111 protein-coding genes, 1 pseudogene and 1 riboswitch (1 of these 113 running past the window's edge) are annotated in these 112,261 nt (G+C 71.5%); of the genes and pseudogenes, 38 read left to right on the forward strand and 74 right to left on the reverse strand.

All coding sequences use genetic code 11. The features are described from left to right. Positions 1-187 precede the first annotated feature (187 nt). The 7 genes from ACQPZF_RS33420 to rimP form a co-directional block, all read right to left on the reverse strand. Complete coding sequence (locus tag ACQPZF_RS33420; protein WP_433263857.1) at positions 188-1,174, reverse strand: DHH family phosphoesterase; 987 nt, start codon at positions 1,172-1,174, stop codon at positions 188-190. Between the two features lie 10 nt (positions 1,175-1,184). Next, positions 1,185-1,634 carry a 30S ribosome-binding factor RbfA gene (gene rbfA, locus ACQPZF_RS33425; RefSeq protein ID WP_433263859.1) on the reverse strand — a complete coding sequence of 150 codons (450 nt, stop codon included), beginning with the start codon at positions 1,632-1,634 and terminating at the stop codon, positions 1,185-1,187. 45 nt (positions 1,635-1,679) lie between these two features. After that, the gene (locus ACQPZF_RS33430; RefSeq protein WP_433263861.1) at positions 1,680-1,976 is read right to left on the reverse strand and encodes a DUF503 domain-containing protein; all 297 of its coding nucleotides are present in this window, start codon (positions 1,974-1,976) and stop codon (positions 1,680-1,682) included. Positions 1,977-2,044: 68 nt separating this feature from the next. After that, on the reverse strand, positions 2,045-5,140 hold the full coding sequence (gene infB, locus ACQPZF_RS33435; RefSeq protein ID WP_433263863.1) for a translation initiation factor IF-2: 3,096 nt from the start codon (positions 5,138-5,140) through the stop codon (positions 2,045-2,047). 87 nt (positions 5,141-5,227) lie between these two features. After that, the gene (locus tag ACQPZF_RS33440; protein ID WP_433263865.1) at positions 5,228-5,572 is read right to left on the reverse strand and encodes a YlxR family protein; all 345 of its coding nucleotides are present in this window, start codon (positions 5,570-5,572) and stop codon (positions 5,228-5,230) included. 22 nt (positions 5,573-5,594) lie between these two features. Next, the gene (nusA, locus tag ACQPZF_RS33445; protein ID WP_433263867.1) at positions 5,595-6,617 is read right to left on the reverse strand and encodes a transcription termination factor NusA; all 1,023 of its coding nucleotides are present in this window, start codon (positions 6,615-6,617) and stop codon (positions 5,595-5,597) included. After that, positions 6,614-7,138, reverse strand: a complete 525-nt coding sequence (rimP, locus tag ACQPZF_RS33450; RefSeq protein ID WP_433263868.1) for a ribosome maturation factor RimP — start codon at positions 7,136-7,138, stop codon at positions 6,614-6,616. The genes nusA and rimP overlap by 4 nt, the downstream gene beginning before the upstream one ends. A 144-nt stretch (positions 7,139-7,282) precedes the next feature. On the opposite strand from rimP, the gene ACQPZF_RS33455 reads away from it, so the two are divergent. Continuing rightward, positions 7,283-7,726, forward strand: a complete 444-nt coding sequence (locus ACQPZF_RS33455; RefSeq protein WP_433263870.1) for a hypothetical protein — start codon at positions 7,283-7,285, stop codon at positions 7,724-7,726. 44 nt (positions 7,727-7,770) lie between these two features. Continuing rightward, positions 7,771-8,151 carry a ferritin-like domain-containing protein gene (locus ACQPZF_RS33460; RefSeq protein WP_433274830.1) on the forward strand — a complete coding sequence of 127 codons (381 nt, stop codon included), beginning with the start codon at positions 7,771-7,773 and terminating at the stop codon, positions 8,149-8,151. 522 nt (positions 8,152-8,673) lie between these two features. Here ACQPZF_RS33460 and ACQPZF_RS33465 read toward each other — a convergent pair. From ACQPZF_RS33465 to ACQPZF_RS33480, 4 genes are all read right to left on the reverse strand, one after another. Then, positions 8,674-9,309: a hypothetical protein gene (locus ACQPZF_RS33465; RefSeq protein ID WP_433263872.1), complete on the reverse strand. Its 636-nt coding sequence runs from the start codon at positions 9,307-9,309 to the stop codon at positions 8,674-8,676. 256 nt (positions 9,310-9,565) lie between these two features. Beyond that, on the reverse strand, positions 9,566-10,576 hold the full coding sequence (locus ACQPZF_RS33470) for an aminotransferase (protein ID WP_433263874.1): 1,011 nt from the start codon (positions 10,574-10,576) through the stop codon (positions 9,566-9,568). A gap of 55 nt (positions 10,577-10,631) precedes the next feature. Then, positions 10,632-11,114 carry a DUF4442 domain-containing protein gene (locus ACQPZF_RS33475; protein WP_433263876.1) on the reverse strand — a complete coding sequence of 161 codons (483 nt, stop codon included), beginning with the start codon at positions 11,112-11,114 and terminating at the stop codon, positions 10,632-10,634. 31 nt (positions 11,115-11,145) lie between these two features. Continuing rightward, a complete protein-coding gene (locus ACQPZF_RS33480) occupies positions 11,146-11,922 on the reverse strand; it encodes an SDR family NAD(P)-dependent oxidoreductase (protein WP_433263878.1) in 777 nt (258 codons plus the stop codon). An 83-nt stretch (positions 11,923-12,005) separates the two neighbouring features. Between ACQPZF_RS33480 and ACQPZF_RS33485 the strand changes: the two genes are divergently transcribed. Beyond that, positions 12,006-12,413, forward strand: a complete 408-nt coding sequence (locus ACQPZF_RS33485) for a YjbQ family protein (protein WP_433263880.1) — start codon at positions 12,006-12,008, stop codon at positions 12,411-12,413. Here the strand turns inward: ACQPZF_RS33485 and ACQPZF_RS33490 are convergent. After that, positions 12,309-13,340 carry an ABC transporter permease gene (locus ACQPZF_RS33490; protein WP_433263882.1) on the reverse strand — a complete coding sequence of 344 codons (1,032 nt, stop codon included), beginning with the start codon at positions 13,338-13,340 and terminating at the stop codon, positions 12,309-12,311. The two genes, ACQPZF_RS33485 and ACQPZF_RS33490, sit on opposite strands and share 105 nt — an antisense overlap. 129 nt (positions 13,341-13,469) lie before the next feature. Here ACQPZF_RS33490 and ACQPZF_RS33495 point away from each other — a divergent pair, with 129 nt between their 5' ends. Genes ACQPZF_RS33495 through ACQPZF_RS33505 form a run of 3 tightly spaced genes read left to right on the forward strand, consistent with a single transcriptional unit; the run spans position 13,470 to position 15,881 of the window. Beyond that, the gene (locus ACQPZF_RS33495) at positions 13,470-14,519 is read left to right on the forward strand and encodes a hypothetical protein (protein WP_433263884.1); all 1,050 of its coding nucleotides are present in this window, start codon (positions 13,470-13,472) and stop codon (positions 14,517-14,519) included. A 4-nt stretch (positions 14,520-14,523) separates the two neighbouring features. Next, complete coding sequence (locus ACQPZF_RS33500) at positions 14,524-15,201, forward strand: hypothetical protein (protein WP_433263886.1); 678 nt, start codon at positions 14,524-14,526, stop codon at positions 15,199-15,201. Continuing rightward, positions 15,198-15,881 (forward strand): HAD family hydrolase, encoded by a 684-nt coding sequence (locus tag ACQPZF_RS33505; RefSeq protein ID WP_433263888.1) that lies wholly within the window; start codon positions 15,198-15,200, stop codon positions 15,879-15,881. The genes ACQPZF_RS33500 and ACQPZF_RS33505 overlap by 4 nt, the downstream gene beginning before the upstream one ends. A 60-nt stretch (positions 15,882-15,941) precedes the next feature. Here the strand turns inward: ACQPZF_RS33505 and ACQPZF_RS33510 are convergent, their stop codons facing one another. After that, positions 15,942-17,690, reverse strand: a complete 1,749-nt coding sequence (locus tag ACQPZF_RS33510; RefSeq protein WP_433263889.1) for a proline--tRNA ligase — start codon at positions 17,688-17,690, stop codon at positions 15,942-15,944. Between the two features lie 278 nt (positions 17,691-17,968). Here ACQPZF_RS33510 and ACQPZF_RS33515 point away from each other — a divergent pair, with 278 nt between their 5' ends. Then, entirely contained in the window at positions 17,969-18,319 is a 351-nt protein-coding gene (locus ACQPZF_RS33515) for a VOC family protein (protein WP_433263891.1), read from the forward strand. Positions 18,320-18,583: 264 nt separating this feature from the next. Further along, positions 18,584-19,315: a peroxide stress protein YaaA gene (gene yaaA / locus ACQPZF_RS33520; RefSeq protein WP_433263893.1), complete on the forward strand. Its 732-nt coding sequence runs from the start codon at positions 18,584-18,586 to the stop codon at positions 19,313-19,315. Positions 19,316-19,330: 15 nt separating this feature from the next. Here the strand turns inward: yaaA and ACQPZF_RS33525 are convergent, their stop codons facing one another. After that, complete coding sequence (locus ACQPZF_RS33525) at positions 19,331-19,555, reverse strand: hypothetical protein (protein ID WP_433263895.1); 225 nt, start codon at positions 19,553-19,555, stop codon at positions 19,331-19,333. Positions 19,556-19,642: 87 nt separating this feature from the next. Between ACQPZF_RS33525 and ACQPZF_RS33530 the strand changes: the two genes are divergently transcribed. From ACQPZF_RS33530 to ACQPZF_RS33540, 3 genes are all read left to right on the forward strand, one after another. Continuing rightward, the gene (locus ACQPZF_RS33530) at positions 19,643-20,575 is read left to right on the forward strand and encodes a GlxA family transcriptional regulator (RefSeq protein ID WP_433263897.1); all 933 of its coding nucleotides are present in this window, start codon (positions 19,643-19,645) and stop codon (positions 20,573-20,575) included. Between the two features lie 76 nt (positions 20,576-20,651). Next, complete coding sequence (locus ACQPZF_RS33535) at positions 20,652-21,164, forward strand: hypothetical protein (protein ID WP_433263899.1); 513 nt, start codon at positions 20,652-20,654, stop codon at positions 21,162-21,164. A 210-nt stretch (positions 21,165-21,374) separates the two neighbouring features. After that, on the forward strand, positions 21,375-22,355 hold the full coding sequence (locus tag ACQPZF_RS33540) for a serine protein kinase RIO (protein ID WP_433263901.1): 981 nt from the start codon (positions 21,375-21,377) through the stop codon (positions 22,353-22,355). Here ACQPZF_RS33540 and ACQPZF_RS33545 read toward each other — a convergent pair. Continuing rightward, the gene (locus ACQPZF_RS33545; protein ID WP_433263903.1) at positions 22,318-22,872 is read right to left on the reverse strand and encodes a TetR/AcrR family transcriptional regulator; all 555 of its coding nucleotides are present in this window, start codon (positions 22,870-22,872) and stop codon (positions 22,318-22,320) included. The genes ACQPZF_RS33540 and ACQPZF_RS33545 overlap by 38 nt on opposite strands. Positions 22,873-22,898: 26 nt before the next feature. Between ACQPZF_RS33545 and ACQPZF_RS33550 the strand changes: the two genes are divergently transcribed. Beyond that, the gene (locus ACQPZF_RS33550) at positions 22,899-23,387 is read left to right on the forward strand and encodes an HXXEE domain-containing protein (RefSeq protein ID WP_433263905.1); all 489 of its coding nucleotides are present in this window, start codon (positions 22,899-22,901) and stop codon (positions 23,385-23,387) included. 306 nt (positions 23,388-23,693) lie between these two features. Continuing rightward, positions 23,694-25,061: a DEAD/DEAH box helicase gene (locus tag ACQPZF_RS33555; RefSeq protein WP_433263907.1), complete on the forward strand. Its 1,368-nt coding sequence runs from the start codon at positions 23,694-23,696 to the stop codon at positions 25,059-25,061. Between the two features lie 436 nt (positions 25,062-25,497). On the opposite strand, the gene ACQPZF_RS33560 is transcribed toward ACQPZF_RS33555, so the two are convergent. Beyond that, complete coding sequence (locus tag ACQPZF_RS33560) at positions 25,498-26,517, reverse strand: 4Fe-4S binding protein (RefSeq protein ID WP_433263909.1); 1,020 nt, start codon at positions 26,515-26,517, stop codon at positions 25,498-25,500. Between the two features lie 89 nt (positions 26,518-26,606). On the opposite strand from ACQPZF_RS33560, the gene ACQPZF_RS33565 reads away from it, so the two are divergent. Continuing rightward, positions 26,607-27,056: a winged helix-turn-helix transcriptional regulator gene (locus tag ACQPZF_RS33565; RefSeq protein ID WP_433263911.1), complete on the forward strand. Its 450-nt coding sequence runs from the start codon at positions 26,607-26,609 to the stop codon at positions 27,054-27,056. 235 nt (positions 27,057-27,291) lie between these two features. On the opposite strand, the gene ACQPZF_RS33570 is transcribed toward ACQPZF_RS33565, so the two are convergent. Beyond that, entirely contained in the window at positions 27,292-28,164 is an 873-nt protein-coding gene (locus tag ACQPZF_RS33570; protein ID WP_433263913.1) for a DUF5937 family protein, read from the reverse strand. Between the two features lie 96 nt (positions 28,165-28,260). Here ACQPZF_RS33570 and ACQPZF_RS33575 point away from each other — a divergent pair, with 96 nt between their 5' ends. Beyond that, positions 28,261-29,214, forward strand: a complete 954-nt coding sequence (locus ACQPZF_RS33575; protein WP_433263915.1) for a hypothetical protein — start codon at positions 28,261-28,263, stop codon at positions 29,212-29,214. Here the strand turns inward: ACQPZF_RS33575 and cobA are convergent. From cobA to ACQPZF_RS33620, 9 genes are all read right to left on the reverse strand, one after another. Then, complete coding sequence (gene cobA / locus ACQPZF_RS33580; RefSeq protein WP_433263917.1) at positions 29,159-30,376, reverse strand: uroporphyrinogen-III C-methyltransferase; 1,218 nt, start codon at positions 30,374-30,376, stop codon at positions 29,159-29,161. The two genes, ACQPZF_RS33575 and cobA, sit on opposite strands and share 56 nt — an antisense overlap. A 114-nt stretch (positions 30,377-30,490) precedes the next feature. Beyond that, entirely contained in the window at positions 30,491-31,279 is a 789-nt protein-coding gene (locus tag ACQPZF_RS33585; protein ID WP_433263919.1) for a S1 family peptidase, read from the reverse strand. A 192-nt stretch (positions 31,280-31,471) separates the two neighbouring features. After that, positions 31,472-32,719 (reverse strand): cobalamin biosynthesis protein, encoded by a 1,248-nt coding sequence (locus tag ACQPZF_RS33590; protein WP_433263921.1) that lies wholly within the window; start codon positions 32,717-32,719, stop codon positions 31,472-31,474. Positions 32,720-32,735: 16 nt separating this feature from the next. Continuing rightward, entirely contained in the window at positions 32,736-33,578 is an 843-nt protein-coding gene (locus ACQPZF_RS33595; protein WP_433263923.1) for a hypothetical protein, read from the reverse strand. Between the two features lies 1 nt (position 33,579). Next, complete coding sequence (locus ACQPZF_RS33600; RefSeq protein ID WP_433263925.1) at positions 33,580-34,647, reverse strand: cobalt-precorrin-4/precorrin-4 C(11)-methyltransferase; 1,068 nt, start codon at positions 34,645-34,647, stop codon at positions 33,580-33,582. A 65-nt stretch (positions 34,648-34,712) separates the two neighbouring features. After that, entirely contained in the window at positions 34,713-36,086 is a 1,374-nt protein-coding gene (locus ACQPZF_RS33605; RefSeq protein ID WP_433263927.1) for a cobyrinate a,c-diamide synthase, read from the reverse strand. Continuing rightward, positions 36,083-36,697, reverse strand: coding sequence for a cob(I)yrinic acid a,c-diamide adenosyltransferase (gene cobO, locus ACQPZF_RS33610; protein ID WP_433263929.1), 615 nt, complete (start codon positions 36,695-36,697; stop codon positions 36,083-36,085). The genes ACQPZF_RS33605 and cobO overlap by 4 nt, the downstream gene beginning before the upstream one ends. Before the next feature lie 9 nt (positions 36,698-36,706). Next, the gene (locus ACQPZF_RS33615) at positions 36,707-38,890 is read right to left on the reverse strand and encodes a magnesium chelatase subunit D family protein (protein WP_433263930.1); all 2,184 of its coding nucleotides are present in this window, start codon (positions 38,888-38,890) and stop codon (positions 36,707-36,709) included. A gap of 39 nt (positions 38,891-38,929) precedes the next feature. After that, a riboswitch (cobalamin riboswitch) is annotated at positions 38,930-39,054 on the reverse strand. 165 nt (positions 39,055-39,219) lie between these two features. Further along, complete coding sequence (locus ACQPZF_RS33620; RefSeq protein ID WP_433263932.1) at positions 39,220-40,461, reverse strand: cytochrome P450; 1,242 nt, start codon at positions 40,459-40,461, stop codon at positions 39,220-39,222. A 36-nt stretch (positions 40,462-40,497) separates the two neighbouring features. Here ACQPZF_RS33620 and ACQPZF_RS33625 point away from each other — a divergent pair, with 36 nt between their 5' ends. Next, entirely contained in the window at positions 40,498-41,697 is a 1,200-nt protein-coding gene (locus ACQPZF_RS33625) for an 8-amino-7-oxononanoate synthase (protein ID WP_433263934.1), read from the forward strand. Here ACQPZF_RS33625 and ACQPZF_RS33630 read toward each other — a convergent pair. Both ACQPZF_RS33630 and ACQPZF_RS33635 read right to left on the reverse strand, forming a co-directional pair. Next, positions 41,651-42,109, reverse strand: coding sequence for a GNAT family N-acetyltransferase (locus tag ACQPZF_RS33630; protein WP_433263936.1), 459 nt, complete (start codon positions 42,107-42,109; stop codon positions 41,651-41,653). The two genes, ACQPZF_RS33625 and ACQPZF_RS33630, sit on opposite strands and share 47 nt — an antisense overlap. Positions 42,110-42,129: 20 nt before the next feature. Further along, complete coding sequence (locus ACQPZF_RS33635; protein WP_433263938.1) at positions 42,130-42,849, reverse strand: serine protease; 720 nt, start codon at positions 42,847-42,849, stop codon at positions 42,130-42,132. Positions 42,850-43,016: 167 nt separating this feature from the next. Here ACQPZF_RS33635 and ACQPZF_RS33640 point away from each other — a divergent pair, with 167 nt between their 5' ends. Further along, positions 43,017-43,628 (forward strand): LysE family translocator, encoded by a 612-nt coding sequence (locus ACQPZF_RS33640; protein WP_433263940.1) that lies wholly within the window; start codon positions 43,017-43,019, stop codon positions 43,626-43,628. A 230-nt stretch (positions 43,629-43,858) separates the two neighbouring features. On the opposite strand, the gene ACQPZF_RS33645 is transcribed toward ACQPZF_RS33640, so the two are convergent. Both ACQPZF_RS33645 and ACQPZF_RS33650 read right to left on the reverse strand, forming a co-directional pair. Beyond that, on the reverse strand, positions 43,859-44,611 hold the full coding sequence (locus ACQPZF_RS33645) for a S1 family peptidase (protein ID WP_433263942.1): 753 nt from the start codon (positions 44,609-44,611) through the stop codon (positions 43,859-43,861). Positions 44,612-44,715: 104 nt separating this feature from the next. Beyond that, positions 44,716-45,732: a M48 family metallopeptidase gene (locus ACQPZF_RS33650; protein ID WP_433263944.1), complete on the reverse strand. Its 1,017-nt coding sequence runs from the start codon at positions 45,730-45,732 to the stop codon at positions 44,716-44,718. Between the two features lie 70 nt (positions 45,733-45,802). Between ACQPZF_RS33650 and ACQPZF_RS33655 the strand changes: the two genes are divergently transcribed. After that, a complete protein-coding gene (locus ACQPZF_RS33655) occupies positions 45,803-46,735 on the forward strand; it encodes an alpha/beta hydrolase (protein WP_433263946.1) in 933 nt (310 codons plus the stop codon). A 10-nt stretch (positions 46,736-46,745) separates the two neighbouring features. Here ACQPZF_RS33655 and ACQPZF_RS33660 read toward each other — a convergent pair whose 3' ends face one another. After that, positions 46,746-47,342 carry a TetR/AcrR family transcriptional regulator gene (locus ACQPZF_RS33660; RefSeq protein ID WP_433263948.1) on the reverse strand — a complete coding sequence of 199 codons (597 nt, stop codon included), beginning with the start codon at positions 47,340-47,342 and terminating at the stop codon, positions 46,746-46,748. Between the two features lie 74 nt (positions 47,343-47,416). Here ACQPZF_RS33660 and ACQPZF_RS33665 point away from each other — a divergent pair, with 74 nt between their 5' ends. After that, positions 47,417-48,073 (forward strand): CatB-related O-acetyltransferase, encoded by a 657-nt coding sequence (locus ACQPZF_RS33665; RefSeq protein ID WP_433263950.1) that lies wholly within the window; start codon positions 47,417-47,419, stop codon positions 48,071-48,073. 65 nt (positions 48,074-48,138) lie between these two features. Next, positions 48,139-50,079 (forward strand): patatin, encoded by a 1,941-nt coding sequence (locus ACQPZF_RS33670; protein ID WP_433263952.1) that lies wholly within the window; start codon positions 48,139-48,141, stop codon positions 50,077-50,079. Between the two features lie 128 nt (positions 50,080-50,207). Here ACQPZF_RS33670 and ACQPZF_RS33675 read toward each other — a convergent pair whose 3' ends face one another. The 3 genes and pseudogenes from ACQPZF_RS33675 to ACQPZF_RS33685 all read right to left on the reverse strand — a co-directional run. Further along, positions 50,208-51,008 carry an SAM-dependent methyltransferase gene (locus tag ACQPZF_RS33675; protein WP_433263954.1) on the reverse strand — a complete coding sequence of 267 codons (801 nt, stop codon included), beginning with the start codon at positions 51,006-51,008 and terminating at the stop codon, positions 50,208-50,210. A gap of 128 nt (positions 51,009-51,136) precedes the next feature. Further along, positions 51,137-51,370 carry a tetratricopeptide repeat protein gene (locus ACQPZF_RS33680; RefSeq protein ID WP_433263956.1) on the reverse strand — a complete coding sequence of 78 codons (234 nt, stop codon included), beginning with the start codon at positions 51,368-51,370 and terminating at the stop codon, positions 51,137-51,139. A gap of 343 nt (positions 51,371-51,713) precedes the next feature. Next, positions 51,714-52,520 (reverse strand): annotated as a pseudogene (locus tag ACQPZF_RS33685) (AfsR/SARP family transcriptional regulator); the annotation flags it as partial. A 95-nt stretch (positions 52,521-52,615) separates the two neighbouring features. Here ACQPZF_RS33685 and lon point away from each other — a divergent pair. Continuing rightward, positions 52,616-54,964, forward strand: coding sequence for an endopeptidase La (gene lon, locus ACQPZF_RS33690; RefSeq protein ID WP_433263958.1), 2,349 nt, complete (start codon positions 52,616-52,618; stop codon positions 54,962-54,964). Between the two features lie 70 nt (positions 54,965-55,034). On the opposite strand, the gene ACQPZF_RS33695 is transcribed toward lon, so the two are convergent. Beyond that, positions 55,035-56,681 (reverse strand): PstS family phosphate ABC transporter substrate-binding protein, encoded by a 1,647-nt coding sequence (locus ACQPZF_RS33695; protein WP_433263960.1) that lies wholly within the window; start codon positions 56,679-56,681, stop codon positions 55,035-55,037. An 83-nt stretch (positions 56,682-56,764) separates the two neighbouring features. Beyond that, positions 56,765-57,580: a polysaccharide deacetylase family protein gene (locus ACQPZF_RS33700; protein WP_433263962.1), complete on the reverse strand. Its 816-nt coding sequence runs from the start codon at positions 57,578-57,580 to the stop codon at positions 56,765-56,767. Between the two features lie 163 nt (positions 57,581-57,743). Here ACQPZF_RS33700 and ACQPZF_RS33705 point away from each other — a divergent pair, with 163 nt between their 5' ends. Continuing rightward, positions 57,744-58,271 carry a YbhB/YbcL family Raf kinase inhibitor-like protein gene (locus tag ACQPZF_RS33705; protein WP_433263964.1) on the forward strand — a complete coding sequence of 176 codons (528 nt, stop codon included), beginning with the start codon at positions 57,744-57,746 and terminating at the stop codon, positions 58,269-58,271. Between the two features lie 184 nt (positions 58,272-58,455). After that, the gene (locus ACQPZF_RS33710) at positions 58,456-59,829 is read left to right on the forward strand and encodes a mycothione reductase (protein WP_433274832.1); all 1,374 of its coding nucleotides are present in this window, start codon (positions 58,456-58,458) and stop codon (positions 59,827-59,829) included. Positions 59,830-59,844: 15 nt separating this feature from the next. On the opposite strand, the gene ACQPZF_RS33715 is transcribed toward ACQPZF_RS33710, so the two are convergent. Then, positions 59,845-61,848, reverse strand: a complete 2,004-nt coding sequence (locus tag ACQPZF_RS33715; RefSeq protein ID WP_433263966.1) for an eCIS core domain-containing protein — start codon at positions 61,846-61,848, stop codon at positions 59,845-59,847. Positions 61,849-61,976: 128 nt separating this feature from the next. Beyond that, the gene (locus ACQPZF_RS33720; protein WP_433263968.1) at positions 61,977-63,152 is read right to left on the reverse strand and encodes a CynX/NimT family MFS transporter; all 1,176 of its coding nucleotides are present in this window, start codon (positions 63,150-63,152) and stop codon (positions 61,977-61,979) included. Positions 63,153-63,316: 164 nt separating this feature from the next. On the opposite strand from ACQPZF_RS33720, the gene ACQPZF_RS33725 reads away from it, so the two are divergent. Further along, positions 63,317-63,988: a FadR/GntR family transcriptional regulator gene (locus ACQPZF_RS33725; RefSeq protein WP_433263970.1), complete on the forward strand. Its 672-nt coding sequence runs from the start codon at positions 63,317-63,319 to the stop codon at positions 63,986-63,988. A gap of 225 nt (positions 63,989-64,213) precedes the next feature. Here ACQPZF_RS33725 and ACQPZF_RS33730 read toward each other — a convergent pair whose 3' ends face one another. After that, on the reverse strand, positions 64,214-65,122 hold the full coding sequence (locus ACQPZF_RS33730; RefSeq protein WP_433263972.1) for a LysR family transcriptional regulator: 909 nt from the start codon (positions 65,120-65,122) through the stop codon (positions 64,214-64,216). Between the two features lie 72 nt (positions 65,123-65,194). Between ACQPZF_RS33730 and ACQPZF_RS33735 the strand changes: the two genes are divergently transcribed. Beyond that, positions 65,195-66,088, forward strand: a complete 894-nt coding sequence (locus ACQPZF_RS33735; protein WP_433263974.1) for an EamA family transporter — start codon at positions 65,195-65,197, stop codon at positions 66,086-66,088. A 77-nt stretch (positions 66,089-66,165) separates the two neighbouring features. On the opposite strand, the gene ACQPZF_RS33740 is transcribed toward ACQPZF_RS33735, so the two are convergent. After that, positions 66,166-68,094: an ATP-binding protein gene (locus ACQPZF_RS33740; RefSeq protein ID WP_433263976.1), complete on the reverse strand. Its 1,929-nt coding sequence runs from the start codon at positions 68,092-68,094 to the stop codon at positions 66,166-66,168. 65 nt (positions 68,095-68,159) lie between these two features. On the opposite strand from ACQPZF_RS33740, the gene ACQPZF_RS33745 reads away from it, so the two are divergent. Further along, a complete protein-coding gene (locus ACQPZF_RS33745) occupies positions 68,160-69,086 on the forward strand; it encodes a pentapeptide repeat-containing protein (protein ID WP_433263977.1) in 927 nt (308 codons plus the stop codon). A 326-nt stretch (positions 69,087-69,412) separates the two neighbouring features. Here the strand turns inward: ACQPZF_RS33745 and ACQPZF_RS33750 are convergent, their stop codons facing one another. Further along, positions 69,413-70,978 (reverse strand): cobyric acid synthase, encoded by a 1,566-nt coding sequence (locus ACQPZF_RS33750; protein WP_433263979.1) that lies wholly within the window; start codon positions 70,976-70,978, stop codon positions 69,413-69,415. Positions 70,979-70,985: 7 nt separating this feature from the next. Here ACQPZF_RS33750 and ACQPZF_RS33755 point away from each other — a divergent pair, with 7 nt between their 5' ends. Next, the gene (locus tag ACQPZF_RS33755) at positions 70,986-71,693 is read left to right on the forward strand and encodes a hypothetical protein (RefSeq protein ID WP_433263981.1); all 708 of its coding nucleotides are present in this window, start codon (positions 70,986-70,988) and stop codon (positions 71,691-71,693) included. Between the two features lie 37 nt (positions 71,694-71,730). Here the strand turns inward: ACQPZF_RS33755 and map are convergent, their stop codons facing one another. The 8 genes from map to dxr are packed head-to-tail and all read right to left on the reverse strand — an operon-like array spanning position 71,731 to position 79,676. After that, on the reverse strand, positions 71,731-72,588 hold the full coding sequence (map, locus tag ACQPZF_RS33760) for a type I methionyl aminopeptidase (RefSeq protein WP_433263983.1): 858 nt from the start codon (positions 72,586-72,588) through the stop codon (positions 71,731-71,733). 56 nt (positions 72,589-72,644) lie between these two features. After that, a complete protein-coding gene (locus ACQPZF_RS33765; protein WP_433263984.1) occupies positions 72,645-73,043 on the reverse strand; it encodes a type II toxin-antitoxin system VapC family toxin in 399 nt (132 codons plus the stop codon). After that, positions 73,040-73,312, reverse strand: coding sequence for a type II toxin-antitoxin system Phd/YefM family antitoxin (locus ACQPZF_RS33770; RefSeq protein ID WP_433263986.1), 273 nt, complete (start codon positions 73,310-73,312; stop codon positions 73,040-73,042). The genes ACQPZF_RS33765 and ACQPZF_RS33770 overlap by 4 nt, the downstream gene beginning before the upstream one ends. Before the next feature lie 44 nt (positions 73,313-73,356). Further along, complete coding sequence (locus ACQPZF_RS33775) at positions 73,357-75,156, reverse strand: penicillin-binding transpeptidase domain-containing protein (RefSeq protein ID WP_433263988.1); 1,800 nt, start codon at positions 75,154-75,156, stop codon at positions 73,357-73,359. Positions 75,157-75,171: 15 nt separating this feature from the next. Further along, positions 75,172-76,026, reverse strand: a complete 855-nt coding sequence (locus ACQPZF_RS33780; protein ID WP_433263990.1) for a GNAT family N-acetyltransferase — start codon at positions 76,024-76,026, stop codon at positions 75,172-75,174. Between the two features lie 49 nt (positions 76,027-76,075). Beyond that, on the reverse strand, positions 76,076-77,233 hold the full coding sequence (ispG, locus tag ACQPZF_RS33785; RefSeq protein WP_433263992.1) for a flavodoxin-dependent (E)-4-hydroxy-3-methylbut-2-enyl-diphosphate synthase: 1,158 nt from the start codon (positions 77,231-77,233) through the stop codon (positions 76,076-76,078). A 27-nt stretch (positions 77,234-77,260) separates the two neighbouring features. Continuing rightward, the gene (locus ACQPZF_RS33790; protein WP_433263994.1) at positions 77,261-78,454 is read right to left on the reverse strand and encodes a M50 family metallopeptidase; all 1,194 of its coding nucleotides are present in this window, start codon (positions 78,452-78,454) and stop codon (positions 77,261-77,263) included. 1 nt (position 78,455) lies between these two features. Further along, positions 78,456-79,676, reverse strand: coding sequence for a 1-deoxy-D-xylulose-5-phosphate reductoisomerase (gene dxr / locus ACQPZF_RS33795; protein WP_433263996.1), 1,221 nt, complete (start codon positions 79,674-79,676; stop codon positions 78,456-78,458). Positions 79,677-79,833: 157 nt separating this feature from the next. Here dxr and ACQPZF_RS33800 point away from each other — a divergent pair, with 157 nt between their 5' ends. After that, the gene (locus ACQPZF_RS33800) at positions 79,834-80,100 is read left to right on the forward strand and encodes a GlsB/YeaQ/YmgE family stress response membrane protein (protein ID WP_184690405.1); all 267 of its coding nucleotides are present in this window, start codon (positions 79,834-79,836) and stop codon (positions 80,098-80,100) included. Positions 80,101-80,529: 429 nt separating this feature from the next. On the opposite strand, the gene ACQPZF_RS33805 is transcribed toward ACQPZF_RS33800, so the two are convergent. Together ACQPZF_RS33805 and ACQPZF_RS33810 are read right to left on the reverse strand one after the other, a co-directional pair. Beyond that, positions 80,530-80,886, reverse strand: coding sequence for a hypothetical protein (locus ACQPZF_RS33805; RefSeq protein WP_433263998.1), 357 nt, complete (start codon positions 80,884-80,886; stop codon positions 80,530-80,532). Positions 80,887-80,922: 36 nt separating this feature from the next. Then, complete coding sequence (locus ACQPZF_RS33810) at positions 80,923-81,174, reverse strand: transcriptional regulator (RefSeq protein WP_433264000.1); 252 nt, start codon at positions 81,172-81,174, stop codon at positions 80,923-80,925. Positions 81,175-81,488: 314 nt separating this feature from the next. Between ACQPZF_RS33810 and ACQPZF_RS33815 the strand changes: the two genes are divergently transcribed. Then, positions 81,489-82,553, forward strand: coding sequence for a hypothetical protein (locus tag ACQPZF_RS33815; RefSeq protein ID WP_433264001.1), 1,065 nt, complete (start codon positions 81,489-81,491; stop codon positions 82,551-82,553). A 34-nt stretch (positions 82,554-82,587) separates the two neighbouring features. On the opposite strand, the gene ACQPZF_RS33820 is transcribed toward ACQPZF_RS33815, so the two are convergent. From ACQPZF_RS33820 to ACQPZF_RS33835, 4 genes are read right to left on the reverse strand one after another with little or no spacing between them, the layout of a single operon-like run. Continuing rightward, complete coding sequence (locus tag ACQPZF_RS33820) at positions 82,588-83,238, reverse strand: response regulator (protein ID WP_433264003.1); 651 nt, start codon at positions 83,236-83,238, stop codon at positions 82,588-82,590. Between the two features lie 3 nt (positions 83,239-83,241). Next, on the reverse strand, positions 83,242-84,870 hold the full coding sequence (locus ACQPZF_RS33825; protein ID WP_433264004.1) for a sensor histidine kinase: 1,629 nt from the start codon (positions 84,868-84,870) through the stop codon (positions 83,242-83,244). A 40-nt stretch (positions 84,871-84,910) separates the two neighbouring features. Beyond that, complete coding sequence (locus ACQPZF_RS33830) at positions 84,911-85,723, reverse strand: ABC transporter permease (RefSeq protein ID WP_433264006.1); 813 nt, start codon at positions 85,721-85,723, stop codon at positions 84,911-84,913. Further along, on the reverse strand, positions 85,720-86,568 hold the full coding sequence (locus ACQPZF_RS33835) for an ABC transporter permease (RefSeq protein ID WP_433264008.1): 849 nt from the start codon (positions 86,566-86,568) through the stop codon (positions 85,720-85,722). Before ACQPZF_RS33835 ends, ACQPZF_RS33830 begins: the two co-directional genes overlap by 4 nt. Before the next feature lie 83 nt (positions 86,569-86,651). On the opposite strand from ACQPZF_RS33835, the gene ACQPZF_RS33840 reads away from it, so the two are divergent. Both ACQPZF_RS33840 and ACQPZF_RS33845 read left to right on the forward strand, forming a co-directional pair. Beyond that, a complete protein-coding gene (locus ACQPZF_RS33840; RefSeq protein WP_433264010.1) occupies positions 86,652-87,179 on the forward strand; it encodes a TetR/AcrR family transcriptional regulator in 528 nt (175 codons plus the stop codon). Beyond that, positions 87,176-88,402: a cytochrome P450 gene (locus ACQPZF_RS33845; RefSeq protein WP_433264012.1), complete on the forward strand. Its 1,227-nt coding sequence runs from the start codon at positions 87,176-87,178 to the stop codon at positions 88,400-88,402. The genes ACQPZF_RS33840 and ACQPZF_RS33845 overlap by 4 nt, the downstream gene beginning before the upstream one ends. Here the strand turns inward: ACQPZF_RS33845 and ACQPZF_RS33850 are convergent. Both ACQPZF_RS33850 and ACQPZF_RS33855 read right to left on the reverse strand, forming a co-directional pair. Then, entirely contained in the window at positions 88,389-89,534 is a 1,146-nt protein-coding gene (locus ACQPZF_RS33850) for a polyamine ABC transporter substrate-binding protein (protein WP_433264014.1), read from the reverse strand. The two genes, ACQPZF_RS33845 and ACQPZF_RS33850, sit on opposite strands and share 14 nt — an antisense overlap. Further along, positions 89,527-90,678, reverse strand: a complete 1,152-nt coding sequence (locus tag ACQPZF_RS33855) for an ABC transporter ATP-binding protein (protein WP_433264016.1) — start codon at positions 90,676-90,678, stop codon at positions 89,527-89,529. Before ACQPZF_RS33855 ends, ACQPZF_RS33850 begins: the two co-directional genes overlap by 8 nt. A gap of 157 nt (positions 90,679-90,835) precedes the next feature. Here ACQPZF_RS33855 and ACQPZF_RS33860 point away from each other — a divergent pair, with 157 nt between their 5' ends. Then, positions 90,836-91,093, forward strand: coding sequence for a DUF2631 domain-containing protein (locus tag ACQPZF_RS33860; protein ID WP_433264018.1), 258 nt, complete (start codon positions 90,836-90,838; stop codon positions 91,091-91,093). Here ACQPZF_RS33860 and ACQPZF_RS33865 read toward each other — a convergent pair. Next, positions 91,090-92,673, reverse strand: a complete 1,584-nt coding sequence (locus tag ACQPZF_RS33865; RefSeq protein WP_433264020.1) for a protein kinase domain-containing protein — start codon at positions 92,671-92,673, stop codon at positions 91,090-91,092. The genes ACQPZF_RS33860 and ACQPZF_RS33865 overlap by 4 nt on opposite strands. A gap of 141 nt (positions 92,674-92,814) precedes the next feature. On the opposite strand from ACQPZF_RS33865, the gene ACQPZF_RS33870 reads away from it, so the two are divergent. Continuing rightward, complete coding sequence (locus ACQPZF_RS33870; protein WP_433264022.1) at positions 92,815-93,303, forward strand: beta-class carbonic anhydrase; 489 nt, start codon at positions 92,815-92,817, stop codon at positions 93,301-93,303. A 10-nt stretch (positions 93,304-93,313) separates the two neighbouring features. Continuing rightward, positions 93,314-94,021 (forward strand): PP2C family protein-serine/threonine phosphatase, encoded by a 708-nt coding sequence (locus ACQPZF_RS33875; RefSeq protein WP_433264024.1) that lies wholly within the window; start codon positions 93,314-93,316, stop codon positions 94,019-94,021. Here the strand turns inward: ACQPZF_RS33875 and rlmN are convergent. Next, a complete protein-coding gene (rlmN, locus tag ACQPZF_RS33880; protein ID WP_433264026.1) occupies positions 94,000-95,106 on the reverse strand; it encodes a 23S rRNA (adenine(2503)-C(2))-methyltransferase RlmN in 1,107 nt (368 codons plus the stop codon). The genes ACQPZF_RS33875 and rlmN overlap by 22 nt on opposite strands. Before the next feature lie 108 nt (positions 95,107-95,214). On the opposite strand from rlmN, the gene ACQPZF_RS33885 reads away from it, so the two are divergent. Further along, on the forward strand, positions 95,215-95,853 hold the full coding sequence (locus tag ACQPZF_RS33885; RefSeq protein ID WP_433264028.1) for a PadR family transcriptional regulator: 639 nt from the start codon (positions 95,215-95,217) through the stop codon (positions 95,851-95,853). Position 95,854: 1 nt separating this feature from the next. Here the strand turns inward: ACQPZF_RS33885 and ACQPZF_RS33890 are convergent, their stop codons facing one another. Both ACQPZF_RS33890 and ACQPZF_RS33895 read right to left on the reverse strand, forming a co-directional pair. Then, positions 95,855-96,832: an aldo/keto reductase gene (locus ACQPZF_RS33890; protein ID WP_433264030.1), complete on the reverse strand. Its 978-nt coding sequence runs from the start codon at positions 96,830-96,832 to the stop codon at positions 95,855-95,857. 28 nt (positions 96,833-96,860) lie between these two features. Beyond that, entirely contained in the window at positions 96,861-97,607 is a 747-nt protein-coding gene (locus ACQPZF_RS33895) for a class I SAM-dependent methyltransferase (protein WP_433264032.1), read from the reverse strand. Positions 97,608-97,662: 55 nt separating this feature from the next. Here ACQPZF_RS33895 and ACQPZF_RS33900 point away from each other — a divergent pair, with 55 nt between their 5' ends. Continuing rightward, positions 97,663-98,478, forward strand: coding sequence for a VOC family protein (locus ACQPZF_RS33900; protein WP_433264034.1), 816 nt, complete (start codon positions 97,663-97,665; stop codon positions 98,476-98,478). 101 nt (positions 98,479-98,579) lie between these two features. Further along, the gene (locus tag ACQPZF_RS33905; RefSeq protein ID WP_433264036.1) at positions 98,580-98,927 is read left to right on the forward strand and encodes a VOC family protein; all 348 of its coding nucleotides are present in this window, start codon (positions 98,580-98,582) and stop codon (positions 98,925-98,927) included. A 214-nt stretch (positions 98,928-99,141) separates the two neighbouring features. Here ACQPZF_RS33905 and ACQPZF_RS33910 read toward each other — a convergent pair whose 3' ends face one another. The 5 genes from ACQPZF_RS33910 to rpsB form a co-directional block, all read right to left on the reverse strand. Next, positions 99,142-99,993 carry a phosphatidate cytidylyltransferase gene (locus ACQPZF_RS33910; protein ID WP_433264038.1) on the reverse strand — a complete coding sequence of 284 codons (852 nt, stop codon included), beginning with the start codon at positions 99,991-99,993 and terminating at the stop codon, positions 99,142-99,144. 80 nt (positions 99,994-100,073) lie between these two features. After that, positions 100,074-100,631 carry a ribosome recycling factor gene (frr, locus tag ACQPZF_RS33915; RefSeq protein ID WP_433264040.1) on the reverse strand — a complete coding sequence of 186 codons (558 nt, stop codon included), beginning with the start codon at positions 100,629-100,631 and terminating at the stop codon, positions 100,074-100,076. Between the two features lie 46 nt (positions 100,632-100,677). Then, positions 100,678-101,388, reverse strand: coding sequence for a UMP kinase (gene pyrH, locus ACQPZF_RS33920; RefSeq protein ID WP_433274834.1), 711 nt, complete (start codon positions 101,386-101,388; stop codon positions 100,678-100,680). Between the two features lie 112 nt (positions 101,389-101,500). Beyond that, complete coding sequence (gene tsf, locus ACQPZF_RS33925; protein WP_433264041.1) at positions 101,501-102,316, reverse strand: translation elongation factor Ts; 816 nt, start codon at positions 102,314-102,316, stop codon at positions 101,501-101,503. A gap of 108 nt (positions 102,317-102,424) precedes the next feature. Beyond that, the gene (rpsB, locus tag ACQPZF_RS33930) at positions 102,425-103,342 is read right to left on the reverse strand and encodes a 30S ribosomal protein S2 (RefSeq protein WP_433264043.1); all 918 of its coding nucleotides are present in this window, start codon (positions 103,340-103,342) and stop codon (positions 102,425-102,427) included. 354 nt (positions 103,343-103,696) lie between these two features. Here rpsB and ACQPZF_RS33935 point away from each other — a divergent pair, with 354 nt between their 5' ends. After that, positions 103,697-104,257 (forward strand): murein hydrolase activator EnvC family protein, encoded by a 561-nt coding sequence (locus tag ACQPZF_RS33935; protein ID WP_433264045.1) that lies wholly within the window; start codon positions 103,697-103,699, stop codon positions 104,255-104,257. A gap of 281 nt (positions 104,258-104,538) precedes the next feature. Here the strand turns inward: ACQPZF_RS33935 and ACQPZF_RS33940 are convergent, their stop codons facing one another. The 8 genes from ACQPZF_RS33940 to lepB form a co-directional block, all read right to left on the reverse strand. Beyond that, complete coding sequence (locus tag ACQPZF_RS33940) at positions 104,539-105,579, reverse strand: FliA/WhiG family RNA polymerase sigma factor (RefSeq protein WP_433264046.1); 1,041 nt, start codon at positions 105,577-105,579, stop codon at positions 104,539-104,541. Further along, positions 105,554-106,531, reverse strand: a complete 978-nt coding sequence (locus ACQPZF_RS33945; protein WP_433264048.1) for a tyrosine recombinase XerC — start codon at positions 106,529-106,531, stop codon at positions 105,554-105,556. Before ACQPZF_RS33945 ends, ACQPZF_RS33940 begins: the two co-directional genes overlap by 26 nt. A 33-nt stretch (positions 106,532-106,564) precedes the next feature. Then, entirely contained in the window at positions 106,565-107,713 is a 1,149-nt protein-coding gene (dprA, locus tag ACQPZF_RS33950; RefSeq protein WP_433264050.1) for a DNA-processing protein DprA, read from the reverse strand. Between the two features lie 1,241 nt (positions 107,714-108,954). Beyond that, the gene (locus ACQPZF_RS33955; RefSeq protein WP_433264052.1) at positions 108,955-110,475 is read right to left on the reverse strand and encodes a YifB family Mg chelatase-like AAA ATPase; all 1,521 of its coding nucleotides are present in this window, start codon (positions 110,473-110,475) and stop codon (positions 108,955-108,957) included. 1 nt (position 110,476) lies between these two features. Then, a complete protein-coding gene (locus ACQPZF_RS33960; RefSeq protein ID WP_433264053.1) occupies positions 110,477-110,833 on the reverse strand; it encodes a YraN family protein in 357 nt (118 codons plus the stop codon). Positions 110,834-111,055: 222 nt separating this feature from the next. Then, a complete protein-coding gene (locus ACQPZF_RS33965) occupies positions 111,056-111,379 on the reverse strand; it encodes a DUF2469 domain-containing protein (protein WP_015104440.1) in 324 nt (107 codons plus the stop codon). Then, positions 111,379-112,173 (reverse strand): ribonuclease HII, encoded by a 795-nt coding sequence (locus ACQPZF_RS33970; RefSeq protein ID WP_433264055.1) that lies wholly within the window; start codon positions 112,171-112,173, stop codon positions 111,379-111,381. Before ACQPZF_RS33970 ends, ACQPZF_RS33965 begins: the two co-directional genes overlap by 1 nt. A gap of 9 nt (positions 112,174-112,182) precedes the next feature. Further along, positions 112,183-112,261: the 3' end of a signal peptidase I gene (lepB, locus tag ACQPZF_RS33975; RefSeq protein ID WP_433264057.1), read on the reverse strand. It continues 827 nt past the right edge of the window; only the last 79 of its 906 coding nucleotides appear in the window; its start codon lies off the right edge, out of view; the stop codon is at positions 112,183-112,185.

Here is a 112,261-nt window from a genome sequence, read left to right on the forward strand (position 1 = left end):
TGCCAGAGGCAACCACACGCGTCAAGGGGCCCTCGGGGAAGCTCAGGCGGTGCCTCTTTTGTGTTTCCGGACCCCTTGACACGCGCGGTTGGGCTGCGCCCAGGCCATACGGGAGAACACGAGGCCCCCGGCTTGGGCTAGCGCGCCCCAACCGCTCTGGTCAGCGCGACGCAACCGCCCGGCATGATCAGCCGCCGGCGACCGTCTCCAGAGCCTCGCGCAAGCGTGACAGCACGTCCGAAGCGTCGCCCTCAGCCGTGAACCCGGCCGCGAGCCGATGTCCACCGCCGCCCAGCAACTGGGCGACCTCCCGCACGTCAACCCGGCTGACAGCCCGCAGCGACACCGACCAATAGGACGGCCCCAACTCCTTCAACACCGCCGCGACCTCGGCCTCAGCCGTAGTGCGCACCAAATCGACCACGCTCTCGACCTCCTCCGGACGCAACCCGGCGGCATCGTCCAAAGTCACGACCGCGTGCACGAAACCCAGCCCGCCGGCCGCCGAGCGCTCCAGAGCCGCCCGCGACAACACCTTCGCCAACATCCCCAGATAGCCGAAGGGGTGCGAGTCCATCAAAGGCCGCGCCACCGCCTCGGCGTCCACCCCAGCGGCCAGCAGCCGGGCCGCGACCTCGTGGGTCGAGGCCCGAGCGTGTCGGAAGGACCGCGTGTCGGTCACCAACCCCGCGTAGACGCACCGCGCGATGGGCTCGTCCAGTTCCACGCCCAGTTCGTCCAGCAGCCGCAGCACCACCAGAGCAGTCGCTTCGGCCGAAGCGTCGATCACGTTCACGGTGCCGAACCCGGGATTGGACACGTGGTGGTCGACCACCACCACGGTCCCGGCCGTCGACAACCGGTCCGCCAACGGTCCGAGGCGGCCCACCGAGCCGGTGTCCAGCGCCACCAGCACCTCGGGGGCGGCGGGCACGGCGGAGGCGGGCACGAGCAGGCCTGCCACGTCCAGGTCGCGCAGCGTCTCGGGGACCGAGTCGGGCGCGCCGAAGGACACCCGCACGGTCTTGCCGAGGCGGTGCAGGGCCAAACCCAGGGCCAGTGCGCTGCCCAGCGCGTCCGCGTCCGGGTTCACGTGGGCCAGCAGGGTCACGTCGGAGGCGTCGGTCAGGGCAGCGGCGGCGGCCGTCAGAGAAGCGCTCAGGTCGTTGGACACGACCAGAACGCTAGTCGGCTTCCTCCTCGTCACGCGGAGGCTTGTACGGGTCCGGTTCGCCGGCGGGTTCGGCCCCCGACGCGATCCGGGCCACCTCCGCGTCCGCCTCGCGGGCCCGAGCCAGCAGTTCGTCCATCCGGCGCGCCTCGTCGGGCACGGTGTCGGTGACGAACGACAAGGTCGGGGTGAAGCGCACGCCGGTCTGCTGGCCGACCATCGTGCGCAGCACGCCCTTGGCCTTCTCCAGCGCCGCGGCGGCACCCGCCAGGTCCGGCTCGGCGTCCAGTTTCTCGCCGAGCACGGTGTAGTAGACCGTCGCGTCGTGCAGGTCGCCGGTCACCCGCGTGTCGGTGATCGTCACCCGTGCCAGGCGCGGGTCCTTCACCTCGTGTTCCAGCGCGGAGGCCACGATCTGCGAGATCCGCTTGGCCAGCTTGCGCGCCCGTGCCTGGTCGGCCACGGCGCTCCCTCCTCCGTACTCACCCGCCGCCACGAACGGCGGCGTTCAGTCGTCCTCCGGCCCGAGCAGCCTGTGCCGGGCGGAGAGCAGTTCCAGTTCGGGGCGTCCCGCCACCAGCCGCTCGCAGGCGGCCAGGACGTCCCTGACATGCTCGGCGTCGGCGGCCACCGCCGCCACTCCGATCAGCGCGCGGCGGTGCAGGTCGAGGTGGCCCGCTTCCGCGACCGACACCTCGAACTTCTTGCGCAGCTCCGCCACCACGGGCTTCACCACGGACCGCTTCTGCTTCAACGAGTGGACGTCGCCGAGCAGCACGTCCAGCTCAAGGGCACCCACATACAAGTGTCATCACCACGGGGTCAGGAGGGGGCCGCCGCCACGAGGCGGCGGCCCCCGGTGTCCGAAGACGGTCAGGCGCGCGGCTTCTCGCGCATCTCGAACGTCTCGATGATGTCGCCGACCTTGAGGTCGCCGTAGTTGCCGAGCGTCAGACCGCACTCGAAGCCCTCGCGGACCTCGGTCGCGTCGTCCTTGAACCGCCGCAGCGAGCTGACCGGCAGGTTCTCCTGGACGACGTTGTTGTCGCGCAGCAGGCGGGCCCGCGCGTTGCGGCGGATCTCGCCCGACAGCACCATGCAGCCCGCGATCGTGCCGACCTTGGAGGACTTGAAGACCTCGCGGACCTCCGCGCGGCCGAGCTGGACCTCTTCGTACTCCGGCTTGAGCATGCCCTTGAGGGCCTGCTCGATCTCGTCGATCGCCTGGTAGATCACCGTGTAGTAGCGGACGTCCACGCCCTCGCGGTTCGCGAGTTCGGTCGCCTTGCCCTCGGCCCGGACGTTGAAGCCCAGGACGATCGCGTTACCCGCGACAGCCAGGTTGATGTCGCCTTCGGTGATGCCGCCGACGCCCCGGTGGATGACCCGCAGCTCGACGTCGTCGCCGACCTCGATCTTCATCAGCGCGTCTTCCAGCGCCTCGACGGTGCCGGAGTTGTCGCCCTTGATGATCAGGGTGAGGGCGCTGGTCTCCTTCAGCGCGGCGTCCAGGTCCTCCAGGCTCACGCGCTTGCGCTTCGCCGCGTTCATGGCGTTGCGGTTGCGGGCCTGGCGGCGCTCGGCGATCTGCCGGGCCACCCGGTCCTCCTCGACCACGAGGAACGTGTCACCCGCGCCGGGCACCGAGGTGAGGCCGATGACCTGCACCGGACGCGACGGGGTCGCGACCGTGACGTCGTCGCCGTGCTCGTCGACCATGCGGCGCACGCGGCCGTAGGCGGCGCCCGCCACGATCGAGTCACCCACGCGGAGCGAACCGCGCTGCACCAGCACCGTGGCCACCGGACCGCGACCGCGGTCGAGGTGCGCCTCGATGGCGACGCCCTGCGCCTCCATCTCCGGGTTGGCGCGCAGGTCGAGCGACGCGTCGGCGGTCAGCAGGATCGCCTCCAGCAGCCCGTCGATGTTCACGGCCTGCTTCGCCGAGATGTCGACGAACATCGTGTCGCCGCCGTACTCCTCGGCGACCAGCCCGTACTCGGTGAGCTGCTGGCGGATCTTGGCGGGGTTGGCCCCCTCCTTGTCGATCTTGTTGACCGCGACCACGATCGGCGCGTTGGCCGCCTGGGCGTGGTTGATCGCCTCCACCGTCTGCGGCATCACACCGTCGTCGGCCGCCACCACGATGACCGCGATGTCGGTCGAGTTGGCGCCGCGGGCACGCATGGCGGTGAACGCCTCGTGGCCCGGGGTGTCGATGAAGGTGATGAGGCGCTCGTTGCCCTCCAGCTCCGTGCGGACCTGGTAGGCGCCGATGTGCTGGGTGATGCCACCCGCCTCGCCCTCGGCGACCTTCGCCTTGCGGATCGTGTCCAACAGGCGCGTCTTACCGTGGTCGACGTGACCCATGACGGTCACGACCGGCGGACGGATCTGGAGGTCCTCCTCGCCGCCGGCGTCGTCGCCGTAGGTGATGTCGAACGTCCCCAGCAGCTCGCGGTCTTCCTCCTCGGGAGACACGACCTGCACGTTGTAGTTCATCTCGGAGCCGAGCAGCTCCAGCACCTCGTCGGACACCGACTGGGTCGCGGTGACCATCTCGCCGAGGTGGAACAGCACCTGCACCAGCGAAGCCGGGTTGGCGTTGATCTTGTCGGCGAAGTCGGTCAGCGAGGCGCCGCGCGGCAGCCGGATCGTCTCGCCGTTGCCCTTGGGCAGGCGGACGCCACCGACCGACGGCGCCTGCATGTTGTCCATGTACTCCTGGCGCTTCTGGCGCTTGGACTTGCGTCCACGCCGCGCCGGGCCACCGGGACGGCCGAACGCGCCGGCCGCGCCACCGCGACCGCCGGGGCCACCGCCACCGGGACGACCGCCGCCACCGCGGAAACCGCCGCCACCGGCCGGGGCGCCACCGCCACCGCCACCGGGACCGCCGCGGAAGCCACCGCCACCGCCGCCACCACCGCCACCACCGGGACCGCCGCGGAAGCCGCCGCCACCGCCGCCGCCACCAGGGCCGCCGCGGAAGCCGCCACCGCCACCACCGGGACGACCGCCGCCGCCACCGCCACCGGGGCCACGGCCACCGCCACCGGGACCGCCGCCCGGACGGCCACCGCCGCCGGGACCGGGCCGGGGACCGGCCGGACGGCCGGGCATCATGCCCGGGTTCGGCCTGGGCGGCATGTTGCCGGGGTTGGGACGCGGGCCGCCGGAACCGGCGGAGCCGCCCGGACGGGGACCGGCCGGACGCGGGTCGCCCGGCTTGCCCGAGCGGTCGCGGTCACCGCGGTCGGGGCGGTCGCCCCGGTCGGGACGGTCGCCGGGCGAGGACGGGCGCGGCGCCTGCGGACGCGGCGAGGGAGCGCCACCGCCGACACCGAACGGGTTGTTGCCCGGACGCGGCGGACGCGCGCCGGCGGGCTTGGGAGCCTGCGGACGCGGCGGCACGACGGACGGGCCCTGCTGGGCCGCCGCGGGCTGCTGCTGCGGCGCGCGGGGGCCGGGACGCGGGCCGGACGGCCGCTGCGGTGCCTGTTGGGGCGCCTGCTGCGGGGGAGCCTGCTGCGGGGCCTGCTGAGGCGCGGGCGCCGGAGCGGGCGCGGTCTGCGCGGCGGGTGCCACGGGCGCCGGTGCCGCCGGAGCGGCCTTCGGAGCGGGCGCGGGCGCCGGTGCGGGCGGCTTGGGAGCCGGCTTCGGACCGGGGACCGGGCGCGGACCGGGCTTGCCCACCGGTGCGGCGGGCTTCGAGTCGGACTTGCCCTCGGCCGACGGCGCGGACGCCTGCGGCTGGGGCTTCGGCGGCGCCGGGCGGGCGCCGGACGGCTTGGACTTCGAGTCGGACTTCGACGCGTAGGCGTCCCGGAGCCGCCGGGCCACCGGGGCCTCGACGGTGCTGGACGCGGACTTCACGTACTCGCCCTGGTCGGCGAGCTTGCTCAACAGTTCCTTGCTCGTGACGCCGAGCTCTTTGGCGAGCTCGTGCACGCGGGCCTTGCCTGCCACTGCACTCCTCTGGATGATGAGGCCGGCGGCAGTCCCGTCGACCTCGTCTTAACGTCGCGCGTTCATGTCTTCAGCTTCACGGCTGACTCATGACGGGTCGACCTGCTTCCTTGCTTCCTGCGGGTCGCGGGGCGATCCCGCGACCTGTTTCGCCTGCTGTTCGAGGTGCCCGCGCAGCCCGTCCACGTCGAGCGGACCCTGGACCCGGAAGGCCCTGGGGAACGCCCTTCGCTTCTCGGCGTCGCGGAGGCAGCCGGGGTCGGGGTGCAGCCATGCACCCCGGCCGGGTAGCCGTCGGCGCGTGTCCGGGACCACCGCCCCGTCCACGACCACCACGCGCAGCAACTCGGAGGGCGACGTCCGGGCACGGCATCCGATGCACGTGCGGACCGGGCCTTGGTGAGCGAAAACCGTTCCCCGACGTCGAACCACTGAAGAGTCTATCTCCTGCCGCTCAATCAGCCGAACCGGATGTCGCCGCGTCCGCCGGCGCGGCCCCACCGGCGTCCGCGTCGCTGCGGATGTCGATGCGCCAGCCGGTCAGCCGGGCGGCCAGCCGGGCGTTCTGGCCCTCCTTGCCGATGGCGAGGGAGAGCTGGAAGTCCGGCACGACCACGCGCGCCGTCTTGGCGCGCTCGTCGAGCACCCGCACCGAGACAACCTTGGCAGGTGACAGGGCATTCCCGACGAACGTGGCCGGGTCGTCGGAGTGGTCGATGATGTCGATCTTCTCACCGGCCAGCTCGCTCATGACGTTGCGCACCCGCGCGCCCATCGGGCCGATGCACGCGCCCTTGGCGTTCACGCCGGACACCGTGGAGCGTACCGCGATCTTGGAACGGTGACCTGCCTCACGTGCCACCGCCGGGATCTCCACCGTGCCGTCGGCGATCTCCGGCACCTCCAGCGCGAACAGCCTGCGCACCAGGTTCGGGTGCGTGCGCGACAGCGTGATCTGCGGGCCCCGCGCACCGCGCGACACGCCCACGACGTAGCACTTGAGCCGCGAGCCGTGCTCGTAGGCCTCGCCGGGCACCTGCTCGGCGGGCGGCAGGACGCCTTCGGTGTCGCCGATCTGCACCACGACCATGCCGCGCGCGTTGGCGCGGGCGTCGCGCTGCACGACACCGCCGATGATCTCGCCCTCCTTGGCCGAGAACTCGCCGAACGTGCGCTCGTGCTCCGCGTCCCGCAGGCGCTGGAGGATCACCTGGCGCGCCGTGGTGGCCGCGATCCGGCCGAACCCCTCGGGCGTGTCGTCCCACTCCTCCAGCACGGCGCCGTCCGGCCCCAGCTCCTGGGCCAGCACCCGGACCATGCCCGTCTTGCGGTCGATCTCGACCCTGGAATGCGAGTGGTGCCCTTCGGTGTGCTTGTAAGCCGTCAGCAATGCGGTCTCGATGGCTTCCAACACGGTGTCGAAGGGGATGTCCTTGTCCCGTTCGATCGCTCGCAGTGCGGCGATGTCGACGTTCACTCCGACTCCTCCTTCGAATGCGTGCCCTCAAGGAGCGCGAGCTCCTCGACGGGCGGCTGCTTGAACTCGACCTCGACCACGGCGCGCTCGATCGAGCGGTACTCGACCCGGCGCAGCTCGCCCTTGACCAGCAGCACGACACCGCTGTCGTCAGCGGCCCCGACCCGGCCGAACCACTCGACCTGGTCGGGCTGCTTGACCTTGACCAGCCGCAGCTTCGCCCGTTTCCAGTGGCGCGGCCTGGTCAGCGGCCGGTCGGCGCCCGGCGAGGTGACCTCAAGCGTGTACGGGCCGGCGATCAGGTGCTCGTGCGCGTCGAGCGCGGCGGACACGGCGCGACTGGCCCGCGCCACCTCGTCCAGCCCGATCCCGTCGTCGCCGTCCACGACCACCTTCACCAGCCTGCGACGCCCAGCCTGGTTCACGTCGAGCGTTTCGAGGTCGAAGCCGATGGCCTCGACCGCCTCCCGCACGACGGGTGCTAGCTGCGCGGCGAGTTCTCCGCGCGGCGGGCTGGACACGTGGTGACTCCTTTCAGGTGCAGAAGGGCACGGCAACCCCGGCCGACGCTGCACTCGCCGGCCGTTGGTCGCCCAGACTATCTGGTCCGGGACACCCCGCACGCTCCAGAGGCGACCGGAAGCCCTCTGGCAGGATCGGGACACGTGATCGGAAGAACGGCGCTCAGCAGGCGCGGCGTGCTGCTGGCAGCGGCCACCGCGCCCCTGGCGGCAGGGTGCACCACACCCCCGCCCCCTCCCCCACCTCGCGACTCCCTGGCGGACCTGGTCGAAGCGGCCCGTGCCGACGCGGCCCTGGCCACGGCCGTCGGCGCAACCGAAACGGCAGCGGCGAGAACACAACACGCCGACAAGCTCCAAGCCGAGGTGGACCGGGCAACCCCGAGGGTGCCGGGCACGTCCGCATCTCCGACACCCACGCCGTCGACGCCACCACCCACCAACCCGTCCCGTGAGGCACTGGTCACGGCGTTGCAGACGGCCCAGAAGCAAGCGGGCGACCTGGCAGCCACCGCCCCGACCCACCGGGCGGGCCTGCTGGCCTCGGTGTCGGCCGGCTGCGCGAGCCTGTTGGACGCACTGTCGTGAGCGTCGACGCGGTACAGGACGCCTTGGCCGCCGAACACGCGGCAGTGTGGACATACGGCCTGGCCAGCGCCTTCGTAGACCAACAGGCGGCAGCCGTAGCGGAAGGCGCCAACGCCCACCGCGCACGACGCGACACGACGGAGCGCTGGCTACGGGACAAGGGCACCCAACCACGCCCTCCCGCTCCGGCTTACCTGCCACCTCAACCTGTGGACAGCGCGGCTTCGGCGATCGCGGCATTGATCGCGGTGGAAACGGACGCCTGCGTCGCCTGGCGAGGAGTGATGGAACGCACCGACGACCAGACTCTGCGCAAGTCGGCCTTGGACGCTTTGACGAGCGCGGCAGTACGCGGCACCAGATGGCGAAAGACGGCCGGCGTAACCCCTTTGTCCATCGCCCTACCAGGCACCGCCGTCGGTTGACCAAACGCACCGCTCACTCCACCCAAAACCTGCGCGAGCACAGCAGCAAGAAGCCTGCGCGAGCACAAAGAAGGGGCCTCGTGTTCTCCCCGTATGGCCTGCCCGCAGGGCTACCGCGCTTGTTCAGGGAGCGCAAGCACGCTTTTCGCTTGCGCTCCCTGAACAAGTGTGGTGGTCTTTGACCAGGCCATACGGGGAGAACACGACGCCTTGCCCTTCCTCCCCGGAGGCCTGCCCAGCGGCGAGCGTCGCTTTTCGCTTTTAGTCGAAGAGCTAAAAGCGTCCTCGCCGGACAGGCAGGCCGCCAAGGATGTACACAAAAACAAGACTCGGGCGTCGTGTCATCCCCGCATGACCTGGTCAAAAGACAACCACCCTTGTCAGGAATGCGCAAGCGAAAAGCGTGCTTGCGCATTCCTGACAAGCGCGGTTCCCTGCGGGCAGGCCATACGGGGATGACACGCAGCCCACCGCTCGGTGTGCGCGCTGCGCGCGCCACTGCGAAGAGCGTGTCGAGTGGCGTTACACCAGTTCGTTGACCAGACGGAATGCGTCGGCTGAGATTCGTTTCATCAGCGCGTTGTGCTCTTCCTCCGTGGGCGAGTGCTGCACGGCGTCCGACTCGATGATGATGACGTCTCGGTCCTGCTGCTTGGCCGCGAACCCGCCCGAGGCCAACGAGCGCAGGCCGGGGACCTGCACGGCGCCGTCCTTCACCAGGTCGTTGACGTTTCCGGTGCCGTCGCGGGTGGTGAGTTCCTTCAGCTTGTTCGCGTCGTCCAGTGTCTTCATCCTCACCACGGACACGGACGTGTACACAGTTCGCCCGTCCGGGGTAGTGGTCGTGAACAGTCCGCGCGTCAACTGCTGGCAAGGCGTGGCGGTCAGGAAGGTCTTCGTCTCCCCATACGCATGGGAAGCGCACTGGCTGTCCTTCAACGCCTCCGGCACCTGCGGTGACCGGGTGAAGGTGAACTCGCCGGCCGGCGTGGACGTAGTCGTAGGTGTGGTCGTCGGCGTGTCCTTGGGCATGACGACCAGCCACACCAAACCGGACACGACCGCCACGCCCAGCAGCCCCAGGCCCTTGAGCACCGAGCCGCGCGACAGCCGTCGACGCCTCGGTGGAGGGGGTGGCGCGCTCAGCAGCGAATCCAACTGGCCGATCTCCGAGCGCCACAGCGGCGAGGTGTCCGTCGGTCCCGCAGGCTGCCCGGGGAACGACCCGGAGAATGACCCGGTGGACGGCCCGCCGGCAGGGCCGGTAGCAGGCCCGACAGCACGTCCGGCGGCGGCGGCAGGTCCCGCCGGCGGGCGGGCCGGGGGCTGGGCCGGGACACGGGGTAACCGCTGCGTCACCTCATTAGGTGATTCGGGAGGAACCGACACAACCAGTCACGGTAACGGACCCCGGCTACGCCAGCGCTTCGAGCACTAGATCCACATCGTCGGCCGTGTTGTACAGGTGGAACCCGAGCCGCACCCGTCCCGCCCGCACGGACGACCGCACGCCGGCTGCCGCGAGCTTCTCCGCCGAGCCCGGCGGCAGCTCCAGCGACACGATCGCCGAGCCGCGCGGGGCCAACCCGAGCCCGGCGAGCAGTGCGTCCGCGAGTCCCACGTTGTGGTCCCGGACCGCCGTCATGTCCAACGACGCCGCGTACGGCAGTGAAGCCGACGCGCCGAACTGGGACAGCCACACCGGCGAGATGTCGAGGCGTCGGGCATCCGGGGCCAGCCTCAGCGGCAGCCCGTAGACGGTGGCCCACGGGTCATCGCCGGCCCACCAGTTCGCGGACACCGGCACGGCGCGTTCCACCCCGGAGGGCGAGCACGCGAGCCAGGCGCAGCCGCGCGGCGCCATCAGCCACTTGTACCCGGCCCCGACCACCCAGTCCGCCCACTCCAGCGAGAGCGGCAGCCACCCGGCGGCCTGCGAGACGTCCAGCAGCACCGGCACGCCGGTGGCCCGCAGGCCCTCCAGATCGGCGATCCGGCCGTCGGCCGACTGCACGACGCTGACCGCCACCAAATCGTGACCGTCCACAGCGGACACCAGGGAATCCAGGTCCACCTCGGTGACCCGCAACCCCCGGGCCGCGAACGGGAACGTGAGCGAGGTGAAGTCGTTGCGGGCCACCAGGACGCGGGCGTCGGCGGGGAGGCCGGCCGCCACGAGGCCGACCAACTGGGCCACCGCGGCCCCGATCGCGACCCGGTCGGCCGGCACGCCGACCAGCTTGCCGAACGCCTCCCGGGCCGTGGTCACGACGGGATCGACGGCGGTCGGGTCGTCGGCGCCCGTGCTCCACCGCTGGACGGCGGAGGCGACCACGGACGCGGCCGGGGCCGGCGGGATCCCGATGCTCGCGGTGTTGAGGTAGCCGGCGGGCAGGTCGAACGTCGAGCCGAAGGCGCTGCGCATACCCGACATCACTACCGTCCGAATCCCGCCAAGTCCATCTAAATGCCGACGATTCTCAAGCCTTGACCTGAGAAGACGCTCGTTCGTCCGGCGAGCCGGCCTTGAGGCGGGCATAAACCTGCTTCCGCACCCGCGCCACGACGGTCCCGTCCTCCGCCAGCACGTCCACCGGGAACCACACCAGGGCCTTGCCGCCGTCCGCCGCCTGCGACCGCAGCTCGGCCAGGTGCTCGTCGGTCAGCCGGAACTCCGCATGCACAGTGCCCCGCCCCGGCCGGACGAACTCGATCTCGCCCGCCCGGTCCCACACCATGTGGTCGCGGCCGAGGTGGCGCAGCACGAGCAGCATCCAGAACGGGTCGGTCATCGCGAACAGCGAGCCACCGAAGTGCGTGCCCACGTAGTTGCGGTTGTACCAGCGCAGGCGCATGCGCACCTTGGCGTACCGGTAGTCGTCGGAGATCTCCACGACCCGGATGCCGGCGAACAGGAACGGCGGCCACAGGTTCATGCCCCGCCGCAGACGTGATGCCTTCATGCGGGCCATGTTACCCGCCAGTAATGTCCGCTCAGCGCAGCCGCACGATGTTGCCGGTCACCCGGTCCGCCCCGGCGGAGCACAGGAACGCGACCACCGACGCGACCTCCTCCGGCCGCGCCACCGGGAACTCCGCCCGCACGGCCTCGTTGACCCACCCGGTGTCGGTCACCCCGGGCTTGACCAGGTTCGCGGTGACCCCGTGCGGCGCGAGTTCCGCCGCCGCCGACAGCGTGTAGCTGTCCAGCGCCGCCTTGGCCGCGCCGTAGGACACCTCGCCGGGGAACCCGTCGGGACCGCCCGAGGTGAGCCCGACGATCCGCCCCCAGTTCCCGCCGCGCGCCAGGTGCCGGCGCGCGAACTCGGCGATCAGCAGCGCCCCGGCCCGCGCGTCCACGGCGAACTGGGCGTCGAACGTCTGCGGCGTCACGGCCCGCTGCACGCGGCCGAACTGATCCGTCTCGTTGGCCAGGAAGGTGTCCTGCACCCACCCGGACGCGTTGTTGACCAGCACGTCCACCGGCCCGAACAGCTCCTCCGCGGTGTCGAACAGCAGCGCCGGCGCGCCGACGTCGGTCAGGTCGATCTCCAGCGCGTGCGCCCGGCCGCCGGCCTCGGTGATCGCCTCGACCACGGCGTCCGCCCCGGTCTCCCGGCTGGTGAAGTACCGGTCGGGCAGGCTCGCGTCCGGCGCCGGGGCGTAGCGCAGGAACGTGATCAGGACGTCGACCCCCTGCGCGGCCAGCGCGCGGGCCGTGGCGGCGCCGATGCCCTGGTTGGCCCCGGTGACGATCGCGGTGTGCGGCACAGCACAAATCCTGCACTATCAGGGCCGCCCCGAGCGGCGCAATTTCGGCCGCGCGTGACGGGCGACACCTAAACTGGCTTGTCATGCGCAGTGAAGAGATCGAGATCCGCACCGGCACGAACGAGGTCGTCCACGATCTGACCCGCGCGTGCGAGGAGTTCCTGGAGGGCGTCGACGGCGACGGCCTGCTGCACGTCTGGGTGCCGCACGCCACGGCCGGCGTCGCGGTGCTGGAGACCGGCGCGGGCAGCGACGACGACCTGCTCGCCGCGCTCCGGGACCTGCTGCCCAAGGACGACCGCTGGCGGCACCGGCACGGGTCGCCCGGTCACGGCCGTGACCACGTGCTCCCCGCGCTGGTGCCGCCGCACGCGACGATCCCGGTGCTAGGCGGTGTGCCGGCGCTGGGCACCTGGCAGTCCGTCTGCCTCGTCGACACGAACGTCGACAACCCGGTCCGCACGGTCCGGCTGAGCTTCCTCGCCGGGTAGCAGCACGACCAGCAGCCCGGCCACCGCCAGACCGACGAACACCCACACCTGCGCGGCGTCGAGCGAGCCGCCGTGCAGCAGCGCCCGCAGCCCCTCCGTGGAGAACCGGAACGGCGTCCAGGACCACAGCAGCGCGCGGTAGACCGGGTCGAGCAGCTCGGGCACCTGACCGGCCACGGCGGGCGCCATCAGGTAGAGCGGAGCCAGCACCGCCATCGCCCGCACGCCGAGCACCCGCAGCAGACCGGCCTGGAGCAGCGCGAAGGCCACGGCGACCAGCGCGAGGTAGCCGAGCACGTCCCAGCCCAGCGGCAGCGCCGAGTCCCACAGCGCGAAGAACCCGGCGACCACGCCCACCCCGAGCACGGCGGCGGTCGTCGCGCCCAGCAGCCGGGGGCCGACTCCCGCGCGGCGGGTCAGCACCGTGAACGCCGCCCCGGCGGCCAGGCCGGCGATCCACAGCAACGCGCTCGCGGCCAGCGGCGCGGACCGGCCCGCCGCCGAGGACGGGTTGAGCGTCACGACCTTCGCGGGCAGCCCCGCGCCCTGCGCGACCCCGGTCAGGACCTGCTGCGCGACCTGCGTGCCGGACGGGTTCACCGCGCCGGACAGCACCACGGTCGCGCCGCCGGGCGCGAGTTCCAGCACGCCGTAGACGTCCTGCGAGGCCAGCAGCCCGCGTGCCTCGTCCGGCGTCGACACCCGCCAGCCGACCTCTTCCGACGCCGCCCCCGCGAGCTTGTCCGCGATCGCGCGCACCGGCGGCGGCGCGTCCGGGCCGACCGCGACGGCGAGCGGCACCTCGTCGGGGTGGACGGTCGCCTGCACGCCGAACGTGAGCAGGCCGAGCAGGAGCGCGACGAGGGCCCCGACGACGGCGGTGGCCACCGCGATGACCGCCGGCGATCGGCCGTGTGGTGTGGCCATGGCTTCCTCCAAACCCTAGTTCATCACCTGTTGAATTCAGAGGGTACGACGCCGGGCAACGCAAGTCAACGCGTGTTGAATTTATCGCCTCGACCCGTCCGGCGGAATCGGCACGGTACGGTTCGTGCCGTGACATACCCAGGTGACGGGCAGAGCGGCTGGGGTGGCCAGTCCGGCCAGGGCGACCGGGGGCAGCAGGGGCAGCCCCAGCAGGGCTACGGCCAACCGGGCTACGGCGGCCAGCAGCCCGACTACGGCCAGCAGCCGAACTATGGTCAGCAGCCGGGCTACGGTCAGCCGGGTTACGGCGGTCAGCCGGATTACGGGCAGCAGCCGGGCTACGGCCAGCCCGGCTACGGCGACCAGCAGTACGGCGGTGGGTACGGCGGCCTCGGTGTGTTCTCGGGCGGCGACGAGCCCCCGCCGAAGAGCAACGCCAAGCTGTGGCTGATCGTCGGCGTCGTCGTGCTGGTGCTCGTCGGCGGCGGCCTGACCGCGTTCCTCGTCACCCGCTCGGACGGCACCGAGAACCTCGCGAACAGCGGCACCCAGTCGCCGACGACGACCAGCACCAGCGCCGCCAAGCCGACGACGACCACCAAGTCGGGCACGCCGACCTGCAAGGCGGGCAAGGCGGACTGGAACTGCCTGGCCGTCGAGAGCCTGTCCTACAGCTACGACGTGCCCAGGAGCTGGTCGCCCAACCCCGGCTCGGCGGACATCACCGGCCTGCCCGACGTCAAGCTCACCGGCCTCACCGTGTACGGCGTGTACGAGTGCGGCGGCGCGCGGTACAACCGGGGCAGCACGGGCGGCGCGGTCGTGGCGCAGAGCGACCTGCCCGCCGTGGCCAAGAACTTCGCGCAGAAGCTGGGCACCCAGTACTACAACTCGGGCAAGACGGCCGACGTCAAGCTCAGCGAGCCCAAGCCGGTGAAGGTGCCCAACGGCAGCCGGCCGGAGATCGAGGGCGTGCAGGTGGACGCCACGATCACCACGAGCGGCAACGACTGCCTGGCCGGCAAGGGCATGGTGAAGATCCTGGTCCTCAAGGGCAGCACGGGTTTCCACGTGTTCATGGCCAACGGCGACCTCGAAGGCGGCCCCGCCGACCCCAAGCCCGTGGCCGAGGCCGACCTCCAGGCGATGGTCGACTCCGTGAAACCGCTGGCGGGCTGATCCCTTGTCGTACACGGGCCTGGGCGTCTACCAGCAACCGAAGAAGCCGAACCGCCGTCCACTGTGGATAGTGCTCGCGGTGGTGGCGGTGCTCGCCGTCGCCGGCGGCGCGACCGCCGCCGTGCTGATCGGCTCGAAGTCGACGCAGGCGGCCACCACGAGCGCCGAGCCGCCGAAGCCCGAGTGGCCGCTGATCGAGGACGAGCAGGCGGGCGTGGCGTACGAGGTGCCGCCGTCCTGGGAGGACAGCGTCGGCGGGGCGTCCGGCCGCGTGCGGCTGAGCAAGTCCCTGGTGTCCCGGCCGTTCGAGTGCCAGGGGCGGGACATGATCCAGGCCCAGATCGCGTCCGGTGCCGTGATCGAGGCCGACCTGGCCGGCGTCGCGACCACGCTGGCCACCGACTTCGCCAACAACAGCTACACCGTCGAGGGCAAGCGGCCCCGGCTCGCCGAACCCGACGTGCGGGGCGACGAGGAGCGGACCGTGGTGAGCGTCGGCGTGACGCCCAGCGCGGTGAACCCGTGCTACGCGCCCAAGGCGACGGTGACCGTCGTGGCGCTGCGCGACGGGCCCAAGGCCGCCGTGGTCGTGCTGAACGTCGCCGAAGGCGGGCCGCACGTCGCGGAAGGGCCGAGCGAGGACGAGGCCGACCGGATCCTGGAGAGCGTGCGACTGCGGTGAACACGTTGGTGCTGTGGGACATCGACCTGACGCTGATCGACGCGCGAGGCCTCGGCCACGCCTGGTACCGGACGGCGCTGCACGCCGTCTCCGGGCTCGAACTCGTGCACACGCCGAGCTTCCCGGGCCGCACCGAGCGCGCCATCTCGCACGAGTTGCTCACGGCACACGCCCTGGAGCCCACCGACGAGCTGATCAGCAAGCTGCACGCGGAGCTGGTCGACGTGGCCACCCGGGAGTACTCGCTGCTGCCGACCCGCGGCCACGCGCTGCCGGGCGCTTCGGCCGCGCTGGAAGCGTTGGCGCGGCAGGAGAACGTGGTCCAGTCGCTGGTCACCGGCAACCTGGTGGAGATCGCCCGGTACAAGCTGGCGGCGTTCGGCCTGGACACGCACGTGGACTTCGAGATCGGCGGCTACGGCTCGGTGTCCGAGCACCGGCCGGAACTGGTCCTGGAGGCCGTGCGGCTGGCATCGGTCAAGCACGCCAAGGACTTCGAGGCCGTCGTCATCGGCGACACGCCGCACGACGTGGACGCGGCCCTGCACCACTCGGCGTTCGCGATCGGCGTCGCCACCGGGCGCAGCACCGCCGCCGAGCTGCGGGCGGCGGGCGCGCACGTCGTGCTCGACGACCTGTCCGACACCGCCGCCGTGCTCGCCGCCGTGTTGCGTCGCTGACCGAGGGCCACTTCGCGGCGAAGGGCTTCGGCGACCCCGAAGCCCTTCCGCGGCCTCGAATCAGCCCCGGACGACGTCCAGCAGGTGCTGCACCGCCTCGTTCACCGGCACCTCCACCCGCTCGCCCGAACGGCGGTCCTTGACCTCCACCAGCCCGTTCGCCAGGCCGCGGCCCACCACCAGGATGGTCGGCACGCCGATCAGCTCGGCGTCGGCGAACTTCACGCCGGGGCTCGCCTTGCGGTCGTCCAGCAGGACCTTCAGGCCCGCCGACGACAGCTCGCCGGCCAGCCGCTCGCCACCCGCGAGCAGCGTCTCGTCCTTGCCCGCCACCACCACGTGCACGTCGGCGGGCGCGACGTTGCGGGGCCAGACCAGGCCCCGGTCGTCGTGGCTCTGCTCCGCGATCGCCGCCACCAGGCGGGACACGCCGATGCCGTAGGAACCCATGGTGATGCGGACGGGCTTGCTGTCCGGGCCGAGGGCGTCCAGCGCGAACGCGTCCGCGTACTTGCGGCCGAGCTGGAAGATGTGGCCGATCTCGATGCCGCGCGCGGCGACCAGCACGCCCTTGCCGTCGGGCGACGGGTCGCCCTCGCGGACCTCCGCCACGTCGATCGTGCCGTCGGGCGTGAAGTCCCGGCCCTGCACGAGGTCCACCACGTGGTGGTCGGCCTTGTCCGCGCCGGTCACCCACGCCGTGCCGCGCACCACGCGCGGGTCGACCAGGTAGCGCACGCCGTTGGACTGCAGCGCCGCCGGACCGATGTAGCCCTTGACCAGGAACGGGTTCCGGGCGAAGTCGGCGTCCTCCAGCATCGACACCTCGGCGGGCTCGACGGCCGCCTCCAGACGCTTGAAGTCCACCTCGCGGTCGCCGGGCAGGCCGATCGCCAGCAGCGTCGACTCCTTCTCGCCGGGGACGGTCAGCTTCACCAGGACGTTCTTCAGCGTGTCCGCCGCGGTGAAGGCGCGGCCGAGGCCCGCGCCGTTCAGGAAGTCGACCAGGGACTCGATGGTCGGCGTGTCGGGCGTGTGGTGGACCTGCGCCTCGGGCTTGTCCTCGATGCTCTGCTCGGCGGGCGCGGGCGTCGTCACGGCCTCCACGTTCGCCGCGTAGTCCGACTCCGTGCTGCGCACGAAGGTGTCCTCGCCGGTCGGCGCGACCGCCAGGAACTCCTCCGACGCGGAGCCGCCCATCGCGCCGGACGTGGCGGAGACGATCACGTACTCCATGCCCAGCCGGTCGAAGATGCGGATGTAGGCGTCGCGGTGCTGCTGGTAGGACTGCGCGAGGCCCTCGTCGGTGAGGTCGAAGGAGTACGAGTCCTTCATGACGAACTCCCGGCCGCGCAGGATGCCCGCGCGGGGCCGCGCCTCGTCCCGGTACTTGGTCTGGATCTGGTAGAGCGTGACGGGGTAGTCCTTGTACGAGGAGTACTCGCCCTTCACGGTGAGCGCGAACAGCTCCTCGTGGGTGGGCCCGAGCAGGTAGTCGGCGCCCTTGCGGTCCTTGAGGCGGAAGATGTTGGGGCCGTACTCGGTCCACCGGTTGGTGGCCTCGTAGGGCTCCTTCGGCAGCAGCGCGGGGAACTGGATCTCCTGCGCGCCGAACGCGTCCATCTCCTCCCGCACGACCCGTTCGATGTTGCGCAGCACCCGCAGCCCGAGCGGCAGCCACGAGTACCCGCCCGGCGCGACGCGGCGGACGTAGCCGGCGCGGACCAGCAGCTTGTGGCTGGGTACTTCGGCGTCGGCCGGGTCCTCGCGCAGGGTGCGCAGGAACAGCGACGACATCCTCGTGATCACGGTTGGGTGCTCCTCGTGGCGCGGGTGGTCCAAGAAGGGTAGTGAACAGGGCCTGGCCAGTTCCAACGGGTTCCGCCCGGCACGGGTCGGGTGTGTGCCACGCGGTGCGGTGGCGGGTGGGGCGTCGGCGGCCGGTCCGGGACCGCCGCCGTTCGGTGGACCGCGGGCCGGGCAGCGTGAGGGGCGCCGAGTTGTCCTCGGCGCGACACCGAAGTGTTGCCGCAGGTCATTGCCCCGGCAGCCGGAAATTGTCGGGGGTCGGGTCTACCGTTCCGGGCATGACGCTGACCATTGGCATGATCACCATCGACACCGCCGACCCGCACAAGCTCGCGGACTTCTGGACGAAGGCGCTGGGCACCGAGGTCCAGAACGACTGGGGCGAGTTCCTGATCCTCGCGCCGGCTGTGGAGGGCGGGTTGCAGCTCGGGCTGCAACGCGTGGAGGACGTGACACCGGGCAAGAACCGGGTGCACTTCGACTCGCACGTGGAGGACCGGGCGGCCGAGGTGGCGCGGCTGGTCGGGCTGGGCGCGACCGAGGTGGCGGAGCACACCGTGCCGGGCCTGACGTGGACAGTGCTGGCGGACCCGGAGGGCAACCAGTTCTGCGTCGGCCAGCCCGGCTGACCGCGGCGGGGTCGACCGACCGCGGCCGGTCCGGCCGACCGCGGCAAGGTCCGCTCGACGCGGTAGGGCCGGCCGCCCGCGCGGGAGTCGACCAACCGCGGCAGGGGCGACCGACCACGGCAAGGCCGACCCACCGCGACAGCGGCGACCCACCGCGGCAAGACGGGCCAACCGGGGCGGCGGCGACTGCCTGCGGCAAGGCCGACCCACGGCCTCAGGGTCGGCGGTCGAGGGGCGCTGACCGGCGCATTAGGCTTCCGGGTCGTGCTGGTACTGCTCCCCCCGTCGGAGACCAAGGCGATCGGCGGCGACGGCGCGCCCCTCGACCTCGAACGCCTCGCGCGTCCCGAGCTCAACCCGCTGCGCGCCAAGCTGGTCGACGCCCTGGTCGACCTGGCCGCCGACGTCCCCGCGAGCCTCGCCGTCCTGGGGCTGTCCGAACGCCAGGAGCACGAAGTCCAGCGCAACGCCGAACTCCGCACCTCGCCCACGCTCCCGGCGCTCGACCGCTACACCGGCGTGCTCTACGACAACCTGGACCTGAAGACCCTCACCAAGGCCGAACGCGCCCGCGCCGCGAACCGCCTGGCCGTCGCCTCCGCATTGTTCGGCGTGGTCCACGGCGGCGACCCGATCCCCGCCTACCGCCTGTCCGGCGGCAGCGTGCTCCCGGCGACCGGTCCGCTGGGCGGCCTCTGGCGCCCGGTCCTCAGCGCGGCCCTGGCCGAGACCGACATCATCGACCTGAGGTCGGCCCCGTACTCGTCGCTGGCGAGGATCCCGCACGCCATCACGGTCCGGGTGGTCACCGAGGACTCCGCCGGGCGGCGGCAGGCGGTCAGCCACTTCAACAAGGCGCACAAGGGGCTGCTGGCCCGCGCCATCGTGAAGTCGCGGGCCGAGGCGAAGTCCGTGCGCGCCCTGGTCAAGATCGCCGCTGCCGCCGGGCTCCGGCTGGAGCCCACCGGCGACAGGGCGCTCGACCTGATCGTCTAGACCGGCGAGCGCGGTCTACGCCGAACGCACCGAGTACCGCGCGCCCACCGGACGGCGGGGCGCGGTGTCCCGGTGCACGGCTGCCGCGTGCAGTTCACCGGCGACGCGGACGGTGTCGCGGTCGTCGACGTCGTAGCTGCCCGCGAGTCGGGAACCGAAGCGGGCCTGGCGGCGGTGGTTGCGCTCCAGGCCGTAGACGACGAGCGCCAGGACGGCCAGGACGAGGAAGAAGGCGGTCATGGCACTTACTATGCGACCAACAAGAAGCTGCCACAATTGGCAGCTATGCCGTTGTCCGTCAATATCCTGCCAGTTATGCTCGGGGGCATGCTCACTTCCGTGGCGGTGCCGGTGATCGCCGGCGTCGCGCCGTTCGAGTTCGGCGTGATCTGCGAGGTCTTCGGCATCGACCGCACAGAGGAGGGCGTGCCGCTGCTCGACTTCCTGGTGTGCGGCGAGCGCCCCGGCGAGCCGGTGCGCACCAGCGTCGGCGCGTCCCTCGTCCCGGAGCACGGCTTCGACGTGCTGGACGACGCCGACCTCATCGCGGTGCCGGCGTGCGAGATCCGCGACGCCTACCCGCGCGCGCTGCTGGACGCGCTCAGCCGGGCCGACCTGCTGCTGTCGGTGTGCAGCGGCTCGTTCCTGCTCGGCGCGGCGGGCCGGCTCGACGGCCGGCGCTGCACCACGCACTGGCGGCACGCCGACGAACTCGCCGAGCGGTTCCCCGAGGCCAAGGTCGACCCGGACGTGCTGTTCGTGGACGACGGCGACATCATCACCAGCGCGGGCACGGCGGCGGGCATCGACGCGTGCCTGCACCTGGTCCGCCGGGAACTCGGGGCGACCGTCGCGACCACCATCGCCCGGCGCATGGTCGTCGCGCCGCAGCGGGACGGCGGGCAGCGGCAGTTCATCCGGCCCACCACCGTCCAGGCCGAGAGCCTCCAGCCGACGCTGGCGTGGATGCTGGACCGGCTCGACACCGAGCACACCGTGGCCGACCTCGCCGACCACGCGCGGATGTCGGCACGCACCTTCGCGCGCCGCTTCGCCGCCGAGACGGGCACCACTCCGCACCGCTGGCTGACCACCCAACGCGTGCTGTGCGCCCGGCAGTTGCTGGAAGAGACGCAGCTCAGCGTGGAGGACATCGCCGGCCGCTGCGGCTTCGGCACGGCAGCGCTGCTGCGCCACCACTTCAACGCCGTCGTCGGCTTGGCCCCCAAGGACTACCGCCGCTCGTTCTCCCATCGGTGACCGCCTGGAACCGCCAAAAGCGTGACGGACAGCAGCGACTTGTCACCAGTGGTGACGGTGCTGACACAATAGGAGAGTGAGTCCCGACACACCCGGCACCGCCGCCACCGAGCACGACACATCGGAGGTCACCGCCAAGGCCCTGCGCGCCGTCGCCGAGGACCTGGAGTCCGACCTCGACGCGCCGGAGACGCTGAAGCGCGTGTGGGCCGGGCTGTGCGTGGCGCGACTGCTCGGCCTCCGCCTCGCCGCCGCCGGGTTGGGCAAGCTTCAGGCGAACGCCGAATCCGTGGAATACCAACTCGCGCACGACCTCGCCACGACGGCGACGTTCCAGCACGAGTTGGCCTTACCGTCGACGGGGAAGCCCGCGCCGCTGCTCCCCGACGAGGTGGACGACGCCCTGGCGGCGCTGGCCGAGTTCAGCGCCACCGCCCGCCGGCGGATGCTCGCCGCCGCGCGGCTGGCCGCCCAGTGGCACGACGAACGCGTGCTGCGGCACGACTCCCTGGTGGTGGCCGAACTCGCGGCGGCCTGGCAGGGCAGGCGCGGCAGCTACCGGGTCGAACACCCCGATCCACGCGCCTGACTTTTAATTCGGTTGCGGCGGTGCCGGGGTGTCCGGCAGCCTGTCCACGAACGCGCTCAAGAGCCGGTCGCACGGCGGAGACGAGGAGGTGCCCGATGGCTACCACTGTCCGGGACGTGGCACCAACCCGTCCTCTCGCCCCGATCGCCTAGCGCGCCGACCACACGCGCCGGTGGGGCGAACACCTCCTCTTCTCTTGGAGCCCACCCAGTGCGCAAGCACGAGCACTTTCTCGACCCCGAAGACGAATCCGACGCGTCCTACGAGCACGCGAACGACCTGAACTGGCGCGCCAAGCGCCGCACCAGCCGGGACGACGCCGAGCCCAACCCGAACCGGCGCGGCCGGCTCACCGAGGAGACCCGCGACCGGCTCGCGCAGCAGCGCGAGGACGCGGAGGCCGCCGACGTCCCGGAGGACGGCGACCGCTGGTCCAACTGGGACACCGCCGACCACGGGCCCCTGCCCTGGCCGGAGTGGCTGGTCACCGACCTGGCGGCGGTGGACCGGGAACTCGGCATCGTCAAGACCGGCAAGGAGGCCGACGTCTTCCTGCTGGAACGCGCCTTGCCGGGCGCGGACCGGTCGTGCCTGCTGGCCGCCAAGCGGTACCGCAGCAACGACCACCGGATGTTCCACCGGGACGCCGGCTACCTGGAGGGCCGCCGGATGCGGCGGTCGCGGGAGATGCGCGCGATCGAGAACCGCACCTCGTTCGGCCGCAACCTGATCGCCGAGCAGTGGGCGGTGGCCGAGTTCGCCGCCCTGGCCCGGTTGTGGCAGCTCGGCGCGCCGGTGCCGTACCCCGTGCAGCGCGCGGGCACCGAGCTGTTGCTGGAGTTCATCGGCACGGACGGCGCGGCGGCTCCCCGGCTGGCGCAGTTGCGGCCCGAGCCGGAGGAGTTGCGGGACCTCTGGCGGCAGCTCGTGGACGCGTTGAGCCTGATGGCCTCCGTGGGCTTGACGCACGGCGACCTGTCGGCGTTCAACCTGATGGTGCACGACGGCAGGCTGGTCGTGATCGACCTGCCGCAGGCGGTGGACGTGGTGGCCAACCCGCGGGGCGCGGAGTTCCTGGAACGGGACGTCCGCAACATCGCGGGCTGGTTCGCCGCGCGCGGCCTGGAACCGGAGTCGGCCGACCCGCGGGCGCTCACCGACCTGCTGCTGGACGTGGCCGGTCTGCGCTGAACAAGGGCCACACCAGGTCGAACACGGTGGCGGCCGGCCGCGTCCGGTCGGTCGCCAGCCAGTGGTAGACCAGCGGGCCGAACAGCAGGTCGCGGACGAGTTCCGGGTCGACGCCGGCCCGGAGCTCGCCGCGCGCCACGCCGCGCCGCACCACCTCGTCGACCACCGCGTGCCGCCCGGCGAGGAAGCCGTCGAGCAGGCCGGGCACCCGGCGCGCCTCGGCGTGCACCGCGAGCACCACCCACGACAGGCCGTCCGCCAGGGCGTTCGCCAGCACGAGCAGGTCTTGGCGGGCGCTGCCGGTGTCCGGGTCGGGCATCGGCACGCGGTCCGCGACGACGTGGGCGACGAGGTGCAGCTTGGTCGGCCACCGCCGGTACAGGGCGGGCCGGCTCACGCCCGCGCGGGTCGCGACCGCGTCCAGGGTCAGCGCGTCGAACCCGACTTCGTCGAGCAGGGCGACGGTCGCCTCGGCGAGGGCGCGGTCGATCTCGGTGCTGCGGGGACGTCCAGACATACGATACATCCTGTAACGTAAGTGCCATGGTCAGCAAGAAGGTCACCTGGGGGTTGCTCGCCGCATGGGTCGTCCACGACCTCGAAGAACTCGTCACCATGCCGCGGTGGACCCGCGGCAACCGGATCCCGACGACGACACCGGCCCAGGCCGCCATCGCCATCGGGCTCGTCGGCATCGTCGTCGCGGCTGCGGCGGCCGACGGAGCGCGGACCGACGGCCGGTCGCCGTTCTTCCACGCCGTGCTCACCGGGTTCGGCCTGCACGCGGGCACGCACGTCGCCGCGAGCGCGATCCTGCGGCAGTACACGCCCGGAGTGCTCACCGCGCCTACCGTCGTCGCCCCTTTCAGCTTGTGGGCACTACGTCGACTCCGGCGTGAGGGAATCCGGCCGAAACCGTCCCGACGTGCGCTGATCTGGTTCCCGATCACGGTCGCCGCGGCCCACGGCATTGCCCATTCGGCCACACATGTGCGACAGAACACCGCCGGGATGCGCGCGAAGCGCCGTTGATCGGCTAGACTGAGTGGTGCATCGCCCGGCGGCGCAACAACCGTTCGCGGCCCCAGACCCCACCAGGTCGGCGACCCAGCAGGTCGGCGGTGCTCCCAACCACTATCGGCGCACGACAGCGCCGGGCCCGTCCTTGCGATTCGCGCCTGCGTAAAGGCAGAGCAATCCCCGAGACGTGCCTTGTCCCGGAGGTTTGTTTTGCCACCACTGTCCCAAGGCCGTTCCGAGCGCCCGCAGTTCCGCAAGCCGCGGAGCAGGCGCCCAGGCCAGGGCAACCGACGTCCCCAGCCCGTGCTGGAGACGACCATGCCGGACCACGTAGAGAGCACGCTGCCCGAAGGGCCGCTGCCGTCGTTCGCCGAACTCGGCCTGGCCGACGAGCTGCTCGGCGCGCTCACCCAGGCGGGCATCAACGACCCGTTCCCCATCCAGGCCGCCACGCTGCCCGACGCGCTGGCCGGCCGCGACGTCCTCGGCCGGGGCCAGACCGGCTCGGGCAAGACGCTCGCGTTCGGCCTGGCGCTGCTGTCCCGCCTCGCGGGCGACCGCGCCAAGCCGCTGAAGCCGCGCGCGCTGGTGCTGGTGCCGACGCGTGAACTCGCCATGCAGGTCGAGGAAGCGCTGTCGCCGTTCGCACGGTCCCTCGGGCTGTGGTGCCGGACGGTCGTCGGCGGCACCTCGTTCCCGCGTCAGATCGACGCGCTGCGCCGCGGTGTCGACCTGCTCATCGCCACGCCGGGCCGGCTGTCCGACCACGTGCGGCAGGGCACGGCCGACCTGTCCGAGGTGATGTTCACCGCGCTGGACGAGGCCGACCAGATGGCCGACATGGGCTTCATGCCCCAGGTCCGCGCCATCCTCGACCTGACCCCGCAGGACGGCCAGCGGCTGCTGTTCTCGGCGACGCTGGACGGCGACGTGGACAAGCTGGTCCGCCAGTACCTGCACAACCCGGTGGTCCACTCGGTCGCGCCGCCCACCGGCAGCGTGACGACGATGGAGCACCACCTGCTGTTCGTGTCCGCCGAGGACAAGCAGTCCGTGGTGACCGAGGTCGCCGCCCGCGAGGGCCGCACGATCATGTTCGTGCGCACCAAGCACCACGTGGACCGGCTGACGAAGAAGCTGCGCTCGATGGGCGTCCAGGCGGGCGCGCTGCACGGCGGCAAGGCGCAGAGCGCCCGGACCCGCGTGCTGGGCCAGTTCCGCGAGGGCACCATGCCCGTGCTGATCGCGACGGACGTGGCGGCGCGCGGCATCCACGTGGACGACGTGAGCCTCGTCGTCCACGTCGACCCGCCGGCCGACCCGAAGGACTACCTGCACCGAGCGGGACGCACCGCGCGGGCCGGCCAGTCCGGCACGGTGGTGACCCTGGTGACCCACGACCAGCGCCGCGCCGTGCAGGGCCTGACCGCACGGGCGGGCATCCGCCCGGAGTCGACCAAGGTCCGCCCCGGCGACGAGGACCTGATCCGCATCACCGGCGCCAGGGTGCCAAGCGGCATCCCGATAACCGAACCGGAAATCCCGGTCCGCGCCCGCCGCAGCGGAGGCGGCGCCCCGCGCCGCACCGGCGGCAGCGGAGGCGGCTACGGCGGCCAGTTCCGAGGCAGCCGCCCAGACCGCGACCGCGACCGGAGCGGACGCCCGCGCCGAGTGTCACAGCACTAGACCGATCGCCATAGCACTAGACCCGGGTGTCGCAACAGTAGACCCGGTGTCGTAGCACTAGGCACTAGCTCCGACCCGCGAACGCCGGCCCTTGGCTTCCCAGCCGAGGCCCGGCGTTCGCGCTTTTGTCGGTGCGAACAGCGCTTCGGCCGATATCTGGGCGTCGGTGGGAACCGACGGCGTGTGGTCGACCAATCTCGACCAGCCGGGCCCCGGAATGTTCTACTCAGCCGGAATGTTCTACTCACCTTGACGGCAGAAGAGGGACCACGGACTCAGCGCGCTCCACAAGCACGCAAGCCTGGGCTCAAGCCGGGAACACCAAGCAACAAGACCATATTTCCGACAAGCCCTGGAGCTGTCAGGGACGGCTGGAACGCAACACGCGCCACGGAGCGCGCACTTGGGGAGCCAGGTCGCGTTCCGCTCTCGACCACTACAACCCGTTCGACACCGAACGCACGTCCTTGTGGGGAAAGCGTTTCCGCACATGCGACTCCGCCTTGGACCCAGGCACCACGTAAACCGGCTCCTCCTTGTCCTGCAAAGGCTTCACCACATCGGCCACGAACCCCCTGCGATCCGCCAGAAACGGCCCGATGACGTCCGACCCCGCCGGGCACGCCGCCATGCAGTAGGCCGCCTTGTAGTTCGGCTTGAACGCCAGGCTCTGCCACATCGACGCCGACTCCGCCGCCGACACCCGCCGCCGGTAGTCCTCGCGGTCGGCGCTGTCGGCGATGTTCTCCACCCAGTCGGTGAACCCGCTCATGAACTCGCGGTAGTTGTGCGTGTAGCACGCGAGGAAGTCGAACGACCCCTCCTTGCCGATCGCGCCCACCGGACAGGCCGCGACGCACAGCTTGCACTCCAGGCACGGGTTGAAGTCGATCGGCCCGGCCGGCTCGTCCACCGCGAAGTCCACCGCGAAGTCCACGACGACCGTGCCCAGCAGGATGAAGTTGCCGAAACGAGGGTGGATCACGTTGCGGTGGATGCCGATCCGACCCAACCCCGCCGCCTGCGCCACCAGCTTGTGCGAGATCACCCAGCCGCGCCCCGGGAACCCGTCCATCTCCTGCGGGAACGCCGACGCCGGGTGCACCACCCGGTGCCCCGCGTCCTGGAGCAGCCGGGCCAGCCGGTGGCCCACGGAGTCCGCGTCGTCCAACGCCTGGTGGAACTCGGTGTTCGCGACGCTGCGCATCGGGCTGCGCACGTTGTCCCGGTTCATCCGCACGCAGAACGCGACGTAGGTGCGCGCCCTGGGCAACGCCTTGCGCGCGTGCTCCAGGTCCACCTCCAGACCGGGCGCGTCGATCGGCACGAACCCGACATCGTCCGCACCCGCCCGGAACGCCAGCTCGCGCAGCCACTCCGCCGACACCGCCCCCGCCGGCCGTTCCGGTGGGTTCTCCCTGACCTGGCGCACGGTCGGATGGTCGTCCAGTCGCATTTTCGGGTCCTCCCAGGCTAGCTGAGTTTCTAGCAACAACTTAGCGAGGCTAGGTCTACTTTGACAACCCAGGGAGTACCGTGGAGCACGTGCGAGGAGTGGTGGTGGACAACGACCGGTGCTCGATCGCCCGTGCGCTGGGCGTGCTGGGTGAGCGGTGGTCGCTGCAGATCGTGCGGGACGTCTTCAACGGCGTCCAGCGATTCGACGCGCTACGGGAACACCTGAACGTCGCGCGAAACGTCCTGGCCAACCGGTTGCAGAACCTGGTCGACGCCGGGTTGCTGGAGAAGAGGCCGTACCAGGAGTTCGGCAGCCGCCGGCGCTACGAGTACGAGCTGACGCAGGCCGGGCGGGAGCTGTGGCCGGTGCTGATGACGCTGATGGCCTGGGGCGACCGCCACCTCGCCGAGGGCACGCCGCCGGTCGAGCACGAGCACGTCGGCTGCGGCGGCAGGGTGAGCCTGGTGCCGGTGTGCGAGCACGGCCACGCCGTGGACCCGAAGCGGGACTTGGGTTTGCGCCTCGCCAAGCCTTGACCGCACCGGTCCGCACCGGTCCGCACCACCCGGCCACACCACCCGACGCGACCCCGGCGGCCTCACCAAGCGCACACCACCCGACGCAACGCGCCGACCCCACCACCCGACGGCACCGACCGGCCCGCACCCACCGCCTAACCCAACCCAACCCGGCCCGACCCGACCCTGCCTAACCCGACCCGACCCTGCCCGACCCTGCCCGACCCTGCCCGACCGGCCCGGCCCTGGCTGGTCACGCCAACAGCGCGTCGGCCCGTGCCGTCCGCATGTGCAGCACGGCCCGGCCATCCCGCCGCGTGGTCACCAGCCGCGCCGCCCGCAACACCCCGATGTGCTGCGACACGGCACCCGCCGTGACCCCCAACCGCCGAGCCAGCTCCGTAGTGGACATCGGCGACACCAACAACGCCAACAACGCCGCCCGAGTCCGCCCGATCAACGCCGCCAACTCGTCCGGCGCGGCGGCCTCCCGCTCCTCCCACAACGTCCCGATCCCCCGCGCCGGATACCGCACCACCCCCCGCCCGACCGGATCGACCGCCGCCCACGCCCGCGGCCAGCAGAACACGCTGGGCGACAACACCAACCCGTCCTCCGCCAAGTCGACGCAGTGCGGCTGGTCCGCCCGGCGGTCCGCGTACAGCACCAGCTCACCGCCCGCCCACGTCACCTCGGGGTGCAGGTCGGCGAACACCGCCTCCACCCCGCGATCCGCCAACACGGCCGCACGCGCGGAGATGTCAGCCTCCAGCACCGCCACGATCCGCCGCCAGTGCGGTGCGACCAACACCTCGTGACACGCCCGCACCACCGCCGCGACCCGCGCCGGCACGCCCGCCAGCTCGGCCTCCAGATCGGGCATCCGCACATCGGGCACGGGCATCAGCACCGCGGGTTTCGCGGGCCCCGCCAACAAGTCCAGCAGCACCGGCAGGTCGTCGACCGACGCCACCCGCTCCCGCGCCCACGCCACCCAGGGCAGGTGCACGGCGTGCGCGCCGGGCACGCGCAGCCCGTCCACCGCCATGACCGTCTCGAACACCGGCGAGTAGGCGAAGCGCACCTTCGCCAACCCCACCCCGGCGAGCCTGATCCGCACCGCCACCGGCTATCCCTCCCTCCCGAGGGGGTGCAGACCCCACCGCGGAACCTCCGGTCGACACCAGTGATCCACAAGGTACGAACGCGGACGCTCTACCGCATGACCAAGACCTGGCACCGGCCGACGCTCTGGATCTCCGGGGTGATGGCCGCCCTGACCCTCGTCACCCTCGGTGGGCTGCTCTTCGACGGCCGTGTGCTGCAAGGTGCTCCGCTGTGGCTCAAGCCGTTCAAGTTCGCCGTGTCGCTGGCCGTCTACTCGGCCACCCTGTCCTGGATGCTCTCGTTGCCGCACAAGGGGAAGCGCTGGACGTCCGGGCTCGCCACGCTGATCGCGGCGATCCTGTTCGCGGACGTCGCGCTGGTCGCGATCCAGGCCGCGCGCGGCACGTTCAGCCACTACAACACCAACGACGACACCTGGAACCAGGTCGTCCAGTTCATGTTCGGGACCTCCATCCCGCTGATGTTCCTGGCGAACGTCGTGCTGGCGGTCATCCTGTCGTTCCAGAAGCTCGCCGCGGGCAACGACCGCTCCACCATGTGGGCGGTGCGGACCGGGCTGTACCTGGCGATCGCGGGCATGGCCGCCGGCTACCTGATGGTCTTCCAGATCGACAAGCACGTCGAGACCACGGACGCCGCGGGCCGCGCGGTGGAGTTGCGCGGCGGGCACAGCGTGGGCGTGCCGGAAGGCGGCGACGGCCTCCCGGTGACCGCGTGGAGCACCACGGGCGGCGACCTGCGCATCCCGCACTTCGTCGGGATGCACGGCCTCCAGGTGATGGTCCTGCTCGCGCTCGGCCTGACCCTGGTGGCGCTGCACGAGCGCACCCGGCTGCGGCTGGTGCTGATCGCCTTCGCCGGCTACGCCGGGCTGCTGGCCCTGCTGACCTGGCAGGCGCTGCGCGGCGAGCCGCTGGTCCAGCCGCGCCTCACCACGCTGGGCCTGGCCACCGGTCTGGTCGCGGTCGTCGCCGCCGGGGTCGCGTGGACGCTCAAGAGCGAAAGGGCAACTCCCGCGCCAGACCGGCGACCGGTCCCACAACGATGATGGCGGGCGGGCGGATGCCGTGCTCCACGACGTCGGCGCCCAGTCGGTCCAAAGTGGACCGCACCACCCGCTGGGCGCGGGTGCTGCCCTCCTGGACCACCGAGACCGGCGTGTCACCCGGACGCCCGGCCAGCAGCGCCGAGGCGAACGCGCCCGCCCGCTCGACGCCCATCAGGATCACGACGGTGCCGCGCAGGCGGGCCAGCGCGCCCCAGTCCACCAGCGAACGCTCGTCGTCCGGCGCCACGTGCCCGGACACCACGACCACCTCGTGCGCCACGCCGCGGTGCGTCACCGGCACGTCGGCGAGCGCCGGCACCCCGAACGCGCTGGTCACGCCGGGCACCACGGTCACCGGCACACCGGCCTCGGCGCAGGCGATCAGCTCCTCGAAACCCCGCCCGAACACGTACGGGTCGCCGCCCTTGAGCCGCACCACGAACTTCCCGGCCTTGGCGTGCTCGACCAGCGTGGTGTTGATGAAGTCCTGGGAGGCGGCCCGGCCGTACGGGATCTTGGCCGCGTCCACCACCTCCACGTGCGGCGGCAGCTCGTCCAACAGCTCCTGCGGGGCCAGCCGGTCGGCCACCACCACATCCGCGCGGGCCAGCAGCCGCCGTCCGCGCACGGTGATCAGGTCCGGGTCACCGGGACCGCCGCCGACCAGCGCCACCCCGGCGGGCTGGTCGTGCTGGTCGCCCAGCGAACCGTCCCGCAACGCCGCCAGCACCCCGTCCCGCACCGCCGCCGACCGCCGGTGCTGCCCGCCCGCGAGCACACCGAGCAGCAGCCCGTCGTGCTCGCCCACCGCGGGCGTCACGGCCGTGCCCTTCACCGCCACGTCGGCCCGGACGCAGAACACCCGCCGCTCCGTCGCGTCGGCCGTGACCCGGGCGTTGACCACCGGGTCGGACGTGCAGGCCAGCACGTACCAGGCGCCGTCCAGGTCGCCGGGCGCATAAGGGCGGGCATGCCACACCGCGCCACCCGCGTCGACGATCCCCTGGACCGCCGGCGTCACCTCGGGCGAGACGACCTCGACCAGGGCTCCGGAGGCCACCAGGCGCGGCAGCCGGCGCTGGGCGACCGTGCCGCCACCGACCACGACGACCCGCCGACCGGCCAGTTCGAGGCCCACGAGGTAGTGCTGTTCACCGTGCATGGGTAGAAGCATCCACATCAGACATGCCCTGTCCAACCGGGGTGCTCCACATCACCACCGAGGGCCGCCGTGCCCACGCCCGGCAACCACCCGGACGTGGGCACGGCGCACCACTCAGGAGTTGATCTGCTGGGTCAACACGGAGTGGTAGGACGCGATCCGGGCGTACACGCCGGGGTAGCCGGCCGCGGCGCAGCCACGACCGAAGGACGTGGCGCCGATCAGCTTGCCACCGGCGACCATCGGACCGCCGGAGTCACCCTGGCAGGTGTCCGTGCCACCGCGCGGGTAGCCGGCGCACACCATGGACGTGTTGCTGTACTGCGGGTACGCCTGGCGGCAGGTCGCGTCCGACGTGACCGGGACAGTCGCCTTCAACAGGTACCGCGACGCCGACCCACCGGACGACGTCGTGCCCCAGCCGAGGATCGTGGCGTTCGTGCCGGCGGCGTAGAGAGCCGTGTCGGACGGGCTCGCCAACGGCAGGTAGGCCGAGGAGATGGAGCGGTCCAACGTCAGCACGGAGACGTCGTAGCCGGACGAGGCGGAACGGTAGCTGGGGTGGATCCAGATCCTGGTGACGGAGGCGACGACGCCGGCCGTGCTCTGCTTGTCCTCCCGCCCCCAGACCACCCGGGTGGAAGCGGCCGACCGACCACTGGTGCAGTGCGCGGCGGTGACGACCTTGTTGCCGGACACCAGGGTGCCACCACAGAACTGCCCACCACTGGACGTGGCGAGGTAGACGGTCCACGGGAACTGGCCGATGGACGCGCGGGTGCCACCGACGATGAACGGCGAGACGTCGTCCGAGTCGGCGGCGGCCGGCACGACGGTGAGCAACCCGACCGCGGCAACAGCCGCGACCAGAGCGGTGATCAGGCGATGCAGGGTTTTCGCCATGGTGCGCTCAGTCCTTTCCGGGTAGAAGACGGCGGCGTCCTCCCAGCTAGGACCAAAACCCCGGACCCGACAAGCACCAAGCACGGCTTGACCGTTGACAAATAAACACGCTTAGAAGCAAACAGGAACAAACACGCAACAAAAGGCCGCAGTAGACGCAAAGCAACCAAGAAACGTTGCGTCGAAGTGTTTCTACCCGGCCACCCCGGCCACCCGCACGACCTCGGCCCGAACCGCCCCGGGCAACGCAGGGCCGGCGTCCCGCCCGACGAAAGCCACCGCCAAGCCGGCCTCCGCCAACCCCACCGCACCATCGGCCTGCACCCGAGTCCCCGGCCGCAACAGATGCCGGACCTGGGCCACACACTCGGAACTGCCCACCACCACGGAAGCCCGCCGCAACTCGGCTTCAGCACGAGGAGTGCGCTCGTCGGCACCCCCCGGCCCGAGCCCGATCAAGGCAAGCCGACCACGCGGCAGGACACGCGCCGCCGCGACGGTCACGGCAGGCCCCTTGACCTTCTCCACCGCGATCTCCACCCGCCCACCACCGGACAGCTCCATCGCCCCGCGCAACGCCGCCGCCTCGGCGACGCTGGGGATGCCGATCGCCAGGTCCGCGGGATTGGGCACCGGGATGACCGCGAGTTCCGAGCCCGGGTAGGCCAGCAACGGCGCGGTGGTCGAGTCGTGCCAGAAGCCCCAGTCCTCCAAGGCATCGGCGATGCCCTGCTCGGCGACCTTGCGGTCCACCGTGGCGAACGCCCGGATCGCGCGCAGGTCCAGGCCCCGCACCTCCAGCTCCGCCAAGGCTTGCGACACGGCGGACGCGGACACCCCGGCACTGGAACCGACACCGACGATCAAGGTGCGAGGCACCAGGCGCAGCAGGTTCTCCGGTTGCGCCCCGGACGGAAGGCGGTCGTCCAGCAGCACGGTCCACACCCCGTGGCCGTGCGACACGACGTTGTCCGGCAGCGCGGGCAACGGAAAACCCAGCGGGTTCAGCAGCAGGACCGGGTCACCGTCGCGGACGGCCGCACCGCACGCCGCCAGGTCGCCTTCCACCGTCACGTCGAGGAGTTCGACCAGTTCGTCCAGGGGCGAGGCCACCGACGAGGACGTGACGACCGGTTTCTGGTCCAACGAGTCCGCGATCCGACCGGCCAGCGCGTCCACGCCGCCGAGCAGGGCCACCGCGAAACCGCCGTCGACGCACACCACACCGGGGTCGGAGCGTTCGTCGCGCAGCAGGGGCGCCACCAGCCGGACCGTCGCCTCCGTGCCGAGGAAGAACACAGCGGCGCCCAGACGAGGCCACAGGCGGCGCAGAGCGGGCCCGATGGGACCGTCGGGCACCACCGCGTCCGGCCCGAGGAAACCCGCCAGTTCGACGGCCGCCCGCCGCCCGCGCTCGCCGGCGGCGAACAACCCGATCACGCCCACGCCCTCCGCATCACGACTTCCTGGTACCCCACAGCACCGTCACGGGATTCACCGCCGACAACGTGCCACCGGTCAGCCGGGCCGCCGAGAGCTGGCTGCCCTCCACCTCGTAACCGGCCTCCAGCAACGCATCCCGCGCAGGCACCACGCGGTCCAGAGCCGGAGTCGCCACGACGATCCGCCCCGCGCCGACCCGGGCGCACTGCCGCACCACGTCGACGCCGCCGCCACCGACGAACACCGCGTCAGGACGGGGCAGGTCGGAAGCCTCGCTCAACGGCGACTCGACCACCCGCACGTCCACGCCGTGCGCCGAAGCGTTGGCGATGATCCGCACGCACTGCACCGGGTCCTGTTCCACCGCGACGACCGCCGCACCCAGCCGCGCGCACTCGACCCCGATCGCACCGGGGCCCGCGCCGACGTCCCACACCAGCACACCGGGCCGGGGCGCCAACCGGGCCAGGGCCAGCGCGCGGACCTCCGCCGTCGCCACCATCCCGTCGCGGCGGGCGAAACCGTCGTCCGGCAGCGCCCAGCCGTCCACCGTCGGCGTCCACCCGCCGTCCGCCGCGCACAGCACGAAACCGGGTGAGACCCACCGCCGCACCACGGCGTCCGCCGGGTCCACAGTGGACAGGCCCGACTCGTCCGCCACGGTCAGCGTGCGCCGCCACCCGGCCAGCCCGGCGGCCAGTTCGGCGGGATCGGCCCCGGACACCGCGACCGCGGGCCGGGCGCGGCACACGTTCAGCGCGTGTCGCAGGCCGTGCGCCGCGGCGTCGACCACGGTCACCGAGTCCCACGACCGGCCGGCCGCGGTGAGGAACCCGTGCAGGGCGACGACGTCCATGTCAGTTGGGGCGCTTCGTCTTCTTGGCCCGCGGCGTGGCCGGCTTCGGGGCGGCGGGCTTCTTCGCGGACTGGCGCGGCGTGGTGCTGGCCTGGACCGTGGCCGGCTTGCGCTTCGCCGCCGCCGCGACCGCGGGCTTCGTCTTGGGCTCGGTCGAAGCAGGGGTGTCCTCGTCGGTGTCCGTGACCAAGGCCAGCACCGGCTCGTCGCTCTCCGGCTTGGGCTTGGCCGGCGCGGCACGGCGCGCCCGCGCGGTCTCCTGCCAGTCGTGCACGGCCGACCAGGCGGCCACCGAAGCCGAGTCACGGGACGCACGCATCGCCCACTTCGACGGACGCGACCGCCGCACCGGCTCGTCACCCGCGGCGGCCCGCCGGGCAGGCGGGGCCTTCAGCACCTCGCCGACGAGGAACAGCGTGGTGCGGTAGAGCTTGTGCTCCTTGACGCACGCCTCCAGCCCGCCCAGCGTGGTCTGCGCGACCGTCTCGTCGGGCAGGGAAACCTTGTACGCCACCACGACCGGCGTGTCGTCGGAGTACCCGCCGGCCCGCAGCTTCTCCACGATCCGCGCGGTCCGCGCGCCGGAGGCGGAGATCGCCATCGTCGTGCCGTGCGCGGCGAACTCGGCGAGGTGCTCCGCGCCCTCGGGCCCGGTCAGCACCAGCGACTGCGCCACTTCGGACACCGTCAGCTCGCGGCTCACCGCGGCGCCCACCGCCGACACCGCCGACACGCCGGGCACGACCTCGGTCTCCAGCCCCAGCCGCTGGCACAGCTCGTGCTGCTCGCGCAGGCCGCCCCACAGGGACGGGTCGCCCGCGTGCAGCCGCACCACCTTGAGCTTGCTCGCCGACGCCCGCCGGTACAGGTCCACGACCTCGGACTCGGGCACGCGGGAGAAGTCGACCAGCTCGGCGTCGGGGCGGGCGTGCTCGCGCACGCACTCGGCTTCCACGACGCTGGGTGCCCACACCACGACGTCCGCGTCCGCTATCCGCTTGGCGCCCCGGAGGGTGATGAGATCGGCGGCGCCGGGACCGGCGCCCACGAAGGAGACCCGACCAGTCATCACAACTGCTCCCCACGACGTGTACGGCTTGGTGGGCAAGGACCGTACCGCGCGGGCACGAACCACTATCGAGTGGCCTCGTACCGCACGGACTCGGTTGCGCAGGCCCGCGCGAAGCGGGCCACGGACTCCGGCGCGGACGCCGGATGCGTGTGCAGGTAAGACGCGTGCACGCCGTCGACCACGAACCCCTCGGCCACCGGGCGCTGGTCGTGGCCGCGCCACTGCCAGGCCGGACGCGTGCCGGCGGGCACGCTGAGGCTCGTCCGGTGGAACTCGTGCCCGGTGATCCGGGCGCCCGCCCGCGCGAGCACGGAGTCGACCGGCGCGACGGCGTCCCGGTAGCCCAGCGTCAGCCGTGGCGTCATCGAGCCGTCGGCGTCGATCACGCCGCACATCGGCACGCCGTCCAGCGATCGCGCCAGGTACAGCAGGCCGCCGCACTCGGCGTGCACCGGTCCGCCGGAGCGCGCGAAGGCGGCCACGGCGGCACGCAGCCCCTCGTTCGCGGACAGTTCGGCGGCGTGCTGCTCGGGGAAACCGCCCGGCAGCACGAGCCCTGAGGTGCCGTCGGGGAGATCCTGATCACGCAGCGGGTCGACCACCACGACGTCCGCGCCCGCCGCCCGCAGCAGCTCCACGTGCTCGGCGTACCCGAAGGTGAACGCCGCGCCGCCCGCGACCGCGACGACCGGCGAACCGTCCACCGGCGACACCTCGGCCGCCGGATCCCACGTGGGCACGGCCATCGCGGGCACCTCGGCCGCCAGCCGACGCACCGCGTCCAGGTCCACGTGCCGCGCGACCGCCGCGGCGATCGCGTCCACGGCGTCCAGCGCGGGCCGGCCGTGCTCGGCCGCCGTGACCAGGCCCAGGTGCCGCGAGGGCAGCCCGAACCTGTCGTCGCGCGGCAGCACGCCCAGCACTTCCAGCCCGACCTCGGCGCACGCACCGCGCAGCACGTGCTCGTGGCGCGCCGACCCGACCTGGTTGAGCACCACGCCGCCCAGCCGCACGGTCGGGTCGTAGCCCCGGAACCCGTGCAGCAGGGCGGCCAGGCTGCGGCTCTGGCCGCGCGCGTCGACCACGAACAGCACCGGCGCGGACAGCAGCTTCGCGACGTGCGCGGTGGACCCGATGCCCTCGGTGTCCACCCGCCCGTCGAACAGCCCCATCACGCCTTCCACCACGGCCAGGTCGCAGCCCCGCGCGCCGTGCGCGAACAGCGCCGCCACGCGCTGCTCGCCGAGCATCACCGGGTCCAGGTTGCGGCCCGGCCGGCCGGTGGCCACCGCGTGGTAGCCGGGGTCGATGTAGTCCGGCCCGACCTTGAAGGGGGCCACCCGGTCCCCCGCGCGGCGCAGCGCCGCCATCAGGCCGGTGGCCACGGTGGTCTTGCCGCTGCCCGACGCGGGCGCGGCGACCACCAGGCGGTTCACCACTCGATCCCCTTCTGGCCCTTCTGCCCGGCGTCCATCGGGTGCTTGACCTTGGTCATCTCCACCACGAGGTCGGCGGCGTCCACCAACGCCGGCGGCGCGTGCCGGCCGGTGATGACGACGTGCTGGTGGCCGGGCCGGTCGCGCAGGGCCGCCACCACCTCGTCCACGTCGATCCAGCCCCAGTGCAGCGGGTAGGTGAACTCGTCCAGCACGTACAGGCCGTGCTTCTCCTCGGCCAGCCGGCGGGCGATCTCGCGCCAGCCTTCGAGCGCGGCGGCGGCGTGGTCGTCCTCGGTGCCCTGCTTGCGGGACCACGACCAGCCTTCGCCCATCTTGTGCCACTCGACGGGCCCGCCCTCGCCGGTCTGCTCGTGCAGCTTGCCCAGCGCGCGGAAGGCCGACTCCTCGCCGACCTTCCACTTGGCTGACTTCACGAACTGGAAGACGCCGATGGACCAGCCCTGGTTCCACCCGCGCAGCGCCAGACCGAACGCGGCGGTGGATTTGCCCTTCATCTCCCCCGTGTGGAGGAGGGTGAGCGGCCGGTTGCGCCGCTGTTTGGTGGTAAGCCCGTCGACGGGGACGACGGACGGTTGTCCTTGAGGCATCGGTGGCTCCTACGCGGCTCGTGCGGCGCGCACGACGCCCGCAACCCGGTCGGCGGACAGTTCTTCCAGGCGCAGGCACACGGCGTCCAGCGCCTCGGCGACGCGCCCGGCCAGACCGAGGCGCACGTGGCCGGACTCGCAGTCCACGACCACCGACGCCACCTCGTCGGCGGCCAGCAGCCCGGCGGCGCGCAGGGCGTCCCGCATCGGGTCGCCGCCCGTGCCGGTGGCGGTGGCACGGCCGTCGGTGAGCAGCACCAGCAGCGGGCGGCGGCGCGGGTCGCGGACCCGTTCCACGTCCAGCACCCGGCGGGCGCGCAGCAGACCGTCGGCCAGCGGGGTGCGCCCGCCCGTGCGCAGTTGGCGCAGTCGGGCCGCCGCCGCGTCCACGGAGTTCGTCGGCGGGAGGGCGGTCTCGGCCCCGGCGCCCCGGAACGTGATCACGCCGACCTTGTCCCGGCGCTGGTAGGCGTCGCGCAGCAGCGAGATCACCGCGCCGGTGACCGCCGACATGCGCTGCCGCGCGGCCATCGAGCCGGACGCGTCGACCACGAACAGCACCAGGTTGCTCTCCTTGCCCTCGCGGACCGAGAGCCGCAGGTCCGTGCCGCGCAACACCAGTCCCGGACCGCTGCGGCCCCGGGCGGCCTGGAACGGCGCGGCGGCGCCGAGCGTGCCGACGAGGTGCAGCCCGGAACCGTCCACAGTGGACGATCGGACCACTCGCCCGGTGCGGGCACGGGCGCGGGAGCGCTTGCCCGGCGCGCCTTCGCCGACACCGGGCACCTGGAGCAGCCGGGTCTTGAACGAAGGCGCGGGGGCGTGGGTGCGCTCGGCGGAAGAGCCCTGCTGTCCGTCCGATGGCTGTCGACCGTCCGGGGACTGTCCGTCCGAAGTGGACTCGGGCGCGTCCTGGGGCAGGCCGCCGCCGTCATCCGGCCCATCGGGGTCGTCGTCCGGACCGGAGGGCTCCTCGGCGTGTTCCGCGCCCTGGCGCATGGCGTCTTCGAGCTGCTCCTCCTCCAGGCCGGGCTCGTCGAACGGGTCGCGGCGCTTGCGGTGCGGCAGGGCCAGCCGGACGGCGGCCTCCACGTCCTCCTCCGCCACCTCGCCCACCCCGCGCCACGCGGCGTGCGCGGCGGCGGCGCGGGCGACCACCAGGTCCGCCCGCATCCCGTCGACCTCGAACGCCGCGCAGATCCCGGCGATCCGGCGCACCTCGGCGTCCGGCAGCACCACGTTCGGCAGGTGCGAGCGCGCGGTGACGATCCGGGAGGCCAGCGAGGCGTCCTCGTCGGCCCAGCGCGCGGCGAACCCGACGGGATCGGCCTCGTACGCGAGCCGCCGCCGGATGACCTCCGCGCGGGTCGCCACGTCGCGGGCCGCCCGCACCGAGACGGTGAGGCCGAAGCGGTCCAGTAGCTGTGGCCGCAACTCGCCCTCCTCCGGGTTCATCGTGCCCACCAGGAGGAACGACGCGGCGTGCGACACGGATACGCCCTCGCGCTCGACGTGCGCGCGGCCCATCGCGGCGGCGTCGAGGAGCAGGTCCACCAGGTGGTCGTGCAGGAGGTTGACCTCGTCCACGTAGAGCACGCCCCGGTGCGCGGCGGCCAGCAGGCCGGGCTGGTACGCCCGGACGCCCTCGGTCAGCGCGCGCTCCAGGTCCAGCGAGCCGATCAGCCGGTCCTCGGTCGCGCCGACCGGCAACTCGACCAGCCGGGCGGCGCGCCGTTCCGACAGCGCGGTCGCGTGCGGGCCGTCCGGGGAGGCCGTGTCGTGCGGGGCGGTGTCGTGCGGGGCGGTGTCGTGCGCGGCGGTGCGGTGCGGGCCGTCCGACGAGGCGGTGCGGTGCGCGGCGACCCCGTGCGGGCCGTCCGACGAGGCGGTGTCGTGCGCGGTGGTGTCGTGCGCGGTGGTGTCGTGCGCGGTGGTGTCGTGCGCGGTGGTGTCGTGCGGGCCGTCCGGGCAGTCGGCGTCCACGGCGGCGGGGTCGCAGCCGAAGCGGCAGCCCGACACGACCTCCAGCGAGGGCAGCAGGGCGGCCAGGGCGCGGACCACGGTCGACTTCGCGGTCCCCTTCTCCCCTCGGACCAGGACCCCGCCGATACCGGGGTGAACGGCATTCAGCAGCAACGCCATGCGGAGGTCGTCATGTCCGACGACAGCGGAAAAGGGGAAACGCGCGCCCATGCGGCGGTGTCCTTCCTCGGGTGTCCACGCCCGGGTCCGGTCCGGTGAGTTCGGGGGCCGAGTTCCTGACTCCCGGATCCACACGCCCGGTCACAGTGGCGGGACCGTGCCGGATTCGCACCGGCTTCCTCGCGCACCCCTACAGCCCAGGCATCGTCGCACCTCGGCCGACGGGCTCCAAGTCCCCGGCGAGGACTCCGCGAGCGAGGACGGTCACACCTGCCCGAACCCCGACCCCGGCAGGCCGTGCGGTCGACCGGTGGTGGATCACTCCGGCGTGCGGTGGTGGGCCGGGCATTCGGCGTCCACACCGGAACTGACCTGCGAGATCAGCCCCGCGAGGCGGACGCGGTGAGGGCTGGGTCGCCGTCGTGCCCGGTGCTCGGGCCGGACGCCGGCTCCGGGGCGGGGTGGGCCGGCTCACCCAGGCGTACCCGCACGCTCAGCGGGGCGCGGAAGGAGAGCAGGCCCAGCATCGGTGGCGGTTCGGGTGAGGCCAGGCTGAGGTTCGGGAAGCGTTCGACGGTCTCCCGCAGCACCACTTCCGCCTCCAGGCGGGCGAGACCGGCGCCCAGGCAGAAGTGCCGGCCGTAGCCGAACGCCAAATGTTTGCGGGCGTTCGGTCGGGCCGGGCACAGCCGTTCCGGGTCCGCGAACACCTCCGGGTCCGAGCCGGTGCCGGCCAGCATCAGCAGAAGGTGCGCGCCCGCCGGGACGGCCACGCCGGAGATCGTCGTCGGCTCGGCCGCGATCCGCCGCCACGTGTTGACCGGCGGGTCGCGGCGCAGCACTTCCTCCACGACTCGTGCCGGCATGCCCGGCTCGCCCAGCCTGGACCACAGACCTCCGTGGCGCAGGACGGCGTCGAACATCGCGCACAGGAGCTGGGTGGTCGTCTCCTGGCCCGCGATGAGCAGGAAGTAGCACAGTCCGGCCGCCTCGCGGATGGGCACGTCCCGCAGTGCGCCGAACAGGTCGTCGCCCCGCGCCGTCCTGATCCGGCGGGTCAGCCACTGGTGGAATTCGGCGGTCGGCTTCGCCAGCTCGTGCTGGCGGTCCAGCGACGGGTTGCCCCAGAACAGCTCCAGGGACGCCGTGCTCCACGCCTTGAGCTTCGGGATGTCCACGTCGTCGATGCCCATGACCTCCATCAGCACGATCGCCGGCAGGTCCCGGGCGAGGACCGGGTGCAGGTCGGCGATCGGACCCGTCAATCCGGCGAGTCGTTCCCGCGCCAGGTCGGCGATGCGGGGGCGCATGGCCTGCACCCGGGCCGGGGTGAGGAAGGCCGCGACCAGTCTCCGCAGCTCGGCGTGGGTGTCGGTGCCGTTGTTCGCCAGGGTCGGCGGCAGGGAGAAGCCCGCGCGGGCCAGGACGCGCAGCACCGGGCGGGGGATCGCGGTCACGGCGGTCAGCGCGTTGTCCGGGTGGAAGCGATTCGGGTCGGCGAGGATCGCCCGCACGTCCTCGTAGCGGCTGACCAGCCACAACCCGGTGTTCTCGTCCAGGTGGACCGGTGCGTTCACGCGCAGCGAGCGCAGCTCGTCGGGTCCTGCCTGGAAGAGGTCCACGCGGGGACGGTAGCGGCCGGATGCGACACTGCCGGCGTGAGTGTCAGCACAGGGCCGGAGGCGACCGGCGGACCGGAGTCGGTGTTCGACTGGATCGACACCCGGGCGGAGGCCCGTGCCAAGGCCGGTCTCGCCCGCCGGGTCCGGCCCCGTCCGCCCGACTCCACCGACCTCGACCTCGCGTCCAATGACTACCTCGGCCTGGCCCGCGACAAGCGGGTGACGGGCGCGGCGGCTGCCGCCTCGATGCGCTGGGGCGCGGGGTCGACCGGATCGCGGCTGGTCACCGGCTCCACCGAGCTGCACACCGAGCTGGAGTACGAGCTGGCGAACTTCTGCGGCACGCAGTCGGCGCTGGTGTTCTCCTCCGGCTACGCGGCGAACCTGGGCGCGCTCGCCGCGCTGTCCGGTCCGGGCACGGCGATCGTGGCCGACCAGCACATCCACGCGTCGCTGATCGACGGCACCCGGCTGTCCAAGGCCGACGTGGTGGTGGCCGGGCACTGCGACGTTCCGCAGGTCGCGCACGCGCTGGCCACGCGGGGCAAGCGGCGGGCGCTGATGGTCACCGACTCGGTGTTCTCCGTCGACGGCGACCTCGCGCCGCTGGCCGAGCTGGCCGCGGCGTGCCGCGAGCACGGCTCGGCGCTGATCGTGGACGACGCGCACGGCCTCGGCGTGATCGGCGAGGGCGGCCGGGGCGCGGTGCACGCGGCCGGCCTGGCGATGGCCCCGGACGTGGTGACCACCGTGACGCTGTCCAAGTCGCTGGGCGCGCAGGGCGGCGCGGTGCTCGGGCCGAGCCGGGTGGTCAAGCACCTGGTGGACACGGCCCGGACGTTCATCTTCGACACCGGCCTCGCGCCGGGCAGCGTGGCGGCGGCGCTGGCGGCACTGCGGATCCTCCGCGAGGAGCCGGACCGCTCGACCCGTGCCCTCGACGTGGCGCAGGACCTGGCGTTCCGGCTGCGCGAGCAGGGCCTGCTGGTCAGCAGCCCGACGGCGGCCGTGGTGTCCGTGCGGGCGCCGTCGCCCGAGGCCGCGTTCACCTGGGCGGAGGCGTGCCGCGCGCAGGGCGTGGTGGTCGGCTGCTTCCGGCCGCCGTCGGTGCCCGACCAGGTTTCCCGCCTCCGGCTGACCGCGCGGGCGGACCTGACCGAGGCCGACCTCGAACGGGCGGTACGGGTGATCAGCGAGACCGGCGCATCCGCAGGTGCGGTATCCCGTCCTCGATGAACTCCGAGCCCTCGGGCATGAAGCCGAACGACGCGTAGAAGTCGGCGACGTAGGTCTGCGCGTCCAGCACGCACACCTGCCGGCCGACCTCGACCAGCGCGGCCTCCATCAGCCGTCGGCTGTACCCGCGACCGCGCGCGGCGCGGGCCGTGCAGACCCGGCCGATGCGGAACGTGCCGTCCGACTCCTCCAGCAGCCGCAGGTAGGCCTGGGGTTCCGGCGATCCGTCGGCCTCCAGCCAGAAGTGCCTGGTATCAGGTTCGAGGTCACGGCCGTCCAGCTCCGGGTAGGCGGAGGACTGCTCGACCACGAACACCTCGCCACGAAGTTTGAGCAGGGCGTATAGCTGCGCGGAAGTCAGATCCGCTGACCACTTGCGGCGCAGCTTGGCCGGATAGGGATGCGAGCGCACACCGCGTTGGTACCACAGTCTCAGATTTCGGAGCGGTAGTGGCTCATCCTGGTGTAGACGCCGGGCTCCCCGGCCCGCCCGCAGCCCCGGCCGTAGGACACCACCCCGACCAGCACGCCGCCGACCGTGAGGGGGCCGCCGGAGTCGCCTTCGCAGGCGTCCTTGCCGCCCTCCGGGTAGCCCGCGCACAGCATCACGGCGGCCCGGTAGCCGGGGATCACCCGAGCGCACTCGTCGTCCGACCGGACCGGCACGTCGACCTCGCGCAGCGTGCGGCTGGGACCGGCGAGTTCCCCGGTGCGGCCCCAGCCGGACACCGTGGCCAGGCCGCCCGGCACGGCCTCGCCGATCTCGACCGACCGGTGGGGCACGGGTTCGGCGAGGGTGAGGGTCGCCACGTCGTCACCGCCGGCCACGGAGGTGAAGGCGGGGTGCCGCCGGATCTCCACGACGCGGACGACGCGTCCCTGCGCGGAGTCGAGATCCCGCCGGCCGACGACCGCGCGGAGTTCGCCGGGCAGCCGGTCGCGGGTGGTGATCATCGTGCGCTCGATCGTGCAGTGCGCGGCGGTGACGACTTTGGTGGGGCCGACCAGTGCCCCGCCGCAGAAGAAGTTGCCGCGCGCGTCGAGCAGCGCGACCGCCCAGGGCGTGGCCGGTGCTTCCCGTCCGCCCACGACCGCGTCGGCGGGGAGCGCGGTGAGCAGGAGCGCGGCGAGAACCAGTGCGCTGCGGCGCATGGAGTACTTCCTCTACGACAGGTGGCCGGATGACCACGAACCGTAGCGGAGCGTCAACGTGGTATCAAATCCGGAAAATTTGTTGTTAGGATCGCTTGGCACCGAAGATTTGCCTGCCAGTGAGACAGATCACGGCTATCTGTCCGGCTAACGAGGGAGGGAAACCCATGCACCTGGACTTCACCCAGCTACCGACGTTCCTGATCGCGTGCGCGGTCGTCGTGCTGACGCCGGGCGTGGACGCCTTCCTCCTGCTGCGGACGTCGATGCGCGCCGGCACCAAGGCGGGCCTGTGGGCGCTGGCCGGCATCCACACGGCGGCGGCCGTGCAGGTCGGGCTGGTCATCTCCGGTCTGGGCGTGGTGATCGCGCGGTACCCGGTGGTGCTGACCGCGTTGAAGTGGATCGGCGCGGCCTACCTGCTGTACCTGGCGCTGAGCATCGGCCGGGGCCTGCTGCGCCGGACCGCCGTCGCCGAGGACGGACCGGTCGCCGCCGACCGGCCGTTCCGGCAGGGGTTCCTGACCAACATCACCAACCCGAAGATGCTGCTGTTCAGCCTGGCTTTTCTGCCGCACTTCATCGGGGCGGGCAGCCCGGCGGCGCAGCTCACCATGCTGGCGCTGATCTTCCTGGCGCTGGCGGCGCTGTGGGAACTGCTCATCGTGCTGGCGGCGAGCAGTATGGGCCGCCGACTGCGCAAGCCGGGCGTGAGCACCGCGCTGGACGCCGTCTGCGCGGCGGTGTTTTTGACCATGTCGGTCGGCTTGGTGGTGTAGGCGCCATCGGTCGACCCGACGGCCCGCACGACTCCGGTCGGCTTGGTGGTGTGAGCGGTGCCGGCCGGCCTAGGGCCTACGCGGTGCATGTCGGCTTGTGGCCGCGAGCGGCCCGGGTGCACGGTCCCAGGCTTCGTCACCGACCAAACCGGCCGGCAGGGTGTAGACCGAGGCGTCCCCACGCGACCGAAGCCTCCGGGCACGTGACAGGCCGGGGTCGTGAGCCTTGGTCAGGTCGTCTTCTGGAGCTGTTCGTTGATCACCTCCCGGTAAGCCAGGACCCGCGAGTACACGCCCGGCCTGCCCTTGCGCGCGCACCCCTCGCCCCACGACGTCACGCCGATCAGCTTGCCGCCCGCCACCAGTGGCCCGCCCGAGTCGCCCTGGCACGTGTCCACCCCGCCCTCGGGCACGCCGGCGCACACCATCGCCGCCGGCTTGTACAACGTGTACGACCGCTCGCACGACTCGTCCGACATGACCGGCAAGGCGACGCCCATCAGGTACTGCGAAGTCGGCCCCTGCTCGGAGGTCCGGCCCCAGCCCAGGGCCACGGCCTTCGTCCCGGCCTCGTACAGCGCCTCGTCGTCGGCCAGTTCCAACGGCTGGGCGGACGCCGCGCGCTTCAAGGTCAGCACCGCCACGTCGGAGCCGCCGTCGGCCGACACGAAGTCCGGGTGCCGCCACACGCCGGCCACCGCCAGCGCCTTGCCCTGGTGCTGGTCCTGCTTGTCCTCCCGGCCGACGACGACCCGCGCCGCGCGCGGCGCCAGGCCCGTCGTGCAGTGGGCGGCCGTCAGCACCTTCGTCGGCGCGACCAGCGTCCCGCCGCAGAACTGGCTCCCGTTCTCGTCCGCCAGGTAGACGGCCCACGGGTGCTCCGCGATCGGCACCCGTGCGCCACCCACCACCCGGGGGTCGGCCGCCGCCGCGCCGCCGCCCAACACCATAAACACCAGCACCAGCACGCCCAGTCGCCGCACGGCCCCTCCTCCGATCGATCAAGAACAGTGATCAGAGATTAGCCAGGACGTACGACAACTATGCGCCATTCGGCGCAACGGGGCGGCCGGCTCACACTTTCGGCCTACTGGCCGTTGAACTTGGACCGCACCCGGTCCGCCGCGCCGACCAGCACGTCGCCCACCTCGTTGAGCACCTTCACCAGCGGGTCCTCGGAACGTTCGGCCGACTCCTTGTACGACCGCGCCGCGCCCTTGAGGTCCTCGGTGAACGTGGACGTGGGTCGGTCGTCCTCGCGGCGCGAGTAGCTGCCGGTGAGGATCTCGCGGTACTCCTCGCCCGCCGCCCACCGCTGGAGCTCGGCGGCCCGCACGACGGCCATCGGGTGGGTGCTGCGCCACGTCTTGATCAGCTTGAGCAGGCTGTCCCGGACGTCCTCGACCTGCTCGTACTCCTTGGCCTGCTTCAGGAACTCGGCCGTGTCCACCTGGGACAGGTCCATGCCGCCCGCGAGCGCCACGTGCACCCGCAGCGCCGCCGCCGGGTCCTGCGCGACCAGCAGGCCGGCCCGGTCGCAGCTCAGCTCCGTCTTGCGGTACCACTCCAGCATCGCCGCGATGACCGCGCGGACCGCCCAGAACCCGGCCGGCATCCAGCCGAGGCCCTGCTGGAGGTCCATCAGCCGGTACAGGATGGTCTGGTACAGCGCGTGGCCGGACAGCACGTGGCCCATCTCGTGGCCGATCACGAACCGCCTGCCGTCGTTGTCCAACAGCTCCAGCAGACCGGTCGACAGCACGATGAACGGCTTGTCGATGCCCAGCGTCCGCGCGTAGACCTTGGGGTCGCGCTGCACGAACAGGTCGGGCACCGGGTCGATGTCCAGGGTCGCCGCCGCCTCCAGTCGGAGACGGTCCAAATCCGGGTACTGCTTGGGCCCCACGCGAATCGCGGAAGCCACGTAGCCCAGCCGCTCACCCCGCTCGGTGAACGCGCCCGCCACCGCCTGCAACACGGGTCCGATTCCCGGCACCGCGCGCAAGACCGCCAACGCCCCCCTGTCGACCGGGTGCTCGTATGCCCGCGGGCTGATGCCGGGGAACCGAACGCGCGCCGTCGACCGCTCGATCTCGTCGCTCATGCCAACCAGACTGCCACGACCCGGCGGGTGACCCTCCCGGAAAGGCGCAATCGCCAGGCACACTGGCGCGATGACCGCAGACGTGCTCGGCACCGACTACGAGACCCGGACGCTGCCCCTGGGTGGCGGGGACGTGAGCGCGACGCTCGTCCGCCGCCGCGCCCAGCCCGCGACCAGAGGTGCGGTGCTCTACGTCCACGGCTTCGCCGACTACTTCTTCCAGACCCACGTCGCCGAGCACTTCACCGCGCGCGGCTTCGACTTCTACGCCATCGACCTGCGCGCGTACGGCCGTTCCCTCAAGCCCGGCCAGACCGCGAACTTCGTGACCGACCTGGCCGAGCACTTCGAGGAGATCGACGCGGCGGCGCGGGTGATCCGCGAGGAGGACGGCCACCGGCGGCTGGTCGCGATGGGCCACTCGACCGGCGGCCTGATCGCCGGCCTGTGGGCGCACGAGCGGCGTGCCGACGACGTCATCGACGCGCTGGTGCTGAACAGCCCGTGGCTGGACCTGGCCGAGCCGTGGATCACCCGCACCGTCGGCACGGCGCTCGTCCGGGGCATCGGCCGGGTCGCGCCGCGACTGGTGCTGAAGAAGGGCCTCGGACCGGTCTACGGCGAGAGCATCCACGCCGACCACCACGGCGAGTGGGACTTCGACACGACGTGGAAGCCGATCGACGCCTTCCCGGTGCTCGCGGGCTGGCTGCGCGCGGTGCGCCGGGGGCACGCGCGGCTGCACCGGGGCTTGGACGTGGGCGTGCCGGTGCTGGTGCTGCGCTCGGGTCGCAGTCACCTGCACGCCAAGAGGTGGACGCCCGAGGCGATGACGGCGGACACCGTGCTCGACGTGGAGCACATGCGGCGGTGGGCGCCGAAGATCGGCCGGGACGTCACGGTCGTCCGGGTGGACAACGGGATGCACGACCTGTTCCTGTCCGCGGCGTCGGTCCGCGAGCGGGCGCTGGCCGAGATCGACGAGTTCCTGGACCGGATCTAGGGAGGCGCCGTCACGGGTGCTGCGCCGGCACGAGCCCGGCTCGCGCGGCGGCCAGTGCCGCACGGGCCGACCGCTCGGCGGTGGCGTGGTCGACGGGTTCGCCGGTGATGAAGATCCGGTAGTAGAGCGGGGCGCAGGTCAGCCGGATCAGCTCGACGGCGTCGGTGTCCGGGGGCAGTTCGCCGCGCTGGACCGCCCTGGCCACGACGACCGCGGCCTGGGCGTGGCGGGCGGCGTAGAAGTCCTTTTTGGACTGTCGGGCGCGGCTGGAGTGCAGGGCCGCCGTCACGACCGCTTCCGGGACCGCCCGGCGGGCCGGGTCGGCGAAGACCGTGACGATCTCGTCCGCGACGGCGATGAGGTCGCCCTCGATCGACCCGGTGTCCGGCGCGGGCCACTCGGTGTCACGGCTGCTGTCCAGCGCGTCCGCGATGAGGATGTCGATGGTGGCCCATCGGCGGTAGACGGTCGTCTTGTGGACGCCCGCGCGGTCGGCCACGTTCTCCACCGTCATGCCGAGGTAGCCGCGTTCGGCCAGTTCGGCGTAGGTGGCGGCGAGCACGGCGGCGCGGACGCGCGCGGAGCGTCCGCCGGGTCTGGTAGTCAAATGCAACTCCAGTTGCGATAGTGGTGACTCCTGTGCCAGACTAACGCAACACGAGTTGCGATAGGAGCCCGGCTTTGACCCCTGACCCGACCGTCCTCCACCCGCTGCCCGAACACCACCGGGTCGTGCTGCTCAAGCCGTTGGTGGACTCGCCGACCATCGAGGTGGGCGACTACACGTACTACGACGACCCCGAGCACGCGACCGAGTTCCAGACGCGGAACGTGCTCTACGGGTACGGGCAGGAGAAGCTGGTCATCGGCAGGTTCTGCGCCCTGGCCACCGGGACGCGCTTCATCATGGCCGGCGCGAACCACCTGACCACCGGCGTGTCGACGTTCCCGTTCACGATCTTCGGCGGCTCGTGGGCGGCGGACACGCTGGACCTGCTGACGAACATGGAGACCCGCGGTGACACCGTCGTGGGGAACGACGTCTGGTTCGGCTACCACACCCTCGTGATGCCCGGCGTGCGCATCGGCGACGGGGCGATCATCGCGACCGGGGCCGTGGTGACGTCCGACGTGCCGCCGTACACGGTGGTCGGCGGCAACCCCGCCCGTCCGGTGAAGCAGCGCTACTCCGACGAGGACGTGGACCTGCTGCTGCGGGCCGCCTGGTGGGACTGGCCGATCGACCAGGTGTCGGCGAACGTGCGCACGATCATGGCCGGGACGCCGGCGGAGATCGCGGAGATCGCGCGCGCGAACGGGTGGTTCAGGGCGTCGTGACCCATCCGGTCCAGCGCCTTCGCGCCGCCTGAGCGCGACCATGGTGCGGCACGAGGGAGGTCGCCGTGGCAGACGAGCGGGCGGAGTTCAACCGGTACTGCGACGTGACCATGCGCGGCGGGGCGACCAGCGGGATCATCTACCCCTGGGCCGTGGTGGAACTGGCCCGGCACTACCGGTTCCGGTCGCTGGGCGGGGCCTCGGCCGGCGCCATCGCCGCCGCGTTCACCGCCGCCGCCGAGAAGGGGCGGGACAGCGGCGGGTTCGAGAAGCTGGCCGGGACCATCCGGTGGTTCGCCGCGCCGGGGTGGCGGATGGCGCAGCTCTTCCAGCCCGGCGTGCACACCCGCAAGCTGTACCGGATCGTCGCGGCCTCCATGCAGTCCCGCAGCACGACCGGGCGCAGCGCGACGACGTGCCTGGTGCTGGCGCTGCTCGGGGCCATCGGGCTCCGCGCGAAGGCCGCGCTCGGGCTGGCGTTGCTGCTGTGGCTGGTCGGGCCGATGGCGTGGTTCCTCGCCGTCGGGTGGGGCGGTGCGCCGAAGTGGGTGCTCGTCGCGGTGATCGTGGTCGTGGTGGTCGCCGTGCCGTCGATCCTGGTCCGGGTGCGGCCCCGGCGGAAGGAGCGCGGCTCCGGGCCGGCGGTGTGGGCGCGGCGGTCGGGCACGGGGTTGCTGTTGGCGGTTCCGCTGCTCCCCGTGCTGGTGGCGACCTCGTGGCGGCTCCCCGACCTGGCGTCCCTCGCCACGGCCATCGCGTGGTGGCTGGTGCTCGGGTTCGCGTTCGTCAGCGCGGTTGCCGTGACATACCTGTTGGGAGCCAAGAGGTTCCTGGACCGGATGGCGCCCGGACTCCACTTCGGACTGGTGCCGGGCACCGGGACGTTCACCGCGAACTTCTGGGACCGGCGGTGCGGTGTGCCGCGCTCGACGGGTGTGCCGCCGATGAGCGACTGGCTCGCCGACCGGCTCGACGAGCTGTCCGGCGTGACCGACCTGAAGTTCTCCGACCTCACGTCGAACCTCGTGCTGATGACGACGGACCTGTCCGAGGGACGGCCCTACCGGCTGCCGTTCACCGAGCCCGCGCCGCCGTGGCTGTACTGCGCGGCGTGCCTGGAATACGTGCTGCCGCAACGGGTGGTGCGGGCGATCGGCGGCGTGGCCACCGGGCACGCGTGCCCGGTGCACCCCGACCGCGGGCTGGCGTCGCTGCCGAAGAACCTGCCGGTGGCGTTGGCGGTGCGGATGAGCATGCCGCTGCCGGGCCTGATCGCGGCCGTGCCGCTGTGCCGCGCCGAGCCCGAGCCCCGCCTGCACTGGTTCTCCGACGGCGGCATCACCAGCAACTTCCCCATCCACTTCTTCGACGCGCTGCTCCCCCGCTGGCCCACGTTCGGCCTGACGCTGGGTCGGTTCCCGAGCGACGACGCGCCTCCCGTGTGGCTGCCCGAGCAGGACGCGGCGACCACCGGCAGGCCGTGGACCGACCTCCGGGGGGTGGGCCGGTTCGCGGGCGCGATCCTGGACACGATGCTCGACTGGCGCGACACCATGCAGTCCGCCCTGCCCGGCTACCGGGGCCGGATCGCGCACGTGCGGCTGGCCGGTCATGAAGGCGGCACGAACCTGTTCATGCGCCCCGAGACCATCCTCGAACTCGCCGCCCGGGGCAAGGAAGCGGGTGAGCTGCTGCGCACCCGCTTCACCACCGACGACGGCGTGAACACCGACCGCTACCGCTGGATCCGGATGCGGCTCGCGATGCGCGAGTACCAGCAGCTCTCGGACCAGGCCCGGCAACGCGCGGACCTGTACAAGGACCTCGCCGAGACCTACCCGATCCCGCCCGACCTGCACGAGTGGTTCGACACCCCGCCCGGCGGCGGCGACCCGTGCGCGACCGACATCGCGCTCACGCTGGACGGACTGGGGAACCTGGCGCCCGGACCGTTCGACGGGGAGCCGCCGGTCGACCCGGACCTGCGCCTGACGCCACCGGAGTGACGTGGCCCGGACCCACGCCACCGGAGCGACGTCACCGGCCCACGCCACCGGAGTGACGTCGCCTGCCCACGCCACCGGAGTGACATCGCCGGTCCCGCGCCTCGACGACCCGCCGCAGCGCGGACCGGTCAGGGCTTGCGGCCGACGCCCACGTACGCGCTGATGTATGCGTCGGCCGAGTCCGACCGCCACTCCGGCAGCGGCACGACACCGGGCTCGACCACGTCCAGACCGGTGAAGAATCCGGCGATCTCGTCCCGCGACCGCAGCACCAGCGGGCTGTCCGTGCGGTGGTAGATGGCCTTGATGCGCTCCGTGCTGTCCAGGCCGTCCTGCGGCACGCCCTCCAGGCTGCCGTGCGAGATGGCCAGGTACCCGCCGGACGGCAGGGCTTCGCGGTACCGGGCCACCACCTTGTCCGGGTCGTCGGAGTCCGGGACGAAGTGCAGCACCGCCACCATCAGCAGGCCGATGGGCCGGGTGAAGTCGAGCGTGTCGCGGACCTCGTCGCTGCCCAGCACGGTCTCCGGGTCGCGCAGGTCGGCCTGGATCGCGGTCGCCAGCGGGTTGTCCGCCAGCAGCGCCGTGCTGTGCGCCACCGCGACCGGCTCGACGTCCACGTAGACGACGCGGGCCCGCGGGTGGACCTGCTGGGCGATCTCGTGGACGTTGCCCACCGTGGGGATGCCCGACCCGAGGTCCAGGAACTGGTCCACGCCCTGCGCCAGCAGGTAGCGGACGGCCCGGCGCAGGAACGAGCGGTTGGCCCGCGCCGCGCCGGACATGCCGGGGTAGATCCGCTCCACGGATCTGGCGGCCTCCCGGTCCACCGCGAAGTTGTGGGAGCCGCCCAGGTAGTAGTCGTACATCCGGGCCGCGCTCGGGCGGTCCAGGTCGATCGAGGACGGGATCCAACTTGCCTGTTCCATGCGTGCTTCCCCTCACCGACCGTCGACAGAGCGCGATCGTTCCGTGACAGGGGACCGTCCACAACCCCCTGAGCGGTCGCGCGCACTCGTCCCGCTGCCCTGACTTCGGCGTCGCGACCTGGAACCCGTCAGGAAGTGGCCCAGCTCGCGGATTCGGTGCGCTGGTCGCCGTGGGTGAGCGCGTCCAGTTGCCGCTGCACCCGTTGGGCGTCGGTGTCACGTCCTTGTCGCCGGTACAGCTCCAGCGCCTCCCGCCACGCGGTGCGGGCGCCCTCGGCCCGGCCGAGGGCGGCGTGCGCTCGGCCGAGGCTGTTGAGGGTGTCGGCGGAGTACTGGGTGTCGCCGAGGGCGCGGAAGAGCACGAGGGCCTGCCGGTAGTGGTCGACGGCCTCGTCGTGCCGGCCGGTGGTGGTCGATGTACCCCAGGCTGTCCAGGGTGTGCGCCTGGCCTTCGGGTAGTCGTGGTCCTGGTTCAGGACGAGGGCGGCCCGGCAGTGCGCGCGGGCGCTGTCGTAGTCGCCCAGGCGGGCCGCGTACCAGCCGGCCTGGTTGAGCGCGTGGCTTCCCGGACCGGCTGGTCCAGGGCGCGGAAGAGGTCCAGGGCCGGTCGGGCGTGCTCCAGCGCGAGCCGGTAGTTCCCGCGCCGTCCCGAAGGGCCCTCGCCCTGGCCGAACACCATGCGGAGTCGGCGGTGAGGATGCGCTGGTGCAGCCCTCGCAACGCCGGGCCGGGATCGGCGCCCAACTCCTCGGCCAGGCGTTCCCGCGCCCGCTGGTACTGCTCCAACGCCTCGGCCGACCGGCCGCCGCGGTGCAGCGCCGGCATCAGCAGCTCCGCGAGCCGCTCCCGCACCGGGTGCGCCGCGACCAGCACCCTCAGCTCCGACACTGCCTCGGCGTGCTTCCCGGAGTCGACCTCGGCGGACAGGCAGTCCTCCAGCACCGCCAGCCGCTCCTCGGCCAACGCCCGCCGCACCAGGACCGCACCGGGCGCGTCGACGTCGGCCAGCGCCTCACCCCGCCACAACTCCAACGCCCGCCGCAGCACCGCGGCCCTGTCCCCGGCACCACGCGCCCGCGCCACCAGCGCCCGGAACCGGTGCAGGTCAACCCGTTCGACGGCCACCTCCAGGAGGTAGCCCGGCGGTTTGTGCGCCAGGCTGACCTGTGGGTCCGCCGCCAGCAGTTTCCGCAGCTCCGACACGCACTGCTGCACCACGTTGCGCGCTGTGCGCGGCACGGCGTCGTGTCCCACAAGGCGTCCACCAGGCGCTCCAGCGACACGACACGGCCGGCGTCCAGCAGCAGCATCGCCAGCACGCACCGCTGCTGCGCGCTGCCGATCACCAACTCCCGCCCCTCGTGCCGGATCGCCACCGGTCCTAGGACGCCGAACTCCAGCCGTTCGTCCCGGCCGTCGGGCTGCGCGGCCCAGGCAAGCTGCTTTACCTCGACCGGCACCGGCCGGAACGTGGCCGGGGCCGGCACCGCGGACTGGCGGACGACGTTGCACACGAACGGCCGCGCTCGCTCACAGCGAACGCCCGGCGGAAACAATCCGACGCTCACGTTGGTTGAGCCGTACAGACTCAACTTTGGAGGATCGACATGGGTGAGACGTTGGCGCTGCCGGTGCTGCCGCTGGACGACGTGGTCGTGCTCCCCGGCATGGTCGTCCCGATCCGGCTCACCGGCTCGGACGCCACCGCCGAGGCGCGCGCCGCCGTCGAAGCCGCCTCCGCGGGCGGTGGCGAGGCGCGGGTGCTGCTGGTGCCGCGGCTCGACGGCAAGTACGCCAAGGTCGGCACGCTGGCCGTGATCGAGCAGGTCGGGCGGCTGTCCGGGGGCGAGCGCGCGGCCGTGGTGCGCGGCACGGAGCGGGTCCGGATCGGGACCGGCACGACCGGCCCCGGCGCGGCGCTGTGGGTCGAGGCGACGGTGGCCGACGAGTCGCCGGTGGACGAGCGCACCCGTGAGCTGGCCCGCGAGTACCGCGCGCTGGTCACCAGCATCCTCCAGCAGCGCGGCGCGTGGCAGGTGGTCGACTCGGTGCAGCAGGTGGACGAGCCGTCCGCGCTGGCCGACCTCGCCGGGTACGCCTCGTACCTGACCGACGCGCAGAAGGTGTGGCTGCTGGAGACCAACGACGTCGCCGAGCGGCTGGCGAAGCTGCTGGAGTGGGGCCGCGAGCACCTGACCGAGCTGGACGTGGCCGAGACCATCCGCAAGGACGTCACGGAAGGCGTCGAACGCCAGCAGCGCGAGTTCCTGCTGCGCCGGCAGCTCGCCGCGATCCGCAAGGAGCTGGCCGAGCTGGACGGCAAGCCCGCCACCGAGGAGCAGGACTACCGGGCCCGGGTCGAGGGCGCGGACCTGCCCGAGCACGTGCGCAGGGCCGCGCTGGCGGAGGTCGACAAGCTGGAGCGCACGTCCGACCAGTCGCCCGAGACGGGGTGGCTCCGCACCTGGCTGGACACCGTGCTGGAGCTGCCGTGGCACGAGCGGACCGAGGACTCGTACGACATCGCGGGCGCGCGGGCCGTGCTGGACGCCGACCACGCCGGGCTGGACGACGTGAAGGAGCGGATCACCGAGTACCTGGCGGTGCGGCGGCGTCGGGCCGACCGGGGCATGGGTGTCGTCGGCGGTCGGCGCAGCGGCGCGGTGCTCGCGCTGGTCGGGCCGCCCGGCGTCGGCAAGACGTCGCTCGGCGAGTCGGTCGCGCGGGCCATGGGGCGCAAGTTCGTCCGGGTCGCGCTGGGCGGTGTGCGGGACGAAGCCGAGATCCGGGGCCACCGCCGCACGTACGTCGGCGCGCTGCCGGGCCGGATCGTCCGGGCGATCGCCGAGGCCGGGTCGATGAACCCCGTCGTGCTGCTGGACGAGATCGACAAGGTCGGCGCGGACTACCGGGGCGACCCGACGGCGGCGCTGCTGGAGGTGCTGGACCCGGCGCAGAACCACACGTTCCGGGACCACTACCTGGAGGTGGAGCTGGACCTGTCGGACGTGGTGTTCCTCGCCACGGCCAACGTCCTGGAGTCCATCCCCGGCCCTCTGCTCGACCGCATGGAGCTGGTGCAGCTCGACGGGTACACCGAGGACGAGAAGGTCACCATCGCCCGCGACCACCTGCTGCCGCGCCAGCTCGAAAAGGCCGGGCTGACCGCGACCGACGTGGCGGTGACCGAGGACTCGCTGCGGAAGCTGGCCGGCGAGTACACGCGGGAAGCCGGCGTGCGGCAGCTTGAGCGGTCGCTGGCCCGGGTGCTGCGCAAGGTCACGGCACGGGTGGCGCTGGACGAGGTCGCGTTGCCGGTGTCGGTGGACGTGCCCGACCTGCGGGGCTACCTGGGCTCGCCGAAGTTCACGCCGGAGTCGGCGGAGCGGACCTCCGTGCCCGGCGTGGCGACCGGGCTGGCCGTGACGGGCGCGGGCGGTGACGTGCTGTTCGTCGAGGCTTCGCTGGCGTCGCAGGGCACCGGGTCGGCGGGCGTCACGCTCACCGGGCAGCTCGGCGACGTGATGAAGGAGTCGGCCCAGATCGCGCTGTCCTACCTGCGGTCGAACGACAGCCGGGCGGAGGCGCTGGCGGAACGCGGCGTGCACATCCACGTGCCGGCGGGCGCGGTGCCGAAGGACGGCCCGTCGGCGGGCGTCACGATGACGACGGCCCTGGCGTCGCTGCTGTCCGGCCGGCCGGTGCGCGCGGACGTGGCGATGACCGGCGAGGTCTCGCTGACCGGCCGCGTGCTGCCGATCGGCGGGGTGAAGCAGAAGCTGCTCGCCGCACACCGCGCGGGCATCACGACGGTGCTGCTGCCGCAGCGCAACGAGCCCGACCTGGACGACGTGCCGGAGTCGGTGCGCGAGGCGCTGACCGTGCACCTGGTGGGCGACGTGCGCGAGGTCCTGGACCTGGCGCTGGAGTCCCCGGCGGTGACAGCGGCGGCCTGAACCCCCGACCGAACGGCCCGGCGGCGCGGCCTGAACCCCGACCGGACGACCCGGCGACCCGGACCCCGTCCTAACGCAGGTTGCACAACTCCAACGGCGTCCCCTCGGGCGACCGGCACGGCAGATAGCCCGCGTCCTTCATCCGGACGCGGGCATCGTCGTGTTCACGCACGTACCGGATGAAATTGGCCTGCAAGGAGCCGTCCGCCGGCTCGGCCCTGGTGTACAGGTACTCCACCGTCCAGAACGGGTAGCCCGCCTCCACCCCCACCGACACGTCGAACACCTTGCCGCCCAACGACAACGCGGTCAGCCGGTCGGTCTTCCGGGCCTCCGCGACGGACGCCGCGTCGGCGTACCCGATCGCACCCTCCACCGCGCCGATCTCCCGCACCACGTCCCCGTTCTTGTCCCGCTCGCACCGGATCACCCGTGCCTGCGGGTCGCGGTCCTTCGTCCGGCAGTCGTTGGAGGACAACGCGCCCTCCGTGGTGCCAAGCACCCGCCGTTCGAACAGCTCGCGGGTGCCCGACTCGCTGCCCCGGCCGACGATCCGGATCGGCAGCGGGGCGCCGCCGCGCAGCTCGCTCCAGTCGGTGTACTGCCCGGCGTAGACGCCCTGCAGTTGCTCGACGGTCAGCGTGTCCAGCCCGACCGAGCTGTGCACGACCACGTGGTACACCACGATCGCCGCCTGCTGCGCGAGCACGTCGCCGACCTCCTGCTTGCCGTCCGACAGCGCCACCAGGGCGGTGCCCGGATCGGCTGTCGCGACCGAGCGCACGCCCGCGATGCTGCCGTTGGGATCGGTCTCGACCCGCGCCTGCGGGCACACCTTCATGTACTGCTCGGCGATCCGCTCCACGGTCGGCATGAACACGCTCGACCCCTCGACCCGCAGCGTCCCCGAACCGCACGCCACCGACGGGTCGACCTGCTCGGGCGTCCACGCCAGGGTCAGCACCAGCACGCCCGCCAGCAGCGCCGCCAGGCCGCCGGTCAGCCGGGGCAAGGTGAGGAACCGCTCCTGCTTCTCGTCGTGCAGGATGCCCGCGCCGCCGAGGTGGCCGCTGATCTTGACCTCTTTGCCGATCTCACCCGTCCGGTTGCCGTCCGGCTCGCGCAGCACCACCAGCAGCTTGAACTTCTGCTTGCGCCGCAGCGTGAGCCCGTCCAGCCGGACGCCGTGCCACACCGGTTCGGCCGTGGCGCGCGGCCGTTCCGCCCCGGTCCGGAACAGGCGGGTCATGCTCTGCGCCATCCGTTCGCGCACGGTGGGCAGCGACACCTGCACCGGGTTGGCCTCTTCGCCGAAGAACTGGAGGCTGCGCCGGACCTCGGCGCGCAGCTCCTCCGAACCGGCCTCGGACACCCTCGCGTTCCAGACGACCCGGTCGCCGAACGTGAAGGTCAGCGGCTTGTCGAAGTCGTCGGCGTCGATGTCGTAGTTGCCGCTGTTGCGCACCCGGATGACGACGATGGACATCCGGTCCAGCACGCGCACCAGCTCCCGGAGCTGCGGGGCGTTCGACTCGGTGCCGTCGTGCAGCCGCTCGGGGCCCAGGCCGATCTTGGAGTTGTAGAGCACGCGGAACCGGACCCGTTTGCGCCGCACGAGGACCCGGTCGATGAGCGGGGTCGCGAACAGCAACGCGATCGCGAGCGCCACCGGACCGGGGCCGCCGAGGAAGTCCAGCGCGGACCGCAGGATCTGCACACCGAATTCTCGGTCGGCGGCCCGGCGGTCATTCCCGCCATAGCGGGACGTTCACCCGGATTTCATGTGTCGGCAAGCGGACCTCAGGGCTGCGGCACGGACAGGTGGTCCTCCAGCGGCACCGGCGTCAGGCCGTCCTGCTTGCACCGCTCCAGGAACGCCAGGAAGTCCTCCACGAAAGTCTGGCGGAAGTGCATGAGCACGATGTCGCCCCGGTTCAGCCTGCTGCCCGCCTGGAACTGCACCACACCGTCGTTGACCGCCGCCGTCCACATGACCAGCGCGCTGAACCCGCAGTCCGTCGCGGCCTTGCGGGTGGTGCCGTCGTAGTTGCCGAACGGCGGGCGGAACAGCGTCGGCCGGTGCCCCGTCTGGGCCTGGAGGTAGTCGGCGTTGCCGCAGATCTCCTGGCGCTGGAAGTCGTACGGCCGGCCCTGGAGGTTCGGGTGGTTGGCGGTGTGCGCGTGCACCTTCGCGCCGGCCCGGTCCTGCAACGCCTTGAAGAACGCCGGATCCTCCTGCACGTGCTTGGTGTTGAGGAACAGCGACGGCTGGACGTTCGAGTTCCGCATCAGCTCCAGCGCGGCCGGGTGCCGCACCGCGCCGTCGTCGATCGTGATGAACACGTAGGGCTGGTCGGTCTCGATCCGCCGCACGACCGGCAGCAGCCCGTCGGGGCCGACCGGGGCCTTGGCCTGCGCCGTGCCGTACCGGTACGGGTGCTGGAACACCGGCACCGTCGTGCCGCCGGGACCGGGCACCGCGGTGGGCGGTGTGGTCGTCGTCACCGTGGTGGTCGTGGTGGCGCCCGGCGCGGGCGGCTGGGCCACCGGCTCGGGCGCGCACGCGACGGTGACGATGGCCAGGGCAGCCGCGACCGCCACACCGATTCTCCGCATTGCCGAGGCTCCCCCTTGACGCTCACTCCCCCGGATGTAGGGGCCGTCGCCTATTTTGAGACGCGCCGGGCTCGATCCGGGTTGCCCGGTGATGAACCTGCAACACAATTCACCCGACGATAGGGTCATCCGGGTCGCGCCGGATCGACCTGTGGAGGACTCCATGAGCCTTGAGCGCCCCACCGCTCCCGACCCCTACTCGCTGCTGCCGGCCGTGCCGTCGTTCGAGGTCACGTCCACCGACGTGCGGGACGGCGAGACGCTGCCGGACGCCCAGGTGCACTCGGCGGGCGACACGTCGCCGCAGCTCGCGTGGTCCGGCTTCCCGGCCGGGACGAAGAGCTTCGCGGTCACCTGCTTCGACCCCGACGCGCCCACGCCGTCGGGCTTCTGGCACTGGGTCGCCGTCAACATCCCGGCGTCCGTGACGTCCCTGGACACCGGCGCGGGCGCCTCGGACGACACCCTGCCCGGCGACGCGTACCACGTGCGCAACGACTACGGCACCCGTTCGTTCGGCGGCGCGGCCCCGCCCGAGGGCGACCCGGCCCACCGGTACTACTTCGTGGTGCACGCGGTGGACGTGGAGAAACTCGACGTGACCCCGGACGTGTCCCCCGCGGTGGTGAGCTTCAACCTCGCGTTCCACACCCTGGCCCGCGCCATCGTGACCCCGATCTACGCGAGCTGACCCGGGCGATCGGGCGGCTCACACCGGCACGACGGTGACGAACGGTTCCAGAGGCGCGAAGTCGTCGGCGTGGCGGACCGCACGCTCGACCGGGTCCTGGCTCGCGTGCGGTCCGGCGGTCAGTTCCACACGCGTGGGCTCCGACCCGGGAATGAGCGCCTCACCTGGCGGGTTGCAGCACGACGTGAGGCACTTCGACCTGGTCATCATCGGCACCGGTTCCGGCAACACGATCGCCGACGAGCGATTCGCCGACTGGAACATCGCGCTCGTCGAGAAAGGCGTCTTCGGCGGCACGTGCCTGAACGTCGGGTGCATCCCCACCAAGATGTTCGTGCACACCGCGGACCTCGCCGCCGCACCCGCCGCCGGCGCCCGCCTCGGCGTGGACGCGACGCTGGACGGCGTCCGCTGGGCCGACGTGCGCGACCGCGTCTTCGGCCGCATCGACCCCATCTCCGAAGGCGGCCGGCACTGGCGGGCGGAGGAGAACGCGAACGTCACCCTCTACGAGGGCACCGCGAAGTTCGTCGGCCCGAAAACCCTGGACACCGGCACCGGCGAGGTCATCACCGCCGACCGCTTCGTGCTGGCGGCGGGCTCCCGCCCGATCGTCCCGGACGTGGCGGACCTGGCGACCGTCGGCTACCACACGTCCGACACCGTCATGCGGCTGGACGCGCTGCCGAAGCGCCTCACCATCCTGGGCAGCGGCTTCGTCGCCGCCGAGTTCGCCCACGTGTTCTCGTCCTTCGGCGTGGCGGTGACCGTGATCGCCCGGTCGAACCTGCTCCTGCGCCACGAGGACCACGAGATCGCGTCCCGTTTCACGTCCGTGGCGGCCGGGAAGTGGGACGTGAGGCTCAGCCGGAAGGCCGTGCGGGCGGAACGCGTGAACGGCGAGGTGCGCCTGCACCTGGAGGGTCCGGACGGCGCGGAGGTCGTGGCGTCCGACGAACTCCTGGTGGCCGTCGGCCGAACCCCGAACTCGGACCTGCTGGACCTGGCCGCGACGGGCGTGGCCCTGCACCCGGACGGCCGGGTGGCGGTGGACGAGCACCAGCGGACGTCCGTCGAGGGCATCTACGCGCTGGGCGACGTCAGCTCGGAGTACCAGCTCAAGCACGTGGCGAACCACGAGGCGCGGGTCGTGCAGCACAACCTGCTGCACCCGGACGCGCCGATCGCCGCCGACCACCGCTACGTGCCGGCAGCCGTGTTCTCGTCGCCCCAGGTGGCGTCGGTCGGGCTGACGGAGGAGCAGGCCGTGGCACGGGGCGTGCGGTACGTCGCGGCGTCGCAGGCCTACGCGTCCATCGCCTACGGCTGGGCGATGGAGGACACCACCGGCTTCGCCAAGGTCCTCGCGGACCCCTCCACCGGCCTCATCCTGGGCGCGCACGTCATCGGGCCGCAGGCGTCGAGCGTGATCCAGCCGGTCATCCAGGCGATGAGCTTCGGCCTGGACGCGAAGACCATGGCCAGGGGCCAGTACTGGATCCACCCCGCCATGCCCGAGGTGATCGAGAACGCCCTGCTCAACCTCCCCTTGTCGTGATCCCGCGCGGGCCGGTCAGGCCATCTGGATGAGGTCGACCCGGCCCAGGAAGAACGCCGCCATGACGTTGCGGATGCCGACGATCCCGACCGCCTGTCCGGCGTTCACCCACTCCGGGTAGCGACTCGGCAGCGGGATCGGATGAGGCGGCAGGGTGGGGTCATAGAGGTTCTCGCCCTCGATCTGCCGGCGCAGGTTCGGCGAGAAGTCCTGGCCGTCCCACACCATCTTCGCGAAGTAGTCCGGCACCCCCTCGGTCAGCACGACGCCACCGGCCTGCGCCGGTCGCTGCTGGACGAAATTCCTGTGCTGCGGGTGTTCGAGGGTGTGCAGGTACTCGTGGATGATCGTGCCGAACAGGGTGTAGAGCATGTTCCGGTTGGCCGCGTCGTTGCTCCCCTTGTACCGCTGGAGCTTGATGCGACCTGCCTGCTCCGCCCCCGGCCAGTGGTACTCGATGCCCAGCAGCTCGGCCCGTCGGTCGTTGGCGACGGCGTTCATGACGCCGTTGGCGAGCGCTTGCTCGTAGGGCCGGCCGGGCACCGCCCCGTGGTCGTGGTTGATCCGCCGGAACATCGCCTCGCTGCTGAACAGGTACTGGACCAGGGACGCCACCGACTGGTTCGCGAGCTGGGGCGATTGTGTGACGGTGGCGTCGGTCACCTCGAAGTGGTCGAGGATGTTCAGGCCGAACTGGAGCTGGGGCCCCTGCGCATAGCGGCCGAAGACGGCGTCGACCGCATCCTTGGCCGCACCCGCCACCCGGTCGATCTCGGCCGGCGCCATCAGGGTGTCGTCGGTCCGGTTCGGCTTGCTCTCCACGGATTTGCGGAAGAGATCGGTGATGATCAGGTCGTAGGCCTGGCGGAGGCGGACCTCGTACGGGTACTGGTTCGGGATGACCTGCTGGAACACGGGTAGCGGCCCGCCACCGCCGGCGTGGGCGGTGGTCACCGCGTCGGACAGCGCGTACTGCTGGCCGGGGTTGACCGGGCGGGTGCCGTGTTCCAGCGGGCGGTTCGGGTGGGCCGCGATCAGCCGTTCCGGGGCGTGGCCGGCGAAGTAGCCGTCGAGCCGCTGCATCGTCATCGGGTTGAGGACGCCGTTGCCCGGCAGCCCGACCGCCGTTTGAAAGTCGGTCAGGGCGGCGGTCGTCGCCTGCCCGAACGCGCCGTCGACCCCGGTGGCGTCCGACGGGAGGAAACCCAGGTCGGCGAGGGCCTGCTGGAGGATCGTGACGTGCAGGCCGGTGGCTCCCGCCCGGAGCGGCACCCCGCTGTAGACACCCATCAGCGTTTGGTTGCCGCTGAACCGGGGGCTTTGCAGCCCCTGCCCCTGCCCCTGCCCGTGCCCGTTGACGCGCTGCACCGGCGTGTCGTCCTCGGCGACGAGCCGCTGCGCGGTGTGCGTCGGGCCGACCTCGTGGCCGTGCTCGGCGGCGTGTCCCGAGTGACCGGACAACGCCTTGGTGGCGGTGGTTTCGGCTTCGCGTTCGAAGCGGTCGCCGGGGTCGCTGATGCCGATGCCGTCGCCGCGGTCGGTGCCGGCGACGGGTCCGTGGCGTTGCTGGATCACGTGGACCAGTTCGTGGGCGAGGGTGTGCTTGTCGCTGCCGCCGTCGCCGATGACGACGTGGTTGCCCGAGGTGAACGCGCGAGCCCCGACCTCGTCTGCGGAGCGTTGGGCCGTCGTGCCGGTGTGCAGGCGGACGTCGGAGAAATCCGCGCCCAACCGGGTTTCCATCTCCGCGCGGACCGGTTCGTCCAACGGCCTGCCCGCATCGCCCAACACCTCGTGCACGGCCGACCGCTGCACCGCGTGGGGCCCGGCCAACAGCCCGGCCACGGCGGCATTGCCGACGGTGCGCTGCAACGCCAGCAGGGCGTCCGGCGACAGCGCCGCGGACCGCCGAACCTCCTGCTGGGCTGGTGCCTGCTCGGCGGCGCGGGCGTTCTCGGGCGGCCGGTCCGCGGGCCGCGGACGCCGCTTGCGCGACTCCGGTTCGTCGTGTTCGTGCACGGCTGCCTCCGTCTGGGGACGGGAGTGTGAATGGCGACACCGCGTATTCGAAACCGGATGGAGTTCGGCGCGACAGGTCGTCGGAGGCAGACCTCGGGCAGGGTGGCTGCCCTTGCACGCAACGCCCGCTAGATGGTGCGGGGACGGCCGGCGATCCAGCCGAGGGCGGTCAGCAGCACCAGGAGGGCCACCAGGACGAGCATGGAGACCGTCCAGGTCCCGGTGGCCCCGCGCAGCACGCCGAACGCGAACGGGCCGGCGGCGGAGATCAGGTAGCCGATGCTCTGCGCCATCGCGGACAGCCGGGCAGTGTCCGAAGTGGACGAAGTGCGCAGGGAGATCATGACCAGGGCGAGCGGGAACATGCCCATGCCCACGCCGATCAGGACCACCCACAGGCCGGGCGCGTAGGACGGGGCCAGCGCCAGGCCCAGCACTCCGGCCACGGACAGCAGGCCCAGCCCCAGGACCATCCCGGACTGGCCGGCGCGGCGGGCCGCGAGGGGCGGGACGATCAGGCTCACCGGGACGCCCAGCACCATGGTGACCGCCAGCAGCAGGCCCGCCGTGGTCCGGTCCACGCCCGCGTCGCCGAGGATCTGCGGCAGCCACCCCATCACGGTGTAGGCGAGCAGCGACTGGAGGCCGAAGAACACGGTGATCACCCACGCGAGCGGGCTCCGTGCCAGGGAACGCTTCGAGGCGACGCGGGGAGCCTCCGCGCGGACCACTTCGCCGTGCCGGGCACCCGCGAGCCACACCAGCAGGGCCGCCAGGGACAGGAAGGCCCACGCGCCCACCGCGAGCCGCCAGGAGCCGAGCAGGGACTCCAGGCCGGGGGTGAACGCCGCGCCCGCAGCGGCGCCGGCGGCCATCACGGCCGTGTACACCCCGGTCACCACGCCGACCCGGCCGGGGAAGGAGTCCTTCACCACCACCGGGATCAGGACGTTGCACACCGCGATGCCCGCGCAGGCGACGAACGTGCCGCCCAGCACCACCGCGGGACCGTCGACGATCCGCAGCACCAGACCGGCCGTCAGGACGAGCAGCGACAGCGCGACAGCGCGGGCCATGCCCAGCCGCCGCCCCAGCCAAGGGGCCAGGAAAGCCGCGAAACCGAAGCACAGCGTCGGAACGGCCGTCAGCGCCGAGGTCCAGGCCGTCGACACGCCGAGCGACCCGCGCACGTCGCCCAGCACCGACGCCAGGCTCGTGACGGCCGGGCGGAGGTTGGCGGCGGCCAGCGCTACGCCGATCGCCAACAGGGTGCTGCCGACCAGGGCAACTTGGCGGTTCCGCACCACCGGAGCAGCCGGACTACCAGAAGGATGGACCGCGATCGTCGCATTGGCACGGGAATCAGTGGCAATGTGAAGCATCGACGGTGTCCGGTCTGGCTCGGTCTGCTGGGTCGGCACCGGATTACTATCGCAGACATAGGATGTTCGGATGAAAGGATGACGCTGTGCCGTTGGCCACTACCCGACGGGCCGGGCTCGTCGACCAGGTGATCGACCAGATGAGGGACGCGATCGCCGGCGGCGAGTGGCCGGTCGGCCAGCGCATCCCGCCGGAACCGGAACTCGTCACCGCGCTCGGAGTCGGCCGCAACACCGTGCGCGAGGCGGTGCGCGCGCTGTCCCACGCCGGGCTGCTGGAAGTCCGTCAGGGCGACGGCACGTTCGTGCGCGCCACCAGCGAGCTGTCCGGCGCGGTGCGCAGGATGTGCGGCAGCGAGCTGCGCGAGGTGCTCCAGGTCCGCCGCACGCTGGAGGTCGAGGGCGCCCGGCTGGCCGCCACCCAGCGCACCGACGAGGAGCTGCGCCGACTGGAGTCGCTGCTCTCCGAACGGGACGCGGCGCTCGCCGCGAAGGACTGGGAACGGCTGGTGGAGCGGGACGCCGCGTTCCACGTGCTGCTCGTGCAGTGCTCGCACAACACCCTGCTCGCCGAGCTGTACCAGGGCCTGACCGAGGCGGTCCGGGCCAGCATCACGGCGACCGTGGAGACCGACCACGAGGACTACCACGTCTCGCACGGCGGTCTGCTCGACGCGGTCCGCGACCGCGACCCGGCACGGGCGGCGGTCGAGGCGGGCGGGTTCCTGGAGGACCTGCTGGAGCGGCATTCGGACTGACCGGCGGCGATCGGGGACCGAAGTGTTCCGCGATCGGCCCGACGATCGTGCCGCGGCGACGCACCGCCGTCCGGGTTCCCCGTCGAGGGCGGGAACCTCCCACGGTGGCGGAAGTTCCGTGGGAGGTCCCCTGGGGTGGTGGCCTTCGGGTGGTGATCGACGTGATCCCGCATACGGTGCCGTCGGGCCCCCGGGGGTGGCAACAGCGGGTTGCCCGATCGTTACTCAGGCCGTCGAACGTTCGTCCCAACAGCCGCGCAACGCGGTCAGCATGGCCCCGACGGCGGGCCTCCGGGTGGCCTGCGCGCGCCACACCGCGAACACCCGCCGCGTCGGCGTCGGGATGAACGCGACCGCCCGCACGGTGTCCGGGATGGCGCCCCGGCCGAGCCTGGGCAGCAGCGCGACACCGACCCCCTTGGCGAGCAGCGCGAGCTGGGTCTCGTACTCGGCGATCCGGTAGGCCAGGTCCGGCTCCATGCCCGCGCCGCGGAACGTGTTGACCAGCCAGTCGTGGCAGATCGTGCTCTCGGGCTGGCAGATCCACCGCTCCTCGGCGAGGTCCGCAGGCACCAGCGCCTCCCTGGTCGCCAACGGGTGCCCGGCGGGCAGCAGCACGTCCGCGAAGTCCTCGCCCAGCCGCACCCGCGACACCCCGTCCGGCACGGCGAGCGGCGCGTTGACCCAGTCGTGGGTGACGGCCATGTCGAGTTCGCCCCGTGCCACGGCTTCCAGCCCCTGTGGCGGGTCCGTCTCCACCAGCCGCACGTCCAGCGCCGGGTGGTCCCGCGCCAGGGCGACCAGCGCGGACGGGAGCAGGCCCCGCGCGGCGGTGGCGAACGCGCCGACGCGCAGTCGGCCCACCGCCGCGCCGCGTTGTTCCTCCAACGCCACCTCGGCCTGCTCGACCAGCTTCAGGACCTGGTCCGCGGTGGTGGCCAGCAGGTGCGCGGCGTCCGTCAGCGCGATGCCCCGGCCTCGGCGTTCGAGCAGCGTGGTGCGGGTTTCGCGTTCGAGTTTGGCGATCTGCTGGGACACCGCCGACGGGGTGTAGCCGAGCGCCGTGGCGGCGGCGCCGACCGAGCCGTGGCGGGCGACGGCGTGCAGGGCGCGGAGCCTTCCGAGGTCGAGCATGTAGTGATGCTAAACCTTGCAGTTCATGATTCGTCGCTAGTGCTAAACCATATGGCCGTCGAGACTCGGCGTGTGAAACCTCGTCACGTCGCCTTGGCGGTGCTCACCACGACCATCTGGGGAGTCAACTTCGTCGTCATCAAGGTGGGGCTGGAAGAGTTCCCGCCGCTGTTGTTCTCCTCGCTGCGGTTCCTCGCCGCCGCGGTGCCGGCGCTGTGGTTCGTCGGCTCGCCGCGGGTGGCGTGGAAGTGGGTGGTGGCCGTCGCGTTCGCGTTGGGCGTGGCGAAGTTCGGGCTGCTGTTCGTCGGGATGGGCGCCGGGATGCCCGCCGGGCTGTCGTCGCTGGTGTTGCAGAGCCAGGTCTTCTTCACGGTGGTCTTCGCCGCCGCGCTGCTGCGGGAACGCCCCCGGCCGGTGCAGCTCCTGGGCATGGCGGTCGCGGCGGCCGGGATCGTGCTGATCGCGGTGGACTACGGGGTGACCAGCCCGCTCTCGGCACTGCTGCTGGTGGTCCTCGGCGCGGTGGCCTGGGGACTGTCCAATGTGGCCACCCGGTACGCCCGGCCGCCGGACCCGATCGCCTTCAACGTGTGGGTCTGCGCGGTGGCCGTGCTGCCGCTGCTCGGGCTCTCGATGGTCTTCGAGGGGCCGTCCGCCGCGCTGGCCGCGCTGGGGAACCTGAGCTGGACCGGGGTCGGGGCGCTGCTGTTCATCGCCTGGGTGTCGACGCTGTTCGGGTTCAGCGTGTGGAGCTTCCTGCTGCGGGAGCACGACGCGAGCACGGTGGTCCCGTTCGCGCTGCTGGTGCCGGTGGCGGGGATGTTCTCCGGGTGGCTGCTCCTGGACGAGGCGATCAGCCCGACGCGGCTGGTGGCGGCGGCGCTGGTGATCGCGGGCATGGCGGCGGCGACCCTGCGGGTGCCGGCCCGACGTGCGCCCGATGCGGACCCGGTGCCGGTCCCCTAGCGGTTGCCGGTTCCTCAGCGGCGGTTGCCGGTCCCTCAGCGGCGGTTGCCGGTCCCTCAGCGGCGGTTGCCGGTTTCTCAGCGGCGGCGGATGCCTGCCAAGCGTTTGCGGACGTTGCGGACCATGTCGCCGTTGCCCAGGCCCTCGTACCGCTCCACCGCGAGGCCCCACCAGTGCCGGGCCGTGTCGAATTCCCGTTCCCGGGTGGCCAGGATGCCCAGGAACAGGCAGATCCGCGCCTCGCGGAGCACGTCGCCGTTGGCCACGGCCAGCGCCATCGCCTCGTCGTAGTGTCGGTGCGCGTCGCGGAACCGGCGCTTGTGCCGGGCGACGGTGCCCAGGTTGAAGAGGATGTCGGTCTCGCCGCGCCAGTCGCCCAGTTCGCGGTACCGGATCAGCGCCTCGTCGTAGTGCGCTTCGGCCACGCCGATGTCGCGGGTCAGGCGGGCGATCGAGCCCAGGTTGTGCAACGCCTGCGCGATGCGCGGCCGGTCGTCCAGTTCGCGGCTGACCGTCAGGTACGCCGAGTAGTGCTCGCGGGCTTCGTCGTGGCGGCGTTGTTCTCGGGCCAGCTTGCCGAGCCTCCGCAGCGCCCTGGCTTCGGCGGGCCGGTCGTCCAGGCGTCGTGCCACGTCCAGCGCCAACGGGAACAGCACGGCGCAGTCGTCCCAGTGGCGCCGGTAGAACAGGAATCCGGTCATCGCCAGCACGAGCCGCACCGCATGGCCCAGGTGACCCGTCCGCTCGGCCAGCAGGACGACCTCGACCAGCGTCGGGTGCTCGATGTCGAACAACGCCAGCGCCTCGCGGTCGACCAGCTTCGTCGGGGAGCGCCGGGCGTCGATCTCCTCCGTGGTGACGACGTAGTGGTCCAGGAGGCGCACCAGGGCGGCGTCCCGGTCGGGTTCGCCGTGCGTCTGCTCCTCCGCGTAGAGCCGTAGGAGGTCGTGGCAGCGGAACCAGCCCCGCGGCTCGCCCGGTTCGACCATGTGGGCCCGGCGCAGGTTCGCCAGGAGCTTCGCGGTGTCGCGTTCGGGCAGGTCGGCCAGCGCGGCGGCGGCCAGGACGCCGATCTGGCGGCCCGGGTTGAGCGAGAGCAGGCGGAACAGCCTCGCCTCGGCCGGGTTCAGGCGGTGGTAGGACAGCTCGAAGGCCGCGTGCACGCCCGCGCTGTCGCCGTAGGCCAGTTCGCCGAGCCGGGTGGAGGCGTTGCGCAGGGCGTCCACCAGCTCGCTGATCGGCTGTTCCGGGTCGGCGGCGAGGATCGCCGCCACGATGCTCAGCGCCAGCGGCAGCCGTCCGCACAGGCGCACCAGCTCGGCGGCGGTCTCCGGGGTCACCCGGTCGTCGTCGGGGTGCGCGGCGCGGACCGCCGCGTCGACCAGGGCCACCGCCTCGGCGTCGTCGAGGACGTTGAGGTCGAGCAGCCGCGCGCCGATCAGGTCGGCCAGCGTGTGGCGGCTGGTGACCAGGATGCGGTGCTTCGGCGAGTTCGGCAGCAGTGGGCGGACCTGGTCCGCGGTCGAGGCGTTGTCCAGCACCACCAGCAGCGGTTCGCGGCCGGCCAGCACCGAGCGGTACAGCGCTTCGCGGCCCGCCCGGTCCGCCGGCAGGTGCTCGGCGGGCAGGCCGAGCGCGCGCAGGAACGTCGACAGCGCCGCGTCCGGGGTCACCCGGTGGTGCGGGTCGTAGCCCTGGAGGTCGATGAACAGGACGCCGCCGGGGAACCAGCCCGCCGCCACGGCGTCGTGCGCCGCCCGTACGGCCAGCGTGGTCTTCCCGACGCCGGCCAGCCCGGCGACCGCGGACAGCACGACCGGCGCGGTGTCGTCCGCGGGGCGCAACGCCTCGGCGAGGGTCGCCAGGGCCTCGGCGCGGCCGGTGAAGACGTCCACCGGCGGGAGACCGGACAGCGCCACCGGCGCCGGCGGGCCGAAGGCCACGTCCCGGGCTTGGATCAGCGCGCCCGACACCGTGCCGCTCATGTCGTTGCGCTGTTCGACCACCACACTTTTCTACCGCACGTACCGGTGATTGACGGGTCCGCGCGGTTCCGTTGAGCTTGGGAACCGTGGAACACCGGGTGCTGTCGGCCAGGACGATCGTGGGCTGGGGCATCGGGCTGCTGGTCCTCGCCGCCGGGTCGATCGCGCTGCTGCTGGTCACACTCGGCTCCGGTGAGCCGCGGGACGGGGTGCGGCTGGACGTGATCCGGACGGCGTCGAGCATCGTGCTGGGCGCGGGCGGGGCGGCGGCGCTGCTGCTGACCGCGCGCAAGCAGCGGTACACCGAGCTGGACCTGGTGCAGAAGGACCACGACGCCACCGAGCGCCGCGTCACCGAGCTGTACGGCAAGGCGGCCGACCAGTTGGGCAGCGACAAGGCCCCGGTCCGGCTGGCCGGGCTGTACGCGCTGGAGCGGCTGGCGCAGGGCAACCCCGCCCACCGGCAGACCATCGTCAACCTGCTGTGCGCGTACCTGCGGATGCCGTTCACGCCACCGCCGGAGGTCCGCGCCCACGCGGTGCCGCGGGACGCCGTCCGGTTCCAGGAGCAGGAGGTGCGGCAGACCGCGCTCGGGCTGCTGGCCGGGCACCTGCGGCCGGACCGGCCCGAGGTGTTCTGGTCCGACATCGAGCTGGACCTGTCGCACGCGACCCTGGTGAAGCTGACGCTGACGCACGCGCGGGTGCGGCAGGCGTCGTTCGTGGGCACCACGTTCGTCGGGCCGGCCACGTTCCGGGGCACCGAGTTCACCGGGCAGGCGGATTTCCGGGAGGCGCAGTTCCGCGGTCTGGCGGACTTCCGGCGGGTCGGCTTCGGCGACGCGGTGTTCCGCGGCGCCCGGTTCGCCGGTGAGACGGACTTCGGGGTGCGCACGCCCGCGTCGCTCGCCGGAGCCCGCACGAAGGTCGGCGACGTGCGGCGCAAGTGGCCGGACGGGTGGACCGAGCGGCCGGCCGAGGAAGGCTGGGCGGTCCTCGTGCACGAATCGTGACCATGCGTCGCCCGAACGGGGTACGTATCCCCAAGGCGATCGGCGGTACTTTTCTGGTGACTACTCATGCGTGGAGGTGTGCCGTGCGGTTCATGCGCGTGCTGCCCCACGTGTCCTCAGGTGTCGAGCGTCCCTGAACGGACTTCCGAGTTCTCCCGTTTCCGAACGGCCGCGTTCGCGGCCACCGGGCCCGGCGTCGGCGAGTGGTTACCCCGACTTGGCGGTTGACGGACGCTGGCCGCGTCCCCGGTGGTGTTGATCCGTGACTGAGGACCGAGCCGGTGGCTCCGCGCGACTTGGGGGTCGCGCGCACCCGCTCGACGCAGTCAGGTGATCGGCGGCGCGCCCGCGGGCGGGACGACCGGAAGACCGGGAGGGGCGCCCCGGGCCAGCAGCGCCCGCACCGCGTCGAGGTCGAGGTGGTCGGCGACCAGGTCGCCGAGCAGGTCGAGCTGCGCGGCCCGCCGCCCGGCGAAGTCCGTGTCCGGCGCGGGGGTGAATCCTTCCCGGCCCGCGTGGCCGGCGGCCCAGCGCAGGAACCCGCGGCGGAACGCGTCGTTCTCCAGCAGGCCGTGCCAGTGCGTGCCGGCGACGCGCCCGCTCAGCGCGCCCTCCGGCGTGCCGTCGGGCAGGGTGACCAGGCCGGGGTGCGGGTTGCGGGTGACCCGCCCGTGGTGGATCTCGTAGCCGTGCACCGGCTCGCCGAACGCCTCGCCGTGCGGCCGGCTCAGCGTCTTGTCGGGCGCGAACCGGATGTCGACGTCCAGCACGCCCAGTCCGTCGACGGCGCCCGCCTTCGACTCGACCGCGTCCTCGATGGTGCGGCCGAGCATCTGGAAACCACCGCAGATGCCCAGCACCGGGCCGTCGTGGCGGACGATGGCATCGGCCAGACCGTTGGCGCGCAACCACTTCAGGTCTTCCACGGTGGCCTTCGAGCCCGGCACGATCACCAGGTCGGCGTCGGCCAGGCGGGACGGCTCGGTGACGAACCGGACCGACACCCCCGGCTCGCACGCCAGCGCCTCCACGTCGGTGGCGTTGGAGATGCGCGGCAGCCGGACCACCGCCACCCGCAGCCACTGGTCGCCGTGCGGCGGCGAGGGGCGGCCGAGCACGCCGTCCGCCGCGTAGGACAGGGAGTCCTCGGCGTCCAGCCACAGCTCCTCCCGCCACGGCAGCACGCCGAGCACCGGGCGTCCGGTCAGGGCGCGAAGTTGGCCCAAGCCGGGTTCGAGCAGCGCCGGGTCGCCCCGGAACTTGTTCACCACGAACCCGGCGACCAGCGCCTGGTCGGCCGGGTCGAGCAGGGCGAGGGTGCCGAAGAGGTGCGCGAAGACGCCACCCCGGTCGATGTCGCCGACCACCAGGACCGGGAGGTTCGCGGCCCGTGCCAACCCCATGTTCGCGATGTCGTCCGCGCGCAGGTTGATCTCGGCCGGCGAGCCCGCGCCCTCGCAGACCACGGCCTCGTAGTCGGCCCGCAGACCATCCAAAGTGGACAGCACGGTGGTCATCAGCCCGGCCTTGCGCTCCCGGTACGACAACGCGGACACCTCGCCCACCGCCTTGCCCAGCACCACCACCTGCGAGCTGCGGTCGCCGCCGGGCTTGAGCAGCACGGGGTTGAACCGCACGCTCGGCTCCAGCCCGCACGCCGCCGCCTGGAGGGCCTGGGCGCGGCCGATCTCGCCGCCGTCCCGCGCGACGACCGAGTTGTTCGACATGTTCTGGGCCTTGAACGGGGCCACCCGGACGCCCTCGCGGGCCAGCCACCGGCACAAACCGGCCACCAGGACGCTCTTGCCCGCGTCCGAGGTCGTCCCGGCGATCAACAGCGCACCGCTCACCGTCCGCAAAACCCCCTCGTTGTCGGTCCCGGCTGACATCATCCACGTCATGGTCTCCGCGCCCGCCACCACCGTCCTGGTGCACAGCCCCTACCTGGGTCCGGCGAGCCTCCGGCCGCTCGCCGGCGCGCTCACCGCGCTGGGCCACCCGGTGCTGCTGCTGGACCTGCGGGTGACCGTGAACGCGGCCCCCGTGCACCAGCGGCTGATCGGGGTGTTCGCCGACGCGGTGGAGGACTCGCCGGTAGAGGGCGAGCTGGTGCTCGTCGGGCACAGCGGCGCGGGCCCGCTGCTGCCCGCGTTCGCCGACGCCCTGGAGACACCGGTCACCGGCCTGGTGTTCCTGGACGCCGAGCTGCCCACCCCCGGCCGGAGCTGGCGGGAGGACGCGCCCCCCGAGCGCATGGCGCACCTCAAGTCCATCGCGCGGGCCGGCCTGATGCCGCGCTGGGACCGGTGGTTCGCGCCGGAGGCCCTGTCCGCGATGGTGCCGGACGTGCGGCTGCTGGAGGAGATCGTGGGCGAGGCCCCCGAGGTGCCGCTGGCGTTCCTCAAGGAGCCCCGCCCGACCGTGGCGTGGCGCGGGCCGTGCGGGTACCTGCGGCTGAGCGAGGCCTACACCGCGGCCTGCGCGCAGGCCCGTGACCTGGGCTGGCCGGTCCGCGAGCTGGCCAGCCACCACCTGGCCGCCGCGTCCGCGCCGGAGGACGTGGCCGCGCCGCTGGCGGAGCTGATCGCCGCGCTCGGCAAACGGTGAGGAACTCCGCGCTCAGCAGACGGTGAGAATCGCCGCGTCAGCAGACGGTGAGGATCTCCGCGCCGGTGTCGGTGACCACGATGGTGTGCTCGAACTGGGCCGTCCAGCTCTTGTCCTTGGTGGTGACCGTCCAGCCGTCGGCCCAGATGTCGTGCTCGATGCCGCCGAGCGTGATCATCGGCTCGATGGTGAACGTCATGCCGGCCTCGATCACGGTCGGGACGTGCGGCGCGTCGTAGTGCAGCACGACCAGCCCGCTGTGGAAGGTGCGGCCGATCCCGTGCCCGGTGAAGTCCCGGACGACGCCGTACCCGAACCGGTTGGCGTAGGCCTCGATGACCCGGCCGACGACGTTGAGCTGCCGTCCGGGCTTGACCGCCTTGATGGCCCGCATGGTGGCCTCGTGGGTGCGCTCGACGAGCAGCCGGGCCTCCTCGGAGACGTCGCCGGCGAGGAACGTCGCGTTCGTGTCGCCGTGCACGCCGCCGATGTAGGCCGTGACGTCGATGTTCACGATGTCGCCGTCCTGGACGACGGTCGAGTCGGGGATGCCGTGGCAGATGACCTCGTTCAGCGAGGTGCAGCACGACTTGGGGAACCCGCGGTAGCCGAGCGTCGACGGGTACGCGCCGTTGTCGCACAGGAACTCGTGCGCGACGGCGTCGATCTCGTCGGTCGTGACACCGGGCACCACGACCTTGCCGGCCTCCTGCAACGCCTGGGCGGCCAACCGCCCGGCCACCCGCATGGCCTCGATGACCTCGGGCGGCTGCACCCAGGGATCGGTGTTGCGCTTGGGTTCCTTCCGATCCACATACTCGGGGCGCTCGATCTCAGCGGGCACCGGACGACGCGGGGAGAGCTCACCTGGCTCCAGGACGGCACGCACGGACATACCCGACACAGTACGGCTCAGCGTGACGGCCCATGCGCCGTGTGCCCGCAATGTGGTCAGGCAGACGTCCCGCCGGGCGAGGCCGTCGGCAGCCCCATCCCGTCGGCGGCGACCAGCAGCCTCTTGTCGTAGGCGACGAACGCGTCGAGGTCGCCGCGGAGGCGCAGCGCGGAGGCGAGGTGGATCGCGTCGAGACTCCGCAGTTCGGCCGTCAAGTCCGCGGCACGGTCGAGCAGATCGAAGGTCATCGGCACGAACTCGACCCCGGACAACACCCGTCGGGCACGGTCGCCCAGCCGTTCAGCGTCCCTGCGCACCGCGCGTACGACTTCCGTGCGGGCGAGCGCGCTGCTGGCCACCGGCTCCCGGTGGGCACGCAGCCAACCTCGCAGATCGTCGCTTTCCGCTTCCCGCCGAACCAACTTCACCAACGCCGACGAATCGAAGTAGATCAAAACCGATCCTCTCGCAGCCACTGCAACTCGGCCGACACGTCCACATCCGACTCGACCGGGTCCTCCAGCAGCACGTCGCGGCTGCCATCAGCCGGAACCAGCTCACCGCTGAGCCGAAGCCGCTCCCGCAGGGTGACGTCTTTGGGAGGCGGGCCGATCACCGCGACCGGCACACCGTGATCGGTGACCGTGATCGTCTCTCCCGCAGCCGCCCGCCGGAGATACACGCTGGCGTTCTGCCTCAGCTCGCGCACACCGATGGACTCCATGTGCTACATGGTAGCACGTGGAGTCTAGGCCATTCGGGGCAAAGTCAGCCCACCGCGCGCAGGAACCGGGCCGAGGCGTCCACCGCCGGGGCCGAGGTGTTCGTGCCCAGCAGCAGCGTCGCGAACGCGATGTCGTCCCGGTACCCGACGAACCAGCCGTGCGAGTTGGTGCCGTCGCCGAACTGCGCCGTCCCGGTCTTCCCCCGCACGTCCCCCAACGGCTTGAGCTGCGGCGCGGTGCCGGTCTGCACGACCTCCTGCATCATCGCCCGCAGCGCGTCCAGCACCGCGGGGCTCGGCGGCGTCGTCCGGTGGCTGATCTTGGTCTCGCGGCCTTCGAGCAGTGTCGGCGTGGGCAGCGTGCCCGCACGCGCGGTCGCCGCGACGAGGGCCATGCCGAACGGGCTCGCCAGCAGCTTGCCCTGGCCGAAGCCGTCCTCCGCGCGTTCCACCACGTCGGTCGCGGGCGGCGCGGAGCCGGTGATGGTGGTGATCGCCGGGATCTCGAAGTCGACGCCCAGGCCGAACTTGTCCGCCTGCTTGGTCAGCGCGTCGGCGGGCAGGCCGGCCGCGATCTGCGCGAACGTGGTGTTGCACGAGAACGCAAAGGCCGAGTGCAGCGGGATGGTGCCCTTGTCGAACTCCCGGTCGTTGGGCACGACCCGCCGCCCGTCGATGGTCAGCCTGCCCGGACACGGCTGCGGCGAGTCGGCCGGCACGCCCGCCTCCAGCGCCGCCGCCGCCGTGACGATCTTGAACGTCGACCCCGGCGGGAACTGGCCGGTCAGCGCGATCGCGCCCTGCGCGTCGGCCGGGCCGTTCTGCGCGACCGCCAGCACGTCCCCGGTCGACGCCGACAGGGCGACCAGCATCGCGGGCTCCGCGATCGGCTCCAGCGCGTCCTCCGCCGCCGCCTGCACGAGCCGGCTCATCCCGGTGGACACCGCCTTCGCGGGCTCGGGCGCGACCTCGTGCAGGGTCTCCGCCTCGGCGCCGGCCGCGTTCGCGGTGTAGACCCGCAGCCCCGAACGGCCGGCGATCTCCTCCTCCACGGCCTTCCGCACGGCCGGCAGCACCTGCGACCCGAAGTCCCGCGAAGGCGCCAGCAGCGACGTCTGCGTGGTGAAGCGGACCCCCGGCAGGTCGTAGATCGCGGGCTTCACGGACTGGTAGTCGGCGTCCCGCAGCGCCGCGACCTGGTACACCTGCCCGGCGGGCACCTTGCCCACGCCCTCGGTGATGCTCTGCGCCGTGATGGCCGGGTCTATCCGACCCAGCGCGCCCGCCAGCGCGCCGGCCACCGCCGCCACGTCGCCCGCCTGCGCCGCGTCCAGCAGGATCGACACCACCTGCTCCGGCGACAGCAGCGGGTTCCCGTCGCGGTCCAGCACCGGGGCCAGGGCCGGCTTCACGTCGGCCATCCCGACGGACTGCTGCGCCGCCAGCTTCGGGTGCACGACCGACGGCGCCCAGTGCACCTTCCAGGTGTCCTCGTCCCGCCGCAGGTCGAACTCGGTCTGGTAGGACCACGTCCGGCTGTGCCCGAGGTCCCACTCCAGCTTCGCCGTGGCGTCCGCCGTGGCCGACTCGCCCGCCGACCGCACCTGCTCCACGGACGCCTTCAGCGGCGCGGACTTCAGCGCGCCGCGCACCTTCTCCAGCAGCTCCTTGGCCGCGCCGGGGTCGTCGGTCAGCGCCACCGCGCCGTCGACGTCCCCACCGGCCAGCCGCCCGAGGAAGTCCCCGGCGACCTGGTCGGGACCGGGACGGGACGAGAAGAGGCCGCATCCGCTGAGCACCAGAAGCGCCGCGACGGCCAGGGCAGTCCGGAGGATCACGGGCACGAGTATGCCGAACGGCTAGAACAACACCGTCGCATATTGCCCGACCTGGCTGAACCCGATGCGCCGATAGGCCGCTTTGGCCACCTCGTTGTAGCAGTTCACGTAGAGTGACGCGGTTCGGCCGAGCCCGCGCACGAGCCGTTCGGCCACGGCGGCGGTCCCGGCGGTGCCGATGCCGTGCCCGCGCCGGTCCGGCCGCACCCAGACACCCTGGATCTGCCCGACCTTCGCCGACATCGCCCCGATCTCGGCCTTGAACACCACGTCGCCGCCCTCGAACCGGGCGAACGCCCGCCCGCCGGCGATCAGCTCGGCCACCCGCGCCCGGTAGGACGTGCCGCCGTCGTCGGCGCACGGGTCGACGCCGACCTCCTCGATGAACATCGCGATCGCCGCCGGCAGGTACCGGTCGAGTTCGTCGGGGCGCACCGGGCGCACCAGCGGGTCCAGCGGCACGGCCGGGCTGCCGCCCAGCGCCATCAGCGGCTGGTCGCCGCGCACCTCGCGGGCCGGACCCCAGTCCGGGGTCAGCTCCTCCCACAGGCCGAGCACCTGCTCGGAGGGCCCGACCAGCGACGAGCACATCCGACCGCGCCGCCGCGCCCGGTCGGCGAAGCTGCGCAGCGCGGGCGCGTTGCCGCGCAGCGGGATGAGGTTGGGTCCGGCGAAGCAGAGGGCGTCGACCCGCCCGCCGCGCAGCGAGCGGTGGTCGTACGCCCACACCTCGCCGCCCAGCCGCCACGGGTCCAGCCCGGCCACCTCGACCCGCGCGGCCACCATGCAGGAGGCCACCGGGTCGCTCGCCAGCAGCGCGAGGACCTCGCCCAGGTCCCGCTCGTCCAGCAACCGCGCGCCAGCCAGCCTCAGCACGGTTCAAGCCTGCCAGACGGAGGGCATTCCACGCGCGCCAGCCACCCGCTCAGCCGACTGTGACCACCGGCTCGCCGCCGTCGGCGGTCTCGCCCATCTCCTCGGCGATCCGCATGGCCTCCTCGATCAGCGTCTCCACGATCTGGTGCTCGGGAACGGTCTTGACGACCTTGCCCTTGACGAAGATCTGGCCCTTGCCGTTGCCCGACGCGACACCCAGGTCCGCCTCGCGCGCCTCACCCGGCCCGTTCACCACGCAGCCCATCACGGCGACCCGCAGCGGCACCTCCATGCCCTCCAGACCGGCCGTGACCTGTTCGGCGAGCGTGTACACGTCCACCTGGGCCCGCCCGCAGGACGGGCAGGACACGATCTCCAGCTTGCGCGGGCGCAGGTTGAGCGACTGGAGGATCTGGTGGCCGACCTTGACCTCCTCCACCGGCGGCGCGGACAGCGAGACGCGGATCGTGTCGCCGATGCCCTGCCGCAGCAGCGCGCCGAACGCCACCGCCGACTTGATGGTGCCCTGGAACGCCGGGCCCGCCTCGGTCACGCCCAGGTGCAGCGGGTAGTCGCACTGCTCGGCCAGCAGCTCGTAGGCGCGGACCATGACCACCGGGTCGTTGTGCTTGACCGAGATCTTCAGGTCGTGGAAGTCGTGCTCGGCGAACAGCGACGCCTCCCACAGCGCCGACTCGGCCAGCGCCTCGGGCGTCGCTTTGCCGTACTTCGCCATCAGCCGCGGGTCGAGCGACCCCGCGTTCACGCCGATCCGGATCGGGGTGCCGTGCTCGCGCGCGGCGGACGCGATCTCCTTCACCTTGTCGTCGAACTTCTTGATGTTGCCGGGGTTCACCCGGACCGCGGCGCACCCGGCCTCGATGGCCGCGAACACGTACTTGGGCTGGAAGTGGATGTCCGCGATCACCGGGATCTGCGACTTGCGCGCGATCGCCGCGAGCGCGTCCGCGTCGTCCTGGGACGGGCAGGCCACCCGCACGATGTCGCAGCCCGCCGCGGTCAGCTCGGCGATCTGCTGCAACGTCGCGTTGACGTCCGCCGTGACGGTCGTCGTCATCGACTGCACCGACACCGGGAACTCACTGCCCACGCCGACCGACCCGACCATGAGCTGCCGGGTCTTGCGCCGCTCGGACAGCACGGGAGGCGGCAATGCCGGAATCCCGAGCATCACGCCGTCACTCATGAACAAGCACCTCTCACTGTTCCGCGATCACTGGAGCCGGATGGGGTTGACGATGTCCGCGGTCACGGTCAGCAGCGTCACCGCGCCGCCGACGAAGATCACGAAGTAGGTCAGCGGCAGCAGCCGCAGGTAGTTGACCGGCGCGCCGGCGGGCATGCCGCGCAGCTTCCGGATCCAGTTTCGCACCCGTTCGTACAGGTTGACCGCGATGTGACCACCGTCAAGCGGCAGCAGGGGCAGGAGGTTGAACACACCCACGAAGAAGTTCAGGCCGGCCAGCATCAGCCAGAAGAAGGGCCACAGGCCCCGCTCGACCGCCTCGCCGCCCAGCCGGGACGCGCCCACGACGCTGACCGGCGTCTCCAGGTCGCGCTCGCCGCCGCCGATGGCCTTGACCACGGCCGGGATCTTCTCCGGGAACTTCAGCAGGCCCTTCCAGGTGTTGGCGAACATGTCGCCGGTGTACCGGGTGGCCCCGCCGATGGCGCTGAACGCGGTGTACTCGAACTTGGTCTGGTGGATGATCCCGACCGCGCCGACTTCCTTGGTGTAGCGGGAGCCGTCCTTGCGCTGGAACTCCCGGTCCACCCGCGCCACGTCGGCGGTCAGCGTGAGCTGCTGGTCGCCGCGCTGGACCCGGAACTCGGTCGGGCCGAACCGGTCGCGGGTCAGCTTCAGCACGTCCTGCCAGGTCGCCGTCGCGGTGCCGCCGACGGCGAGGATCTCGTCACCGGGCTGGAACCCGGCCTGCTTGGCCGGGGACGTGTCGCCGGGCTTGCACTCGGGCGCGGTGGTGCTCTGCACGCACGGCGCGACGTCAGCGATCTGCGCGGTGTCGCGGAGGTTGGGCATCCCCATGGTCGCGGCCATCACGTAGAGGATGAGGAAGCCCAGGATGAAGTGCGTGATGGAGCCGGCCGACAGCACCACGACCCGCTTCCAGGTCTTCTGCCGGTTGAACGCGCGGTCCCGGTCCTCCGGCCGCACGTCCTCCAGCGCGGTCATGCCGGTGATCTCGCAGAACCCGCCCGCCGGGATGGCCTTGAGGCCGTACTCGGTCTCGCCGCGCCGGAACGACCAGATCTTCGGCCCGAACCCGATGAAGTACCGGGTCACCTTCATCCCGAACATCTTCGCCGTGGCGAGGTGGCCGAGTTCGTGCAGCGCGATCGAGATGCCGATCAGCAGGGCGAAGAGCAGAATGCCCAAAAAGAAGACCACGTCAGTCCCTTCCAGACCCCACCGAAGTGGCCACGAGTTCCCGCGCCCGCGTCCGGGCCCATTCCTCGGCGGCGAGCACCTCGGCGACGTCGACCGGCTCGCTCGCCCAGCCGTCCGCCTCCGCCAGCACCCGTTCCACCGTGTCCACGATGGACGTGAACGACGTGCCGCCCCCGAGGAAGACCGCGACCGCTTCCTCGTTGGCGGCGTTGTAGACGGCGGGCAGGCAGCCGCCGCCGGAGCCCGCCTGCCTGGCCAGCCGCACCGCCGGGAACGTCTCGTCGTCCAGCGGCTCGAAGGTCCAGGCGGTCGGTGCCTCGAAGGTACACGGGGCGGCGGCGCCGGGGACGCGGTCCGGCCAGCCCAGGGCGAGCGCGATCGGCAGCTTCATGTCCGGCGGACTGGCCTGCGCGAGCGTCGAACCGTCCGTGAAAGCGACCATCGAGTGCACAATCGATTGCGGGTGCACGACGACGTCGATGCGGTCGTAAGGCACGTCGAACAGCAGGTGGGCCTCGATCAGCTCCAGCCCCTTGTTGACCAGGGTGGCCGAGTTGACGGTGATGACGGGCCCCATCGACCAGGTCGGATGCGCCATGGCCTCGGCGGCGGTAACCCCGGCCAGCTCACCACGCGACCGCCCCCGGAACGGCCCGCCGGACGCGGTGAGCACCAACCGCGCCACCTCGTCCCGCCGACCACCCCGCAGGCACTGGGCCAGGGCGGAGTGCTCGGAGTCGACCGGCACGAGCTGACCGGGCGCGGCGGCCTTGAGCACCAGCGGACCGCCCGCGATCAGCGATTCCTTGTTGGCCAGCGCCAACGTGGCCCCGGCCCGGAGCGCGTGCAGGGTGGGTTCGAGCCCGATCGACCCGGTGATGCCGTTGAGCACGACGTCGGCGGGCGTCGAGTCGACCAGGTCCGCCATCGCGGTGGGCCCGGCCAGGATCCGGGGAAGCTTGAACGCCCCCGACGCATAACCCCGTTTCTGCGCCTCGGCGTAGAGCGCGAGCGTCACGTCCTCCACCGCGGTGGCGCGGGCGACAGCGACGGCGTCCACCCCGAACTCGACCGCCTGAGCAGCCAACGCGGCGGGATCGGCCCCACCGGCGGCGAGCCCGACGACGGAGAAGCGGTCCCGATTGGCGGCGATGACGTCGAGAGCCTGGGTGCCGACCGAGCCGGTGGACCCCAGGACCAGGACCGTGCGTGAGGTGCTCATCACCAACCATTGTTCCGGAAGCAACCTGATAGCCCGCACAGCGGTACTCAGGTAACAGAATCATAACGCACGCGTGGTCTCACCCAAACGTGGGCAACCCCTGATCAAGAGCCGCTACGGATTCCGCCTGTAGCGGCCGTCAGGAAGGAGAGCCCCCGTGGGCATCTTGGGTTGGATCGTCCTCGGCCTCATCGCAGGCGCCATCGCCAAGGCCATCATGCCTGGTCGCGACCCCGGCGGCATCATCATCACCATGCTGCTCGGCATCGTCGGCGCCATCGTCGGAGGGTTCGTCGGCCAAGCGATCTTCGGCACCGACATCAACACGTTCTTCGACCTGAGCACCTGGCTGCTAGCCATCCTCGGCTCACTCATCGTGCTCGGCATCTACCGCCTGGTAACCGGCAACCGAGCTCGCGCCTAACGCGTCCCCCCTCGCGCGCGGCGCGACCCCAGCGCCCCCTCGCTTCCCCCAGCGAGGGGGCGCTTCTACACCCGACGCACTCACACCTTTCGCGCCGGCGCGCGCAGCGCGCACACCGAGCGGTGGGCTGCGTGTCATCCCCGTATGACCTGCCCGCAGGGAACCGCGCTTGTCAGGAATGCGCAAGCACGCTTTTCGCTTGCGCATTCCTGACAAGGGTGGTTGTCTTTTGACCAGGTCATGCGGGGATGGCACGACGCCCGAGTCTTGCTTTTGTGTACATCCTTGGCGGCCTGCCTGTCCGGCGAGGACGCTTTTAGCTTTTGACCCAGAGCGATCGCGCCCGCTTCAAGACGAAGGGCGGGCGCTCGCCGCTGGGCAGGCCTCCGGGGAGGGAAGGGCAAGGCCTCGTGTGTGCTCGCGCGAGCCTCAAGTCGGTGTGCTCGCGGACTGGGGCACCTCGGCGACTTCCCAGGTCGGACGCCCGAACTCGCCGATCTTCAGCACCACAGGCTCCGGTGGCTTCCGTCCTGCCTCCACCGCCGCGAGGAGTGTCCGAACCTCGTGGGCGGCATCGTCGTTCAGGTGTTTCAACGCCTCCTCAAGCCGTCGCCGGCCGACCTCGTCGTCGCCCTCTGCGAGAGCCGCTCGACCCAGGAGGACCTGGCACTCGGCACGTTCGAGGGCTACCGCGATGTCTCCGGCCTCTTCAGCGTAAATCTCGTCGGCACGAGTGAGCTTCTTCATGTGGTGCCGGGTAGCCGACGGGACGTCGTCGGGCGTCATTTGATCACTTCTCGTCTTCCACTCGGAACGATCAGGTCAGGCGGCGTTGCCGCTCTCGCACGGCACGACCTCGAACAGGTCGCCGAAGTCCAGTGGAGCCAGCGCGGCGAGCAGACTGCCGATGAAGATCGGGCCCGGCTGCAGGTCGCCCTCTCGCACCCGTTTCACGGTCGAACGGTGCACATTCATGAGCTTCGCCAATGCGTAGTCCGAGCGGATGCCGGCCAGTGTCATCGCCTGGTCAAGGGTTCTCACCTGCAGTCGGACGGTATGGGTGGAAGCCGACATGCTTTCCGCCTCCTCACGTTCCTCCCTGCCAAGTCATTCGTCCGCACCCCAGCGGACACGCCGCTGGTGAACGATAGACACGGAGCAGAGCGAGCACCCCAACAAACTGTTGGGGTGCTGGAATCAGTGAGTACGCTGGACCCGTGCGACCAGGTGACGAAGCGTCGGTCGGTGAACGCATCTCGTACTACCGCAAACGCCGATCCATGTCCCAGGAAGTCCTCTGCGGACTCGTCGGAGGGCGCACCACGGAGTGGCTGCGTCAGATCGAGAGCGGTGAACGGGAGGTCGACAAGCTCTCCACCATCGTGCTGGTGGCCGAGGCGCTGAAGATCAGTCCGGCGGCGCTGCTGCCCGGACCGTTCCGCGCCGTGCCCGGCCGCGCGGACTCCCTCGGCCGCGCGCCGGACTTCGTGCCGGAGATCGAAGCGGCCATGATGCGGTACGACGGGATAGCCGCCTTGCTGAACCTGCCCGAGCGCCCCGGAGTGTCACCCGAACACCTTCGGATCAGGCTGAACCGCGCCTTCGTGTGCTCGCAGACGGAGCGCTGGTCGGAGATGGCGCCGTTGGTGCCGGACATGATCGCCGACGCCTGGCACCTGGTCCGCGACGCTCAGACCGAGGACGCGAAGGCGGAGGCATACGGCCTTCAGGCTCTGGTGTACCGGGTGACATCCGGAATGCTCGATCGGCTAGGCGAGCCGCATTTGCCCTGGGTCGCCGCTGAGCGCTCGATGGCTGCCGCTGAGCGGACCGGAGATCCCCTCCTGATCGCCGGGGGCGCGTGGCGGCTATCGGTGGTGCTCAGGCACGCGGGCAAGCTGACGGAGTCCACCGACGTCCCGGTCATCGCGGCCGACGCGTTGCGAGCCCGGCTCGCGAGCCCGGAGTCGTACAGCGTGTACGGGTCGCTGATGTTGAAGGGCGCGGTCGGAGCCGCGACGCACGGCGATCACAAGAGCGTGCGCGAGTACCTGGCGGAAGCCGCACGTGCGGCCGAGATCATCGGCGACCGCAACGACTACTGGTTCGCATTCGGACCTACCAACGTCGCGATTCACCGCACGTGGTTGTCGCTGGAACTGAGCGACCCGAAGCGGGCAATCGATCAAGCCGCGTACGTGCCGCACGACCGGCTACCCGCTGAACTGGCCGAGCGGCGGACATCCCACCTGATCACCGTCGCGTGGGCTCAATACCTGCGCAAACGTGACCGTGAAGCGCTCGACGCGCTGTCCGAAGCCCGCGTTGCCGCACCCGAGCAACTGATCTTCACGCACCGGGTGCACGCGATGTTGCGCGGGATGCTCCGACGTGAGCGGAGGTCTGTCAAAGGAGATCTCAGGGAGTTGGCGGACTTCGTCGGAGTGCTTTAGGCATACGCGAACACATGGCCCGCAAGCCCCACGTTCAGCCTGCCAGCCCCGCGTCACGGGCCAGTAGAGCCGCCTGCACGCGGTTGGTCAAACCGAGTTTGGCCAGCAATCGGCTGACATAAGTTTTCACCGTCGCCTCACTCATGTGCAGCCGCTGACCGACATCGGCGTTCGACATCCCCAACCCGAGCAAAGCCAGCACCTCCACCTCACGCTCGGTCAGCCCCTCCACCTGACGCCGAGCCGCCTGCCGGCGCGGTTGACCGACCTGGGCCACCATGCCCACCACCCGGCTGGTGACCATGGGCGAAAGATAAGCCTCGCCCGAATGCACGGCCCGGACCGCCCGCAACAATTCCTCCGGCGCGGAATCCTTCAGCAGAAAACCGGCCGCGCCGTCGGACAAAGCGCGCACGATGTTGTCGTCCTCGCCGAAAGTGGTGAGCATCACCACCCGCACCGAAGGCGCGACGGCACGCAATTCGCGAGCGGCGCCCAGTCCGTCCAGCCTGGGCATCCGGATGTCGAGGACCGCGACGTCGACGCGTCGTTCCAGGGCTATCTGGACGGCTTCCCGCCCATCGCCTGCCTCCGCCACCAGCTCGATGTCGTCGGCGGTGCCGAGGATGGCCTTGATGCCCGCCCGCATCAACGGCTCGTCATCGGCGATCAGGACCCGGATCAACGTTCACGTCCCTTGCTGGTGGATGTTCTTCTCGACGAGCTTGCCGTTGGCGAAGCAGAACCGCACGACCTTCGTCGCCCGCGACGAGTACGTCTGGTCGTCGGCCACCAGGTAGGTGCACCCCGACCCCGACGGCTCGGGCGGGGCGTCGGACTTCAGCTCGCCGATCGGGGGCTCCGCGCCGCTGGGCAGCCTCGCCCTGACTTCCGACTCCGCCTCGCCGACCTGGATCGAGTTGTACAACTCCGGCTTCACCACCTTGGTGACGGGCTGGCTGCCGAGCCACGTGTAGCCGCCGACGACGACCACCACGACGATCCCGGCGAGCAGGATCGACCCGACGCCGGCCCACTTCCGGATGCCGCTCTGCTTCGCCTCTTCCACCGGCTCGTCGTCGGACGGCTCGTCGGCGGCGGCGGTGTCCTCGTACGGCAGCACGGCCGCGATGCGGAACCCGCCCGTCGGCAGCTCGCCGACGTGCAGCATCCCGCCTGCCAGGCGTACCCGCTCGCCCAGTCCGATCAGGCCGAACCCGGACCCGTCCGCCGGTTTCACCCGGGGCGGGTTGTTCCGGACCTCGACCACCAGCGCGTCCGGCTCGTACTTCACGGTGACCTGCACGCTCGCGCCGGGCGCGTGTTTGCTGGCGTTGGTCAGGCCTTCCTGCGCGATGCGGTACGCGGCGTGGCTGACCTTCGCCGGCAACGGGCACGGCTGGCCGCCCCGCACGAGGCTCACCCGCACCCCGGCCCGCCGTGCGCCTTCCACCAGTTCGTCGATCGCGTCGACGGTCCGCCGCACCTGGTCCTCGTCGGGCTCGTCGCGCCGGAGCACGCCGATGACCCCGCGCAGCTCCTCCATAGCGGTCAGCGCGGCGCTGCGCAGCACCTGGACGGCGTCGCGCTGCCGGTCGCCGAGCCCGGTGTCCAACGCCATCGCGCCCGCGTGCACCGAAATGAGACTCAGCCGGTGGCCGAGGCTGTCGTGCATGTCCTGGGCGATCCGGTTGCGTTCTCGCAGCCGGACCTGGCGGGACACCATCCGGCGTTCCCGCATCAGGGTTTCCTCACGGTCGTGCAACGCGGCCACCAGGGCGTTGCGCTGCGCCGTGTACCGGCCGACGAGGAACGGCAGCGCCACCGTCATGCCGTACACGGTCAGCATCACCCACGACGCGAACGGGCCGGTCAGGCCCGGCGCGGACACGTCCCACGCGACCATGTGCAACGCGAGGCCCAACGCCGCGGTGACGAGCGAGCGCTGCCACGACACGATCCGGTAGCCCGCCGCGTAGGAGAGCATGATGATCGCGGCTATCCCGCCGTGCTCGACGGAGAACACCACCCAGATGCCGATGAGCATCGCGATCGCCGGGAACCCCAGCCGCAGCAGGTACAGGACCACGTACGCGGCGCCGAGCCCGAAGCGCCACCACGACGTGACGGGTTCGCCGCCCGTGATCCAGCCGGGGTACACGTCCAGCAGGATGATGACGACGATCGCCAGCACCTCGCGGCCGACCCGCCACGGGGTCACCTCACGGAGGCGTTGGGCGTGGGTGCGGAAGAACGCCGCCGGCGCCGTCCGGCGGTCCGCGACTCCCGGCCGCAGGCGCTGCACAACAGACGTCACATAGGACAACGTTAAAGAACTTCCCGGTAGCCGGCGGCGTTCATTGGTCTCGGATCGATTCGACGAAAGTTGACGCGCGGGCACGCCTGCTCGCCACCAGCACACCCGCGATGAGCAGCGCCGCGCTGACCGCGACCATCAGCGTGGACAGGGCGACGATCTCCGGCGACACCCCGCGCTTGCTCGCCTGCGCGTAGATGAACACCGGCAGCGTGGTCGAGCCGACCCCGGTCAGGTAGCTGGACGTGACCACGTCGTCGAACGACAGCAGGAAGGCGAACGCCGCCCCGGCGACCACGGCGGGAGCCACCAGCGGCAGCGTGACGGTCCGGAACGCCACCCACGGGCTCGCCCCCAGGTCCGCGGCGGCCTCCTCCAGCCGGTGGTCCATCCCGGCCACCCGCGACCGCACCACGACCACCACGAAGCTCAGCGAGAACGCCACGTGCGCGGCCAGCAGCGCACCGAACCCCAGCGGGATGCCGGCGAGCTTCACGCAGAACCCCAGCAGCGCCACCCCGAGCACCACTTCCGGCACCACCAGCGGCAGGCTCAGCAGCACCGTCCACAGACCACGCCCCGGAAACGCCCGCCGGAGCCCGAACGCCGCCAGCGTGCCGATCACGGTGGACACCACGGCACTGGTCGCCGCGAGCCGCAAGGTCAACCCCAACGACTCCAACACCCGGGAATCGTGGAACAGCTCCACATACCACCGGGTGGACAATCCGGTGATCCGGCTCAACGACCGGGAATCGTTGAACGACACGATCGCCAGCCACGCGATCGGGGCATACAGGAAAACGAAGACGAGGCCGGCGACCGCGCCCAGCGCCCAAGGCCGACGATTCACAGCACGTCCTCCCCACGGCGTCCGCGCAACACCAGCACGACCACCACGAGCACCAGCAACAACACCGCCATCGCCGACCCGAGCGGCCAGTTGTTCCCGCCCCGGAACTGGTCGTCGATCACGCTGCCGAACGTCGACTGGGCGACCCCGCCCAACAACCGGGGCGTCACGAAATCGCCCGCCGCGGGCACCAGGACCAGCAACGACCCGGCCAGCACGCCGGGAAACACGCCCGGCAGCACCACCCGGAAGAACGTCGACACCCGCCCGTGCCCGAGGTCGTAGGACGCCTCCACCTGCCGATGGTCGAACCGCTCGCAGGCGACGTACAGCGGCAACACCATGAACGGCAGGAAACCGTACGTCAGGCCCAGCACCACCGCGCCGTCGGTCAGCAGGAACCCGCCGTCCCGGTCCAATCCGACGACGCCGAGCACCCGGTTGACCAATCCCTCCCCGTCGAGCAGCGCTTTCCACGCGTAGATCCGGGCCAGATAGCTGGACCAGAACGGCACCAGCACCGCCGCCAGCAACGCGGTCCGATACTTCCCGCCGTGGCGCGCGATGAACCACGCCAACGGAAAACCCAACACCAGGCACAAGGCGGTCGTCACGCCCGCATAAGCCGACGTCCGCCCGAAAATCGGCAGGAACGCCGGGTCCAGAGCGGTCAGGTACGCCCGGGTCGTCCACGGCAGCACGGCCCGCGCCACCCCGGTGTCCCGGGTCGCGAAGCTGAACTGCACCACCAGCGCCAACGGCGCGATGAGGAAAACGCCCAGCCAGAGGCCGGTGGGGGTGAGCAGACCGGTGGCGACCAGCCACCTGCGCCGGGACGGGAGCACGAGCGCACATGATGCCACGCGCCCGACCCGCCGCCGGTTGAACATAGAAGTACCGACTTGAACACTCATGTACGGTAATGAACATGAGTGTTCACCTGCTGGAGACCGCCACCCGCGTCCTCCTGGCCGACCCGTCCGCTTCCCTGGGCGACGTCGCCAAGGCCGCGGGCATCGGCCGCACCACGCTCCACAAGCGCTACCCGACCCGCCAGGACCTGGTCGTGGCGTTGGCGAACAGCGCGCTGGACGTGGTCGACCAGGCGATCGACGGCATCGACCTCACCGCGCCGACGCACGAGGTGCTCGACCGACTGGTCACCACGCTGGTGCCGATGGGTCCACGGCTGGAGTTCCTGCTCCGCTTCCCCGGCCTCGAACAGGACCCGCGCGTCGCCGCGCGGCTCGCGCGGATGGACCAACCGCTCCTGGAGTTCGTCAAGACCGGCCAGGACCACGGCCGGCTGCGTGCCGACCTGCCCACGTGGTGGGTCCTCGACACGCTCTACGCGGTGGTCTACAGCGCCTGGGAGTCCATCGCGGCGGGCCGGCTCGCCCCGCTGGACGCCCCGAAGCTCGTGCTCACCACCGTCCTGAAGGGGGTTCAGGCATGACCACGCTCAACGAGATCAGGTTCATCGCCGAGACGAAGGCGAACCAGGCGTTAGGCCGCTGGTTCAGCCTCGTGGGCAGGCTCGACGGCGGCGACCCGTACCCGCTGTACGAGCGGATGCGCGAGAAGGGCCCGCTCTACCGGGAACACACCGGCCAATGGGTCGCCACGTCCCACGCGACCGTCAACAGCGTGCTGCGGGACCGCCGCTTCGGCACCCGGCTGACCAACGGCGAACTACCCGGCATGACCCCGTCCGCCCGCGAGGCGACCGGCGTCTTCCACGACTCGTTCCTGGAGCAGGACCCGCCCGACCACACCCGGCTGCGCAGGCTCGTCGCGCCCGCGTTCAGCCCGCGCCGGGTGGCCGGCTACCGGGCGCGCGTCGAGAGGCTGGCCGACGAGTTGCTGGCCAAGGACGAGTTCGACCTGATCGGGGACTTCGCCGCGCCGGTGCCGATCGCGGTGATCAGCGACCTGCTGGGCATCCCGGACGAGGACACCGCCGGGTTCGCCGAGTACGGCAGGCTGGTCGGCGCGACCGCGGACGGCGCGACGTCGCTGACCCAGGCCCGCGCGCTGCGCCGCGCCGTCGGAGAACTCGACGCGATCTTCGGGCGGCTCATCGCCCGCCGCCGCGCCGATCCGGGCGACGACGTGATCAGCGCCCTCGTCCAGGCCGAGACCGAGCGGAAGCTCACCGCCGAGGAGCTGACGGCCACCTGCGGCCTGCTGCTCATCGCGGGCTTCGAGACGACCGTCAACCTGATCGGCAACGGCACGGCCGCGTTGCTGGCCGACCCGGAGCAGTTCGCCCTGCTCCGGGAGAACCCCGACCTCGCCCCGGACGCCGTCGAGGAGACCCTCCGCCACGACCCGCCGGTGCAGCTCACCTCCCGCGTCGCGCGGCAGGAGGTCGAACTGCACGGCCACCGCCTGCGCCCCGACCAGAACGTGTACCTGGTGATCGGCGCGGCCAACCGCGACCCGGACGTGTACCCGGACCCGGGCCGGTTCGACCTGACCCGCGACCACCGGCCCGAGCACCTGGCGTTCTCCAGCGGCATCCACTTCTGCCTGGGCGCGACGCTGGCCCGGATGGAGGGCGACGTGGCGTTCCGCGCGCTGGCCCGGCTGCCCCGGCTGCGGCCGGCCGGCCGCGCCGTCCACCGCGGGTCCACCGTGATCCGGGGCTTCGCGAGCTTCCCGGTCAGCCGGTCTTGACCTTCGTCCACGCGTCGGCGTAGCGGGCTTCGACCTCGGCGCCGAGGTCCTTGGTGAACGGCAGCTTCGCGAGCTGCTCCACCGACGGGTACACCAGCGGGTCGTCCAGCAGTTCCCGGTCGATCAGCGGCTTGGCGGCCACGTTCGGGCTGCCGTACCGGACCGCGTTCGCCAGCGCCGCGCCCACCTCGGGGCTGAGGATGTAGTCGATGAACCGGTGGGCGTTCTCCGCGTGCGGGGCGTCCTTCGGGACGCACAGGAGGTCCACATAGGACAGACCGCCTTCGGTCGGGATCGCGTACGCGAGGTCCCCGTTGGCTTCCCGCGCCTGGAACGCGTCACCGGAGTAGGCCTGCGCGAGCGGCACCTGCCCGCCGGTCAGCGGCTCGATCACGTCGGACGTGATCTGCCCGATCTTCTTCTTCAGCTCCAGCAGCACCGCCACCGCCTCGTCGAGCTGCTTGGCGTCGGTGGTGTTCGGGTCGTGGCCGGCCTTCAGCAGGCCCAGTGCCAACGCGTCCCGCGCCTCGTCCAGGATCGTGCTGCGGCCCTGCGCGGCGGCCAGGTCGTAGGCCGAGAAGCCGGTCACGTCACCGAGCTGCGACTTCGAGTACGCCAGGCCCGTGGTGCCCCAGGCCCACGGCACGGAGTAGGCGTTGCCGGGGTCGTAGTCGGCCTCGGTGAACCGCCGGTCCAGGTTCTTCAGGTTCGGCAGCAGGTCGTGGTCCAGCGGCGACAGCAGGCCGGACCGCAGGAACCGGCGCAGGAAGTTGTCGCTGGGCACCACGAGGTCGTAGCCCGCCGCGCCGGACGCGATCTTGGCTTCCATCTCGTCGTTGGTGCTGAAGTTGTCGTAGGTGACGTCGATGCCGCTCGCGGCCTTGAAGCCGGACAGCGTGTCCGGCGCGATGTAGTCGGTCCAGTTGTAGAAGTTGAGCTTCGGCTCGCTCCGGGCGTTGGTCGCCTTCGCCCCGGACGTGGGCGCGCCGTTCGTGCTCGGCGCTTCGCCGACCCCGCACGCGCCCGTCGCGGCCAGCGCGAAGAACGCCGTGGAGCGCAACACGGCCCGGCGGCTCACCCGCCGGCTGTCCAAGTCCCACAGGCGGGCGATCCGGAGGTTTCGTTCAGTCATCTCCGCTCTCCAAGAGCACGGTGAAGTCGGGATCCCAGGCCATCCGCACGGGCTGCCCCGGCGCGCCGGCATCGTCGATGCGGCGGGTGTTCTGGACGAACGCGACCAGTTCGCCGCCACCGGGGATGTCGACCACGTACTGCGTCGACACGCCGGTGTACACGACGTCGCGCACGGTGCCGTTGAACACGCACCAGCCGGTCGGCGGCTCGCCCTCCTGGTCGTACAGGTGCACCTTCTCGGGGCGCACGGTCGCCGCGACGCGCTGCCCGTGCCGGATCTCGCCGTTCAGCGGGGCACGGAGCCGCGTCACGCCCGGCGCGTCCAGCTCGACCCAGCGACCGTCCACGCCGGACACCTTGGCGTCCAGGATGTTGGAGGTGCCGATGAACCCGGCCACGAACCGGGTCGCCGGGCGCTCGTACACGTCCTCCGGGTAGCCGACCTGCTCCAGCTTCCCGGCGTTCATCACCGCGATCCGGTGCGACAGGACCAGGGCTTCCTCCTGGTCGTGCGTCACGTACAGGAACGTCGTGCCGACCTCGCGCTGGATGCGCATCAGCTCGATCTGGAGTTCCTTGCGCAGCACGGCGTCCAACGCACCCAGCGGCTCGTCCAACAGGAGTAGCTGCGGTCCCGCCGCCAGCGCGCGGGCGATCGCGACCCGTTGCTGCTGGCCGCCGGAAAGCTGCGCGGGGCGGCGTTTGGCGAACCGGCTCAGCCGCACCAGCTCCAGGTGCTCCCCGACGGTCTTCTTCAAGGCGTCGCCCTTGACGCCCTTGCGCTTCACGCCGTAGGCCACGTTGTCCCACACCGACATGTGCGGGAACAGCGCGTACGACTGGAAGACGGTGTTCACGTCCCGCCGGTAGGGCGGCACGCCGACCATGTCCACGCCGTCCAGCTCGATCCGGCCCGCGTCCGGGCGCTCGAACCCGGCGACCATCCGCAGCAGCGTCGTCTTGCCGCAGCCGGACGGCCCGAGCACGGAGAAGAACTCGCCTTCGTGGACCCGCAGCGTGATGTCGTCCACCGCGGTCTGGTCGGAGAACCGCTTGGTCACCCCGTGGAGGCCGACTTCGACGGGTGCGAAGGTGTCCGGGGCAGGCTCCTCGGCCGGGTGGAAGCCGGGCTGTTCGGTCAACTCGTCGCCTTTCCCGCCGCGCGGGCGGCGCCCTGGTCGAACAGCGGCCGAGGGTAGACGCCGCGACGGTGCCGCGCACCTCACGTCTCGCGCGCGCCCGTCATGTGCGACGATTGCGCCGTTGGTGAACGTGATCGGGCAGGAAGGTCGTGCGGCTGTGTCTTCGTCCTCGGAACTGGACAAGCGTCCGGCGGTCGACCCCCACGACGAGCCGTCGGCCGAGTGGGGTTGGCACGGCACGTTCCCCAAGGGCATCAAGATCGCCGGCTGGGTGTCCGTGCTGGCGACGTTCTCCCTGCTGATCGGCAACCACCACGGCCAGACCGAGAACATCTGGGTCATCGCGTTCGGCGGGGGCATGGCGCTGCTGCTGATCTGGGACCAGGTGCGCGGCCGGACCTCCTGGCGCCGCTAGCTCCCGATCACCCAGCCCAGCCGGAACTCCACCGTCTTGCCCTCGCAGGACGGGCTGAGCGACTCGAAGTGGTGCCCGCCCAGGTTGCACCGGTAGATCTCCTGGGCCGGGGTGTCGGCGGGCTTGGCCGTGAAGATGTGCCCCACCACGCCGTAGACCTGCTGGCTCTCGCAGTTCGGGGACACCGAGCTCATCCGGTCGGCACTGTTGTTGATTTTGCACGAGTACAGCGGCCGGGTGCCGGGCTCGGGGTTGGCGGCGAGCCTGCCCAGGGGCCCCTCGGCGGTGTAGCCGGCCGGGACGTCGAGCAGCGTCGAACCGCTGTAGTGCCAGCCCTCGGCGTTGCGGAACCTGGTGAACACCGTCGTCTCACGCGGCGGCTTCGTGGTGGTCGTGGTCGTCGGGGCGTTCGGCGGCGGCGCCGCGCCCTGTGACGTCGTCGTGGTGGCCGTCGTCGTCGTGCTCGACGAGGCCGTGGTGCTGCTGCCCGGGGCGGCCGAGGACGGCGCGTCCGTGGTCGTCGCGGTCGTGGTGGCCGCACTGGACGACGGGCCGCCCTGGACACCCGACGCGCGGCCCGATTCGGGGTCCGGGAGCAGCACGAACACGGCGGTGAGCGCGATCGCCGTGACGACCACCGCGCCACCCGCCAGCAGGGCGATCCGCCGCTTCGGCCCGGGCCGCTCGTCCGCCTCCCACGCGTCACCCCAGCCCGGCCTGGTGTCCGACGGCGGCGCGGTGGTGACGAAGGACGTCGGGGTCTCGATGATCACGGTGTCGGGCTCGCGGGGAACGGCCCTGGTGCGGTCGGTGAGGCGGGCGCGGACCTGTGCGGCGGTGAGGCGGGCGTCGGCGGACTGGGTGAGCAGGCCCATCACGACGCCGGCCAGCGGTCCCGTGGTGCGGTCGAGGACCGGCTCCTCGTACATGATCGCGTGCATGGTCGCGGCGGTCGTGTCGCGCTGGAACGGCGACCGGCCCTCGGCGGCGTGGAACAGGGTCGCGCCGAGCGCCCACAGGTCGGCGGCCGGCGACGGAGGGCGGCCGTCGAACAGCTCGGGGGCCATGTAGCCGGGCGAGCCCATCACGCCGCCGGTCACGGTGAGACCGGGGTCGTCCAGGGCGCGGGCGATGCCGAAGTCGGCGAGCTTCACACCGCCGTCGGGCAGCACCATGATGTTGCTGGGCTTGACGTCCCGGTGGATCACGCCCGCCGCGTGCGCGGTCTCCAGCGCCTTGAGCACTTCGAGCCCGATCGCTTCGACCCTGGGCGCGGGCAGCGGGCCGTTGCGCATCAGGTCGGCCAGCGTCGGCGCTTCGACCAGCTCCATCACGAGGTAGGTGGTGCCGTGCTCGGACAGCACGTCGTGCACCGTGACCACCGCGGGGCTGTTCAGCTTGCCGGCTGTGCGGGCTTCCCGCAGCACCCGGTCCAGCTCGGTCCGCGAGGACGTGCGCAGCTCCTTGAGCGCGACCCGCCGCCCGATGACCTGGTCCTCGGCCAGCCAGACGACCCCCATGCCACCCCGGCCCAGCTCGCGGAGCGTCCGGTAACGGCCCGCGACCAGCTTCGATTCCACCCGGCCCCCCTTGTCGGGTGGATGGTATCCGGCCTCACTTCCCACCCAGTGAACGCCGGTTGCGCGGGCACCCGTACGGCAGTTGGGTCAGTGTCACGCAGCTCACACGATCACTTGCTCTCCGTGGAAGAAGGAACCGCCATGTCCGTCACGGACGAACTACTGGCCAACAACGCCGCCTACGTCGAGCAGTTCTCCGGCCCGCTGCCGCTGCCCCCGTCGAAGCACATCGCGATCGTGGCGTGCATGGACGCCAGGCTGGACGTGTACCGGGTGCTCGGCCTGAACGAGGGCGAGGCGCACGTGATCCGCAACGCGGGCGGCGTGGTGACCGAGGACGAGATCCGGTCGCTGGCGATCAGCCAGCGCCTGCTGGGCACGCGGGAGATCATCCTGATCCACCACACGGACTGCGGGATGCTGACGTTCACCGACGACGAGTTCAAGCGGTCGATCCAGGACGAGGTGGGTGTCAAGCCGTCGTGGGCGGCGGAGGCGTTCAAGGACGTGGAGGAGGACGTGCGCCAGTCGGTCGGCCGCATCCGCAACAGCCCGTACGTGCCGCTGAAGGACTCGATCCGGGGCTTCGTGTTCGACGTCGCGACCGGGAAGCTGGCCGAGGTCGCCTAGTGTCCGTGCGGTGAAGGCACTGACCGCGGCGGCCGGCAGTCGTACCGGCCGCCGCTACTCGGCGAACTACGACGTGGCACACCTGAGCACGGACCCGCTGCTCGCGGTGGTGGCCGACGGCATGGGCGACGGCCCCGGCAGCACCATGGCGAGCCGCACGGCGGTGGACCTGCTGGTGGCCGGCGTGCGTTCGGGCGGCTCGATCACCGACGCGGTGGCGACGGCCCAACGCCGGGTCGGCGACTACGGCCGACGGATCGGCGGTCTGGCCGGCTGCACGCTGACGGCGCTCGTCGAGTCCCCGGACGGCCTCTGGGCGGCCCAACTCGGCGACTCCCGCCTGTACCGCCTGAGGTCGGGCCTGCTCGAACTGCTGACCGTCGACCACACCATGGCGTGGCTGGGCGCGGTCAACGGCTGGTACGCGTTCGACTCACCACAGGCAGCCTCGGCCCGCTACCAGCTCACGCGGTACATCGGACATCCCGGCGAGCCGGAGCCGGACCTGCTGAAGATCACGCCGCGGCCCGGGGACGTGTTCCTGCTGTGCACGGACGGCGTGGCGGAACAGGTGCCGTACCACCGGATCCTGGAGACCCTGTCCCAGCAGGCAGGTCCGGACACCATGGTCAGGACCCTGCTCGACTTGGCGGACGCCGCCGGCGGCAACGACAACGCCACCGCCGTCGTGGTGTCCTACCCTTCGGCGGCGAGCTGACCACAGGCAGCGGCGATCTCCTGCCCCCGCGTGTCCCGCACCGTGCAAGCCACGCCCTGCTCGTTGACCCGCCGCACGAACTCCCGTTCCACCGGCTTCGGCGACGCGTCCCACTTCGACCCCGGAGTCGGGTTCAACGGGATCACGTTCACGTGCACCAACTGCCCCAAGTGCCGGCGCAGCAGCTTGCCCAGCATGTCCGCACGCCAAGGCTGGTCGTTGATGTCCCGGATCAGGGCGTACTCGATGGACACCCGGCGCCCGGTCCGGTCCGCATAACCACGAGCCGACTCCAACACCTCGGCGACCTTCCACCGCGTGTTCACCGGCACCAACGTGTCCCGCAGCTCGTCATCCGGCGTGTGCAACGACACCGCCAGCCGAACCTGCAGGTTCTCCTCGGTCAGCTTCCGGATCGCGGGCACCAACCCCACCGTCGACACCGTCACCGACCGCTGCGAGATCCCCAGCCCACGCGGAGCCGGGTCGCAGATCCGGTGCACCGCCTCGATCACCCGCCGGTAGTTCGCCAGCGGCTCGCCCATGCCCATGAAGACGATGTTCGACAGCCGCCCCGGCCCGCCGGGCAGCGAGCCGTCACGCATGGCGACGGCGCCGCGCCGCACCTGGTCCACGATCTCCGCCGTGGACAGGTTCCGCGTCAGCCCGCCCTGCCCGGTCGCGCAGAACGGGCACGCCATGCCGCAGCCGGCCTGGCTTGAAATGCACAACGTCGCCCGGTCCGGGTAGCGCATCAGCACGCTCTCGACCAGCGTCCCGTCGTGCGCGCGCAGCAGCGTCTTCCGCGTGGTCCCGGCGTCGGCTTCGACGCTGCGCAGCTCGGTCCACAGCGGCGGCATCAGGTCGGCGACGAGCCGGTCGCGCGCGGCGGCCGGGATGTCCGTCATCTCGGCCGGGTCGACGGTCAGCCTGCTGAAGTAGTGGTTGGAGAGCTGGGCGGCGCGGAACGGCTGCTCACCCAGCGCCGCCACGGCCTCTTTCCGCTGGTCGGCGGTGAGGTCGGCGAGGTGGCGCGGCGGCAGGCCGCGTTTGGGCGCGTCGAAGACGAGGGGAAGTGCAGTCATGGCGTCCTCCAGTGTCCCATGCCCACGCGACCCACTTCACCGTTGCATCGCGACACGTTCCGATATATCGTAGACACGTCGCAACCGATCGATGAAGGAGTCAACGACATGAAGTTCCACCACGAACACCGACACCACGACCGACACCACCGGGACCGCGGCTCCGGCGACCCGCGACGCGGCTTCGGCGGCGGCTTCGGGCCGTTCGGCGGTCCGCCCGTCCCGCCCGAGCCGCCGGGTTTCTTCCACGGCGGCGGAGGCCCTGGTCGCGGGCGCGGCAGGCAGCGCAAGGGCAACGTCCGCGCGGCGGTGCTGGCTTTGCTGGCCGAACGCCCCATGCACGGCTACGAGATGATCCAGGAGATCGGCCGGCGCACCGACGGGCTCTGGCGGCCCAGCCCCGGCTCGGTCTACCCGACGCTCCAGTTGCTGGCGGACGAAGGGCTCGTCGCGGCGACGGAGGAGTCCGGCGGCAAGAAGCTGTTCACGCTCACCGAGGCAGGCCAGGCCGAAGCGGCGAAGCTGGAGGGCGCGCCGCCGTGGCAGCAGGTCAACGACGAGCTGGACGTCCACGCGGCGAAGCTGCGCACGGCGGCCCGGCACCTGGGCGCGGCGATGCAGCAGATGGCCCACGCGGGCACGCGTGAGCAGAAGGCACGTGCCGTCGAAGTCCTCAACGAGACCCGGCGCAAGCTCTACGCCATCCTGGGCGAGCTGGACGTCGAAGAGGACACCGACGACGAGTGAGTCACCAGCGGTCGTGCACCAACGGCCGCACCAGCTCGTCGTATGCCGCGCGCACCTCGTCGTGTGACGTCAGCGGCGCCAGGTCGGCGGCGGCCGAGTTGGCCCGCGCCTGGTCTGCGTTGCGGGCGCCGGGGATCACCACGGTCACGCCAGGCTGGTCGATGATCCAGCGCAGCGCGAACTGCGCCATGGTCGCGCCCTCGGGCACCAGGCCGCGCAACCGTTCCACGGCCTCCAGCCCCACCTCGTACGGCACGCCGGAGAACGTCTCGCCGACGTCGAACGCCTCGCCGTTGCGGTTGAAGCTGCGGTGGTCGTCGGCGGCGAACGCGGTGTCCCGGCGGTACTTCCCGGAGAGCAGTCCCGAGGCGAGCGGCACGCGGGCGATGATCGCCACGCCCGCGTCCGCCGCGGCGGGCAGCACCCGCTCCAACGGCTTGAGCCGCAACGCGTTCAGGATGATCTGCACGCTCGCGACACCCGGCCGGGCGATGGCGGTCAGCGCTTCGTCGACCGTCTCCACGGACACGCCGTACGCGGCGATCCGCTTGGCCTCCACCATCTCGTCCAGGGTGTCGAACACCTCGTCGGTGGAGTACACGGGCGTCGGCGGGCAGTGGAGCTGGACCAGGTCGAGCGTGTCCACGCCGAGGTTCGCGCGGGACCGGTCGTTCCAGGCCAGGAAGTTGTCCCGGTGGTAGTTCTCCGGGGTCTGCTCGACGCGCCGGCCCATCTTGGTCGCCACGGTGATGCCCGCGTCGCCGCGTTCCCGCAGGAACCGGCCGACCAGCGTCTCGCTGCGCCCGTCGCCGTAGACGTCGGCGGTGTCGAAGAAGTTCACGCCCGTGTCGGCGGCGGCGTGCAGCACGGCCAGCGCGTCCGACTCGTCCACCTGACCCCAGTCGGCGCCGAGCTGCCAGCAGCCGAGCCCCACCACGCCGACCTGACGACCCAACCTGCGTGCGTTCCGGTTCTCCACGCACCCGATCCTATGCGCACGCATTCACCTATGGCAGCAACAGACCGGACGGTTTGTGTCGGATGTGGACCCGGTAGCCGACTTCGAACGACAGTCCCGGTGTCTGGGCGATGGCCCGTTCGGCGATCTCGGCGGAGAACTCGATGCGCAGCACCGCTTCCAGGTCCTGACGCGTCTCGAACCGCCACACGGCCCGTACACGGCGCAGCACGAAACCCTGTGCCGTGAAGAAGTCCTCCACGTCGGCGGGGTTGTAGCGGGGCTCGCCGGCGCAGAGCCACGGCCCGTACGGCTCGGCCGTGCCGTCGAGGTCCACGATCGCGAGCGTGCCGCCGGGCCGCAGCACCCGGTCCGCCTCACGCAGCCCCGGTTCGCAGCCGGGACCGAAGAAGTACGCCGTGCGCGCGTGCACGAGGTCCGCGCTGCCGTCGGGCAACGGTAGCCGCTGCGCGGGTCCGGCGACCGCGGACACGTTGGGCAGGTCGGCGACCCTGGCGCGCGCCCGGTGCACCAACGGCGGGTGCGGCTCGACCCCGGTCACCTGTCGCGCCTCACGCGCGAACACCGGCAGGTGGAACCCGTCACCGCAGCCGACGTCCACCACGTCTTTGCCGGTCCAGTCACAGGCCTCGCGCAACACCTGCCAGATGACCCCGTCCACGTCCTGCGCCCGGTTCTCGACCTCGTAGACCTCGGGCCACTGCCAGATGTTCGGGCTCGGCAGGACGTCGACAGGCCGCACGGCGGCCAACGCGGCGCGGACGAATCCCTTCACGAGACGACTGTAGAGCCGTACCGTGATCGTTCCCCCGGCATCGCAGGAGGTAACGGTGTCAATTGTCCCGAATTCTCCCGCTCTGGCGGAAATGCACCACGGCGCGCCGTGTTGGGTCGAGCTGCCCACCGTGGACGACCAGGCCGCGATCGACTTCTACAGCGGGCTGTTCGGCTGGACCTACGCCGACGTGTACGGCCGCACCATCGCCGTGGTGGACGGGCTGCCGGTCGCGGAGCTGCGGCACGCCGACGGCGGCTTCGGCTGGACGCTCTACCTGAACTCGCCGCACACCCGCGCGACGGCCGAGAAGGCTCACGCGATCGGGGGACACGTGCTGCGCGAGCCGGACGAGGTGACCACGCTGATCGCCGACCCGACCGGCGGGGTGATCGGCTTCCGGCACGTGCCGCCGGACTGGGTGTTCGGGACGGACGGGCACGGGGCCTACGCGTGGGCCGAGCTGAACACCCGCGACGGCGGGACGGCGGACGCGTTCTTCCAGGAGCTGTGCGGCTTCGAGATCACCCAGATCGGTGACGGTCACGCGGTGGACTACACGATCTGGGCGGTCGAGGGGCACACCGTGCTGGGCAGGCAGCGGATGGGCCGGGCGTTCACTCCGGACACCCCCGCGCACTGGATGGTGTACTTCACCGCCGCGCCCGAGATCGGGGCCGATTCGGTCGCCTCCAGGGTCCTCGAACTGGGCGGGCGCATCACCGTGGAGCCCTACGACACGCCGTTCGGCCGGGTCACCGTGGTCGCCGACCACACCGGCTCGGTGTTCTCGGTGATCGACCCGTCCCGCTCGGTGCCGCTGTCCGAGGAGGAGACCGGCGCTCAGGTGGACGACCCCTTCGACGACTGAAAACGTCCCTCAGCACTGACGACCCCGGAATTGTCGTACCCCGCGCGTAGCGTCCGGTGCGTCTCGGAACACACCTGACGCCCGCACGAGAAGAGAACGCCATGCCCACCCCCGGAACCCCGGCCTGGGTGGAAGCGCCGTCCGGCGACCTCGCCGCGAGCCGCGACTTCTACACAGGCCTCTTCGGCTGGACCTACGAGGTCTCCCCCGACCCGTCGTTCCACGGCTACACGATGGCTTTCCACGACGGCGAGCCGGTCGCCGGCCTGTACCCGCCGCCGGACGAGCAGGCGCCGCCGGGGTGGCTGCTGTACCTGCACACAACCGACATCACGGAGACCGCGAAACAGGTCGCGAACCTCGGCGCGCAGCCGCTCATGGGTCCGATGGAGATCCCCGGAGCCGGCCACGTGCTTCGGTCGACGCCCGAGGAGACCCGGACCCCCTGAGCTTCCCCGCGCCCGGTCGGCCCTGTGTGAGGGGTCAGGGCCGCTCGGGCGTGCCGGACTCGGGTGCTCGGGGCCCGTGCGGCAGCCGCCGACGGCACCGTTCGGGTCGCTGCCCGGCGGCGTCCGCCCCGGCGGGTCCGGCTCGGCGGGTCCGGCTCGGCGACGTCAAGCCGGGTGAGTCCGGCCTGGCCGGAGGTCAGGCCGGATCCGTGGATCAGGCCGGGACGAAAGCCTGGAGGAGCAGCCAGGACACGACGGCCGAGGGCAGGAGCGAGTCCAGCCGGTCCATCAGCCCGCCGTGGCCCGGCAGCAGCGTGCCCATGTCCTTGATCCCGAGGTCGCGCTTGATCAGCGACTCCACCAGGTCCCCGGTGGTGGCGGTGACCACCAGCGCCGCGCCGAACAGCACGCCGTGCCACCACTGGCCGTCCAGCATCAGGCCCACGGTGAGCACGCCGCCGACCATGCCCGCCGCCATCGAGCCCGCGAAGCCCTCCCAGGACTTCTTCGGGCTGATGGCGGGGGCCATGGGGTGCTTGCCGAAGAAGACACCGGCCGCGTAGCCGCCGGTGTCGGACAGGACCACGCCGATGAGGAAGCACAGCACGCGGAACACGCCGTCCTCGGGGACCACGAGCATGACCGCGAAAGAGCCGAACACCGCCACGTAGACCACGGTGAAAACGGACGCGGTGACGTCCCGCAGGTACCCGTCCGCACCGTCCTTCAGCCGCCAGATCAAGCAGACCAGGACGGTCACGGCGAACGCGGTCAGCACACCGTCGCGCCCGTACGGCCAGGCCAGCCACACCACCGCCTGGCCGCCGAGCAGCACGGGCGCCATGGCGACCCGGACGCCCGCGCCGCGCTTCAGCGCGCCTGTCAGCTCGTACATGGCCACCGCGACCGCGATGGCGACGATGCCGACGAACGTCTGCCGCACCGTGAACAAGGCGAACAGGATGACCGCGCCCAGTCCCACGCCGACGGCGATGGCCGCGCGCAGGTCCCGGCCCGCGCGTGACGCGCCCTTCTTGGCCGCGTCCTGCTCACCGCCGCCTGACACCTGTGCTCCTATCACGGCCGTCGACCGGCCAGGGAAAACATGGGGCCGGCCACCCGGCCGGACGAAACCGACGCGACCATCTAGACCTCGAGCAGCTCGGCTTCCTTGTGCTTGACCAGCTCTTCGACCTGGGCGACGTAGCGGTGCGTCACGTTCTCCAGTTCCTTCTCCGCCCGGCCGCCGTCGTCCTCGCCGACCTCGCCGTCCTTGACCAGGCGGTCCAGCTCTTCCTTGGCCTTGCGGCGGATGTTGCGGATGGAGACCTTGGCGTCCTCGCCCTTGCCCTTGGCCACCTTGACCATCTCGCGGCGGCGCTCCTCGGAGAGCTGCGGGATCACCACTCGGATGACCGTGCCGTCGTTGCTCGGGTTCACGCCGAGGTCCGAATCGCGGATGGCCTTCTCGACCGAGTTCAACTGGCTGACGTCATAGGGCTTGACGACCGCCATCCGCGCCTCCGGGATGGCGACGCTGGCCAGTTGGTTCAACGGGGTCGGCGAACCGTAGTACTCGACGACGATGCGGGAGAACATGGAGGGCGTAGCGCGGCCGGTGCGCACCGCCGCCAGGTCTTCCTTCGCCACGGACACCGCTTTTTCCATCTTCTCCTCGGCGTCGAGGAGGGTCTCGTCGATCACGGCTGACTCCCTTGGTGTGCGAAGTTCGGCTCAAATCCCAGCAGGTCTAGAAGGACGGGCGACCACCGGGGGTGCTCACCAGTGTGCCGATCTTCTCACCACGTACGGCCCGCGCGATGTTCCCCTCGGTGAGCAGGTTGAACACCATGATCGGCATGTTGTTGTCCATACACAGGCTGAACGCGGTCGCGTCGGCGACGTTCAGGCCGCGTTCGAGCACTTCGCGGTGGGTGATGTGGTCGAACATCAGCGCGTCCGGGTCGGTCTTCGGGTCCGCGGTGTAGATGCCGTCCACGGCCTTGGCCATCAGCACGATCTCGCAGCCGATCTCCAGCGCCCGCTGCGCGGCGGTGGTGTCGGTCGAGAAGTACGGCATGCCCGCGCCGCCGCCGAAGATCACCACGCGGCCCTTCTCCAGGTGGCGCATGGCGCGGCGGGGGATGTAGGACTCGGCGACCTGGCCCATCGTGATGGCGGTCTGCACGCGGGTCTCGATGCCGTGCTCGCGTTCCAGGAAGTCCTGCAGCGCCAGGCAGTTCATGACGGTGCCGAGCATGCCCATGTAGTCGGCGCGGCTGCGGTCCATGCCGCGCTGCTGGAGTTCGGCGCCGCGGAAGAAGTTGCCGCCACCGATGACGACGGCGACCTGGACCCCTGTTCGGACGACCGCGGAGATCTGGCGGGAGACGGTCTGCACGACGTCGGGGTCGACGCCGACACCTCCACCGCCGAACATCTCGCCGCCGAGTTTGAGCATGACCCGGTGGTAACCGTGGCCTGGCTCTTCGTCTACCTCTGCGCTCACAGGTCCTCCTCTGGACACGGCAAGGGCGGGGTTGCATCCTTGCGCAACCCCGCCCTCACGCGAATCAGGCCTCGCCGACCTCGAACCGGGCGAAGCGGGTCACGGTGACCCCGGCCTCGTCCAGCACAGCCTTGACGGTCTTCTTGGACTCCGTCACGGAAGCCTGCTCCAGGAGCACGACGTCCTTGAAGAAGCCGTTCACCCGACCCTCGACGATCTTGGGCAGCGCCGCCTCCGGCTTGCCCTCCTCGCGAGAGGTCTCCTCGGCGATGCGGCGCTCGTTGGCGACGACGTCCGCCGGCACCTCGTCACGGGTGAGGTAGCGGGGACGCATCGCGGCGATCTGCATCGCGGCGCCGCGCGCGGCGTCCTCGCTGTCGCCGGTGTACTCGACCACGACGCCCACGGCGGGCGGCAGGTCGGCGGCACGGCGGTGCAGGTAGGTGGTGACGGCGCCGTCGAAGACCGCGACCTTGGCCAGCTCCAGCTTCTCGCCGATCTTGGCGGAGAACTCCTGGAGGACCGCGTCGACGCTCTGGCCGTCGAGGTCGGTGGCCTTGAGCACCTCGACGTCCGCCGGGCGGGTGGCCTTGGCGACGGCGACGATGCGGGAGGCCAGCTCCTGGAAGTCGGCGTTCTTGGCGACGAAGTCGGTCTCGCAGCGCAGCTCGATCATCACGCCGTCCTCGGCGGAGACCAGGCCGTTGGACGTGGTCCGCGCGGCGCGCTTGTCGACGTCCTTCGCACCCTTGATGCGCAGGATCTCGACCGCCTTGTCGAAGTCGCCGTCAGCCTCTTCCAGCGCCTTCTTACAGTCCATCATGCCTGCGGCGGTCAGCTCGCGCAGACGCTTCACGTCAGCGGCGGTGTAGTTCGCCATCGTGCGGTTTTCCGTTCCTTCTGCGGGATACGCGCGGGGGTGTTGCGGTGGCCGGATTGCCGGTGCGCACGCCGTGCCCGCGTGGTCGCGGGCACGGCGTGCGACGGGTCAGGACTGGACGGCCTCGGTGCCCTCGGCGGGCGTGGCCGGCTCAGCGGCGGCGACGGGCTCAGCGGCGACGGGCTCGGCAGCGGCAGGCTCGGCAGCGGCAGGCTCGGCGGCAGCGGCGGGCTTGTCGGCGCCGACCAGCAGCTCCTGCTCCCACTCGGCCAGCGGCTCATCGGTGCCGACACCCGGCTCGGGCTTGTCCGCGCCGTCGGCGACGTGGGTCCGAGCGCCCGAGCGGGCCATCAGGCCGGCGGCCGCGGCCTCGGCGACGACCTTGGTCAGCAGCGCGGCGGACCGGATGGCGTCGTCGTTGCCCGGGATCGGGTAGTCGACCTCGTCCGGGTCGCAGTTGGTGTCGAGGATCGCGACGATCGGGATGTTCAGCTTGCGCGCCTCGCCGACCGCGATGTGCTCCTTCTTGGTGTCCACGATCCACACGGCGCTGGGCACCTTGGACATGTCGCGGATACCGCCGAGCGTGCGCTCCAGCTTGTCCTTCTCGCGGTTCATCATCAGGATTTCCTTCTTGGTGAAACCCTGGAAACCGCCGGTCTGCTCCATCGACTCCAGCTCCTTGAGCCGCTGGAGGCGCTTGTGGACCGTGGAGAAGTTGGTGAGCATGCCGCCCAGCCAGCGCTGGTTGACGAAGGGCATGCCGACGCGGAGGGCCTCGTTGGCGATGGCCTCCTGCGCCTGCTTCTTGGTGCCGATGAACAGGATCGACCCACCGTGCGCGACCGTCTCCCGGACGAACTCGTAAGCCCGGTCGATGTAGGTCAGCGTCTGCTGGAGGTCGATGATGTAGATGCCGTTGCGCTCGGTGAAGATGTAGCGCTTCATCTTCGGGTTCCAGCGACGGGTCTGGTGCCCGAAGTGCACGCCGCTGTCGAGTAGCTGCTTCATGGTGACGACGGCCATGGCCGGGTTCGCACCTCTTCGATCAGGCGCGCCGGCACTCGTCCGGCACGCGTTCCGGTTGTTCGCGGCGGACCGGGATGGACCGCCGCCCTGGTGCCCTCGCCGCCGCCCGAACCGGAGTTCACCTCAGGACCGCCGGACGCCGTGACTCGACCACGTGAGGTGGATCAAGTCTGCATTGGCACGCGAAGTCGCCCCGCAGTTACACGGGCCGCGCAAGGAGTGTACGCCGAGCAGCGCCCGGATAACGACCCGACCCCGAGTTGTCCCCGGAGTTATCCACAGCCCACCCACCTGTCCACAGTTCCCGGATAGCCGCTGGTAGCCCCCGACAACCTCCGGCACGGTGGATCCATGACCCCCAAAAACCGAACACTGCTGGTCCTGGCCCTGACAGCGCTGCTACTCCCCCTGGCGACCGCACCGCACGCAGCGGCCCGCCCACCCCGCTACGCCTGGCCGCTGGCTCCGCCACATCCGGTGCTGCGAGCCTTCCAAGGCCCATCGACGCCCTTCGGCGCCGGCCACCGAGGCGTGGACCTGGGCAGCACGCCCGACACCCCGGTTCTGGCCGCCGCCGACGCGACAGTCGTGTTCGCCGGCACGGTAGGACCGAGGCAGTTGGTGTCGCTGGCTCACCAGGGAGGCCTGCGCACCACCTACGAACCGGTGAAACCCCTGGTCACACGAGGTCAACGGGTAGCAAGAGGGGCCCCGATCGGCGCCCTACAACCGGGCCACGAGGGCTGCCGGACCACCTGCCTGCACTGGGGAGCCCTGCGAACCACCCCACACGGCGGCCGGGAGTACCTGGACCCACTGACACTCCTGGCGACGGCGCACGTCCGCCTACTGCCACTCGTCCATCCCACGCCTTCGCCTGCCTACACGCCACCACCCAGGGCGGGCACGTAGCCAAGCCGCCACCGGCCTGAACCACGCCGCCACCAGCCTGAGCGAGGCGGCCACGCCCTGCCCATACCTCGGGCGTCGCAGCACGCCACAGGTCACCCTGGCGCGATGCCGCAGCAGCCCTCGTCCGGCGGGGCACCGCGACATCCGGTCAGTACAGCGTCGTCGCAGGTCGGCCTCTGACCGCCTCGGCCCGCCGTCGCCCTGCCGTCGGGTGATCGGGCTGCCGTCGGCCTGGGGTCGGGCTGCCGTCGGGTGGTCGGGCTGCGGTCGGGTGGGGCTTCTCAGGCTTCGAGCTGTTCGTTGAGCTTGGTGCGCAGCCTCAGCACCGCGCGGGTGTGGAGTTGGCAGACCCTGGATTCCGTCACGCCCAGGACCTTGCCGATCTCGGCGAGGGTCAGGTTCTCGAAGTAGTACAGCGTCACCACGACGCGGTCGCGTTCGGCGAGTTGCGCTATCGCGTCCGCCAGTTGGCGGCGGCTGTCCTGGTCGACCAGGGTGGCGATCGGGTCTTCCGCGCCCTCGTCGGGTAGTGACTCGGCGAGCGACGCGCCCGCGCCGCCGACGGTGCGGCCTGCGGCGATCAGCTCGTCCAAGGCGACCACGCTGGTGAGCTGGAGCTGCGCGTACAGCTCCCGCAGCTCGGCCAGGCCGATCTTGAGCTCGACGGCCAGCTCGCGATCGGTCGGCGTGCGCTGGAGGCTTGCGCCGAGGCGTTCCAGGGCTCGTTCGACGTCGCGGGCTCGGCTGCGGACGGATCGCGGAACCCAGTCCTGCGAGCGCAGGTCGTCCAGGATCGCGCCGCGAATGCGCTGCATGGCGTACGTCTCGAACTTCAGGCCGCGTTCGGGCTCGAACTTCTCGATCGCGTCGACCAAGCCGAAGATGCCGGACTGGATCAGGTCGGCGACGTCCACGTGCGCGGGCAGGCCGGTGCCGACCCGGCCCGCGACGTACTTCACCAGCGGCGCGTAGTGCAGCACCAGCCGGTCGCGCAGGACCTGCTGGTGCGACTGGCCATAGGTGTGCCAGAGCGCGATGATCCCGGCTTCCACGTCGTCGGCCGTGCGCGACTCGGACGCCGGGTGCGCCGGTCTGCCGGCGGACGCGGTCACGGCGTACCCGTTGTGCGGGCACACTTCGTCGGCGTGCGCGTCGGGCGCGGCCTCGCCTTCGGCGTGGTGACCGTTCGTCCCGGTCGGGGCGTGCGCAGCCGAATCGTGCGCCTCCGACGAGGTCCCGACGTGCGCGGCGGAAGGAGAGGTCACGGTTGCGGTCCGCGAACCTCCCCCTGCGACGTCAGGAACGGGGGTGGGTTCGGTCATGGATCGCCTTCAGCCGTTCGACGGTGACGTGTGTGTAGAGCTGAGTCGTTGCGAGCGTAGCGTGACCGAGAAGCTCTTGGACGGTGCGCAGGTCCGCTCCCCCTTCCAACAGGTGCGTGGCCGCGGTGTGGCGCAGGCCGTGCGGCCCGATGTCGGCCGTCTCGGGTACCGCACCCACTACATCGTGGACAACCCTCCTGGCGGTACGCGGATCCAGTCTGCCGCCGCGCGCGCCGACGAAAAGCGCTTTCTGTGAATGGGCGCTGACCAGGGACGATCGACCGTGTTCCACCCAGCGCCGTACTGCCCGTTCGGCCGGAACGCCGAACGGCACGGTGCGTTCGCGCCTGCCCTTGCCCAGAACCCGAATCACCCTTTGGGAGTAGTCGATGTCGTCGAGGTCGAGACCGCACAACTCGGCGACCCGGACGCCTGTCGCGTACAGCAACTCCACCACGGCTTGGTCACGCAGCGCAACCGGATCGCCCTGTTCCGCGCCTACTTCCGCGGCTGACATCGCGGCCTTCGCCTGCTCGGGACGCAACACCGCGGGCAGCGTGCGGTGCGGCCGGGGCGCGGCGAGCCGAGGGCCCGGATCGTCGGCGAGCAGTCCCGCCCGCGACGCCCAGGCGGTGAACGTCCGGGCGGCGGCCGCGCGCCGGGCCAACGTCGTCCGGCTCGCGCCCGCCGAGTGCTGGGCCGCCAGCCACGAGCGGAGGCCGGCCAGGTCGACCGCCTCCACCGTGGCGTCGGCAGCGGTGCCGGACGCCAGGTGGACCAGCAGGGAGACCACGTCGGCGAGGTAGGCGCGGACGGTGTGCGGCGACAGCGAGCGCTCCATCGCAAGATGACGTTCGTAACCGTCCAGGGCCGCCGACACGTCGCCAGGCAGCTCGCGACGCAGGCCGACAAGATCGACACGACGAGTCCGAGCGGGCGGCGGCGGGGACATAGCCCCAGACGCTGCGCCTCCGAACGCACTTGGTCAAGTATCGCCACGCCAACTCCCCTCATGAGAGCGCTTCCATCCAGTCTCGACCCGTTCCGCGAGCAGGGCCAGCTCCAACTGCGGCAACAACGCCCGGACCCTGGGCAGCTCGACGCCGGATTCGACCGCGACCGCCTCGGCACTGGCCCCGGAGCTGAGCGGGAGCGCTTCGAACACCCGCAACGCCTCACCGTGCGGCAGCTCGACCTCGGTGTTCCGCGTCGCTTCGACCAGATCCACCCCGAGCCGTCCGGTCGACTCGATGACCTCGGCGACGCTGCTCACGGCAAGCGCGTCCCCCGCCCGCAGCAGTTCGTGGCAGCCGGACGAGCTGGCGGACGTGATCGGCCCCGGCACCGCCATCAACACCCGCCCCAGGGCAGCGGTCGAGGCTGCGGTGTTCTTGGCGCCGCTGCGCTTGCCCGCCTCGACCACCACCGTCCCTTCCCCCAAAGCCGCGATGAGGCGGTTTCGGGTGAGGAAGCGGTGCCGGGCGGGCCGGTGCCCAGGCGGGTACTCGCTGACGATGAGACCGTGGTGCGGGATGCGTTCGAGCAACCCCTTGTGGCCATGGGGATAAGCGATGTCGACGCCACAGGCCAGCACGGCGATGGTCGGCCCGCCCGCGGTCAACGCCCCGCGATGGGCGGCCCCGTCGATGCCGTAGGCGGCGCCGGACACCACCGTGACACCGGCGTCGGCCAGCCCGAACCCGAACTCGGCCGCGACATGCTGCCCGTACCCGCTGGCCGACCGACTACCCACCACGGCAACCGCCCGCTCGGTGAGCTTGGCCAAGTCACCGTCTCCGCGAACCCACAACGCCAGCGGCTCCAACCCACACCGCAGCCCGTGCGCAGCGGCGACGGCGAGGGCGTTGAGCGGCCACTCGGGCCACTCGTCGTCTTCGGGGATGACCAGCCTGCCGCCGAGCCCGGAGACGGCGGCCAAGTCGTCCTCGGCCTTGTCCTCGGCCCGCCGAGCGGACGTCTGGCTGTCGACAGCACCGGGAACGTCACCCTGCCGAACGAGCCGAGCCGCCCGCACCGGCCCGACTTCGGCGACCAGGGCGGAGAGCGCGTTGGCCGGCGGCTCCGCGACGCGGGAGAGATAGGCCCGAGCCGACCGGACCTCGTCGTCACTCACGAGACACCGCCGACAACTACAGGCCGCCACGCACCGACCACCACACCCGGCCCCGCCGCGAACAGGTCCGCGCCGAGTTCCGGCACGGGGCGGGCCACGACGCGCAGCCGGTCTTCAGCCGGGACAACCAGGAATACGCAACACGGCCACAGAGCCAGCTCTTGCGCCGGTGCGCCCGCGAGCCACATCCCGGGCCGCAGGCGTCCAGATCGACGGAAGCGCAGGCCCGCCCTCGCCGCGTGACGCCGGCGCAGGGGGCGCATTCGCACTCGTTGCGCACGTCGGTATGGGGGTGGGGCTCGGCGGAGGGTTCGGAGGCACATCGGCACTCGTGCTCCGCGCCATGGCCGGCGGCGGTGGGTGCGGTGATGCCTTCACGTCCGGCTCGGAGGCGATTGACTGGGTCCTCAGCCGACCAGGCGTTTTCACGGTGGGGTGATCCGCCATCAAGGGTCGGGCTCGGCGCGGTGGCGGACGCGGTGGCCGGCGCGGTGGCCGGCGCGGTGATCGGTGTGGTTATCGGGTGGGTTGAGTGCTCGGCGCGGTGGCTGCGTCGGGGGCCTGAGTTGTCCCCGCCGCGTGCTGCCGTGGGGACGGGGGTGCTGTTGCCTCGTCGGAAATCTTCGCGGGTGTCGGCTGACGTCTTTGGCCAGTCGATGTGGTCAGGTCGGCGCGGCTCGGGTGCGACGCCGTTGGCGGGTGCCGAAAGTGGCTGGGTCGGTGGCGTCTTTGGGGGCTGAGGGTGAGGGGTGGGGCTTGTGGTCGGGTTGGGGGTGTTGAGGGCGACTAGGGCTGGGGTGGTGGGGGCTTCGTTGGTGCGGGTTGCTTGTTCGCCCCCTAGTGACCGTGGCAGCGGTGGGGGTGCCTTGGGTTCGTGGTGGTGTTGTTGCTTCGTGGGTTCGGGGGTGGGTGCGTTGTGGGGGTGAGGCGGTTCGTTGTCGGTGTTGGGGGTGTTGGGGGGTTCGTTGGTCATGGGGTGCCTCCGTTAGGGGTTTTCTGTGCCTTGGTGGGAGTGGGGCTGTCTGGGGGTTGTTGTCGAGGGTCTGCTTTTATTCGTTTTCCTGGTTGGCCCAGGGCCCAGCGGGTGCCGTCTTTGTGGTTCGCCAGGCGGCGGAGTCTTGGTCTGCCTGCGTAGGGGCCGTGGCGTAGGGATGGCGGGATAGTCGGGATCACTGGGGGTTGTGGGGGTTTCAGGCGGGTCAGTTTCGGGATCAGGGGGTGGGACGGCCAGGTGTTGTTGGTCATGACTTTCTCCTTTCTCGGAATTCCAGGGCCGCGGACACGTGGTCTGCGGTGGGTTGGTTGGTCTCGCCGAGGTCGGCCAGGGTCCAGGCCACTCGGAGGCATCTGTCCGCGCCTCGGCCCGTCAGGGCTCCTAGTGCCAGGGCTCGGTCGAGTAGCGTTGTCGCCTCTCGCGGTAGGCGGAACTCTCGCCTGAGGACCGGGCCTGGGACTTCGGCGTTGGTTCGCCAGCCGTGGGCTGCCCAGCGCTCCCGTGCCCTCGTCCTCGCCTTGAAGACTCGGGCGCGGACTACTTCCGTCGGTTCTGGTTCCGCTACCTCGGCGGCCATCATCACCGTCAATGGGCGCATCGTCACCCGGAGGTCCACCCGGTCCAGGAGTGGGCCGGAGAGTTTTGCTTGGTAACGGCGTTTTGCCGCGGGCAGGCAAATGCAGTCCAGGTCTTTCGGCGGAGCGCAGGGGCAGGGATTGGTCGCCAGGACCAACTGGAAACGTGCCGGGTATCTGGCTATTCCGTCCCTTCGGGCTATGCGCACTTCGCCTTCTTCCAGGCAGGTGCGCAGGGCCTCCAGGCTGCGCGCTCCGAATTCGCAGGCTTCGTCTATGAACAGGACTCCTTTGTGGGCGTGGCTCACCGCTCCGGGTTTGGCCAGACCGGTGCCTCCGCCGACCAGTGCCGCCGTCGAGGTGGACGGGTGCAGGGAGACGAACGGGGGTGTGCCGACCAGTGGGGTTTCCGGGGTCAGCAGGCCGGCGATGGAGTGAATCGCCGTCACCCCGATCGCCTCGTCCGTCGACAGCGGCGGCAGGAGGCTGACCAGGCGTTCGGCCAGCATCGTCTTCCCGGTGCCGGGTGGGCCGGTGAGCAGGATGTGGTGGCCGCCCGCCGCCGCCACTTCCAAGGCCCAGCGGGCCTCCGGCTGGCCCACCACGTCCGCCAGGTCCGGGCCGGAAGGTGCGGGTGGTGGCGCCAGGGACGGCGGCGGGGGTCGGGTCAGGGACGTGTCGTCGCCGTTCAGCCAGCCGATCACATCGGTGAGGGTCGCCGCGCCGTGCAGGGACAGGCCCTCCACCAAAGCGGCTTCCGGTAGGGACGCGGTGGGGACGACGGCCCTCGTCAGGCCGGCGCGGCGGGCTGCCATCAGGGCGGGCAGCACGCCTCGGACCGTGCGCACTCGGCCGTCCAGGGCCAGTTCGCCGATGAGGACGGTGCCGCTCAGGCGCTCCGCCGGGACCGCCTGCGAGGCCGCCAGCACCACGCAGGCCAAGGCGAGGTCGTAGCCCGATCCGCCTTTCGGCAGCGTCGCCGGGGACAGGCCGAGGGTCACGCGCTGGGTCGGCCAGTTGTGGTTGCTGTTGCGGACGGCGGCCTTCACTCGGTCCTTGGACTCGTGCAGCGCGGCGTCGGGCAGGCCCAGCAGTTGGGTGCGGACCGTGCCCGCGCCGACGTCCGCCTCGATCTCGACCGGCACCCCGTCCACGCCGAACAGGGCCACCGACCAGGCTCTGGCGAGTGCCATGTCAGGCACCTCGCACGTGGTGCAGGAGGATGGGACCGGAGCGCGGCCAGACGATGCCCACCAGGTCGCAGCGGATCCGCAGGCGGTTCAGGTCGTGGATCTCCCGCCAGCGCAGGGCCAGCGCCCGGACGCGGTCCAGCTTGGCCCGGGTCACGGCTTCCAGCGGGCTGCCGCGGCCAGGGCCCGAGCGGCACTTCACCTCGCAGACGACCAGTTGTGCCCGGTCGGTCGCGACGATGTCCAGCTCGCCCTCAGGGCACTGCCAGTTGCGCTGGAGCAGCTCCAGCCGCTCCTGGCGGCGCAGGTACTCGCAGGCGACGTGCTCGCCCAGTCTGCCCAGCTCCTGGGTGGTCCTCATGATCGGCTCCGGCTTCGGTGGGGGTCGTGTTGTGATCGACTGTGCCGAAGCGGATCGGGGGGAGCCAGGGGGTGATCGGGATCTGTGGACAGGTTTGCGGCCTGTGGACAAGTCGCTGCCGGCCGCTCCGACGGGGCCGGGGTGTCGGAGGGATGTGGTATCGGCCCGTAACGCCGTTAAGGGGCCCATCCGGGTGGATGAGCCCCTGTGGTGCAACGGCGATCAGGAGTTGAACGGACCGTCCTCTGGCAGCCTCAGGTCGGGCTTGTCCAGCTCTTCGACGTTGACGTCCTTGAAGGTGATCACCCGGACGTTCTTCACGAACCGGGCGGGCCGGTACATGTCCCACACCCAGGCGTCGGACATCCGCACCTCGAAGTAGACCTCGCCGTCCGCGTTGCGGACCTGCACGTCCACCGAGTTGGCCAGGTAGAACCGCCGCTCGGTCTCCACGACGAACGAGAACTGGCTGACGATGTCGCGGTACTCCTTGTACAGCGACAACTCCATCTCGGTCTCGTACTTTTCGAGATCCTCTGCACTCATCACGCCTCCGCGCGGGTAATCATCGAATCCGCGCCCCTCCTCGTCGCGAGCCTGCCACCGCTGGTCCGCGGCGATGTTCCATTCTGGACCACGGCGTCGGAAAGCACGTCACGCGCCACTCGGTGCGGCGGGGTCAACCCGTGCCGGGCTGCCGCCGACGCCACATTCGCATACGACCAGCGGTGCTCCGCGCTCGGCCCGTGCTCCAGCAGCGCGGCGCCGTGCTCGGGCGTGCTGTAGCCCTTGTGCACGTCGAATCCGTAGACGGGCAGTTCCTCGTGCATTCCGGTCATGATCCGGTCCCTGGTGACCTTCGCCAGCACCGACGCCGCCGCCACGCACGCGGCCACCCGGTCGCCCTTGACGACCGGCATGTTCGGCGCGGTCAGGCCCGGCACCCGGAAACCGTCGGTCAGCACGTACCCGGGGTGCGCGGACAACTGCGCCACGGCCCGCCGCATCCCCTCGATGTTCGCCACGTGCAGACCGATCAGGTCGACTTCCCATGCCGGGATCACGATCACCGCGTAGTCCACCGCCCGCTTCAGCACCAGGTCGTACATCCGGTCCCGCGCCAGGGCGGTCAGCAGCTTCGAGTCGGTCAACCCCTCGAACCGGGCCGCGTCACCGGGCTTGAGCACGCACGACGCCACCACCAGCGGACCGGCGCACGCACCGCGCCCGGCCTCGTCCACCCCGGCGACCGGCCCCAGGCCACGCCGGTCGAGCGCGGACTGGAAGGCCCAGATCCCCGCGGTCTGCCGAACCTGGGCGCGAGGCGGCTTGCGGATCACCACCCGACCCTATCCCAGCCGCGAACGCCGGATCCGCGCCCTCACCCGCCTGCCGACCAGCAGCACGGGCCACGCCGCCGCCACGCCC

It is taken from the genome of Actinosynnema sp. CS-041913, assembly GCF_050942485.1.
Classification (GTDB): domain Bacteria; phylum Actinomycetota; class Actinomycetes; order Mycobacteriales; family Pseudonocardiaceae; genus Actinosynnema.

What these genes read in the sequence shown, in the direction of transcription:
- ACQPZF_RS33470 (WP_433263874.1), bottom strand. Translation starts at nt 10,576, where the DNA reads ATGCGCAGCGCCTTCGGCTCGACGTTCGACCTGCCCGCCGGCTACCTC.
- ACQPZF_RS33475 (WP_433263876.1), bottom strand. Translation starts at nt 11,114, where the DNA reads ATGAAGGCATCACGTCTGCGGCGGGGCATGAACCTGTGGCCGCCGTTC.
- ACQPZF_RS33485 (WP_433263880.1), top strand. Translation starts at nt 12,006, where the DNA reads ATGCGCAGTGAAGAGATCGAGATCCGCACCGGCACGAACGAGGTCGTC.
- ACQPZF_RS33490 (WP_433263882.1), bottom strand. Translation starts at nt 13,340, where the DNA reads ATGGCCACACCACACGGCCGATCGCCGGCGGTCATCGCGGTGGCCACC.
- ACQPZF_RS33515 (WP_433263891.1), top strand. Translation starts at nt 17,969, where the DNA reads ATGACGCTGACCATTGGCATGATCACCATCGACACCGCCGACCCGCAC.
- ACQPZF_RS33525 (WP_433263895.1), bottom strand. Translation starts at nt 19,555, where the DNA reads ATGACCGCCTTCTTCCTCGTCCTGGCCGTCCTGGCGCTCGTCGTCTAC.
- ACQPZF_RS33530 (WP_433263897.1), top strand. Translation starts at nt 19,643, where the DNA reads ATGCTCACTTCCGTGGCGGTGCCGGTGATCGCCGGCGTCGCGCCGTTC.
- ACQPZF_RS33545 (WP_433263903.1), bottom strand. Translation starts at nt 22,872, where the DNA reads ATGTCTGGACGTCCCCGCAGCACCGAGATCGACCGCGCCCTCGCCGAG.
- ACQPZF_RS33550 (WP_433263905.1), top strand. Translation starts at nt 22,899, where the DNA reads ATGGTCAGCAAGAAGGTCACCTGGGGGTTGCTCGCCGCATGGGTCGTC.
- ACQPZF_RS33555 (WP_433263907.1), top strand. Translation starts at nt 23,694, where the DNA reads ATGCCGGACCACGTAGAGAGCACGCTGCCCGAAGGGCCGCTGCCGTCG.
- ACQPZF_RS33560 (WP_433263909.1), bottom strand. Translation starts at nt 26,517, where the DNA reads ATGCGACTGGACGACCATCCGACCGTGCGCCAGGTCAGGGAGAACCCA.
- ACQPZF_RS33575 (WP_433263915.1), top strand. Translation starts at nt 28,261, where the DNA reads ATGACCAAGACCTGGCACCGGCCGACGCTCTGGATCTCCGGGGTGATG.
- cobA (WP_433263917.1), bottom strand. Translation starts at nt 30,376, where the DNA reads ATGCACGGTGAACAGCACTACCTCGTGGGCCTCGAACTGGCCGGTCGG.
- ACQPZF_RS33585 (WP_433263919.1), bottom strand. Translation starts at nt 31,279, where the DNA reads ATGGCGAAAACCCTGCATCGCCTGATCACCGCTCTGGTCGCGGCTGTT.
- ACQPZF_RS33595 (WP_433263923.1), bottom strand. Translation starts at nt 33,578, where the DNA reads ATGGACGTCGTCGCCCTGCACGGGTTCCTCACCGCGGCCGGCCGGTCG.
- ACQPZF_RS33600 (WP_433263925.1), bottom strand. Translation starts at nt 34,647, where the DNA reads ATGACTGGTCGGGTCTCCTTCGTGGGCGCCGGTCCCGGCGCCGCCGAT.
- cobO (WP_433263929.1), bottom strand. Translation starts at nt 36,697, where the DNA reads ATGCCTCAAGGACAACCGTCCGTCGTCCCCGTCGACGGGCTTACCACC.
- ACQPZF_RS33615 (WP_433263930.1), bottom strand. Translation starts at nt 38,890, where the DNA reads ATGGGCGCGCGTTTCCCCTTTTCCGCTGTCGTCGGACATGACGACCTC.
- ACQPZF_RS33635 (WP_433263938.1), bottom strand. Translation starts at nt 42,849, where the DNA reads ATGCGCCGCAGCGCACTGGTTCTCGCCGCGCTCCTGCTCACCGCGCTC.
- ACQPZF_RS33640 (WP_433263940.1), top strand. Translation starts at nt 43,017, where the DNA reads ATGCACCTGGACTTCACCCAGCTACCGACGTTCCTGATCGCGTGCGCG.
- ACQPZF_RS33650 (WP_433263944.1), bottom strand. Translation starts at nt 45,732, where the DNA reads ATGAGCGACGAGATCGAGCGGTCGACGGCGCGCGTTCGGTTCCCCGGC.
- ACQPZF_RS33655 (WP_433263946.1), top strand. Translation starts at nt 45,803, where the DNA reads ATGACCGCAGACGTGCTCGGCACCGACTACGAGACCCGGACGCTGCCC.
- ACQPZF_RS33675 (WP_433263954.1), bottom strand. Translation starts at nt 51,008, where the DNA reads ATGGAACAGGCAAGTTGGATCCCGTCCTCGATCGACCTGGACCGCCCG.
- lon (WP_433263958.1), top strand. Translation starts at nt 52,616, where the DNA reads ATGGGTGAGACGTTGGCGCTGCCGGTGCTGCCGCTGGACGACGTGGTC.
- ACQPZF_RS33700 (WP_433263962.1), bottom strand. Translation starts at nt 57,580, where the DNA reads ATGCGGAGAATCGGTGTGGCGGTCGCGGCTGCCCTGGCCATCGTCACC.
- ACQPZF_RS33705 (WP_433263964.1), top strand. Translation starts at nt 57,744, where the DNA reads ATGAGCCTTGAGCGCCCCACCGCTCCCGACCCCTACTCGCTGCTGCCG.
- ACQPZF_RS33730 (WP_433263972.1), bottom strand. Translation starts at nt 65,122, where the DNA reads ATGCTCGACCTCGGAAGGCTCCGCGCCCTGCACGCCGTCGCCCGCCAC.
- ACQPZF_RS33750 (WP_433263979.1), bottom strand. Translation starts at nt 70,978, where the DNA reads ATGATGTCAGCCGGGACCGACAACGAGGGGGTTTTGCGGACGGTGAGC.
- ACQPZF_RS33755 (WP_433263981.1), top strand. Translation starts at nt 70,986, where the DNA reads ATGGTCTCCGCGCCCGCCACCACCGTCCTGGTGCACAGCCCCTACCTG.
- map (WP_433263983.1), bottom strand. Translation starts at nt 72,588, where the DNA reads ATGTCCGTGCGTGCCGTCCTGGAGCCAGGTGAGCTCTCCCCGCGTCGT.
- ACQPZF_RS33770 (WP_433263986.1), bottom strand. Translation starts at nt 73,312, where the DNA reads ATGGAGTCCATCGGTGTGCGCGAGCTGAGGCAGAACGCCAGCGTGTAT.
- ispG (WP_433263992.1), bottom strand. Translation starts at nt 77,233, where the DNA reads ATGAGTGACGGCGTGATGCTCGGGATTCCGGCATTGCCGCCTCCCGTG.
- dxr (WP_433263996.1), bottom strand. Translation starts at nt 79,676, where the DNA reads ATGAGCACCTCACGCACGGTCCTGGTCCTGGGGTCCACCGGCTCGGTC.
- ACQPZF_RS33805 (WP_433263998.1), bottom strand. Translation starts at nt 80,886, where the DNA reads ATGACGCCCGACGACGTCCCGTCGGCTACCCGGCACCACATGAAGAAG.
- ACQPZF_RS33810 (WP_433264000.1), bottom strand. Translation starts at nt 81,174, where the DNA reads ATGTCGGCTTCCACCCATACCGTCCGACTGCAGGTGAGAACCCTTGAC.
- ACQPZF_RS33840 (WP_433264010.1), top strand. Translation starts at nt 86,652, where the DNA reads ATGAGTGTTCACCTGCTGGAGACCGCCACCCGCGTCCTCCTGGCCGAC.
- ACQPZF_RS33845 (WP_433264012.1), top strand. Translation starts at nt 87,176, where the DNA reads ATGACCACGCTCAACGAGATCAGGTTCATCGCCGAGACGAAGGCGAAC.
- ACQPZF_RS33850 (WP_433264014.1), bottom strand. Translation starts at nt 89,534, where the DNA reads ATGACTGAACGAAACCTCCGGATCGCCCGCCTGTGGGACTTGGACAGC.
- ACQPZF_RS33870 (WP_433264022.1), top strand. Translation starts at nt 92,815, where the DNA reads ATGTCCGTCACGGACGAACTACTGGCCAACAACGCCGCCTACGTCGAG.
- rlmN (WP_433264026.1), bottom strand. Translation starts at nt 95,106, where the DNA reads ATGACTGCACTTCCCCTCGTCTTCGACGCGCCCAAACGCGGCCTGCCG.
- ACQPZF_RS33885 (WP_433264028.1), top strand. Translation starts at nt 95,215, where the DNA reads ATGAAGTTCCACCACGAACACCGACACCACGACCGACACCACCGGGAC.
- ACQPZF_RS33905 (WP_433264036.1), top strand. Translation starts at nt 98,580, where the DNA reads ATGCCCACCCCCGGAACCCCGGCCTGGGTGGAAGCGCCGTCCGGCGAC.
- pyrH (WP_433274834.1), bottom strand. Translation starts at nt 101,388, where the DNA reads ATGCTCAAACTCGGCGGCGAGATGTTCGGCGGTGGAGGTGTCGGCGTC.
- tsf (WP_433264041.1), bottom strand. Translation starts at nt 102,316, where the DNA reads ATGGCGAACTACACCGCCGCTGACGTGAAGCGTCTGCGCGAGCTGACC.
- rpsB (WP_433264043.1), bottom strand. Translation starts at nt 103,342, where the DNA reads ATGGCCGTCGTCACCATGAAGCAGCTACTCGACAGCGGCGTGCACTTC.
- ACQPZF_RS33935 (WP_433264045.1), top strand. Translation starts at nt 103,697, where the DNA reads ATGACCCCCAAAAACCGAACACTGCTGGTCCTGGCCCTGACAGCGCTG.
- ACQPZF_RS33940 (WP_433264046.1), bottom strand. Translation starts at nt 105,579, where the DNA reads ATGACCGAACCCACCCCCGTTCCTGACGTCGCAGGGGGAGGTTCGCGG.
- ACQPZF_RS33945 (WP_433264048.1), bottom strand. Translation starts at nt 106,531, where the DNA reads ATGTCCCCGCCGCCGCCCGCTCGGACTCGTCGTGTCGATCTTGTCGGC.
- ACQPZF_RS33955 (WP_433264052.1), bottom strand. Translation starts at nt 110,475, where the DNA reads ATGGCACTCGCCAGAGCCTGGTCGGTGGCCCTGTTCGGCGTGGACGGG.
- ACQPZF_RS33960 (WP_433264053.1), bottom strand. Translation starts at nt 110,833, where the DNA reads ATGAGGACCACCCAGGAGCTGGGCAGACTGGGCGAGCACGTCGCCTGC.
- ACQPZF_RS33965 (WP_015104440.1), bottom strand. Translation starts at nt 111,379, where the DNA reads ATGAGTGCAGAGGATCTCGAAAAGTACGAGACCGAGATGGAGTTGTCG.